Annotated in this window: 98 protein-coding genes, 1 tRNA gene and 1 pseudogene (1 of these 100 only partly in view); 49 read left to right on the forward strand and 51 right to left on the reverse strand. The window is 63.4% G+C overall.

The features are described 5' to 3' along the window. Window positions 1-273 precede the first annotated feature (273 nt). Window positions 274-912, reverse strand: a complete 639-nt coding sequence (locus tag ABEH27_RS05180) for a peroxiredoxin (RefSeq protein WP_346612536.1) — start codon at window positions 910-912, stop codon at window positions 274-276. Window positions 913-1,076: 164 nt separating this feature from the next. After that, window positions 1,077-2,405, reverse strand: a complete 1,329-nt coding sequence (locus ABEH27_RS05185; RefSeq protein WP_346612537.1) for an OprD family porin — start codon at window positions 2,403-2,405, stop codon at window positions 1,077-1,079. 496 nt (window positions 2,406-2,901) lie between these two features. Here ABEH27_RS05185 and tauA point away from each other — a divergent pair, with 496 nt between their 5' ends. From tauA to tauD, 4 genes are read left to right on the forward strand one after another with little or no spacing between them, the layout of a single operon-like run. Then, window positions 2,902-3,873, forward strand: coding sequence for a taurine ABC transporter substrate-binding protein (gene tauA, locus ABEH27_RS05190; protein WP_346612538.1), 972 nt, complete (start codon window positions 2,902-2,904; stop codon window positions 3,871-3,873). A gap of 13 nt (window positions 3,874-3,886) precedes the next feature. Continuing rightward, window positions 3,887-4,675, forward strand: coding sequence for a taurine ABC transporter ATP-binding subunit (gene tauB / locus ABEH27_RS05195; protein WP_346612539.1), 789 nt, complete (start codon window positions 3,887-3,889; stop codon window positions 4,673-4,675). Further along, window positions 4,672-5,511 (forward strand): taurine ABC transporter permease TauC, encoded by an 840-nt coding sequence (tauC, locus tag ABEH27_RS05200; RefSeq protein WP_346612540.1) that lies wholly within the window; start codon window positions 4,672-4,674, stop codon window positions 5,509-5,511. Before tauB ends, tauC begins: the two co-directional genes overlap by 4 nt. A 48-nt stretch (window positions 5,512-5,559) precedes the next feature. Next, window positions 5,560-6,393 carry a taurine dioxygenase gene (tauD, locus tag ABEH27_RS05205; protein ID WP_346612541.1) on the forward strand — a complete coding sequence of 278 codons (834 nt, stop codon included), beginning with the start codon at window positions 5,560-5,562 and terminating at the stop codon, window positions 6,391-6,393. A gap of 123 nt (window positions 6,394-6,516) precedes the next feature. Here tauD and betT read toward each other — a convergent pair whose 3' ends face one another. Both betT and epsC read right to left on the reverse strand, forming a co-directional pair. Continuing rightward, entirely contained in the window at window positions 6,517-8,478 is a 1,962-nt protein-coding gene (gene betT, locus ABEH27_RS05210; protein WP_346612853.1) for a choline transporter BetT, read from the reverse strand. Between the two features lie 244 nt (window positions 8,479-8,722). Next, window positions 8,723-9,655 (reverse strand): serine O-acetyltransferase EpsC, encoded by a 933-nt coding sequence (gene epsC, locus ABEH27_RS05215; protein WP_346612542.1) that lies wholly within the window; start codon window positions 9,653-9,655, stop codon window positions 8,723-8,725. A 270-nt stretch (window positions 9,656-9,925) separates the two neighbouring features. Here epsC and tcyJ point away from each other — a divergent pair, with 270 nt between their 5' ends. The 9 genes from tcyJ to ABEH27_RS05260 all read left to right on the forward strand — a co-directional run bounded on the left by tcyJ (window position 9,926) and on the right by ABEH27_RS05260 (window position 18,858). Next, window positions 9,926-10,720, forward strand: coding sequence for a cystine ABC transporter substrate-binding protein (tcyJ, locus tag ABEH27_RS05220; protein ID WP_346612543.1), 795 nt, complete (start codon window positions 9,926-9,928; stop codon window positions 10,718-10,720). After that, window positions 10,717-11,385 carry a cystine ABC transporter permease gene (tcyL, locus tag ABEH27_RS05225; protein WP_346612544.1) on the forward strand — a complete coding sequence of 223 codons (669 nt, stop codon included), beginning with the start codon at window positions 10,717-10,719 and terminating at the stop codon, window positions 11,383-11,385. The genes tcyJ and tcyL overlap by 4 nt, the downstream gene beginning before the upstream one ends. A 2-nt stretch (window positions 11,386-11,387) precedes the next feature. Then, window positions 11,388-12,146, forward strand: a complete 759-nt coding sequence (tcyN, locus tag ABEH27_RS05230) for an L-cystine ABC transporter ATP-binding protein TcyN (protein ID WP_346612545.1) — start codon at window positions 11,388-11,390, stop codon at window positions 12,144-12,146. Between the two features lie 217 nt (window positions 12,147-12,363). Continuing rightward, the gene (locus tag ABEH27_RS05235) at window positions 12,364-13,605 is read left to right on the forward strand and encodes an SfnB family sulfur acquisition oxidoreductase (RefSeq protein WP_346612546.1); all 1,242 of its coding nucleotides are present in this window, start codon (window positions 12,364-12,366) and stop codon (window positions 13,603-13,605) included. Window positions 13,606-13,744: 139 nt separating this feature from the next. After that, window positions 13,745-14,929, forward strand: a complete 1,185-nt coding sequence (locus tag ABEH27_RS05240; protein WP_346612547.1) for an SfnB family sulfur acquisition oxidoreductase — start codon at window positions 13,745-13,747, stop codon at window positions 14,927-14,929. Next, window positions 14,929-16,320, forward strand: coding sequence for an LLM class flavin-dependent oxidoreductase (locus ABEH27_RS05245; protein WP_346612548.1), 1,392 nt, complete (start codon window positions 14,929-14,931; stop codon window positions 16,318-16,320). Before ABEH27_RS05240 ends, ABEH27_RS05245 begins: the two co-directional genes overlap by 1 nt. Continuing rightward, a complete protein-coding gene (locus tag ABEH27_RS05250; RefSeq protein ID WP_346612549.1) occupies window positions 16,313-17,113 on the forward strand; it encodes a MetQ/NlpA family ABC transporter substrate-binding protein in 801 nt (266 codons plus the stop codon). The genes ABEH27_RS05245 and ABEH27_RS05250 overlap by 8 nt, the downstream gene beginning before the upstream one ends. Before the next feature lies 1 nt (window position 17,114). Then, window positions 17,115-18,224, forward strand: a complete 1,110-nt coding sequence (locus ABEH27_RS05255; protein WP_346612550.1) for an ATP-binding cassette domain-containing protein — start codon at window positions 17,115-17,117, stop codon at window positions 18,222-18,224. Further along, on the forward strand, window positions 18,214-18,858 hold the full coding sequence (locus ABEH27_RS05260; RefSeq protein WP_054903149.1) for a methionine ABC transporter permease: 645 nt from the start codon (window positions 18,214-18,216) through the stop codon (window positions 18,856-18,858). Before ABEH27_RS05255 ends, ABEH27_RS05260 begins: the two co-directional genes overlap by 11 nt. A gap of 282 nt (window positions 18,859-19,140) precedes the next feature. Here the strand turns inward: ABEH27_RS05260 and dibA are convergent, their stop codons facing one another. Next, complete coding sequence (dibA, locus tag ABEH27_RS05265) at window positions 19,141-21,036, reverse strand: phosphodiesterase DibA (RefSeq protein ID WP_346612551.1); 1,896 nt, start codon at window positions 21,034-21,036, stop codon at window positions 19,141-19,143. A gap of 147 nt (window positions 21,037-21,183) precedes the next feature. Here dibA and desA point away from each other — a divergent pair, with 147 nt between their 5' ends. Continuing rightward, entirely contained in the window at window positions 21,184-22,368 is a 1,185-nt protein-coding gene (gene desA / locus ABEH27_RS05270) for a delta-9 fatty acid desaturase DesA (protein ID WP_346612552.1), read from the forward strand. Between the two features lie 141 nt (window positions 22,369-22,509). Continuing rightward, a complete protein-coding gene (locus ABEH27_RS05275; RefSeq protein WP_346612854.1) occupies window positions 22,510-23,496 on the forward strand; it encodes a sensor domain-containing diguanylate cyclase in 987 nt (328 codons plus the stop codon). Between the two features lie 41 nt (window positions 23,497-23,537). On the opposite strand, the gene ABEH27_RS05280 is transcribed toward ABEH27_RS05275, so the two are convergent. From ABEH27_RS05280 to ABEH27_RS05300, 5 genes are all read right to left on the reverse strand, one after another. Beyond that, window positions 23,538-24,833 (reverse strand): response regulator, encoded by a 1,296-nt coding sequence (locus tag ABEH27_RS05280; RefSeq protein WP_346612553.1) that lies wholly within the window; start codon window positions 24,831-24,833, stop codon window positions 23,538-23,540. Window positions 24,834-24,970: 137 nt separating this feature from the next. Next, window positions 24,971-26,248, reverse strand: a complete 1,278-nt coding sequence (gabT, locus tag ABEH27_RS05285) for a 4-aminobutyrate--2-oxoglutarate transaminase (protein ID WP_346612554.1) — start codon at window positions 26,246-26,248, stop codon at window positions 24,971-24,973. A gap of 179 nt (window positions 26,249-26,427) precedes the next feature. Then, on the reverse strand, window positions 26,428-27,870 hold the full coding sequence (gene gabD, locus ABEH27_RS05290; protein WP_346612555.1) for an NADP-dependent succinate-semialdehyde dehydrogenase: 1,443 nt from the start codon (window positions 27,868-27,870) through the stop codon (window positions 26,428-26,430). 335 nt (window positions 27,871-28,205) lie between these two features. Further along, window positions 28,206-29,882 carry an aryl-sulfate sulfotransferase gene (locus ABEH27_RS05295; RefSeq protein ID WP_346612556.1) on the reverse strand — a complete coding sequence of 559 codons (1,677 nt, stop codon included), beginning with the start codon at window positions 29,880-29,882 and terminating at the stop codon, window positions 28,206-28,208. Window positions 29,883-29,899: 17 nt separating this feature from the next. After that, on the reverse strand, window positions 29,900-32,236 hold the full coding sequence (locus ABEH27_RS05300) for a TonB-dependent receptor (RefSeq protein WP_346612557.1): 2,337 nt from the start codon (window positions 32,234-32,236) through the stop codon (window positions 29,900-29,902). 192 nt (window positions 32,237-32,428) lie between these two features. Here ABEH27_RS05300 and ABEH27_RS05305 point away from each other — a divergent pair, with 192 nt between their 5' ends. After that, on the forward strand, window positions 32,429-33,337 hold the full coding sequence (locus ABEH27_RS05305; protein ID WP_346612558.1) for a LysR family transcriptional regulator: 909 nt from the start codon (window positions 32,429-32,431) through the stop codon (window positions 33,335-33,337). 109 nt (window positions 33,338-33,446) lie between these two features. On the opposite strand, the gene ABEH27_RS05310 is transcribed toward ABEH27_RS05305, so the two are convergent. Both ABEH27_RS05310 and ABEH27_RS05315 read right to left on the reverse strand, forming a co-directional pair. Then, entirely contained in the window at window positions 33,447-34,352 is a 906-nt protein-coding gene (locus ABEH27_RS05310; protein WP_346612559.1) for a TauD/TfdA family dioxygenase, read from the reverse strand. Between the two features lie 37 nt (window positions 34,353-34,389). After that, window positions 34,390-35,433 carry an ABC transporter substrate-binding protein gene (locus ABEH27_RS05315; RefSeq protein WP_346612560.1) on the reverse strand — a complete coding sequence of 348 codons (1,044 nt, stop codon included), beginning with the start codon at window positions 35,431-35,433 and terminating at the stop codon, window positions 34,390-34,392. A gap of 297 nt (window positions 35,434-35,730) precedes the next feature. Here ABEH27_RS05315 and ABEH27_RS05320 point away from each other — a divergent pair, with 297 nt between their 5' ends. Both ABEH27_RS05320 and ABEH27_RS05325 read left to right on the forward strand, forming a co-directional pair. Then, entirely contained in the window at window positions 35,731-37,329 is a 1,599-nt protein-coding gene (locus ABEH27_RS05320) for an ABC transporter permease (protein ID WP_346612561.1), read from the forward strand. Beyond that, on the forward strand, window positions 37,326-38,189 hold the full coding sequence (locus ABEH27_RS05325; RefSeq protein WP_346612562.1) for an ABC transporter ATP-binding protein: 864 nt from the start codon (window positions 37,326-37,328) through the stop codon (window positions 38,187-38,189). Before ABEH27_RS05320 ends, ABEH27_RS05325 begins: the two co-directional genes overlap by 4 nt. A 109-nt stretch (window positions 38,190-38,298) precedes the next feature. Here the strand turns inward: ABEH27_RS05325 and ABEH27_RS05330 are convergent, their stop codons facing one another. The 8 genes from ABEH27_RS05330 to ABEH27_RS05365 all read right to left on the reverse strand — a co-directional run bounded on the left by ABEH27_RS05330 (window position 38,299) and on the right by ABEH27_RS05365 (window position 45,507). Continuing rightward, window positions 38,299-38,574 carry a gamma-butyrobetaine hydroxylase-like domain-containing protein gene (locus tag ABEH27_RS05330; protein ID WP_346612563.1) on the reverse strand — a complete coding sequence of 92 codons (276 nt, stop codon included), beginning with the start codon at window positions 38,572-38,574 and terminating at the stop codon, window positions 38,299-38,301. Then, window positions 38,574-39,539, reverse strand: coding sequence for a HEAT repeat domain-containing protein (locus tag ABEH27_RS05335; RefSeq protein ID WP_346612564.1), 966 nt, complete (start codon window positions 39,537-39,539; stop codon window positions 38,574-38,576). Before ABEH27_RS05335 ends, ABEH27_RS05330 begins: the two co-directional genes overlap by 1 nt. Beyond that, complete coding sequence (locus ABEH27_RS05340) at window positions 39,536-40,393, reverse strand: ABC transporter ATP-binding protein (protein WP_346612565.1); 858 nt, start codon at window positions 40,391-40,393, stop codon at window positions 39,536-39,538. The genes ABEH27_RS05335 and ABEH27_RS05340 overlap by 4 nt, the downstream gene beginning before the upstream one ends. After that, window positions 40,393-41,175 carry an ABC transporter permease gene (locus tag ABEH27_RS05345; protein ID WP_346612566.1) on the reverse strand — a complete coding sequence of 261 codons (783 nt, stop codon included), beginning with the start codon at window positions 41,173-41,175 and terminating at the stop codon, window positions 40,393-40,395. The genes ABEH27_RS05340 and ABEH27_RS05345 overlap by 1 nt, the downstream gene beginning before the upstream one ends. Before the next feature lie 15 nt (window positions 41,176-41,190). Further along, complete coding sequence (locus ABEH27_RS05350; RefSeq protein WP_346612567.1) at window positions 41,191-42,597, reverse strand: ABC transporter substrate-binding protein; 1,407 nt, start codon at window positions 42,595-42,597, stop codon at window positions 41,191-41,193. Window positions 42,598-42,714: 117 nt separating this feature from the next. After that, window positions 42,715-42,960 carry a ferredoxin family protein gene (locus ABEH27_RS05355; protein WP_008096634.1) on the reverse strand — a complete coding sequence of 82 codons (246 nt, stop codon included), beginning with the start codon at window positions 42,958-42,960 and terminating at the stop codon, window positions 42,715-42,717. Between the two features lie 76 nt (window positions 42,961-43,036). After that, the gene (locus tag ABEH27_RS05360; protein WP_346612568.1) at window positions 43,037-44,761 is read right to left on the reverse strand and encodes a fumarate reductase/succinate dehydrogenase flavoprotein subunit; all 1,725 of its coding nucleotides are present in this window, start codon (window positions 44,759-44,761) and stop codon (window positions 43,037-43,039) included. Then, complete coding sequence (locus ABEH27_RS05365; protein ID WP_346612569.1) at window positions 44,758-45,507, reverse strand: GntR family transcriptional regulator; 750 nt, start codon at window positions 45,505-45,507, stop codon at window positions 44,758-44,760. Before ABEH27_RS05365 ends, ABEH27_RS05360 begins: the two co-directional genes overlap by 4 nt. A 190-nt stretch (window positions 45,508-45,697) precedes the next feature. Between ABEH27_RS05365 and ABEH27_RS05370 the strand changes: the two genes are divergently transcribed. From ABEH27_RS05370 to ABEH27_RS05385, 4 genes are all read left to right on the forward strand, one after another. After that, a tRNA-Arg gene (locus tag ABEH27_RS05370) sits at window positions 45,698-45,774 on the forward strand. 210 nt (window positions 45,775-45,984) lie between these two features. After that, a complete protein-coding gene (locus tag ABEH27_RS05375) occupies window positions 45,985-46,983 on the forward strand; it encodes an Abi family protein (RefSeq protein WP_346612570.1) in 999 nt (332 codons plus the stop codon). 156 nt (window positions 46,984-47,139) lie between these two features. After that, complete coding sequence (locus tag ABEH27_RS05380; protein WP_346612571.1) at window positions 47,140-48,870, forward strand: dipeptidase; 1,731 nt, start codon at window positions 47,140-47,142, stop codon at window positions 48,868-48,870. Window positions 48,871-49,015: 145 nt separating this feature from the next. Beyond that, window positions 49,016-49,453, forward strand: coding sequence for a CBS domain-containing protein (locus tag ABEH27_RS05385; protein WP_346612572.1), 438 nt, complete (start codon window positions 49,016-49,018; stop codon window positions 49,451-49,453). 6 nt (window positions 49,454-49,459) lie between these two features. Here the strand turns inward: ABEH27_RS05385 and ABEH27_RS05390 are convergent, their stop codons facing one another. The 3 genes from ABEH27_RS05390 to ABEH27_RS05400 all read right to left on the reverse strand — a co-directional run bounded on the left by ABEH27_RS05390 (window position 49,460) and on the right by ABEH27_RS05400 (window position 50,931). After that, on the reverse strand, window positions 49,460-50,098 hold the full coding sequence (locus ABEH27_RS05390; RefSeq protein WP_346612573.1) for an NADH:ubiquinone oxidoreductase subunit N: 639 nt from the start codon (window positions 50,096-50,098) through the stop codon (window positions 49,460-49,462). 70 nt (window positions 50,099-50,168) lie between these two features. Continuing rightward, window positions 50,169-50,411: a DUF2789 domain-containing protein gene (locus tag ABEH27_RS05395; RefSeq protein ID WP_346612574.1), complete on the reverse strand. Its 243-nt coding sequence runs from the start codon at window positions 50,409-50,411 to the stop codon at window positions 50,169-50,171. Window positions 50,412-50,472: 61 nt separating this feature from the next. Further along, entirely contained in the window at window positions 50,473-50,931 is a 459-nt protein-coding gene (locus ABEH27_RS05400; RefSeq protein WP_039601719.1) for a YbaK/EbsC family protein, read from the reverse strand. Between the two features lie 96 nt (window positions 50,932-51,027). Here ABEH27_RS05400 and ABEH27_RS05405 point away from each other — a divergent pair, with 96 nt between their 5' ends. Together ABEH27_RS05405 and ABEH27_RS05410 are read left to right on the forward strand one after the other, a co-directional pair. Next, on the forward strand, window positions 51,028-52,377 hold the full coding sequence (locus tag ABEH27_RS05405; RefSeq protein WP_346612575.1) for a nodulation protein NfeD: 1,350 nt from the start codon (window positions 51,028-51,030) through the stop codon (window positions 52,375-52,377). Window positions 52,378-52,379: 2 nt separating this feature from the next. Further along, entirely contained in the window at window positions 52,380-53,132 is a 753-nt protein-coding gene (locus tag ABEH27_RS05410; RefSeq protein ID WP_346612576.1) for a slipin family protein, read from the forward strand. Between the two features lie 30 nt (window positions 53,133-53,162). On the opposite strand, the gene ABEH27_RS05415 is transcribed toward ABEH27_RS05410, so the two are convergent. Together ABEH27_RS05415 and ABEH27_RS05420 are read right to left on the reverse strand one after the other, a co-directional pair. Next, complete coding sequence (locus ABEH27_RS05415) at window positions 53,163-53,795, reverse strand: LysE family transporter (protein WP_346612577.1); 633 nt, start codon at window positions 53,793-53,795, stop codon at window positions 53,163-53,165. A gap of 187 nt (window positions 53,796-53,982) precedes the next feature. Further along, window positions 53,983-55,893: an ATP-binding cassette domain-containing protein gene (locus ABEH27_RS05420; RefSeq protein WP_346612578.1), complete on the reverse strand. Its 1,911-nt coding sequence runs from the start codon at window positions 55,891-55,893 to the stop codon at window positions 53,983-53,985. Between the two features lie 50 nt (window positions 55,894-55,943). Between ABEH27_RS05420 and ABEH27_RS05425 the strand changes: the two genes are divergently transcribed. Then, the gene (locus ABEH27_RS05425) at window positions 55,944-56,426 is read left to right on the forward strand and encodes a TIGR02444 family protein (RefSeq protein WP_346612855.1); all 483 of its coding nucleotides are present in this window, start codon (window positions 55,944-55,946) and stop codon (window positions 56,424-56,426) included. Here ABEH27_RS05425 and ABEH27_RS05430 read toward each other — a convergent pair. Continuing rightward, entirely contained in the window at window positions 56,402-57,505 is a 1,104-nt protein-coding gene (locus tag ABEH27_RS05430) for an AlgP family protein (protein WP_346612579.1), read from the reverse strand. The two genes, ABEH27_RS05425 and ABEH27_RS05430, sit on opposite strands and share 25 nt — an antisense overlap. Window positions 57,506-57,729: 224 nt before the next feature. Here ABEH27_RS05430 and ABEH27_RS05435 point away from each other — a divergent pair, with 224 nt between their 5' ends. Further along, window positions 57,730-58,395, forward strand: coding sequence for an FKBP-type peptidyl-prolyl cis-trans isomerase (locus ABEH27_RS05435; protein ID WP_346612580.1), 666 nt, complete (start codon window positions 57,730-57,732; stop codon window positions 58,393-58,395). A 9-nt stretch (window positions 58,396-58,404) separates the two neighbouring features. Here the strand turns inward: ABEH27_RS05435 and rsd are convergent, their stop codons facing one another. From rsd to ABEH27_RS05470, 7 genes are all read right to left on the reverse strand, one after another. Beyond that, complete coding sequence (gene rsd, locus ABEH27_RS05440; protein WP_346612581.1) at window positions 58,405-58,875, reverse strand: sigma D regulator; 471 nt, start codon at window positions 58,873-58,875, stop codon at window positions 58,405-58,407. Between the two features lie 231 nt (window positions 58,876-59,106). Continuing rightward, window positions 59,107-59,613: a disulfide bond formation protein B gene (locus ABEH27_RS05445; protein WP_346612582.1), complete on the reverse strand. Its 507-nt coding sequence runs from the start codon at window positions 59,611-59,613 to the stop codon at window positions 59,107-59,109. Between the two features lie 219 nt (window positions 59,614-59,832). Next, window positions 59,833-61,071 (reverse strand): heme biosynthesis HemY N-terminal domain-containing protein, encoded by a 1,239-nt coding sequence (locus ABEH27_RS05450; RefSeq protein ID WP_346612583.1) that lies wholly within the window; start codon window positions 61,069-61,071, stop codon window positions 59,833-59,835. Continuing rightward, window positions 61,068-62,168, reverse strand: a complete 1,101-nt coding sequence (locus ABEH27_RS05455; RefSeq protein ID WP_346612584.1) for a uroporphyrinogen-III C-methyltransferase — start codon at window positions 62,166-62,168, stop codon at window positions 61,068-61,070. Before ABEH27_RS05455 ends, ABEH27_RS05450 begins: the two co-directional genes overlap by 4 nt. Before the next feature lie 45 nt (window positions 62,169-62,213). After that, window positions 62,214-62,981, reverse strand: coding sequence for a uroporphyrinogen-III synthase (locus ABEH27_RS05460; RefSeq protein ID WP_346612585.1), 768 nt, complete (start codon window positions 62,979-62,981; stop codon window positions 62,214-62,216). Next, on the reverse strand, window positions 62,978-63,919 hold the full coding sequence (gene hemC / locus ABEH27_RS05465; protein WP_346612586.1) for a hydroxymethylbilane synthase: 942 nt from the start codon (window positions 63,917-63,919) through the stop codon (window positions 62,978-62,980). Before hemC ends, ABEH27_RS05460 begins: the two co-directional genes overlap by 4 nt. Window positions 63,920-64,050: 131 nt before the next feature. Further along, complete coding sequence (locus ABEH27_RS05470) at window positions 64,051-64,794, reverse strand: LytTR family DNA-binding domain-containing protein (RefSeq protein ID WP_346612587.1); 744 nt, start codon at window positions 64,792-64,794, stop codon at window positions 64,051-64,053. Window positions 64,795-65,103: 309 nt separating this feature from the next. On the opposite strand from ABEH27_RS05470, the gene argH reads away from it, so the two are divergent. After that, on the forward strand, window positions 65,104-66,498 hold the full coding sequence (gene argH, locus ABEH27_RS05475) for an argininosuccinate lyase (protein WP_346612588.1): 1,395 nt from the start codon (window positions 65,104-65,106) through the stop codon (window positions 66,496-66,498). A gap of 135 nt (window positions 66,499-66,633) precedes the next feature. On the opposite strand, the gene ABEH27_RS05480 is transcribed toward argH, so the two are convergent. Then, the gene (locus tag ABEH27_RS05480; RefSeq protein ID WP_346612589.1) at window positions 66,634-67,296 is read right to left on the reverse strand and encodes a glutathione S-transferase; all 663 of its coding nucleotides are present in this window, start codon (window positions 67,294-67,296) and stop codon (window positions 66,634-66,636) included. 147 nt (window positions 67,297-67,443) lie between these two features. Here ABEH27_RS05480 and ABEH27_RS05485 point away from each other — a divergent pair, with 147 nt between their 5' ends. From ABEH27_RS05485 to ABEH27_RS05495, 3 genes are all read left to right on the forward strand, one after another. Next, the gene (locus ABEH27_RS05485) at window positions 67,444-67,743 is read left to right on the forward strand and encodes a hypothetical protein (protein ID WP_346612590.1); all 300 of its coding nucleotides are present in this window, start codon (window positions 67,444-67,446) and stop codon (window positions 67,741-67,743) included. Between the two features lie 69 nt (window positions 67,744-67,812). Beyond that, window positions 67,813-68,058, forward strand: coding sequence for a TIGR02647 family protein (locus ABEH27_RS05490; protein ID WP_346612591.1), 246 nt, complete (start codon window positions 67,813-67,815; stop codon window positions 68,056-68,058). Between the two features lie 197 nt (window positions 68,059-68,255). After that, entirely contained in the window at window positions 68,256-71,114 is a 2,859-nt protein-coding gene (locus tag ABEH27_RS05495; RefSeq protein ID WP_346612592.1) for a class I adenylate cyclase, read from the forward strand. A 15-nt stretch (window positions 71,115-71,129) separates the two neighbouring features. Here the strand turns inward: ABEH27_RS05495 and rnk are convergent, their stop codons facing one another. The 3 genes from rnk to cyaY all read right to left on the reverse strand — a co-directional run bounded on the left by rnk (window position 71,130) and on the right by cyaY (window position 72,220). Continuing rightward, window positions 71,130-71,540, reverse strand: coding sequence for a nucleoside diphosphate kinase regulator (gene rnk / locus ABEH27_RS05500; protein WP_346612593.1), 411 nt, complete (start codon window positions 71,538-71,540; stop codon window positions 71,130-71,132). 133 nt (window positions 71,541-71,673) lie between these two features. Further along, entirely contained in the window at window positions 71,674-71,886 is a 213-nt protein-coding gene (locus ABEH27_RS05505) for a DUF1289 domain-containing protein (protein ID WP_346612594.1), read from the reverse strand. 1 nt (window position 71,887) lies between these two features. Beyond that, on the reverse strand, window positions 71,888-72,220 hold the full coding sequence (gene cyaY / locus ABEH27_RS05510) for an iron donor protein CyaY (RefSeq protein ID WP_346612595.1): 333 nt from the start codon (window positions 72,218-72,220) through the stop codon (window positions 71,888-71,890). Window positions 72,221-72,408: 188 nt separating this feature from the next. Between cyaY and ABEH27_RS05515 the strand changes: the two genes are divergently transcribed. From ABEH27_RS05515 to ABEH27_RS05540, 6 genes are read left to right on the forward strand one after another with little or no spacing between them, the layout of a single operon-like run. Then, window positions 72,409-72,612 carry a lipoprotein gene (locus tag ABEH27_RS05515; protein ID WP_346612596.1) on the forward strand — a complete coding sequence of 68 codons (204 nt, stop codon included), beginning with the start codon at window positions 72,409-72,411 and terminating at the stop codon, window positions 72,610-72,612. A gap of 9 nt (window positions 72,613-72,621) precedes the next feature. Then, window positions 72,622-73,869 (forward strand): diaminopimelate decarboxylase, encoded by a 1,248-nt coding sequence (gene lysA, locus ABEH27_RS05520; protein WP_346612597.1) that lies wholly within the window; start codon window positions 72,622-72,624, stop codon window positions 73,867-73,869. Between the two features lie 4 nt (window positions 73,870-73,873). Further along, window positions 73,874-74,704, forward strand: coding sequence for a diaminopimelate epimerase (gene dapF / locus ABEH27_RS05525; protein WP_346612598.1), 831 nt, complete (start codon window positions 73,874-73,876; stop codon window positions 74,702-74,704). 13 nt (window positions 74,705-74,717) lie between these two features. Continuing rightward, window positions 74,718-75,428: a DUF484 family protein gene (locus tag ABEH27_RS05530; protein WP_346612599.1), complete on the forward strand. Its 711-nt coding sequence runs from the start codon at window positions 74,718-74,720 to the stop codon at window positions 75,426-75,428. Then, complete coding sequence (xerC, locus tag ABEH27_RS05535; RefSeq protein ID WP_346612600.1) at window positions 75,428-76,327, forward strand: tyrosine recombinase XerC; 900 nt, start codon at window positions 75,428-75,430, stop codon at window positions 76,325-76,327. The genes ABEH27_RS05530 and xerC overlap by 1 nt, the downstream gene beginning before the upstream one ends. Further along, entirely contained in the window at window positions 76,324-77,019 is a 696-nt protein-coding gene (locus ABEH27_RS05540) for an HAD family hydrolase (RefSeq protein WP_346612601.1), read from the forward strand. Before xerC ends, ABEH27_RS05540 begins: the two co-directional genes overlap by 4 nt. A gap of 328 nt (window positions 77,020-77,347) precedes the next feature. Here ABEH27_RS05540 and sutA read toward each other — a convergent pair whose 3' ends face one another. From sutA to glnK, 3 genes are all read right to left on the reverse strand, one after another. Beyond that, window positions 77,348-77,671 (reverse strand): transcriptional regulator SutA, encoded by a 324-nt coding sequence (gene sutA / locus ABEH27_RS05545; protein WP_346612602.1) that lies wholly within the window; start codon window positions 77,669-77,671, stop codon window positions 77,348-77,350. A gap of 429 nt (window positions 77,672-78,100) precedes the next feature. After that, entirely contained in the window at window positions 78,101-79,432 is a 1,332-nt protein-coding gene (locus ABEH27_RS05550) for an ammonium transporter (protein ID WP_346612603.1), read from the reverse strand. 47 nt (window positions 79,433-79,479) lie between these two features. Next, the gene (gene glnK, locus ABEH27_RS05555; RefSeq protein ID WP_002555808.1) at window positions 79,480-79,818 is read right to left on the reverse strand and encodes a P-II family nitrogen regulator; all 339 of its coding nucleotides are present in this window, start codon (window positions 79,816-79,818) and stop codon (window positions 79,480-79,482) included. A gap of 364 nt (window positions 79,819-80,182) precedes the next feature. On the opposite strand from glnK, the gene ABEH27_RS05560 reads away from it, so the two are divergent. Continuing rightward, window positions 80,183-80,446, forward strand: a complete 264-nt coding sequence (locus ABEH27_RS05560) for an accessory factor UbiK family protein (RefSeq protein ID WP_346612604.1) — start codon at window positions 80,183-80,185, stop codon at window positions 80,444-80,446. A 22-nt stretch (window positions 80,447-80,468) separates the two neighbouring features. Here the strand turns inward: ABEH27_RS05560 and ABEH27_RS05565 are convergent, their stop codons facing one another. After that, window positions 80,469-82,496, reverse strand: coding sequence for a DUF4034 domain-containing protein (locus tag ABEH27_RS05565; RefSeq protein ID WP_346612605.1), 2,028 nt, complete (start codon window positions 82,494-82,496; stop codon window positions 80,469-80,471). 250 nt (window positions 82,497-82,746) lie between these two features. Between ABEH27_RS05565 and ABEH27_RS05570 the strand changes: the two genes are divergently transcribed. Beyond that, a complete protein-coding gene (locus ABEH27_RS05570; protein WP_346612606.1) occupies window positions 82,747-84,237 on the forward strand; it encodes a YifB family Mg chelatase-like AAA ATPase in 1,491 nt (496 codons plus the stop codon). 211 nt (window positions 84,238-84,448) lie between these two features. After that, complete coding sequence (locus ABEH27_RS05575; RefSeq protein ID WP_346612607.1) at window positions 84,449-85,750, forward strand: Nramp family divalent metal transporter; 1,302 nt, start codon at window positions 84,449-84,451, stop codon at window positions 85,748-85,750. A 353-nt stretch (window positions 85,751-86,103) separates the two neighbouring features. Here ABEH27_RS05575 and ABEH27_RS05580 read toward each other — a convergent pair whose 3' ends face one another. Then, complete coding sequence (locus ABEH27_RS05580; RefSeq protein WP_346612608.1) at window positions 86,104-86,469, reverse strand: response regulator; 366 nt, start codon at window positions 86,467-86,469, stop codon at window positions 86,104-86,106. After that, window positions 86,466-87,458, reverse strand: a complete 993-nt coding sequence (locus tag ABEH27_RS05585; protein WP_346612609.1) for a response regulator — start codon at window positions 87,456-87,458, stop codon at window positions 86,466-86,468. Before ABEH27_RS05585 ends, ABEH27_RS05580 begins: the two co-directional genes overlap by 4 nt. A gap of 285 nt (window positions 87,459-87,743) precedes the next feature. Here ABEH27_RS05585 and ABEH27_RS05590 point away from each other — a divergent pair, with 285 nt between their 5' ends. Beyond that, window positions 87,744-92,804: an AAA family ATPase gene (locus ABEH27_RS05590; RefSeq protein WP_346612610.1), complete on the forward strand. Its 5,061-nt coding sequence runs from the start codon at window positions 87,744-87,746 to the stop codon at window positions 92,802-92,804. Window positions 92,805-92,910: 106 nt separating this feature from the next. Here the strand turns inward: ABEH27_RS05590 and ABEH27_RS05595 are convergent. Next, window positions 92,911-93,270 (reverse strand): annotated as a pseudogene (locus ABEH27_RS05595) (AraC family transcriptional regulator); the annotation flags it as partial. Window positions 93,271-93,449: 179 nt separating this feature from the next. Here ABEH27_RS05595 and ABEH27_RS05600 point away from each other — a divergent pair. The 3 genes from ABEH27_RS05600 to ABEH27_RS05610 all read left to right on the forward strand — a co-directional run bounded on the left by ABEH27_RS05600 (window position 93,450) and on the right by ABEH27_RS05610 (window position 97,196). Further along, window positions 93,450-94,424 (forward strand): GlxA family transcriptional regulator, encoded by a 975-nt coding sequence (locus tag ABEH27_RS05600; protein ID WP_346612611.1) that lies wholly within the window; start codon window positions 93,450-93,452, stop codon window positions 94,422-94,424. 122 nt (window positions 94,425-94,546) lie between these two features. Then, on the forward strand, window positions 94,547-96,334 hold the full coding sequence (locus ABEH27_RS05605) for a monovalent cation:proton antiporter-2 (CPA2) family protein (RefSeq protein WP_346612612.1): 1,788 nt from the start codon (window positions 94,547-94,549) through the stop codon (window positions 96,332-96,334). Window positions 96,335-96,617: 283 nt separating this feature from the next. After that, the gene (locus tag ABEH27_RS05610) at window positions 96,618-97,196 is read left to right on the forward strand and encodes a PBECR2 nuclease fold domain-containing protein (RefSeq protein ID WP_346612613.1); all 579 of its coding nucleotides are present in this window, start codon (window positions 96,618-96,620) and stop codon (window positions 97,194-97,196) included. A 196-nt stretch (window positions 97,197-97,392) separates the two neighbouring features. Here the strand turns inward: ABEH27_RS05610 and ycaC (ABEH27_RS05615) are convergent, their stop codons facing one another. Next, window positions 97,393-98,022, reverse strand: coding sequence for an isochorismate family cysteine hydrolase YcaC (ycaC, locus tag ABEH27_RS05615; protein ID WP_346612614.1), 630 nt, complete (start codon window positions 98,020-98,022; stop codon window positions 97,393-97,395). Between the two features lie 135 nt (window positions 98,023-98,157). Here ycaC (ABEH27_RS05615) and ABEH27_RS05620 point away from each other — a divergent pair, with 135 nt between their 5' ends. Continuing rightward, window positions 98,158-99,069, forward strand: coding sequence for a LysR substrate-binding domain-containing protein (locus tag ABEH27_RS05620; RefSeq protein WP_346612615.1), 912 nt, complete (start codon window positions 98,158-98,160; stop codon window positions 99,067-99,069). Here ABEH27_RS05620 and ABEH27_RS05625 read toward each other — a convergent pair whose 3' ends face one another. Beyond that, window positions 99,070-100,257 carry a YbfB/YjiJ family MFS transporter gene (locus ABEH27_RS05625; RefSeq protein WP_346612616.1) on the reverse strand — a complete coding sequence of 396 codons (1,188 nt, stop codon included), beginning with the start codon at window positions 100,255-100,257 and terminating at the stop codon, window positions 99,070-99,072. Between the two features lie 129 nt (window positions 100,258-100,386). Between ABEH27_RS05625 and ABEH27_RS05630 the strand changes: the two genes are divergently transcribed. Together ABEH27_RS05630 and ABEH27_RS05635 are read left to right on the forward strand one after the other, a co-directional pair. After that, window positions 100,387-101,244: a LysR family transcriptional regulator gene (locus ABEH27_RS05630; protein ID WP_346612617.1), complete on the forward strand. Its 858-nt coding sequence runs from the start codon at window positions 100,387-100,389 to the stop codon at window positions 101,242-101,244. Between the two features lie 71 nt (window positions 101,245-101,315). Then, complete coding sequence (locus tag ABEH27_RS05635; protein WP_346612618.1) at window positions 101,316-102,578, forward strand: OprD family porin; 1,263 nt, start codon at window positions 101,316-101,318, stop codon at window positions 102,576-102,578. A gap of 90 nt (window positions 102,579-102,668) precedes the next feature. On the opposite strand, the gene ABEH27_RS05640 is transcribed toward ABEH27_RS05635, so the two are convergent. From ABEH27_RS05640 to ycaC (ABEH27_RS05650), 3 genes are all read right to left on the reverse strand, one after another. After that, on the reverse strand, window positions 102,669-104,510 hold the full coding sequence (locus tag ABEH27_RS05640) for an amidohydrolase (protein WP_346612856.1): 1,842 nt from the start codon (window positions 104,508-104,510) through the stop codon (window positions 102,669-102,671). 417 nt (window positions 104,511-104,927) lie between these two features. Further along, a complete protein-coding gene (locus ABEH27_RS05645) occupies window positions 104,928-105,494 on the reverse strand; it encodes an antibiotic biosynthesis monooxygenase (RefSeq protein ID WP_346612619.1) in 567 nt (188 codons plus the stop codon). A 117-nt stretch (window positions 105,495-105,611) separates the two neighbouring features. Next, window positions 105,612-106,241, reverse strand: coding sequence for an isochorismate family cysteine hydrolase YcaC (ycaC, locus tag ABEH27_RS05650; protein ID WP_346612620.1), 630 nt, complete (start codon window positions 106,239-106,241; stop codon window positions 105,612-105,614). A 262-nt stretch (window positions 106,242-106,503) separates the two neighbouring features. Here ycaC (ABEH27_RS05650) and ABEH27_RS05655 point away from each other — a divergent pair, with 262 nt between their 5' ends. Beyond that, a complete protein-coding gene (locus ABEH27_RS05655) occupies window positions 106,504-107,931 on the forward strand; it encodes a mechanosensitive ion channel family protein (RefSeq protein WP_346612621.1) in 1,428 nt (475 codons plus the stop codon). A gap of 100 nt (window positions 107,932-108,031) precedes the next feature. Here ABEH27_RS05655 and ABEH27_RS05660 read toward each other — a convergent pair whose 3' ends face one another. Further along, complete coding sequence (locus ABEH27_RS05660; protein ID WP_346612622.1) at window positions 108,032-109,318, reverse strand: FAD-binding oxidoreductase; 1,287 nt, start codon at window positions 109,316-109,318, stop codon at window positions 108,032-108,034. Between the two features lie 141 nt (window positions 109,319-109,459). Then, window positions 109,460-110,950 (reverse strand): aldehyde dehydrogenase family protein, encoded by a 1,491-nt coding sequence (locus ABEH27_RS05665; protein ID WP_346612623.1) that lies wholly within the window; start codon window positions 110,948-110,950, stop codon window positions 109,460-109,462. A 136-nt stretch (window positions 110,951-111,086) separates the two neighbouring features. Here ABEH27_RS05665 and ABEH27_RS05670 point away from each other — a divergent pair, with 136 nt between their 5' ends. Together ABEH27_RS05670 and ABEH27_RS05675 are read left to right on the forward strand one after the other, a co-directional pair. Next, window positions 111,087-111,977, forward strand: a complete 891-nt coding sequence (locus ABEH27_RS05670) for a LysR family transcriptional regulator (protein WP_346612624.1) — start codon at window positions 111,087-111,089, stop codon at window positions 111,975-111,977. Window positions 111,978-112,198: 221 nt separating this feature from the next. Beyond that, on the forward strand, window positions 112,199-113,460 hold the 5' portion of the coding sequence (locus tag ABEH27_RS05675; RefSeq protein WP_346612625.1) for a VOC family protein. Its footprint extends 133 nt past the window's final position; only the first 1,262 of its 1,395 coding nucleotides appear in the window; its start codon is at window positions 112,199-112,201; its stop codon lies beyond the right edge, outside the window.

Raw genomic sequence — 113,460 nt, forward strand, 5'->3', positions numbered from 1 at the left:
AAACAGATCGTTTGCGCGGCGATGCGCAAGCTGCTGCACCTGGTTTACGGGGTGGTGAAGTCGGGGATACCGTTTGATCCCAAAATCGCTCTTGCAGGGTGAGGGTCAAGACGGTATCTACAGGATCCCCGCCAAATCATTGAATTAGCGTTTGTTCTATGAAAGCGGGCTTATGCGGGAAGGAGGCCACAGGTTTTGTTCCGGCATAAAAAAGGGCCGTCGAAACGGCCCGAATATCCCTGCTATGGCTAAGAGCAATGCAACGAGAATTCTTTAACGGTTAGGTTGCGGGGTGAGGCGCAGATAGGGTTTGACCGCCCGGTAACCTTTGGGGAAGCGCTGCTTGATCTCTTCCTCATCTTTGAGCGAAGGCACGATCACCACCTCGTCACCGTCCTGCCAGTTACCAGGGGTGGCGACCTTGTGGTTGTCGGTCAGCTGCAGCGAGTCGATCACCCGCAGGATTTCGTTGAAGTTGCGCCCGGTACTGGCCGGGTAGGTGATGGTCAGGCGGACCTTCTTGTTCGGGTCGATGACGAACAGCGAGCGTACGGTCAGCGTGTCGCTGGCGTTCGGGTGGATCAGGTCGTACAGGTCGGACACCTTGCGGTCGGCGTCGGCGATGATCGGGAAGTTGACCACGGTGTTCTGGGTCTCGTTGATGTCCTCGATCCACTTGTGGTGCGAGTCGACCGGGTCCACCGACAGCGCGATGGCCTTGACCCCACGCTTGGCGAATTCGTCCTTGAGCTTGGCGGTAAGGCCCAGCTCGGTGGTGCACACCGGCGTGAAGTCCGCCGGGTGGGAGAACAGCACACCCCAGCTGTTGCCGAGCCATTCGTGGAAGTGGATCTTGCCTTCGCTGGAATCCTGCGCAAAGTCGGGGGCGATGTCGCCGAGTTTGAGGCTCATGGGGTGCGGCTCCTGTGCTGTGTTCTGGCCTTGTGGGTTCAATGTGCCTGCTTCCGATGCAAAACAAAAAGAATAAATACTGATTTATTTATAACCATTAGGCATACGAAATAACAGGCACAAAAAAGCCTCGCTCTGGGCGAGGCTTCTTGATCAGCTACGGCTTACAGGAAGTTGTAAGTGTAGTTGAAGATCAGACGGGTCTGATCCTGGTCAGCCAGCGAGCTGGTGCCGGTGCCACGGTATACGCCGTGACGCAGGCTGGCGCCCAGGCCTTTGAAGGTGCCTTCCTGGATCACGTAGTCGACGCGAGCGTCACGTTCCCATTCGCTGAAGTGGCCGTTGCCGTTGGCGTTCTTGCCATCTTCACCTTTCAGGTAGGCGACCGAAGCTTTCAGGCCTGGCACGCCCAGACGCGCGAAGTCATACGAGTACTGGCCGAAGGTGGTGTTTTCACCGGCCTTGGCGAACTGGTTGATCATGCTGTCGGTGAACAGGTAGAAGCTGGAACCGCCGGCGCCTTCAGGACGGCCGTTGCCATCCACGACGTTGCCTTGGTTCAGCCAGACGAAGCCACCGTCATCATTGACGCGCTGGTGACCGAGCATCAGCGCATGGCCACCCAGGGTGTAGGTGAACATCGCGGACCAGGTCTTGTTATCGACTTCGCCAGCGTTCTTGGCATAGCCGCCGTTGTTGCTGAAGCGGTAGCCAGCTTCACCGTTCTTGCCGTCGCTGCTGCTGTCGAAGTAGCGCAGGTCGGTCTTGAAGGACTGGTCGTCAGCAATCTTGAACACGTGAGTCGCGCCCAGGAAGTGCTGCTTGTAGAAGTCTTCCAGGTTCGAGTAGTAGTACTGCAGGGTCAGGTCTGGAGTGAGCTTGTAGTCCAGGCCGCCGTAGCGGAACTTGTTGCTGTCCTGGGTAGCGCCCGCCACCGACAGGCCGGTACGGTTGCTCGACGCACGGCCCATGGCATGGGTCAATTGACCGGCGTTGATGGTCAGGTTGTCGATTTCCTTCGACTGGATGGTGCCACCCTCGAAGGTCTGCGGCAGCAGACGGCCATCGTTGGAGACCAGAATCGGCAGGTTCGGCGCCAGCGCGCTACCGTAGTGAACTTCGGTCTTCGAGAAGCGAGCCTTGGCGTTGCCGCCCACGCGCGCCCACTGGCTCACAGCAGAACCGTCGCTGTCGCTCGGGAAGAAGGTGCTGTTGTCAGGGTGCTTGCCGCGGCCGCCATCCAGGTGAATACCCCACAGGGCCTGGACATCGACGCCGAAACCAACGGTGCCTTCGGTGAAACCGGACAGGTAGTCGAGCTTGAAGCCCTGACCCGACTCGCGGTTGTCGGCGCCGCCATCACGGTTGTCGTTGTTGAAGTACATGGTGCGCGAGCTGAGCGACAGTTTGCTGTCCTCAACGAAACCGGCAGCGCCTGCTTGCTGGGCGAGAACCCCCAGTGCCACGGCCAGAGCCAGGCTGGACTTGTACATGTTTTGCTCCTCTACGTTCTAATTTTTGTGTATCTCTGGCGGTGGGATCTTTTGCCCCTCTCACCGTGGATTGGCGATTTAGTCCCAAAGAGTGACCGGTAAGTCAATCGTTACCGAACATTTCACTACTTTGGTCTAAGGCCCCCTGCGCTACAGGATAATGACAATCCTATAAATCCAAAATGACCGTTTTATTAATTCGTAAGATTTTTACGGAATATGGCCTGAACCTTTACTGCCAAAAGCTGTATCGGCATGCATCCTTCATAGCTTTAGGTTATTTGCAAACGTTTGCTCATAACCTTATTCCTCATCGTTCTGTAAAACGGAAAAAGCCTAGCAGCCGCTTCGGGTTTCGCCACTGCCCGCCAAGGTCTAGAGGGCTTAAAGCATTTGGCTCCTAAGCTAATTCTAAAAAGTTATTTATTTTCGATTTCTTAGATCATCTAGTCTTCTCGCCATCCACCACACTCTTTGCCTGACGAGAGGTTCAACCATGATCCCGCATGCTCCGCTGCGCCTGTTCGCTGCCCTGACCCTCGCCGGCACCAGCTGGTTCGCCCAGGCCGCAGACCTGACCGTTGCCTACCAGACCACGGTCGACCCGGCCAAGGTGGCCCAGGTCGATGGCGACTACGAAAAAGCCAGCAACGCCAGCATCGACTGGCGCAAGTTCGATAACGGCGCAGATGTGATCACCGCCGTGGCCAGCGGCGATGTGCAGATCGGTTACCTCGGCTCCAGCCCGCTGGCCGCTGCCGCCACCCGCAAACTGCCGGTCGAAACCTTCCTCATCGCTACTCAGATTGGCGCTGGCGAGGCGCTGGTAGCCCGCGACAGCATCAAGACCCCGCAAGACCTGATCGGCAAGAAGGTCGCCGTGCCATTCGTTTCCACCGGCCACTACAGCCTGCTGGCCGCGCTGAAGAGCTGGAACATCGACCCGTCCAAGGTACAGATCCTCAACCTCGCGCCACCGGCGATCATCGCTGCCTGGAAGCGCGGTGACATCGACGCCACCTACGTCTGGGACCCGGCCCTGGGCGTGGCCAAGGAGAACGGCAAGGTACTGATCACTTCGGGCGACCTGGCCAAGAAAGGCGCACCGACCTTCGACGCCTGGATCGTGCGCAAGGACTTCGCCGAGAAGCACCCGGAAGTGGTCAAGGCCTTTGCCAAGGTCACCCTCGATGCGTACGCCGACTACCGCAAGGACCCGAAAGCCTGGCTGGCCGACAAGGGCAACGTAGACAAGCTGGTCAAGTTGTCTGGCGCCAAGGCCAGCGACATTCCGGTGCTGCTTGAAGGCAACGTGTACCCGCTGGCTGCCGACCAGGCCAACGCCCTGGGTGCGCCCACTACCCAGGCACTGACCGATACCGCCACATTCCTCAAGCAGCAAGGCAAGGTCGAAGCCGTGCTGCCGGACTACTCGCCGTACGTCAGCGACAAGTTCCTTCCAAACTGATCCGGAGCCCGTCATGGCCTTGCTTGAACTGGAGCGCATCAGCGCACAGTACCCTGGCGCCAGCACCCCGGTGCTGGCCGACATCAACCTGAGCCTGGGGCCACGCCAGCTGCTGGTGGCCCTTGGGCCGTCGGGCAGCGGCAAGACCTCGCTGCTCAACCTGATTGCCGGCTTCGTCGCCCCCAGCGGCGGGCGCATCACCCTCGACGGCGCGCCCGTGCAAGGCCCCGGTGCGGAGCGCGGCGTGGTGTTCCAGGACGATGCCCTGCTGCCCTGGCAGAACGTGCTGGGCAATGTCGCCTTCGGCCTGGAACTGGCCGGTGTGCCCCGTGCCCAGCGTGAGGCCAAGGCCCGCGAGATGCTGGCGCTGGTTGACCTGGAAGGCTTTGGCGAGCGGCGTATCTGGCAATTGTCCGGTGGCCAGAAGCAACGTGTAGGCCTGGCCCGCGCCCTGGCGGCCGACCCCCGGGTACTGCTGATGGACGAACCGTTCGGCGCACTCGACGCGTTCACCCGCGAGCAGATGCAGGAACTGCTGCTGCAGGTCTGGCAGCGCACCGCCAAGCCAGTGTTCCTGATTACCCACGACATCGAAGAAGCCGTGTTCCTTGCCACCGAGCTGGTGCTGCTGGCGCCCAACCCGGGCCGCGTGGTCGAGCGCCTGCAACTGGATTTCGGCCAACGTTATGCCGCCGGTGAATCGGCCCGGGCGATCAAGTCCGACCCGCGCTTCATCGAAACCCGCGAGCATGTGCTGGCGCGGGTGTTCTCCCAACGCCAAAACCTGCAGGAGCGCGCATGAGCAGCCTGGATCTGCCGGTCGCCGGCAAACACGACACTGCACCCCGGCCTGTGGTCAAAGCACGCCGGCAGCTGTCCACCCGCTGGATCAGCACCCTGACCCTGGCCAGCCTGCTGCTGGCGTGGTGGCTGGTAACGGCCGTCGGCTGGATCGAGCCGCTGTTCCTGCCCTCGCCCGGTGACATCGTGGCCCGGGCCTGGACCTTGCTGACCCAAGGCTATATGGATGCCAGCCTGTGGCAGCACCTGGGCGCAAGCCTGGGCCGCATCGGCCTGGCCCTGGGCGCCGCGACCTTGACCGCCATCCCGGTCGGGATCGCCATCGGCTACAACCGCATCGCCCGCGGCATCCTCGACCCGCTGATCGAGTTCTACCGGCCAATCCCGCCACTGGCCTACCTGCCGCTGATCGTCATCTGGTGCGGTATCGGCGAGCTGTCCAAGGTGCTGTTGATCTACCTGGCGATCTTCGCCCCAATTGCCATCGCCACCGCCACCGGCGTGCGCACTGTCGACCCGACCAAACTGCGCGCCGCGCAGTCACTGGGCGCAACCAGGGCGCAGTTGATCCGCCACGTGATCCTGCCCAGCGCCCTGCCCGACATCCTTACCGGTATCCGTATCGGCCTGGGGGTCGGCTGGTCGACCCTGGTGGCTGCCGAACTGATCGCCGCCACCAGCGGCCTGGGCTTCATGGTGCAATCGGCGTCGCAGTTCCTGGTCACCGATGTGGTGGTGCTGGGCATCCTGCTCATCGCGCTGATCGCCTTCGCCCTGGAGATGGGCCTGCGCGCCCTGCAACGCAAGCTGGTGCCCTGGCACGGGCAAAGCCACTGATTGCTGACTGACTACGCCGGCAACCCGGCGCCTGGAACGAGAAAAGACATGAGCCTGACCGTTACCCCACTCAGCCCGGCCCTCGGCGCGCAGATCAGCGGCGTGGACATCAGCCGCGAGATCACTGCCGAGCAGCGCGACGCCATCGAGCAGGCGCTGCTCAAGCACCAGGTGCTGTTCTTCCGCGATCAACCGATCACGCCTGAACAACAAGCACGTTTTGCCGCTCGCTTCGGCGACCTGCACATTCACCCGATCTACCCCAATGTGCCGGAAACCCCGCAGGTGCTGATACTCGACACCGCAGTCACCGACGTGCGCGACAACGCCGTGTGGCACACCGATGTGACCTTCCTGCCGACCCCGGCGCTGGGCGCCGTACTCAGCGCCAAGCAGTTGCCGGCCTATGGCGGTGATACCTTGTGGGCCAGCGGGATTGCGGCTTTTGAAGCCCTTTCGGCGCCGCTGCGCGAAATGCTCGATGGCCTCACCGCCACACACGACTTCACCAAGTCGTTCCCGCTGGAGCGTTTCGGCACCACGCCGCAAGACCTGGCGCGCTGGGAAGCGACCCGGCGCAACAACCCGCCGCTGTCGCACCCGGTAATCCGCACCCACCCGGTGAGCGGGCGCAAGGCGCTGTTCGTCAATGAAGGGTTCACCACGCGGATCAACGAGCTGAGCGAACTGGAAAGCGAGGCGCTGCTGAAGCTGCTGTTCGCTCACGCGACGCGGCCGGAGTTCAGCATCCGCTGGCGTTGGCAGGAGAATGACGTGGCGTTCTGGGACAACCGCGTGACCCAGCATTTTGCGGTGGATGATTACCGGCCGAACCGGCGGGTGATGCACCGGGCGACCATCCTGGGGGATGCGCCGTTCTGATGATGGCGGGCGAGGCCGTTGGCCTCGAATCGCCGGCAAGCCAGCTCCCACAGAGACCGCAGCGCTGCAAACCCTGTGGGAGCCGGCTTGCCGGCGAAAGGGCCGCAAAGCGGCCCCGGCGATCTAACGGACCAGATGCAGATACTGCATATGCCGCTCGTACTGGTCGAGGATGTCGTTGATGATCTGCTCCTTGCTGTAGCCCACCAGGTCGTAATTCTGGCTGCCCTCGCTCAGGTACACTTCCGCCCGGTAATAGCGGCGGTTCTTCAGATCCTGCGTGCCCAACCCACCCAGGGCGAACGACGGCGTGAAGTAGCCGCGCATCTGCACCTGGTAGATGAACGGCTGCTCCTCGCCATGGCCCACCTTCAGGCTGACGTTGTCATGGCTCGGATCATCCTGGGTCACCAGCACCAAGCCCTTCTGCTCGAACACTTCACGCACCTCGGCAATCGCCGGGCGCACCACGTCGTCCATAAACCGGTACACCTCATCGCGTGACGGGAAGTGCACGGCCTGGCTCAGGCGCTGGCGCCAGCCACCACGGCCGCGGCGCGATTGCGCGAACGGTGCCAACGAGTGCATCTGCGCGATCTGGCGCTGCGACTCCAGGTAGAACGCCTTATGCAGGCCCCACATCATGCACAGCAAGATCAGCGAGAACGGCAGTGAGGTCAGCACCACCGCCGACTTGAGCGAATCGATGCTGCCGGCGAACAGCAGGCTGCTGGTGATCAGCGCCGTCATCGCGCCCCAGAAGATCCGCAGCCAGTTCGGGCCGTCCTCGTCAGCGCCACCATCCTTGGCCGACAAGGTCGACAGCACCACCGTGCCCGAGTCGGCCGAGGTGACGAAGAACACGAAGCTGATGAACACCGTGACGGCGATCACCGTCTTGCTCCACGGGTAGGTTTCCAGCAGCAGGTACAGGGTCATCGACGGGTCGTCCAGGGCCGACTGGCCAAGGGCGGTCATGCCGTGGTTGATGACCTGGTCCAGCGCGCTGTTGCCGAAGATCGACATCCACGCCAGGGTGAAGCCCAACGGAATCAACAGCACCCCGAAGACGAACTCGCGGATGGTGCGGCCACGCGAAATACGGGCGATGAACAGCCCCACGAACGGCGCCCAGGCAATCCACCACGCCCAATAGAACACCGTCCAGCCACCCAGCCAGTCGCGGTTGTCGCCATAGGCGTAAACATCGAAGCTTTTGCGTGGCAAGGCGCCCAGGTAATCGCCGAGGTTCTGGATCAGGGTGTTGAACAGGTGCTGTGTAGGTCCGGCGAACAGCACGAACAGCAGCAGCGCGCAGGCCAGGAACAGGTTGATGTCACTCATCACCCGCACGCCCTTCTCCACCCCGGCGACCGCCACTGCCACCGCCGCGCCCATCATCAAGGCGATGAGGATGACCTGCACCCACTGGCTATGGCTGATGCCAAACAGGTAGTCGAGGCCTGCGTTCAGGTGCAGCACGCCGAAGCCCATGTCGGCGCCCAGGCCGAACACCGTGGCGATGATGCCGAAGCCGTCCACCGCATAGCCGATCGGCCCGTTGATGCGCTTGCCGATCAGCGGGTACAGCGCCGAACGCAGGGCCAGTGGCAGGTTGTGGCGATAGGCGAAGTACGCCAGTGCCATGCCGACGAAGGCGAATACGCCCCAGCCATGCAGGCCCCAATGCAGGAACAGGATCTGCATCGCCTGGCGCCCGGCCTCGGCCGTGCCCGCTTCGCCCTGCGGGGGCTGCAGCATGTGGGTCAGGGGTTCGGAAACGCAGAAGAAGAACAGCGTGATACTGATACCGGCGGCGAACAGCATGCCGGCCCATGACAGGTAGCTGAACTCGGGCTCGTCGTGGTCGGCACCGAGCTTGATCTTGCCGTAACCAGACAAGGCGGTGACCACCACGAAGACCAGGTACAGGGTCATGGCCAGCATGTAGTACCAGCCGACCGTGTTGGCCGCCCAGTTCTGTGCCGCCAGCAACCATTCGCCCGCCGCTTGCGGTTGGGCGATGACCACCAGGCCGAAGATGAGGATGAAACTTGCCGCGAAGTAGAACACCGGGGGGTTCATGCGGATCGTGCTGTTGGAAGGGGTCGGTGCACTCATGGGGCATGCACCTCGTCGAATGACGTGAGGTTCGGAATGAACGGGTTCAGCAAAGGAATCCTCCTGTTGAACACCGGCAGCGGACCAGCGTTGTTTTCGTTGAACAAGCGTTCAAGTTAAACATGGATCGAATTTCAATGCGAACCTGGGCGCTGATCGGCGCCTGCCTGTGCCGCGATAACGCCGCTACAGGCAGCGCTGTTGCGAGTCAGTGCTTGTCCTGGCAATCCAACTGTAGATTGGCCTGGGTGATGTTGCTTTGCGCCGGCACGCTGCGGGTCAGCCACACGTTGCCACCAATGGTCGACCCCTTGCCGATGGTGATCCTTCCCAGAATGGTCGCGCCCGCGTAAATCACCACGTCGTCCTCGACGATCGGGTGACGCGCCAGGCCTTTGTGCAGGGTCCCCGACTCATCGCTGGGGAAGCGTTTGGCCCCCAGCGTCACGGCCTGGTAGATACGCACACGCTCACCGATGATCGCGGTTTCACCAATCACCACACCCGTCCCGTGGTCGATGAAGAAGCTCTGGCCAATCTGCGCCCCCGGGTGGATGTCGATGCCCGTAGCCGAATGCGCCAGTTCCGAACTGATCCGCGCCAGCAGCGGCAAGCCGGCCTGGTACAGGTGATGGGCCAGGCGGTGATGGATGATGGCCAGAATGCCGGGGTAACACAGCAGCACTTCATCGACGCTGCGCGCTGCCGGGTCACCGTGATATGCCGCCAGCACGTCGGTATCGAGCAGCACGCGCAGCCCTGGCAGTGCTGCGGCAAAGTCCTGGATCAGGCGCAGCGCCTGGGCATCGACGCCAGCCAGGTCGGCGTTGGTCTGGCGTGCGGCGTAACGCAGCTCCAGCCGCGCCTGGGCCAACAGCGCAGTCAGGGCAGCATCGAGGGTGTGGCCAACGTAGAAGTCCTCGCTCTCCTCGCGCAGGTCGACCGGGCCTAGGCGCATCGGGAACAGCGCACCGCACAGTTGCTCGAGCACTTGGCGCATCGCTTCGCGCGAAGGCAGCTCGCGCCCGCCTTGCTCGCCAATGCTTCGGCCATTGCGGCTGCGCCACTGCTCACGGGCGCCGCGCAGGCCGCTGACGATGCTGTGTAATTGCCAATGCGCGGATGAGGGTTGTTCGCTCACGGTGATCTCCTGCCAGGGCCAATCAGACATTTTGCAAACCACTTTACGGCAAATCCGCCCCTTGGAAAAAACAACGCTTTATTCCATCCTGCGCTAAGTCGGGCATAAGCCGCGATGACGGGGATCGCTTTAGTGGCCTACCCTCAATGCAGCGTAAGCATGACATAACGCAAAAAACGCATAAGAAAATAAGTTTTTATTATTTCCTGGCCTATGAAGCCAACCCTATAGTCGCCACCCACCACTTCCACAACAAGCGCGGGGCCTGACATGTCGAAATTCGCCAAACCCTTTATCAATGCCAGCCTGGCCATCGTGCTCGGTGCCGGCCTGCTCGGCCAGGCCTTTGCCGGCGAGCAGCTGAAGACCATCCAGGAAAAAGGCGTGATCAACGTCGGCCTGGAAGGCACCTACCCACCGTTCAGCTTCCAGGACGAAAACGGCAAACTGGCCGGTTTCGAGGTGGAGCTTTCGGAACTGCTGGCCAAAGAGCTGGGGGTCAAGGCCAAGATCCAGCCGACCAAATGGGATGGCATCCTCGCGGCGCTGGAGTCCAAACGCCTGGACGTTGTGGTCAACCAGGTGACCATCTCCGAGGAGCGCAAGAAGAAGTACGACTTTTCCGAGCCCTACACCATCTCCGGCATCCAGGCGCTGGTGCTGAAGAAGAAAGCCGCAGACCTGAACATCAAGACTGCGCAGGACCTGGCCGGCAAGAAAGTCGGCGTAGGCCTGGGCACCAACTACGAACAGTGGGTGAAGCAGGACGTGCCGAAGGCCGAAGTGCGCACCTATGAAGACGACCCCTCCAAGTTCGCCGACCTGCGCAACGGCCGTATCGACGCCATCCTGATCGACCGCCTGGCCGCGCTGGAGTATGCGCAAAAAGCCAAGGACACCGAGCTTGCCGGCGACGCCTTCTCGCGCCTGGAAAGCGGTGTGGCCCTGCGCAAAGGCGAACCTGAGCTGCTGGCGGCCCTTAACAAAGCCATCGACAAGCTCAAGGCCGACGGCACCCTGGCCAAGCTGTCCGAGAAATACTTCGGTGCCGATGTCACCAAATGATCGCTGAAAGCCTGCAACTCGTTGTCGATTCCGCGCCCTTCCTGCTCAAGGGCGCGGGTTACACAGTGCTGCTGAGTGTCGGCGGCATGTTCTTCGGCCTGCTGCTGGGCTTTGCCCTGGCGCTGATGCGGCTGTCGAAGATCCTGCCGCTGAACTGGCTGGCACGTATCTATGTTTCGTTCTTCCGCGGCACGCCGCTGCTGGTGCAGCTGTTCGTCATCTACTTCGGCATGCCGCAGATCGGCATCGAGCTCGATCCGATCCCGGCGTCGCTGATCGGCCTGTCGTTGAACATGGCCGCGTACATCTGCGAAATCCTGCGGGCGGCGATCTCCTCGATCGACCGTGGCCAGTGGGAGGCCGCCGCCAGCATCGGCATGACCCGCACCCAGGCCATGCGCCGGGCGATCCTGCCGCAGGCCTTGCGCACCGCGCTGCCCCCGCTGGGCAACAGCTTCATCTCGCTGGTCAAGGACACCGCCCTGGCGGCGACAATCCAGGTGCCCGAGCTGTTCCGCCAGGCGCAGCTGATTACCGCACGCACCTTTGAAGTGTTCACCATGTACCTTGCGGTTGCGGTGGTGTACTGGGTCCTCTGCAGCATCCTCGCGCACTTCCAGAACCGCATGGAAGCGCGGGTCAACCAGCACGACCAGGAGCACTGAAGATGATCGTAGTAGAAGGCCTGACCAAGCAGTTCAAGGGGCAGACCGTGCTCAACGGCATCGACCTGACCGTGCAACCCGGCGAAGTGGTGGCCATCATCGGCCCCAGCGGCTCGGGCAAGACCACCTTCCTGCGCTGCCTCAACCTGCTGGAAACGCCCGATGCCGGGCGCATTCAGATCGGCGCCATCAGCATCGATGCCAACCGCCCGCTCGGCGGCCAGCAGAGCGCGATTCGCCGTTTGCGCCAGCAGGCGGGCTTCGTGTTCCAGAGTTTCAACCTGTTCCCTCACCGCACCGCCCTGGAGAACGTCATCGAAGGGCCGGTGGTGGTGAAGAAGACGCCACGCGCCCAGGCCATCGAACTGGGCCGCAAGCTGCTGGCAAAGGTCGGCCTGGCGGGCAAGGAAGACGCCTACCCCCGGCGCCTCTCCGGCGGCCAGCAGCAACGCGTGGCTATCGCCCGGGCACTGGCCATGGAGCCCGAGGTGATCCTGTTCGACGAACCCACCTCGGCGCTTGACCCGGAGCTGGTCGGCGAAGTGCTGGCGACCATCCGCGGCCTGGCCGAAGAGAAGCGCACCATGGTCATCGTCACCCACGAGATGAGCTTTGCACGTGATGTGGCGAACCGGGTGATCTTCTTCGACAAAGGCGTGATCGTCGAACAGGGCGAGGCCAAAGCATTGTTCGCCAGCCCGAAGGAAGAGCGGACCCGGCAGTTCTTGCGCAAGTTTCTCGGGACTGCGGCGTCCGAATAATCTTCATTGGATTGACTGGCCTCATCGCTTGTAGGAGCGGGCTTGCCCGCGATGAGGCCAGCACACACCCCACAAATCCGCACTTCTATATATATTCCAAAAGGTTAGTTCATAATATTTTGATAAGCCTTTAGGGTATATAAACCGGACCACCGGACCAGCAAACGTTTGTCGCCATCAGCTGAAGCGACGCATCCCTTTGTGAGGTTCGGTTCTGATGACCACCCAGCTAAATACCCCGCTCCACAGCGACCTCGACAGCTCGCCCCTGCTGCTGCCGGCCGAGGTACTGCGCAACGACGCCGAAGCCCTGCAAGCGGCCCGCGAGTTCGCCCAGACCGCCCGCGAGCAAGCTGCCCGCCGCGATCAGCAACGCAAGTTGCCTTGGGCTGAAATTGAACAGTTCACCCGCAGCGGCCTGGGCAGCATCAGCGTGCCCAAGGCCCATGGCGGCCCCGACGTCTCGTTCGAAACCATCGCCGAAGTGTTCCGCCTCATCAGCGCCGCCGACCCGGCCCTGGGGCAGATTCCGCAGAACCAGTTCGGCATGCTGCAGCTGCTGCGCCTGACCGCCACCGAGGCGCAACAGGCGCTGATCTTCCGCAGCGTGCTCGACGGCTGGCGCATCGGCAACGCCGGGCCCGAACGCGGCACCAAGGACACCCTGACGCTCAAGGCCAGGATCACCCACGAGGGCGACGGCTATCGCATCAGCGGTGAGAAGTTCTACTCCACCGGTGCGCTGTTCGCCCACTGGGTCGCGGTCAAGGCACTGGACGACCAAGGCCGCCAGCGCCTGGCGTTCGTGCGCCGCGGCTCGCCTGGCCTGCGCATCGTTGATGACTGGTCCGGTTTCGGCCAGCGCACCACCGCCAGCGGCACTGTGCTGCTCGACCAGGTGCCGGTCGATGCAGACCTTGTGATCGACAACTGGCGCCAGCGCGATACCCCGAATATCCAGGGCGCCGGCTCGCAGCTGATCCAGGCCGCCATCGATGCCGGTATCGCCGAGGCCGCGATTGAAGATGCCATCCACTTCGTGCGCGAAAAATCGCGGCCGTGGATCGAGGCCAAGGTCGAGCGCGCCAGCGACGACCCCTACGTGATTGCCGACATCGGCCGCCTGAAACTCGAGCTGCATGCCGCCGAGGCTCTGCTGCGCAGGGCTGCGCGGGTGCTCGATGAGGTCAATGCCGCGCCGATCGATGCTGCCGCCGCCGCGCGGGCTTCGATTGCGGTAGCCGAAGCCAAGGTGCTGACCACCGAGATTTCGCTACAGGCCAGCGAAAAGCTGTTCGAGCTGGCTGGCAGCCGCGCCACCCTTGCCGAATTCAACCTCGACCGCCACTGGCGCAATGCCCGGGTGCACACGCTGCACGACCCGGTGCGCTGGAAGTATCACGCAGTCGGCGCGTACCACCTGAACGGCACCCTGCCTGCGCGGCATTCCTGGATCTGATTTTTAGCCTATGGGGCTGCTTTGCAGCCTGATCGCCGGCAAGTCGGCCCCCACATTCAAAGCGACACCGCCAAACCTGTGGGAGCCGGCTTGCCGGCGATTGGGCCGCAAAGCGGACCCTAGGGGCCCGGAGAACACCATGACAACAACATCTGTTATCACCAGCGATTCCCAAGCCCTGGCCGTCGCTGAAGAAATCGCCCAGCAACTGCGCCGCGACAGCGCCTTGCGCGACCGCGAACGCCGCCTCCCGCACGCCGAACTGGAGCTGTTCACCCGCGCCGGCCTGTGGGCCATCAGCGTGCCCAAGGCTTTCGGCGGCGCCGGTGTGTCCAACGTCACCCTGGCCAAGGTCATCGCCCGCATCGCCCAGGCCGACGCCTCCCTCGGGCAAATCCCGCAAAACCACTTCTACGCGTTGGAAGTACTGCGGGTAAACGGCAGCCCCGAGCAGCAGCAACGCCTCTATGCCGACGTACTCGCTGGCCAACGCTTTGGCAACGCCCTGGCCGAACTCGGCACGAAGACCGCCCACGACCGCACCACCCGCCTGACCCGCGAAGGCGACGGCTACCGCATCAATGGCCGCAAGTTCTACGCCACCGGTGCGCTCTACGCCCAGCGCATCCCGACCTCGGTGGTCGATGAAGACGGCGTGCAGCAACTGGTTTTCGTACCGGCCGACAGCCCAGGCCTGCAGGTGATCGACGACTGGAGCGGGTTTGGCCAGCGCACCACCGGCAGCGGCTCGGTAGTCTTCGACAACGTGTTCGTGCGCAGCGAGGATGTGGTGCCGTTCCAGTCGGCCTTCGAGCGCCCCACTCCGGTCGGCCCGCTGGCGCAGATCCTCCACGCGGCCATCGACACCGGCATCGCCCGCGCGGCCTATGAAGATGCCTTGCACTTCGTACGCACGCGCAGCCGCCCGTGGGTCGACTCCGGCCTGGACAAGGCCAGCGAAGACCCGCTGACCCTGAAGAGCTTCGGCCACCTGGCGATCCGCCTGCACGCCGCCGAAGCGCTGCTCGAACGCGCAGGTGAGTACCTCGACCGCGCCCAGGCCGACAGCAACGCCGATAGCGTCGCCGCCGCCTCCATCGCCGTCGCCGAAGCCCGGGCCATCAGCACCGAGATTGCCCTCGCCGCCGGCACCATGCTGTTCGAGCTGGCCGGCAGCCAGGCCACCCTGGCCGAGCACAATCTCGACCGCCACTGGCGCAACGCCCGAGTGCACACCCTGCACGACCCGGTGCGCTGGAAGTACCACGCCATCGGCAACTACTACCTCAACGCCGAAAACCCACCGCGCCGGGGGACCATCTGATGGCAAAGGAAATCCTCCTCAACGCTTTCAACATGAACTGCATCGGGCATATCAACCACGGCCTGTGGACTCACCCACGGGACACCTCGACGCAGTACAAGTCCCTTGCCTACTGGACCGACCTGGCGCGTTTGCTTGAACGCGGTTTGTTCGATGGCCTGTTCATCGCCGACATCGTCGGTACCTATGACGTCTACGGCAAGTCGCTGGACGTCACGTTGAAAGAGTCGATCCAGTTGCCGGTCAACGACCCCCTGCTGCTGGTCTCGGCCATGGCCGCCGTCACCCGCCACCTGGGCTTCGGCCTCACTGCCAACCTCTCCTACGAGGCGCCCTACCTGTTTGCCCGGCGCCTCTCTACCCTCGACCACCTGAGCAACGGCCGGGTCGGCTGGAACATCGTCACCGGCTATCTCGACAGCGCCGCCCGCGCCATGGGCCTGGAGCAGCAGCCGGAACACGACCGCCGCTATGACCAGGCCGATGAGTACCTTCAAGTGCTGTACAAGCTGCTAGAAGGCAGCTGGGCCGACGATGCAGTGGTCGAAGACCGCGAACGACGGGTGTATGCCGAGCCCGAAAAAGTGCGCAAGGTCCACCACCAGGGCGAGTTCTACAAGGTCGAGGGTTATCACCTGTGCGAGCCCTCGCCGCAGCGCACCCCGGTGCTGTTCCAGGCCGGCAGCTCGCCACGGGGCCTGGCTTTCGCCGGCAACCATGCCGAATGCGTATTCATCAGTGGCCATGACAAAACGGCAACCCGCGCCCAGGTCGACAAGGTACGCGCGGCCGCCGAGGCTGCCGGCCGCGATCCGCAGGCGGTCAAGGTGTTCATGGGTATCACGGTGATCGTCGCCCCCACCGAGCAGCAGGCCCAGGCCAAGTACGCAGAGTACCTGCGCCATGCCAGCCCGGAAGCGGGCGTGGCGCACTTCGCCGCCTCCACCGGCATCGACTTTGCCGCCTATGCGCTGGACGAGCCGATCGGCGCCAGCAAGGGCAACGCCATCCAGTCGGCCACCCGCCAGCTGCAGGAGAACGCCTGGACCCGCCGCCGCCTGCTGGAGCAGCACGCACTGGGCGGGCGCTACGTGACCCTGGTTGGCGCGCCCGAACAGGTCGCCGAGCAACTGATCGCCTGGATCGATGAAACCGGCCTGGACGGCTTCAACCTCACCCGCACCGTCACCCCGGAAAGCTTCGAAGACTTCATCGACCTGGTGGTGCCGCAACTGCAACAGCGTGGCCGCTACAAGACCGCCTACGCCAAAGGCACGCTGCGCGAGAAGCTGTTCCAACGTGACCACCCGCACCTGCCGGCCGACCACCCCGGCTCGGCTTACCGCCACACCTCTACCTCTGCCACGACCGGAGTTGCGCACCATGCTTGAGAAATTGTTCCGGCCCGTCGCGGCCATCGCCCTCACCCTCGGCCTGGCCGGCGGCGCCTGCGCTGCCGAGCCGCTGAAAATCGGCACCACCGCCGCCTTCGCGATCCCGCTGGAAGCCGCCGTGGCAGAAGCGCACAAGCAAGGGCTGGAAGTGAAGCTGATCGAGTTCAGTGACTGGATTGCCCCCAACGTCAGCCTCAACAGCGGCGACATCGACGTGAACTACTTCCAGCACATCCCCTTCCTGGAGAACGCCAAGGCTGCCGCCGGGTTCAACCTGGTGCCCTTCGCGCCCGGCATCATCAACAACGTCGGCCTCTACTCGAAGCGGTACAAAAGCTTCGCCGAGCTGCCCGAGGGCGCCAGCGTGGCGATCGCCAACGACCCTATCAACAGTGGCCGTGGCTTGCAGTTGCTGGCCAAGGCCGGGCTGATCACGCTCAAGCCGGGTGTCGGCTACAAGGCTACCGAGGACGACATCGTCGCCAACCCGAAGAAGCTGAAAATCCTCCAGGTAGAAGCCGTGCAGCTGGTGCGCGCCTACGATGACGCCGATCTGGTGCAGGGCTACCCGGCCTATATCCGCCTGGCCAAGACCTTCGACGCCACCTCCGCGCTGCTGTTCGACGGCCTGGAAAACAAGGAATACGTGATCCAGTTCGTCATCCGCCCACAGAGCAAGGACGACCCGCGCCTGGCCAAGTTCGTCGATATCTACCAGCACTCGCCCGCCGTGCGCGAAGCCCTGAACCAGGCCCATGGCAGCCTCTACCAAGCCGGTTGGGAAGGCTGACATGAGCCAGGCCAGCGCCCTCAAGGCGCCCACCGCTCAAACCGCGCCGCCACCGGCTCGGGAGCAGGCCTTGCGCCCGGAGGTGAACGAAGCCCATGTGCGCTTCGTCGGCCTCGGCAAGACCTACCCGGGCCAGGAGCAGCCGGCGCTGCAAGGCATCGACCTGAACATCCGCCGCGGCGAGATCTTCGGCATCATCGGCCGTAGCGGCGCGGGCAAGTCGTCGCTGCTGCGCACCATCAACCGTCTGGAGCAGCCCAGCCAGGGCCGGGTGCTGATCGACCAGGTCGACATCGCACCGTTCGACGAAGATCGCCTGGTGGCGCTGCGCCGGCGCATCGGCATGATCTTCCAGCATTTCAACCTGATGTCGGCCAAAACCGTCTGGCAGAACGTCGAGCTGCCGCTGAAGGTGGCCGGCGTGGCCAAGCCCGAACGCCAGCGCAAGGTGCGCGCGCTGTTGCAACTGGTCGGCCTGCAGGACAAGCACCACGTCTACCCGGCGCAGTTGTCGGGTGGGCAGAAGCAGCGCGTCGGGATCGCCCGGGCTCTGGTCCATGACCCCGAAATCCTGCTGTGCGACGAAGCCACCTCGGCGCTGGACCCTGAAACGACCGCATCGATCCTGGAACTGCTGCGTGACATCAACCAGCGTCTGGGCCTGACGGTCGTGCTGATTACCCACGAGATGGCCGTGATCCGCGATATCTGCCACCGGGTGGTGGTACTGGAGCGTGGCGAAGTCGTCGAGCAGGGCGAGGTGTGGCGGGTGTTCGGCTCACCACGCCATGAAGTCACCCGTACCCTGTTGGCGCCGTTGCAAGCCAAACTGCCCGCAGCCTTGCAGGCAAACCTGCGGGCCAGCCCGGTAGGCCGTGACAGCGCGGTGGTGCTCAAGCTGACGGTGCTCGGCGAACCGGCGTTGTCCGACCTGTTCAGTGAACTGGGCGGGCGCGTGCGCCTGCTGCAGGGCGGCGTGGAAACCATCGGCGAGCATGCCTTGGGGCAGCTGATCCTGTCGGTGCAGGGCTCGCCGCACGACACCTATCAATTGCTGGAGCGCGCCCGTCGCTGGGCCGAAGACGTGGAGGTACTGGGCCATGTGGTTTGATCGCTTGCTCGAAGGTTTGCTCGATACCCTGCTGATGGTGGGTGTGTCGTCGCTGATCGCGCTGCTGGTGGGTGTGCCGATGGCGGTGCTGCTGGTCACCAGCGACAAGGGCGGCATTTTCGAAGCGCCCCTGCTGAACCGGGTGCTCGGTGCCTTCGTCAACCTGTTCAGGTCGATCCCGTTCCTGATCCTGATGGTCGCGTTGATCCCCTTCACCCGCCTGGTAGTCGGCACCACCTATGGCGTGTGGGCCGCGGTAGTACCGCTGACCATCGCCGCCACCCCGTTCTTCGCCCGGATTGCCGAGGTGAGCCTGCGCGAGGTCGACCATGGCCTGGTGGAGGCGGCACAGGCCATGGGCTGCCGGCGCTGGCACATCGTCTGGCATGTGCTGTTGCCCGAAGCGCTGCCGGGGATCGTCGGCGGCTTCACCATTACCCTGGTGACGCTGATCAACTCCTCGGCCATGGCCGGGGCGATAGGTGCGGGTGGGTTGGGAGACATTGCCTACCGGTACGGGTATCAGCGTTTCGACAGCCAGATCATGCTGACCGTGATTGCCATGCTGGTGGCGCTGGTAGCGGTGATTCAGGTGGGAGGGGATCGGCTGGCGAAAGGCTTGAACAAGCGGTGAGCATGGCTTGAGTGCTGTGGTGTTGCACAGATCGAGCGCCGCCCGCGCGGCGCATCGCGGGCAAGCCCGCTCCTACGGTATACCTTCGGCCAATTATGCCTATGGCCTCTTCACTGTCCGCCTTGTGTGCCCGACCTAAATCTCAAGCCATGCACCAAGGCTGCAGTGGAGATGCAACTGACAGCACTGGCCGTAGGTAAACCGTAGGAGCGGGCTTACCCGCGATGCGCCGCGCGGGCGGCGCTCGATCCACGTAACACCACAGAAACCAGGCCAAGCCCCTCACCCCCAGCGCAGATCCTGAGCCGGCACCGGCCGCCCGAACCAGTACCCCTGCCCCAGCTGGCATTGCTGCTCCAGCAAGAACCTCGCCTGCTCGGCCTCCTCGATCCCTTCGGCATGCACTTTCATGCCCATGCTGTGCGCCAGGGCGATGATCACCCGCACGATGGCGACGTCATCGTCATCCATGGGCAACCCCGCGACGAAGCCCTGGTCGATCTTGAGCTTCTGCACCGGCAAACGCTTGAGCCGCAGCAGCGACGAATACCCCGTACCAAAGTCATCGATGGCCAGGCTCAGGCCCAGCTCGCGCAGGCGGTGCAACTGCTCCAATGCGACTTCCGGGTCTTCCATCACTGCGCTCTCGGTCACCTCAAGTTCCAGCAATGCCGGGGCCAGGCCGGTTTCGTGCAACACCTCGGCCACCTGCCGGTACAGCGCTCGCTGGCCGAACAGCCGGCTGGAGATGTTCACCGCAACAAACGCCAGCCCACGCCCTTCAGCCTGCCAGCGGACCATCTGCCGACACGACTCGCGCAGCACCCAGGCATCGATTTCGGCAATCAGGCCGGTCCGCTCGGCGATGGGGATGAATTCGCTCGGTGGCACCAGGCCGCGCAGCGGATGCTGCCAGCGTACCAACGCCTCCACCCCGACCATCTTCGATGTGAACAGGTCATGCACCGGCTGAAAGAACACCCGCAACTCGTCCTGCTCGAGCGCATGGCGCAGCTCACCGGCCGTTTCCACACGTTGCTGGGCGTGCGCCGTCAGCTCTTCGGTGTACAGCGCGTAGCAGGCGCGGCCGTTGTGCTTGGCCTTGAACAGCGCCGAGTCGGCGTTGCGCAGCAGTTGCTCGGCACCCAACGCATCACTGGGGAACAGGCTGATGCCAACACTCACGCCGATGAACAGCCGATGCCCTTCGAACTCGAACGGGTCACGCATGCGTTCCATGAGCGCCTGCGCCAGCTTGCCGGCCTGGCCAACCTGTTGGCAGTTCTCCGCCAGCACGCCGAACTCGTCGCCGCCCAGGCGCGCCAGGGTCACGCCATTGCCCAGCGCTTCGCCCAGGCGTTCGCCCACCAGTTTAAGCAGCTGGTCACCGATGGTGTGGCCCAGCCCGTCGTTGATGCTCTGAAAGTGGTCCAGGTCCAGCAGCAACAAGGCGCAGCCACGTTTGTTGGCCTGCGCCGAGGCCAAAGCCTGCTCGAGGCGGTCGTTGAACAACAGCCGGTTGGGCAAACCGGTCAACGGGTCGTGGTGGGCCAGGAAGGCCAGCTCCTGCTCGGTGTGCTTGATTGCGCTGACGTCGCTGAACACCGCTACATAATGGGTCAGTTCGCCGCTGTCGTCGCGAATGGCGCAGATCGTCTGCCACTGCGGATAGATTTCACCACTCTTGCGCCGGTTCCAGATTTCTCCGCTCCATTCGCCTTTCTCGGCCAGGGTGGAATAGATCTGCTGATAGAACGGTACACCGTGGCGGCCAGACTTGAACTTGCTGGGGCGATGGCCGAGCACTTCATCCTGCTGATAACCGGTGATGCGCATGAAGGCGCGGTTGACGTGCACGATCAGGCCCTGGCGGTCGGTGACCAGCACGCCTTCCAGCGTGCTGTCGAAAACCGCTGCGGCCATGCGCAGGCGCTCGCGGTCTTCGCTGCGCAGCTGCGCGCCGATGCCGATGAAGTTGAGCAGGCGTGCGCGGGACACGAAAATAAGTACGGCACTGACCAGCACCCACAGCACCACATTGATCTGCCGGCCCACGGTCAGCGCCAAGGGGTCTTCGGACAGGGTGCGCAGCACCAGCTCTGACAGCACCAGCCAGAGGATCGAGAGCACCACGTAGAGCGCTGCCATGCGCAAGGCGTCGCGAACGGAAACAGACATGTCGAGGGGGAAAGCCCATGAAAAATGATGGGACATTATAAAGGTAGAAACATGCCGTGACGTCCTATCTGAAAGGGTGACTGGTTTTATTTCCTCACCAAGGGATAATCAGACCTTTCCCCTGTGTCTTCGAGGGTTTTTACACCTATGTGGTACAACGGTCTGCTCGACTTGTCGGCCTGGCAACTGGTTGGCGTCACCCTGCTGATGACTCACGTGACCATCGTCAGCGTCACCATCTACCTGCACCGCTACTCTGCCCACCGTGCGCTGGAGCTCAATGGCGCGCTCAAGCATTTCTTCCGCTTCTGGCTGTGGCTGACCACGGCGCAGAACACCCGCGAGTGGACGGCCGTCCACCGCAAACACCACGCCAAATGCGAAACCCCGGACGACCCCCACAGCCCGGTGCACAAGGGCTTGAGCACCGTGCTGCGCAAAGGTGCCGAGCTGTACCGCGAAGAGGCGCGCAACCCCGAAACCCTGCGCATCTACGGCAAGAACTGCCCGGATGACTGGGTCGAGCGCAACGTCTACTCGCGCTACAAGCTGGGCGGTATCGTGCTCATGGCGGTACTCGACCTGCTGCTGTTCGGCACCATCGGCATCACCATCTGGGCGGTGCAGATGATGTGGATTCCGTTCTGGGCAGCCGGCGTGGTCAACGGCCTGGGCCATGCGGTGGGCTACCGCAACTTCGAATGCCGCGATGCCGCCACCAACCTGGTGCCGTGGGGTATCGTCATCGGTGGCGAAGAACTGCACAACAACCACCACACCTACCCCAACTCGGCCAAGCTGTCGGTCAAGCGCTGGGAATTCGACATGGGCTGGGCCTGGATACGCGTGCTCTCCCTGCTGCGCCTGGCCAAGGTGCAACGTGTGGCGCCCATCGCTCACCGGGTCGAAGGCAAGGCGAGCCTGGACATGGACACCGCCATGGCCATCCTCAACAACCGCTTCCAGATCATGGCCCAGTACCGCAAACTGGTGATCGCCCCGCTGGTGCAACAGGAACTGGCCAAGGTCGACGCTTCGGTTCGCCACCGTTTCCGCCGCGCCAAACGCCTGCTGTCGCGCGAAACCAGCCTGCTCGAAGACCGCCACCATGTGCGCATCGAGTCCATGCTCGCGCACAGCCAGGCGCTGAAGACCATCTACGAAAAACGCCTGGCGCTGCAGCAGATCTGGGCGCGTACCAGCGCCAACGGCCACGACATGCTGGCTGCGATGAAAGACTGGGTGCACGAAGCCGAAGCCAGTGGTATTCATGCCCTGCACGACTTTGCAGCGCAGCTGAAAACCTACTCCCTGCGCCCAACCGGCGCCTGACCGCCGTTGATCGGCACGCCCTGCAATAGGGCGTGCCAGCTGGAACTTCCCCCCTGAAAATCCACTCAAACCCGGCACATCGCCCGCGTGGCGGGCCGGTCTGTGGCCGCACGCTCACCCGTCGAGAAACGCTTCGTGCACATGGCCAAGAACATCCCTTCACTCCTGCCCGGCAACGCCCCCCCCGAAGCCGCCCAGACCTTGCTGGCCTTGCTGCACGCCCAAGGTGAAGTCGCGCGTTTGAGCGAGCGGGAGCAGCTCTACAGCTCACTGCTGGACAGCGTCAACGCGGTGCTGTGGGCATTCGACTGGGAAAACCGCCAGGTGCTTTACGTCAGCCCCGCCTATGAGCGCATCTTCGGCCGGCCCGCCAGCCTGGTACTGGCCGACTTCAACGAATGGCGCGACAGCATCTACCCGGACGACCTGGAATACGCCGAACGCAGCCTGGCTCAGGTGCTGCTCAAAGGCGCAGTGGAAGACCGCGAATACCGCATCATCACAGCCAGCGGCCAGGTGCGCTGGTTGAGTGACAAGTGCTACATCAACCAGCAACGCGAAGGCGACCGCGTGATCGTCGTCGGTATTGCCGAAGACATCACCGAAAAGAAGCAGCTCGAAGGCGAACTGCAGCGCCTGGCCACGACCGACGTGCTGACCCAGAGCAGCAACCGCCGGCATTTCTTCGAATGCGCCCAGCAGGCGTTCGACAGCGCTCGTGAGGACGGCACCCCGTTGGCCTTCCTGCTGTTGGATATCGATGACTTCAAGCAGATCAACGACAGCTACGGCCACCAGGAAGGTGACCAGGTGCTGCAACGCATCGCCGACAGCGGCAAGGCCGTGCTGCGGCGCGGCGACCTGTTCGGGCGCATCGGCGGCGAGGAATTTGCGGCGGTGTTCCCAGGCTGTAACGCGCAGGTTGCCGAGCAGATTGCCGAACGGCTGCAGCGGGAGATCCAGCGGCTGAGTTTCAGCCACGGCGAGCAGGTGTATGGGGTGACGGTCAGCCAGGGGCTGACTGGGCTTACCGATGAGGATGAGTCACTGGATAGCCTGTTCGCACGGGCGGATGCGGCCATGTACCAGGCCAAGCGGCAGGGGAAGAATCAGATAGTGCGGGGATGACCCAGGTCTTGAGCGGGGCTCCCACAGGGACCGCGCACTCTTCAGGACGGCCTTGCTTCATCTGGCGCCGGCGGCTCTTCACCCTTGATCTCGACGACCTGCGCCTTTGCATCCTCCCGCGGTTTGACCTCGGGGTTGTCCACCTTGCGCAAGCGGCTCAACTGCGCCAGCCCAACTTTTAGCAAACGCGCGGTCTTGTTTTCAGCCACCTTCTCCAGCCCCTGATCCGCGGGCAACCGCGCCAGTTGCCCGGCCAGGTTCATGGCCAGAATCTCCCGCGAGTAAACCCCGCCCCCCAACTGGTAGATCGCCGCAATCAGCTCACGCAGGCTCAGCGGCAAGCGCCAGCGGGTACGCAACGCCGAGCCGAACGCCGCGCCGAAGTCCTTCAGCGAGGTGTGCACGTGGCTTTCGTCCAGCTCGCCACCGGCCAGCCGCCACTCTTGCAGGCAACGCAGCACAGCCAGGTCACCCAGGCAATGCAGCAGGCCGGCGCAGTAGCAACGCTCTTCGTCCAGGTCGAGCATGCGTGCCAACGATCGCGCGTATTCGGCGGTGTGCAGCGACAAGTTCCAGAAGTGCGCCGCGTGCTGCGCCAGCAGGGGGTCGGTCAGGCGCGCACTGCGCTTGAGGGTCAGGCCCAGGATGAGGTTCATGCTCTGCGTACTGCCCAGCTTGTTCAACGCCTGCAGCAAGGTTTGCACCGGCGCGTCACGGTGCAGGGCGGCGCTGTTGGCGGCAGCGATCAGCACGGCGGTGACCTGCGGGTCGCTGCGTACTTCCTCTTCCAGCACCTTGAGGTTCAGCCCCTGCGGGTTGAGCGCGCGCTTGATCGCCACTTGTACGTCGGCGAACAGCGGCCCGCCATCGGCCGTCGCCCGGCGCTGCTCCAAGAAGGCTGGCAGGCTGGCGCCTGGCTGCAGTGGCGGCACCGGGCAAGCGATCTGCTCGCCCACCGCCAGCAGCAGCTCTTTCAGGCGCTTGCGCAGGTTGTCCAGATCCAGCGGCTTGCTCAGGTAAGCCGTGGGGTGCAGCGGCAACGCCTCGCGCACGCTGGCGCTGTCGCTGCGGCTGCTCATGAGAATGAACGGCAACCCCGGGCCTTTGGCGCGCACCTTGCGCAACAGGTCCAGGCCATCGAGGCCCGTCAGCTCGCGGGCGGCGATGATCAGGTCGGGCTTGCTGGCCAATGCCGTCAACGCCTCGGAGCCGTCGGCGCACACCTGCAGCCGGGCATCGCAGCGCACGCTGAGCAACATCTCACGCAACATGTCGCGTACCCAGGGGTCGCCTTCGGCAATCAGTACGCAAGGTGGGGCGGGGTCTGCAGCGCTCATGGCCAACTCCTGAATATCCTGACACGCAAATCCGTTGCAGCTTCCAAGGCAAGTCCTCCCACAACCATAGCGCCACGCGCCTTTGTTGGGCACAAAAAAAACCCGCCTAGGCGGGTTTTTTTATGAAGCGCGTCACATCAAGCGAGTTCAGCGAAGCACTCTTCGATGATCGCCAGGCCTTTGTCCAGCAGTGCGTCTTCGGCGGTCAGCGGAACCAGGATACGCAGAACGTTGCCGTAGGTGCCGCAGGACAGCAGGATCAGACCCTTGTCGCGCGCCTTCGCTACCACTTGGGCAACGGCGGCTGCATTCGGGGTGTGGGTGCCTTTTTCGAAGACTTCCACAGCGATCATCGAGCCCATACCACGAACGTCACCGATGATCGGGTGCTTTTCCTGGATCTGGCGCAGGCCAGCGGTCAGGCGCTCACCGACAGCCTTGCTGCGGTCCAGCAGTTTCTCTTCCTCGAACACCTGAATAACGGCCAATGCCGCGGCGCAGGCGATCGGCGAACCGGCGTAGGTACCGCCCAGGCCGCCCGGAGCGATGGCGTCCATGTACTCGGTCTTGCCGCAAACACCGGCCAGCGGGAAGCCGCCAGCGATGGATTTGGCGAAGGTGGTCAGGTCAGGCGCGACGCCCATCTGTTCCATGGCGAAGAAGGTACCGGTACGGCCAGCGCCCGTTTGTACTTCGTCGGCGATCAGCAGGATGCCGTGCTTGTCGCACAGCTCGCGCAGGCGCTTCATCAGCTCTTTCGGCGCTGGCAGGAAGCCGCCTTCGCCTTGTACTGGCTCGAGGATGATGGCAGCGATGTCACGCGGCTCGGCGTCGTTCTTGAAGATGCGCTCGATCGAAGCGATGGCATCGTCAACGCTCACACCGTGCAGTTCGCTCGGGAACAGGGCGCGGAAGATGCCGCCTGGCATCAGGCCCATGCCAGCGGAGTACGGCACGACCTTGCCGGTCAGGCCCAGGGTCATCATGGTACGGCCGTGGTAGCCGCCGGTGAAGGCGATCACGCCGGCACGGCCAGTGGCGGCACGGGCGATCTTGATGGCGTTTTCAACGGCTTCGGAGCCGGAGGTGACCAGCAGGGTCTTCTTGTCGAAGTCGCCTGGGACCAGCTTGTTGATCTTTTCGCACAGCTCTACGTAGGGTTCGTAGGCCAGCACCTGGAAGCAGGTGTGGCTGACTTTGGTCAGCTGCTCTTGAACGGCGGCAACCACTTTCGGGTGCAGGTGGCCGGTGTTCAGTACTGCGATGCCGCCAGCGAAGTCGATCAGTTCGCGGCCTTCAACGTCGATCACGGTCGAGTTCTTCGCGCTTTCAACGAAGATCGGGTGGATCTGGCCAACGCCACGTGGGACGGCGGCGATACGACGTTGCATCAAGGATTCGTTGGTCTTGCTCATAATGCCCTCATTTGCGCCGATCAGCGGCGCTTTTATTCGGGGGTGGCTGGGAGTGCTCGCGAACAGTATTCGTTGATCGACTGCCGTGAACGCCCTGGCCACCAGGTGCTGCAATGTCAAAAAAGGCCAGCGAGACGTCGCTCTCGCGCCCCGCTGGCAGAGGTAAAACCTTTAGCGCATCAAACGCTGATGCACAGGTACTTGATCTCGAGGTAGTCCTCGATACCGTACTTGGAACCTTCACGGCCCAGGCCCGAAGCCTTGATGCCGCCGAACGGCGCGACTTCGTTGGAGATCAGACCGGTGTTGATGCCGACCATGCCGTATTCCAGGGCCTCGGCAACGCGGAACACACGGCTCATGTCACGGGCGTAGAAGTACGAAGCCAGGCCGAACTCGGTGTCGTTGGACATGGCGATGACTTCAGCTTCGTCTTTGAAGCGGAACAGCGGCGCCAGTGGGCCGAAGGTCTCTTCCTTGGCGACGGCAGCGCTCTTCGGCACGTCGACCAGGATGGTCGGCTCGAAGAAGTTGCCTTCGATCAGCTTGCCACCGGACAGCACCTTGGCGCCTTTGGAGACGGCGTCTTCGATGTGTTCCTGAACCTTGGCGACAGCCTTGCCGTCGATCAGCGGGCCAGTGGTGGTGCCGTCTTCCAGGCCGTTACCGATCTTCAGCTTGGCCACAGCGGCTTTGAGCTTCTCGGCGAACGCGTCGTAAACGCCGTCCTGTACGTAGATACGGTTGGCGCAAACGCAGGTCTGGCCGTTGTTGCGGTACTTGGAGATGATCGCGCCTTCAACCGCCTTGTCCAGGTCGGCATCGTCGAACACGATGAACGGGGCGTTGCCACCCAGCTCCAGGGAAACCTTTTTGATGTCCTTGGCGCATTCCTGCATCAGCTGGCGACCGATTTCGGTCGAGCCAGTGAACGACAGCTTGCGTACCAGGGAGTTGCCGGTCAGCTCGCCGCCAACTTCGCCAGCGCTGCCGGTCACCACGCTCAGCACGCCAGCCGGGATGCCGGCACGGGTAGCCAGCTCGACCAGAGCCAGGGCGGAGTACGGGGTTTGCGAAGCAGGCTTGAGCACCATGGTGCAACCAGCGGCCAGGGCCGGGCCGGCTTTACGGGTGATCATCGCGGCCGGGAAGTTCCACGGGGTGATGGCCGCGGTAACGCCGATCGGCTGCTTGATGACGATCAGGCGCTTGTCAGGCTGGTGGCCTGGGATGGTGTCGCCGTAAACGCGCTTGGCTTCTTCAGCGAACCACTCGATGAACGAGGCAGCGTAGGCGATTTCGCCCTTGGCTTCAGCCAGTGGCTTGCCTTGCTCGGTGGTCATCAGGCGAGCCAGGTCGTCCTGGTTTTCGATCATCAGTTCGAACCAGCGACGCAGCTTGGTCGAACGCTCTTTGGCGGTCAGTGCACGCCAGGCCGGCAGGGCCTTGTCGGCAGCTTCGATGGCGCGGCGGGTTTCCGCGGTGCCCATCTTTGGCACGGTACCGATGACTTCACCTGTGGCCGGGTTGGTCACATTGATGGTCTGGCCGCTGTCCGCATCCAGCCATTCACCGTTGATGAAGGCTTGCTGGCGGAACAACTGAGCGTCTTTGAGCTGCATGTCGGCTTCCCGAATTGTTGATTGTTGAAAAGCGCCCAAGGCAGGGCATCGAGCGTTTGAAATCTCAAACGAATGCTAAGCGGCTGCTGGGGTATAGGACAATAGGCTGTTCGAAAAAAAGAACGAATGGTTGAACAGCCTATCCGGAATTGCGGTGCGCAGGCCGGTATAGGGTAGACGAACGGGGTGAGAGAAATGTGAAGGGGGACCGTCGGTGGGGCTTTTAGGGGTTTGACGTGCGAGGTGCAGGGTGGCGTAAATCGAGCGCCGCGCGGGCGGCGCTCGATTTACGCCCCACCTCAAACCTCAAGGCGTACACCCCGATCAACCCAAATTCAGAACGCGGCCCCCAGATCAATGACCAAAGCCCGGTAGCCAACACTGCCCGGCTGACGGCTATGCACCTTCAGCTCCACCAGTACCTCCTGGCTACCTCGGCGCACTTCATTGAGCACGGTGGTGGTGAGCTTCTCGGGGGTCAGGAAATTCACCGAGGCCGAATAGATGAACTGGGTGTCGGTCTCGGGCCGGTAAGCCACCACCGACGTCACCGGGCTGTACCACTCGTCGCCGCGCTCCTTGCCGTACTCCCAGACCTGCTCGACCGTACCTTTGGCCTCGTCGATCTTGTACTCCACTGCACGGCTGTAGTTGCCGGTCAGCTTGGTGGGAGCAAAGTCACGCCCCCAGCCGTTGTCGAACACGGTCAGCGTCCCTTTGCCGGTCAGCCACGCGGTGTGCTGGGTCCAGGACCAGTCGAAGCCTTCACCCGCAACCGGCTTGAGCACCTTGCCCTGCAGGCGCTGCGGCCAGCCCTGTGGCGAGGCCAGAATCCACCTCACGGTTTTGTCCCGACCGATCTTCACGACGCCCTGGTGGCGAGCTGAAACGATAATGCTGTCGTCATCGGCGTCGTAGTCGATGGCATTGACGTGCGCCCAGTTACGCCCGGTGCCAACGCCCGGGGTGTCACCGAACGGCAGGTTGCCTTCGGCCAGCTCATTGGCCAGGCGATCCTCCTGCTTCTGTACGCCGTCCGGCAATTGAACGGCCGCCTTGCCCAGGGTTTCGAGCAGGTCGCCGCGATACGGGTCGAGGATCTGGTTCAGGTCCCAGAAGTCCAGCACGTCACCGGCTTCATTGACCTCGATGATGTGGTCGCGAATCGAGCGCACGCGTTTGCCATCGGGGCGGCGGTAGTCGCTGGTGCCGACGCGCAGCAGGTAGGTGCCGTTGGCCGTCTCGCGGATTTCGTGGGAGAAGTCGGCGAACTTGTCAGGCAGGCTGCGCTGCCAGATGCGCCGGCCCAACAGGTCGTACTTGGAGTAAGTCTGGCCCTGGCCCCAGATCAGCTTGCCGTCGCGGGTCTGCTGGAAACCCATGGTGCCGCCCAGGCCGTCACGGCGGTTGGAGTCGTGGATCTGCTCGATGTCCAGGTACCAGCGCACGTCGCCGTTGGTGTCGGCAATCCAGTTGTTGCCGACCTGGTCCCATTCGGCGGCACCGCCCAGCCCATTCCACTTGAAGGCACGGGCACCCGGAATATCGCCTTGCAGGTGGTTGAACAGATACAGGCGGTTTTCGAAGCCCGACGCCACCTTGACTGGCTGCACTTGCGGCAGCGCGGCGGTTTGTTTGGCCACCACCGGCAGGCGCACGGCTGGGGCGTAGATCTGGTAGCGCTCACGGATACGCTCGCCGTCCAGCTTGTAGGTCACCTCTACTTGGTTGACATGATCCGGATACAGCCCGAACACCGGAATGCCGCCGTAGGTCCACAGCGAACGGTCGGAAACGTCGTAGGCGATATCCACCCCGCGCTCGCCACGCCCCAGCACGCGCACATGGGCGGCGCTCAAGGTGCGCCCACCATCGCGAATGATCGCGGTCAGCGGCGCCAGGCGGTAAGGGTTGACCACTACATCACCGAGCAGCGCTTCATCACGCTCGGGGACCTTGGCCGTCAGGCAAGCGCCTTCAGGCAGTGCGGGGGTTTCGGTCTTGGCATTCATGGCAAAGCTCCTTGTGCTCAGAAGTCATAACGGGCGGTGGCGCCGAAGGTGCGCGGGGTGCCAAGCACTCCGGCATAGCCACCGTTGGCGGAATTCCACAGGCTGGTGAAATAGGTCTTGTCGCCGGCGTTCTTCACCCACAGCGACAGGTCGAGCACGCCGTCGCCCTGGTCCAGGCGCACGCCGGTGGACAGGTTGACCAGCGCGTAGCTGGGGATCTGGCCGAAGTCGGAATCGTCGATGGTGCCGACCGCCTTGGAGCGGAAGGCATAGCTGGCGGTGACGTAAGGCTCGACGTGCTCGGTCAGCTGCCACTGGTACTGGCCGTTGAGGTTGGCGATGTACTTGGAAGCGCCGACCACCTGATGGCCGGACAAGTCGCAGGTGGCGGTGGCATTGGCCAGGCTTACCTCAGGCGGGCACGGCGCGTCGTCGTACTCGGTGTAGCGCACGTCGTTCCACGAACCGTTGAAATTGACCGTCAAGCCGCGGATCGGCAGCGCCGTGGCCTCGAACTCCAGGCCCCGCGAGCGCACACGGCCGGCGTTGGCCAGGTACTGCACGCGGTTGACCTGGTCGTAGACGTTGGCCTGATAGCCATGTACCTCAGCCCAGAACAGGTTGGCGTTGAGCTGCAGGCGGTCGTCGAACAGGGTGCTCTTGAGGCCCACTTCGGCGTTGTTGACCCGCTCGGTGCCAACCAGCAGCGAATCGGTGCCCAGCCGTGGCGCCGCGCCGACAGTGAGGTTGATGCCGCCGGACTTTTCGCCGTGGGTCAGGGTGGCATAGCCCAGCAACTGCTCGTTGAAGCGGTAGCTCAGGCCAAGCAGGCCGGAGGGGCTGAAGCTGTACTGGTTGAGGTCCCCCGAATCGTAGGCGCCCACCCTGCCCTGGCGTGCGGCGGCAGCGGCGCCGGTCACTGCTGCACCGCCCGATGGCGCATCGCGGGTCACCCAGGCGCTCTTTTCTTCATAGGTGCCGCGGACACCGGCTGTGAAGTCGAGGCGATCGGTGAGGTGCCAGGTGCCTTGGGCAAACAGCGCATAGCTGTCGGTATCGATGTGCCCGTCACCGATGGTGTTGACGTTGTTCAGCGCGCCAGCCGGGGTGAGGTTCCAGACGTCTGCCTGGGGGCCGTAATAGGTGAAGGATTTGTTGTCCAGGTCCTGCTTGAAGTAATAGGCACCCAGCACATAGTCGAACGCGCCCCCGGTGGGCGAGGCCAGGCGGATCTCCTGGGAATATTGCTTGTCGCGCACCGACACCCCGGCGCTGTAGAACACCGGCACATCCAGGCCATCGTCGTTGCGCGGGGTGAAGTCCCACCAGCGGTAGGCGGTGATCGAGGTCAGGGTGAAGTCGTTGGGCAGGGTCCAGTTGGCCTCCACCGATGTACCGCCCTGGAACACCGTCACCTGCTGGTCGGCATCGAAGTTGACCTTGCGGTCCTTGCCCGACACCAGCGTGGCACCGGCCTGGGCGGCCAGGCTTTCATAACGGTTGACACCATTGAGGGTCGGCCCGGTGCTGTACAGGCTGAGGATGCCGTTGTTGGAGTCCTCTTCGTTGTACTCGCCGATCCAGCGCAGGTTGAAAGTTTCGCTGGGCTGGAACAACAACTGGGTGCGAAAACCCTGGCGCTTGCCGCCGTTCAGGTCATCGCCGTTGTGGATGTTCTTCACATAACCATCGTCTTCGGTGCGGTAGGCGCTGATGCGCCCGGCCAGGGTCTCGCTGATCGGCCCGGAGAAACTGCCTTGGGTCTGCAGGTAGCCATCCTCACCGATGGACTGCTGGATGCTGCCTTCGCGGTGGAAGGTCGGCTTGCGCGAGGTAATGTTCAGCACCCCCGCCGTGGTGTTCTTGCCGAACAGCGTGCCTTGCGGGCCGCGTAGCACCTCCAGCTGCTCGACATCGAGCAGGTCGAACACCGCCATGCCCGGGCGGCCGAGGTAGACGTTGTCCAGGTAGATGCCGACGCTGCCCTCCAGGCCATCGCTGGCCGGGTTGTTGCCCAAGCCGCGGATCGAGATGCTCGACTGGCGGGCATGCACGTAGGCCACATTGGTACTGGGCACCAGCTGTTGCAGGTCTTGCACGCGGTAGATGCGCTGGGTTTCCAGGGATTCACTGTTCAGCACGCTGATCGGCGTGGGCACGCTCTGCGCGGTTTCTTCACGGCGGCGGGCATTGACGGTAACGGTGCCGAGCTTGGCGTCCTGCTCCACGGCTGGGGTTGTGCTGGCCGGCTCTTCGGCAAAGCTGCCGCTGGAAGCTGCCAGCAGTACGCCAGCGGCTAGAGGTTGCAAGGTAAAACGCGACGCGCGCGCAGGCCAACGGGAAAGTCGGGACATGCAAATGCTCCTTGAGGCATTGGCCCTGGCGAGCATTTCCGTTGACGGAACCGAATCGCGGTGACGTGGGCTTATATTCTTTTAAGAGATATAAATATGTTCAATTCATATTTTGTGGAATAAGTAACACCCTTTATAAGGGGGCTCACCCTCTTCATCAATTGCATTCCACCGAAAGTTTCCATGTAAAAAATGCATATCGACCTCCGCCAGCTCCGCCACTTCATTGCCCTTGTCGAGCACCGCAGTTTTGTCGCTGCTGCGGCGGCGGTGAACCTGTCGCAATCGGCCTTCAGCCGCAGCATCCAGACCCTGGAGCACAACATCGGCTGCCGTCTGGTCGACCGCGCCAGCAAGGAGCTCGCGCCCACCCGCCAGGGGCTGCTGGTGCTGGAGCATTCGCGTCGGCTGGTGCATGGCGCGCATAACCTGGTGAACGAGATCCACCAGTTCAATGGCGCTACCACCGGGGTGGTGCGCTTCGGCTCCGGCCCTGCGCCCGCTGGCGGACTGGTGCCGCGAGCGGTGGCGCGTTTCGTCGCTGAATACCCGGCGGCGCGCACGTGTTTTCAGGTGGATAACTGGCAGGCGCTGAACCGCAAACTGATTGCCGAGGAGATCGAGTTCTTCGTGGCCGATACCCGCCAGTTCGAATCCGACCCGGATTACCGCGTGCACAAGCTGGCGCCACAACGCTGGCATTTCTGCTGCCGCGCGGGGCACCCGCTGGCCGAACTGGCCCAGGTGAATGCACGGGATGTATTTGACTACCCGCTGGCGACCACCTTCCGCCCGCCAAACATCCGCAAGATCCTCAGCGACCTCAGCGGCCGGCAGGACTTCTTGCCGACGGTGGAATGCGAGCACGGCTACGCGCTGCTCAACGTGGTGATGCACTCGGACACCATCGGCATCGCCTGCAGCGCCAATTTGCGGCCGTATCAGTCAGGCCTGGTGGCGCTGCAACTGGCGGACCTGGCGCCCGAGCAGGAAGAATCGTTCTATACCCGCTATGGGGTGGTGAGCCGGGTGGGGTATGGCTTGTCGCCGTTGGCGCAGGGAATGGTCAGGCAGTTGATCGCCTGTGATGCCGAGGCGTGACTGGCGGGGGCATTACCCCCGAATCGCCGGCAAGCTGGCGGCCACAAGTACAGCGCTGAGCCTACAGTTGCGCAATACCTGTGGGAGCCGGCTTGCCGGCGATGCGATTTCAGCCCTTGCGCGTAGTCCGGCTCAGTTGGCCATCCACGCCAACCGGCACCTCACCCGCCAAGGTAACCCGGCGCACGATGCGCGGCTGGGTGCCGTAGTCATCCACCGCATAATGCTGCGTCGCACGGTTATCCCAGATCGCCACATCACCCGCCTCCCAGCGCCAGCGCACGGTGTTCTCCAGGCGCGTCACGTGCCCTTGCAGCACCGCGAACAGGTGCTGTGAATCGGCCAGCGAATAGCCCTTGATGCGTTTGACGAAATGCCCCAGCTGCAACGCCCGCTCACCGCTGACTGGGTGCACCCGCACCACCGGGTGCTCTGTCTCGTACACCGTCGACGTGAACACCTTGCGGTAACGCTCAAGCTTCGCCGGGTCGACATCCGGCTTGATGCTGGCGTAGTCGTATTCGTTGCTGTGCACTGCCCACAGCTTGTCGGCCAGTTCGCGCAGGGGCTCGGGCAACTCCTGATAAGCCGCAGCCGTGTTGGCCCACACGGTATCGCCACCGGAAGCCGGGGCAACCACGCTACGCAGGATCGAGGCCTTGGGGTAGGCGTCGACGAAGGTCACGTCGGTGTGCCAGGAGTTGGCCCGCTGGCCTTCAGCACCGTCGAGCTGCAGCAGGTAACTGCTGCCATCAACCACCGGCACGGTCGGGTGAGCGACCGGCTCGCCGAGCAGCTTGGCGAAGCCTTCCTGGCTTTGATCATCCAGGTGGCCCTGGCCGCGGAAGAAGATCACCTTGTGCTGCACCAGGGCGGCCTGGATCGCGTCGATTGTGGCGGCATCCAGGTCGGCGGACAGTTTCACCCCGCGGATTTCTGCGCCAATGCGGCCGGCGACGGGGTGGATATCGAGTTCGAGAGTTTGCGGCGCGGCGGCCAGTGCGGCATTGCTCATGGTCGTGGTCCTTGCGGTGATTGTCGGGGGTTGAGGTTCAACGGGCGGCTTGTACGGCTTGTTCCTGCTTCAAGGCGGCATCCAGGAAGCGCGGTTCGATCCAGTCGGCGACCTTGAAGTCCCGGCGGATCAGGCGCTCTTTGGCGGCCAGGTCGACGCCTTGCTGCAACTGGGCGACAAAGTCGGCGTCCAGGCGCGGGTCGAAGTAATGGGCGAGGTCTTCCTTGGCCAGGTCGTCGCTGAGAATGCTGCGCGGCCAGTTGGCGTTGCTCGCTACCAGGTCGAGGTAGGCATCGCGGTTGTGCTCGTCGCGCAGCCAGTGGGTGGCCTGCTGCTGCGCATTGACCACGCGCTGGACCAGCTCGGGGTACTTGCGAATGAAATCCCCAGTGCCCAGCAACACTGCCTGGGTGCTGCCTGCGCCTTCCAGGTCGCGTGAGTTGACCGGCAATTCGACCAGGCCGCGCTCGCGCAGCGAGAGCAGGCTGGACAGCCCCCAGGTGGCGTCGATCTGCTTGGCGGCCAGTGCCGCGTTGGCCGCGTTGAAATCCAGGTTGATCACCTTCAGGTCGCGCTCGGACAACCCTTGGCTCGCCAACGCGCTGGCAAACGACAGCTGGTTGGCGGTACCGCGGAACACCGCCACGCGCTTGCCCTTGAGGTCGTGCAGGGTCTTGATGCCAGAGCCCGGCACCACACCCAGGTAGCTTTTCACCCCTCGCACGCCGGCCGAAAGCACGCGGGTGTCGAGGCCGTTGGCCTTGCCGACGATGGCCGCCAGGTCGCCCAGGTAGGCGAAATCTGCCTGGCCGTTGGCCAACGCTTCGTTGACCACCGGGCCTGCACCCTTGAAGAACTGCCAGTCGATGCGGATGCCATCTTTGGCGAATTCCTTTTCAAGCAATTGCTGGTCGCGCAGCACGTCGACCACGCCACCGGCGCTGTGCTTGCTGCCAGCACTCAGGTCAGGCACGGCAATGCGAATGCTCTCGGGCTTTGCCGATTCGGCCGCCTGGGCGCTGAGGGCGAAAAAAGTGAATAGCCCAAGGGCGGTAATCAGATGGCGCAACTGGGTTTTCATGGCAAGGCTCCTTGGCAGGCTGCCACCGGCGATGGCCGGCGCTATGGCCAGAAGCTAGGCTGGTCTGGTTAGAACCTACAAAGATCAAAACTTCATTTTTTAGTAACCAGAAGGCATAAACCACGCATCACGCGGCCCCCCGGCAAGCTTGCGCAATACGCATCGAAAATATGAGGAAAACGCAACGGCTGGAGGCTTCCGCATGCAAGGCGTGCATGCTCTTATCTCTTGAAAGCCACATATGAGAATTTTTAATTCCATAAGTGCATAACCTTGAAACGCTTCGAGAGATGGCCGATGAATGGAATTCTGAGCAAAGGTCGGGGTGGGCTTCTGGGGCCCCTACGCGGCCCTTTCGCGACCCAAGGCCGCCCCCACATCGGCGAGCGCGCTCTGCCCTGGGTGTTGCCAGTGCTGATCGCGCTGCTGTGGGCCGTGGCGAGCCGGCAGCACTGGATGAGCGAGCAGATCCTGCCGGCACCCTCGCGGGTGTGGGACAGCGCAGTGGAGTTCGGCTCCGGCGAGCTTTGGGGGCACTTGTGGATAAGTTTGCAGCGGCTGTGGTGGGGGTTGCTGGCAGGGATTGCCAGCGGTTTGCTGCTGGGGGCCTGGCTGGGAACTTCGCGCAATGCGCAAACGCTGGTGCTGCCAACCTTCGTCGCGCTGGCCCAGATCCCGACCCTGGCGTGGATCCCGCTGTTCATGCTGTTTTTCGGCATTGGTGAACTGCTCAAGCTGGTGGTGCTGGTGAAAGCCGTGGTGGTACCCGTCACCCTGCATACCCTGGTCGGCGTACGCGATGCCCAGCCCAAGCTGCGCGAAGCCGCCGCGGCCTTGCGCCTGCCACGTCACTTGCTGTTCCTGCGCCTGCTGCTGCCGGCCGCCCTGCCCGCCTTCCTCACCGGCGTGCGCCTGGCATTGGCCACCGGCTGGACGTCATTACTGGCGGTCGAACTGCTGGCCTCCAGCGAAGGGATCGGCTACCTGATGGTGTGGGGCCGGCAGCTGTTCATGCTTGACCTGGTGGTGCTGTGCATCCTGATCATCGGCCTGGTCGGCGCGCTGATGGAGCGCGGCTTTTCAGCTCTGGAAAAACGCCTGCTGTACTGGCCACAACCGGCCACCGGCGAGCAGCAACGCGGGCCCGTACCCAAGGGCTGGCAAAGCCTGTTGCTGCCGGCAGCACTGCTTGCGCTGTGGCAAGCCAGCAGCAGCCTGGGCTGGGTCGACCAGAACATCCTGACCTCGCCGCTGGGCGTGGTGCACACCCTGTTCGCAGGCCTTACCGATGGCTCACTGCCAGAAGCCATGCTGCTCAGCCTGCAACGCACCCTGACCGGCCTCGTGCTGGGCGGTGGTGCAGGCTTGCTGACGGGCCTGTTGCTGGGCCTGTCACGCAACGCCGAGCGGGTTTTCGGGCCCAGCTTGTCGGCGTTGCGCCAGGTGGCACTGTTCGCCTGGGTGCCGTTGCTGACCGCCTGGTTCGGCCTGGGCGAAGGCGCCAAGAATGTGTTCGTCGGCCTGGCCGCCTTCTTCCCGCTGCTGATCGCCACCCAGCGCGGCATCGCCAGCCTGCCGCCGCAACTGGGAGAGGCCGCCCGCACGCTGCGCCTGAACCTGTGGCAGCGCCTGCGCCTGCTGGTACTGCCCGGCGCGGCCCCGGCCATTTTCGCAGGCCTGCGCCTGTCGCTGATCTACGCCTGGCTAGGCACCATCGGTGCCGAGTACTTCATGCCTTCGGATGGCGGCATCGCCAGCCTGATGATCGGCGCGCAACAGCTTTTCCGCATGGACCAGGTCATGGCCGCCATGCTGCTGATCGGCCTGGTCGGCGCCCTGCTCGGCACCCTTGGACAACGCCTCGAATCGCGCGCCACGCGCTGGAGAACCGCATGAACGCTTTCAACACGTCACACCTGCTGGCGGCCAACCAACCCGACACCACGCCAGCGCTGGTCAGCTTCGAAGCGGTAGGCAAGGTGTTCAGCGTCGATGGCCAGCCCTTCGAAGCGATCCGCAACTTCAACCTGGCCATCAACGAAGGCGAATTCATCGCCATCGTCGGCGCCTCCGGCTGCGGCAAGTCCACCCTGCTGCGCCTGCTGGTGGGGCTGGACACCGATTACAGCGGCAGCATCCGCGTGGATGGCAAACCAGTCAGCGGCATCGGTGGCGAGCGTGGCATCGTGTTCCAGGAGCACCGCTTGTTTCCATGGCTGACCGTGGAACAGAACATTGCCCTGGGCCTGGTCAACGAGCACCTGACCCAAGGCGAACGTGCCCGCCGGGTGCATGAGTTCGTGCTGCTGGTGGGCCTGGTGGGCTTCGAATCGGCGTACCCGCACCAGCTGTCCGGGGGCATGGCGCAACGTGTGGCGATTGCCCGGGGGCTGGTGGCAAGCCCGCGGATCCTGCTGCTGGACGAGCCATTCGGTGCGCTCGATGCATTGACCCGCCAGCAACTGCAGGATGAGTTGCTGGCCATCCGCGAACGTGCCGGCATCACCACATTGCTGGTGACGCACGATGCCGAGGAAGCGACGTACCTGGCTGATCGAGTGGTGGTGCTGGAGCCGCGCCCAGGGCGGATCAAGTCGGTGGTTGAAATCGACCTGCCGCATCCGCGGTTGCGCACCGGCGTGGCGCTGCATGGGTTACGCGAGAAGGTGCTGCACCAGATCACAGGTGATGGTGGGTATCTGCCGCCGCCCGCGCGGCGGGTGGAAGGGTTGCGGCCCGAGCTGATTGCTCTGTGAAACCCACTGGCCCCATCGCCGGCAAGCCGGCTCCCACAGGTATTGCACCGTTCCAGGGCTCAGTGAATTACCTGTGGGAGCCGGCTTGCCGGCGATGGGGCCGGTGGATTCACCCAAGCTCGCGCAGGTACGGCCATGGATAAATACCCCGCTCATGCCCATCGCTGAACACCAGTTGCACGCCATAACCTTGCGGCTCGACCCGCTCGATGCGCACATCATCGCGCACCACACTGATGCCGCCCGACAAGCGCGCCGCGCGGCATTGCGAACAGGGGCAGGCACCACGCAGGCGGGCATGGCAGATGCTGTGCTCGCCATCCTCCCACTGCAGCACCAGCTGCCCGGGCCCACGCAGGTTGCGGATTGCCGCCGGCGCGTTCATCACGCTGCCCCGCGCAGTTGTGCCAGGGCAATACGCACGGCCTTGCGCACCTCGGGGTCGCTATCGGCTTCGGCGGCCTGCAGCACCGGCAAGGCACGCGCCTGGCCCAGCTCACCCAAGGCGAGGGCGGCTTCCTTGCGCAAGTTGGCGATGCCATGGCCGAGCAGCTCGCCAAGTGCATCCAGAGCTGCGGCATAACGCAGTCGGCCCAGCGAACGAGCCGCCCGCAAACGTACCTGCCAGAAGCCATCGCCAAGCGCATCCACCAGCGCCGGGCCCGCCTGCTCCTGGCCCACTTTGCCCAAGGTGGTGGCGGCTTCTTCGCGTACTTGCCAGGCCGCATCGTTCAACGCTGCCACCAGCGCCGGCAGCACCGCGCTGTCACGGGCAAGGCCCAGCGCGCCAATGGCCGCGCGACGCACTTCGGTGTCCGGCTCAGCCTCGGCGAGCCTTGCCAGCGCCGGCAACGCGGGCTGGTGCTTGAGCCAGCCAAGAATGCCCACTGCCTCACGTCGCACAGCCGCATCATCATCCGCCAGCGCAAGCAACGCCGGTGCGGCCGCATCTTCCAGGCGCAACTCGCGCAAGGCCCGCAGGGCACTGGCGCGCACGAAGGCATCGGCGTGCTTCACCCACGGCAGAATCAACTGGCCGGCTTCCAGGCTCTTGAGCTCGCTGAGGCTCTGCGCGGCGGCCAGGCGTACCGGCTCGGCGGCATCGGCCAGGGCGGCGCAAAGGGCCTGCACCACCTCGGGTTGTTCCCAGGCTTCCAGCAGCCGCGCGGCTTCTGTACGAACTTCGTCGGCCGCGTCGACCAGCAGCGCATCGGTCAACCAAGGCAAGCCCTGCGGGTCTTCCAGGTCGGCCAGTTCGATCAGGGCGATGCGCCGCACGCCGGCATCGTCGGCTTCAAGGCGAGGCAGCAGGGCAAGGATGTCGGGGTTGTCAGTGTGTCGTTCGGTCATAGCGCGATCCGTAGCGGTGGGTGGTCAGTGTCCGGCAGGCCTAGCGGCGTCAGGCGCGGCAGTTCGCGGCCGTCTTCGTGGCGTAGCAATGCCAGGCAGTGACGCTTGAGGTGGGTGAATGCCGGGCTGGTCAGCAAACTGGCGCGGCGCGGCCGTGGGAAGTCCAGGCGCAAGTCTTCGATGAAGCGACCCGGGCGCGTGCTCATCACCAGGATGCGGTCGGCCAGAAACAAGGCTTCGTCGATGTCGTGGGTGACAAACACCACGGTGGTGCGGATGCGCGCCCAGATATCCAGCAGCAGCTCCTGCATCCGCGCGCGGGTTTGCGCATCGAGGGCGCCGAAAGGTTCGTCCATGAGCAACAGGCGGGGGCGATTGATCAACACCCGGGCGATCTCTGCACGCTGCTGCATGCCGCCGGACAGCTGGCTCGGCCAGCGCGAGGCGAAGTCGGCCAAGCCGACCAACTGCAGCATTTCATGGGCTTGGCGCTGCCGATCGGCCTTGCCCAGGCCTTGCATCTTCAGGCCGAAGGCGACGTTATCGAGCACGCTGCGCCAGGGCAGCAGCGTGTGATGCTGGAACACCATGCCGCGCTGCGGCGAAGGCCCGTCTATCACCTGGTCGTCTACGGTCAGGTGGCCAGTGCTGGGTACCAAGTGCCCGGCCAATGCGCCGAGCAAGGTCGACTTGCCGCAGCCGGACGGCCCCAGGATGCACACGAACTCGCCAGGGGCGACGGTAAAGTCCAGGCGCTGTACTGCTTCGAAGGCATCGACGCCCTGCCCCAGGCGGATCGACAAGCCCCGGCCTTCGATACGCCCGGGCTCTGGCGCCTGTTGATAACTGCTCATCAGGCAGCCCTCCGCGTGCGATACCAGGGCGTTGCCAATGCGCCGAGGTGCTTGACCAGGGCACTGCTGCCCATGCCCAGCACGCCGATCAGCAACATGCCGACGATGATGTCGGGGTAGTTCTGCAAGGTGTACGACTCCCAGGTGTAATAGCCGATGCCGAACTGCCCGGAGATCATCTCGGCGGTGACCAGGCAGAACCATGAGGTGCCCATGCCGATGGCAAGGCCGGTGACGATGCTCGGCAGTGCACCCGGCAACACCACCTCACGCAGGATCGCCCAACGCCCTGCCCCCAGGCTGCGCGCCGAGGCGACCAGGCGCGGGTCGACGGCCTCGACGCCATGCACGGTGTTTAGCAGGATCGGGAACAGCGCACCGGTGAAGGTGATGAACACCATCGACAGCTCGGACGACGGGAACATCAGGATCGCCAGCGGGATCCAGGCCACTGCCGGGATCGGCCGCAGCACTTCCAGCGGCGGCAGCAGCGTGTCCTCGGCCCATCTGGAGCGGCCGATCAGCAGCCCAAGGACCACGCCCAGGAGTGCCGCGACGCCATAGCCGAGAAACACCCGCGCCAGGCTGCTGCCCAGGTGCGCCAGCAGGGCATTGCCGGTAAGCAGTTGCCAGGCTGCATCCAACACCGCGCTGGGCGTGGGTACATAGGTGAAGGTGAACAGCCCGAAATCGAGCCTGGCATTGGCTGCCACCTGCCAGAACAGCAGGCAGGCCAGCAAGGATGCAAGGCGCACGGGCCAACGCTTGAGGTCGCGGGTCATGACGATGCCTCCGGGTCAGCGCTGGGCGACCAGCTTCTGGTTGGCGCTGACGAAGTCCAGCGCCTCACCGCCGTGGGCCTTGGCGTACTGTTCGGCCTGGTCCTTGAGCAGGAAGGCGGCCAGCTCGCCATTGCCTTTGCGCACGAACCAGGCCTGGTTGGCCAGCAACTTGATGCCGCTGTCGGCAGCCTGGGCGTAGATGGCGCGTATGTCCTTGCCCTCTTGTTCCAGCTGGGCCAGGGCACCGAGGGCGGCCTCCGGGGATGCGTAGTGGCGCACCTTGTCTTCACCGCGTACCCATATCTGCGCCAGCCGGCTGAAATCGGTGATCGGTTTGCCGGTCAGCGCATCAACCGCCTTGAGCGGCAGCGGCGCGTAGTTGCCAAGGGCCTTGTCGTAGTCCACACCCGCCTGCTTGAAGGCGGCGCGGATGTACTGGTCGTCGATGAACTGCTGGGTGTCGAGCCCGCGGTCGGTCTTTTTCAGCAGCTTGAGGGTGTCGATGGAGGTCGCGACCGCCTTGCGGTATTCAGGCTTCCAGGTCAGGTCGCGGGTCTGCAGGCCGAGTGGGCCGTGGAACAGATAATTGACCTCGGCTTCGATGCCGGTGACCTTCTCGATCAGCTCGCTGTACTTCTCGGGTTCGGCGGCAATCAGGCGGTCTGCCTCCAGGCTGGCGCGCAGGTAGGCGGTGACCACTTCGGGGTACTGCTTGGCGTAGCCGGCATCGACCAGGGCGCCATGGAAGGTCGGCGCGTTGGCCTGGGCGCCATCGTAGATCTTGCGGGCGAAGCCTCGGTTGGGGAACAGCTCGGCGAACGGCACGAAGTCGGCGTGCGCTTCGATGCGGTTGCTGCGCAGGGCCGACCCTGCAATTTCCGGGGCCTGGGCGATGATCCGCACGTCTTTCTGCGGGTCCCAGCCCTGCGCGGCGACGGCGCGCAGCAGCATGCCGTGAGCGGTGGAGGCGAACGGCACGGAAATGGTCTTGCCCTTGAGCTCGCTCAGCGATTGCACGGCAGAGGCCGCCGGCACGACGATGCCGTTGCCGCTGCCCTGCACGCTGCCCGACAGCACACTGATGAACAGGCTGCGCTTGCCGGCGTCCAGGTGGGCAACGCCATTGAACGAGCCGGGGAAGTCGGCCATGGCGCCGAAGTCCAGCTTGCCGGCAACCATCTCGTTGGTCAGCGGCGCGCCACTGGTGAAGTTCTTCCACTCAATCTGGTACTGCGCATCTTTGTACTTGCCGTCATGCGGCAGGTATTTCTCCAGCAGGCCCAGTTCACGAATCAGCAGGCCGCCGGTGGCGCAGTTGATGGTGGTGTCCTGGGTGCCGATGGCGACCCGAATGGTCTCGGCGCTGGCGTTCAAGCCAGCGAGCGCCAGCGCGAGGCCGGCCACGGTTGCTACAAGGCGCATGGGTGTTCCCCTCGAATCGTTTCAGGTATTGGAATCGTCTCCGCCACCAGGTTTGGGTGGTGGGAAACGAGGGGCAGTGCAGGAGGGCGTCCGGTGGTTCGCCGGATGGCCTGGGGGTCAGCGCAGCAGGTACGGGATGTCGACTTTCACCGCACCGGTGGGGCAATCCTTCTCGCAGGGCATGCAGTACCAGCACTCGTCGAAGGCCATGTAAGCCTTCTGCGTGGCCGGGTTGATGGCCAGCAGGTCCATGGGGCACACCTCGACGCACACGGTGCAGCCTTTTTCGGCGATGCACTTGTCTTCGTCGATGGTCACTGGGGCGCTGCTGCGGAAGAAGATCTCTTGCGGCTGGTAGGCCATGTCACGGTTTCCTTGGGGCCTGTATAGGCACCCTTTATCTAGAGGTTTCCACATTCCCCTGTGGGAGCTGCGTTGTTCATGCGGCATCGGCCTTGACCCGTAGCCGGTCATAGGCGGTCTGCTCATCGGCATCCAAAGCGATCAAGTAGGGCTCGACGGCTTTCTTGAAGCTGGTCATCTCGCCGTCGTCGCCCTTCTTCAGGTGGCAATGGCAGAACCACTCACCGTCATTACGCTCGGGGAAATCAACCCGGTGGTGGTACAGGCCCCAGCGGCTTTCTTCGCGGAACAGCGAAGCGCGGGCGGCCATTTCGGCACAGTCGCGGATCACCGACACTTCCATCGCGCGCATCAGTTCGTGGGGGTTGTTGGCCTTCATCTGCTCGAGGTCGCGCTCGATCTCGGCAAAGCGCACCAGGCCAATCTCCATCTTCTTGGTCACCTTTGGCGGCTGCAGGTAGTCGTTGACCATGCGCCGCAGCTTGTACTCGACCTGCGCCGGCGGCAGGCCGTGCTCGCGGTGCAACGGCGCGAACACGCGTTCACGCTCGCGCTCGACCTGGGCAACATCCACCTCGGCCAGTTCGCGCCCAGCCACGTAGTGCGCGGCGTTCACCCCGGCAAACCAGCCATAGGTGAACGCGCCGAGCATGTAGTTGTGCGGCACCGCTGCCATGTCGCCTGCGGCGTACAGGCCTTTGACGCTGGTCTCGGCCTTCTCGTTGACCCACACCCCCGAAGCCGAATGCCCGGAGCAGAAGCCGATTTCGGAGATGTGCATCTCGACCATGTGCTGGCGGTAATCGGTGCCGCGCCCGGCATGAAACTGGCCGCGGCTGGGGCGTTCGTTGCTGTGCAGGATCTCCTCGATGTTCTGGATGGTTTCCTCGGCCAGGTGATCGAGCTTGAGAAACACCGGGCCATTGCCACCTTCGAGCTCCTGATGGAACTCCCACATCATCTGCCCGCTCCAGTAGTCGCACTCGATGAAGCGCTCGCCCTTGCTGTTGGCGGTATACCCGCCCAGCGGGCCGGTCACATAGGCACAGGCCGGGCCGTTGTAGTCCTTGATCAGCGGGTTGATCTGGAAGCACTCGAGGTTGGCCAGTTCTGCCCCCGCGTGGTAGGCCATGGCATAGCCGTCGCCGGCGTTGGTAGGGTTTTCGTAGGTGCCCATCAGGTAACCCGACGACGGCAGGCCCAGGCGCCCTGCTGCGCCACAGGCGAGGATCACCGCCTTGGCGCGCACCACTCGGAACTCGCCGCTGCGGCAATCGAAACCGAGTACACCTGCGGCGGCGCCTTCGCCATCGAGCAGCACACGGGTGCACACCATGCGGTTGCTGATCTCTACCCGGGCGCGCTTGAGCTGGCGGTAGAGCACCTTCTTGATGTCATGGCCTTCGGGCATGGGCAGCACGTAGGCACCCATGTGGTGGACCTTCTTCACCGCGTAGTCACCGGTTTCGTCCTTCTCGAACTTCACACCCCAGCGGTCGAGCTGCTCGATGGTTTCGAAACTGTGGGTGGCATAGGCGTGCACGGCGGCCTGGTTGACGATGCCGTCATTGGCCACGGTAATTTCCTTGGTGTACTGCTCGGGCGTGGCGTGGCCAGGGATGATCGCGTTGTTCAGGCCGTCCATGCCCATGCTGATGGCACCGCTGCGCTTGACGTTGGCCTTGTCCAGCAGCAGGACGCGCAAGCTTTTGTCCTGCTCCTTGGCCTTGATCGCCGCCATTGGGCCGGCGGTGCCGCCACCAATGATGATGATGTCGTAGTCCTGGGTCTCGATGATCATGCCTTGCCCCCCTTCTGGCGGTCGATGCGCAGGCGGTACTGGAACGCATCGCCGCGGTAATAGAGGTGTTCGAAGTCCAGCGGCGTGCCGTCGGCAGCATGGGTAAGGCGCTCGATGCGCATGATCGGCGAGCCCTCTTCCACCTCCAGCGCCTGCGTCAGGTCGCTGTCGGCCAGCACCGCATCGATGGCCAGGTCGGCGTGGCCGAGCGCGATGCCGCAGTCGTTTTCCAGCAGCAGGAAGATGTCGCGGGTAACCAGGTCGGCCTTTTCCAGCTTCTCGCCGACGGCCTTGGGCAGCCAGGTGATCTCCAGCGACACCGGCTCGCGGTTGATCAGGCGGACCCGGCGGATCTCGGTGACCAGGCTACCCTCCTGAACCTGCAGCCGCGTGGCCACCAGCGCGTTGGCCGGCACATGGCGCAAGCTGCGCAGGCGGTTCAACACTTCATAGCCCATCTGCGTCATCGACTCGGCCAGGCCCTGCAGGGTGCTGACGTTCTGGAACGCCTTGGGTTTGGCAACGAAGGTACCTTTGCCATGGATCTTGAAGATCAGCCCCTCTTTCTGCAGGTCGCCCAGCGCCTGGCGCACGGTGATGCGGCTGACATCGAACGCCTTGCCCAGCTCGCTCTCCGAGGGCATGCGGCTGTGCGGCGCGTAGGTGCCGTCGAGAATGCGCTCGCGCAGCAGCTCCTTGAGCTGGGTATAGAGCGGTACCGGGGACAGGGGGAGCAGTTCGGCCATGGTTCTCTTCACTGATGAGTGACTTGTTATAACAAGTTGTAACCAGAGGATAGCCGGCATAAGAATGGGCGGGGAAATACTGTTATTGCATATGGATAGATGTTTTGGCGGTGCTTGCACCGGGGGAAAAACAGCCACAGATCAAGGCGATGGACGTCGCCGATCGAGATGGGTATCATGCGTGCGCGTTGCACTCGTAGCTCAGCTGGATAGAGTACTGCCCTCCGAAGGCAGGGGTCGTGGGTTCGAATCCCGCCGAGTGCGCCATCTTCAAAAAGCCCTGGGCCTATGCCCGGGGCTTTTTCGTCTCTGCGCGCATTTGACTTGTTACATATTCAAGGGTGGAGCTGACGGTAAAAACCTTGCCAAGCTGGCTCGTGCTACCTATTCTCTCGCGCAACACACCCGCCATGCCTATGGCTGCCTCGGCAGCTATGCACAAATTGAGCGGGTTTTTTTTGCCCGAACGGGTCAAGCATGAAGCCATTCTGCAAACCTGCGATCGATGTTCCCGCACAATTGGACCTGCTGCTGCATCGCGGTCTGACTATCCAGGATGAAAGCAAAGCGCGCTGTTTTCTCGAAGCAGTGAGTTTCTTTCGCCTCACGCCCTACATGCGTCCCTTTCAATTACCTGATGACGCTGAGCATCGTTTCAAGCCAGGTACACGGCTGCGGGCACTCACTCATCTGTATGAGTTTGACCGGCGCTTGCGCTTGCTCACCATCGATGCAATCGAACGCATAGAGGTCGCCACACGGGCGGCAGTCAGCAATCACATGGGGCCCGCGCACGGGTCACATTGGCACTTGCAGGAGGCGCTTTTCCAGCATGACTACCGTCATCACAACCTGCTCGACACCATTCGCGGCAAACAAACCAAAGCACGTCAGGATCACGCTCGTGAGTGCCAACGCATCGAGCGCTCTCATGCCTCAGACTCGCGCAAGGCTCAGTTGAAAAAACTGCGTGCCAAGGAAAGCTATGCGCGTCACTACGCACTGAGCTACGACAACCCTGAGTTGATGCCGGCCTGGGCAGCCATGGAGGAAATTACGCTCGGGGACCTCTCGCATCTGTTCAAGGGGTTGGCTAAAGACACCGATCGCAAGGCAATTGCGCGTCGGCTGGGCCTTCCCGGCCCCTTGTTGCAGTCTTGGCTGCATACCCTGACCACAATCCGTAATATCTGTGCACATCATGCCCGTTTGTGGAACCGCGAGCTTGGCATACGACCAGAACTGCCACGCAAGGCAAGTTTTCCCTGGCCTGAACATTTGCAGAAGCCTGGTCAGCATTCCCGAGTGTTCACCGTGCTTTGCATTCTCAACCTCTTGATGGCCAAAGTCAGCCCTGATACCTGTTGGGGCATACGACTTCAGGCGTTGTTGTCCGAATTCCCCGGCATCAACCATGAAGCGATGGGCTTCCCTGAAGATTGGAAGCTGGACCCATTCTGGGAGAGCCTGTCGTAAAGCAGGCCCATCGGAGTGCACTTACCGCACTGTTGAGTTGTGCATGTCGTCACGATCGCCCCTCTCCCGGAAAGCATACCGTTGGTGTTAGCGTGAAGGCCTTCCCGTTTGCGTAAACGGGCACCCTTCAACAACCTGCATGGAATGCGATCAGAAATGCACCTGAAAAAGTTATGCGCCGCCTCCCTAATGCTGGCCAGCCTGGGGATCTACACCGCACCGGCCCAGGCCAACCTCACCCAACAGCAGTCCGCCGCCATCGTCAAAGCCTTCGACGGCAGCGAGCCCAGCGACTTCAAGCAGTTCCTCGGCAAGCTCAAAGGTAGCGAACAGGCCAAGGCCGACAACCTTGGCGCGACCCTCGACGCTTACCTGGCTGGCACAGCGCTCGACGCCGAGCAGCAGAACGAAATCAACCGCCTGCTCGGCCTGTACACCCGAATCAAATATGGCAAGGCTGCCACGCAAACCCTACGCGAACTGGTGGCGATTCCCACCTTCAGCGTCGACGGCGTACCCCAGCACGAGAACCCCGAGTTCCTGAAGATCGCCGACAAGATCAAAGCGCTGGCCGAGGGCTTTGGCCTGGCTTTCCGCAACGTCGACAACCGCGTCTACGAGGTCTCGCTAGGTGCCGGCCAGGAAGTGGTCGGCATCCATGCTCACGCCGACGTCGTGCCGGTCAACCCGGACAACTGGAAGCTGGATGACGGCACCCAACTCGACCCGTTCAAGGTCACGCTGGTAGGTGACCGCATGTACGGCCGCGGCACTGAGGACGACAAGAACGGCATCGTCGTAGCGCTGTACGCGCTGAAAGTGGCAAAAGACGAAAACCTGCCGCTGGCCCGGCAGTTCAAGCTGCTGATCGACACCACTGAAGAAACCAGCGGCGACGCCATTCCCTACTACTTCGAACGCAACCCCACGCCCGCCTACAACCTGGCGCTCGATGGCGGTTACCCGGTGGTGATCGCCGAAAAAGGCTACGGCACAGTCATGGCGAGCTTCGCCAAACGCCCGGGCAGCGGCAAGGGCGCAGAGATCGTCAACCTCACCGGCGGCCTGGCGACCAACCAGATCCCGACCACCTCGGTGGCGACCCTGGTCAGCGACAATCCAGCACAATTGGCCAAGCAGCTTGAAAAAGCCGGTACCGAATACGTGAAGGCAAACGGCGGCGACTTCAGCATCGCGGCCAAGGTCGATGGCAAGAACGTGCTGCTCACCGTAACTGGCGTCTCGGCCCATTCGTCCGAGCCCGAGTCCGGGGTCAACCCGGTGGCACGCATGCTCGGCTTCATCAACGGCCTGGGCAAGCAGGTGCCGCTCAAGCACAACCACTTCACCGATGCCGCCCGCTACGCCGCCGACAACTGGGGCCTGGATTACCTGGGCAAGAAACTCGGGGTGGATTTCAAGGATGAGTTCATGGGCCCGCTGACCGCATCGCTGACCTTTGTCGGCGTGAACGAAAAAGGCCTGAAGCTGGCAGTCAACCTGCGCATTCCCAAAGGCAAGCCGCTGGCCACGATCAAGGACGAACTGGCCGACAAGCTGGGTAAATGGACACGCCAGAGCCACACCTCGGTCGCTTTCGACTACAGCCTCGACGAGCCGATGTACCGTAACCCCGAAGGCGAATGGGTCAAGGCCCTGCTCGATGTGGCCAGCGAGAACCTGGGCATGAAACATGAGTTCGGCACCTCCGCCGGCGCCACCTCGGTACATGACTTGCCCAACGGCGTGCAGTTCGGCCTGGCCATGCCAGACGTGAAGTACACCGGGCACAACGACAACGAGTTCAAGACCGTGGAGCAGTTCATGCTGGACTTGCAGGTGGTGAGCGAGATGGTCGCCCGGATCGGGCAAATGCCTAAGCTTTAAGCTAGCCGCGAAGAGGCCGGCAGAGACAATCGTCCATGACGTTTTTCAATCGACTCGATGCCGTTTCCTGCATTGCCGTGCAGGCTGGCGTGCAGGATGCTTTATTTACACAAAGAGCCCGTTTTCTCCACCCGCAGAGGCCTGTATGAAGAACGTCGAACAAATCCTCAAGACCAAGTCCCAGCACCAGACCGTGTACACCATCGGCCCTGATGACTCGGTGCTCGACGCCCTGAAAATGCTGGCGGAGAAAAACGTCGGTGCGCTGCCTGTTGTGGAGAACAACCAGGTGGTGGGGATCGTCAGCGAACGAGACTACGCCCGTAAACTGGTACTCAAGGGCCGCTCTTCGGCGGCTACCCCGGTGCGGGAAATCATGAGCGCACCCGTGGTCACGGTCGAACCGAAGCAAAACCTCGAGTACTGCATGAACCTCATGACCAACCGCCACCTGCGCCACCTGCCGGTGGTCAGCAATGGCGAGCTGCTCGGCCTGCTGTCGATTGGCGACCTGGTCAAAGAGACCATCGCCGAACAGGCCAACCTGATTGCGCAGCTGGAGCAATACATCCGCGGCGAATGATCAGCTTCAGTGGTAGGCGCGCTCCAGCTCATCCAGCTGATGGTCGAAGCTGCGCAGGCGCGCCGACCAGGTGTACACCAGCACTTCCAGGTCTCGATTGAGCACCGCCGTGTTGCCATGGCCATTGCTTGAGGGTTCGCACAGGTCGAGCTGGTAGCGCTCGCGCGCCATGGCCGTGGCCACGCTGGACAAGTCGCGGGCGTTGGCCAGCCAGTGGTGATGATGGTCGTGAATCTCGCGGTCGAGCACCCGGCACTGGCGTTTCAACGCATCCAGGCTCTGCTCCAGCGGCGTGCCCTTGAGCTCGCCCATCACCTCCTCGAAGGTGCGCCCGGAGTGCCAGTAGCTGCCCCAGAAATAGCGGTCGAACACCGTCTCGACCCGGCGCAGCGCAACCTTGGTGTTCCAGATGGTGAGCAACGTTCGCCCCTGGATCACTTCGCGCTTGTTCAGGTGCAGTTGCTGCCAGGCAATCCAGGTCAGCGCCAGCAATGCCGCTGCCGCGGTGACCGCGGCAGCGGCATACAGGAACTGCACCGCCTGGTTCATCTGGTGCGTATGGCGGATACCGTAGAAGTAACCAGCCGTCAGCGTGCCCAGGATCGTCACGGAGCACCAGAAACCTGGTGCGTAGGGATCTTTCATGGCGCCTATCCCCTTATTGTTTTCCTGAGCATAGCAACGGCCAATCAGTCGTCAGGTGCCGCTCGGCGCTTTATTTTCGGGGGCGGCGCAATGCTTCGTTGAGTTGATCGAAGGGCACCGCCCAATCGGAGTCCTCAATGATGCTTTCCTTGAGAAAAGCCCGCTGGGAGTCGGTCCAGAACGGCGCATCCACCAGCTTGATTTCGTTTTTCAACGGGGAATGACTGGTGATGAACTGGTCGATGCTCTGGGGATCATCGGGTAGGCCCAATTGCTTGAACAGGTCGGAAAAGTGATGGGTAGGTGCTTCCATGAATCCTCCTCTGTACCGGGCGAGCCGTCCACGACGCCGGCCCGGCATTGGTTTGAGAACATCAGCACAGCTCGCGTACTTCGGCTTGCGGTACCAGTTTCAGGTACTGCTCCATGCTCATGTGGATAAGGTGATCGTGATCACCTGCCTCCAGGTAGACATCGCCCTGGCGGGTAAGACTCGAATCGAGCAGCATCTTTATCTGGTAAGCATCACCCATTGCAGGGATGGCGCCACGTTCGCAATCGCCGAACAGGCTCGGCAGGCCGCTTTCGCGGGTGAGTTGCCAGGCGCCGGACATGCGCACCTTGCTCATGTCCAGGTGCCGATTGGCCGGCAGTACCGCCATGATGTAGTTGCCATGGCGGTCGTCGAGCATGACCGACTTGGCGACCCGCTCGGCGGGTACCCCGGCGGTGCGCGCCGACTCGAGGCTGGTTGCCGAGTGCGGGTGGGGAATGATGTCGTAATCGCAGTTGGCCTGGTCCAGGCGCTGCTGCAGGGTCTTGGCCATACGCATGATGCACCTCCGGTTTAGCCCCCCTCTCCAATTTTAGGCCGTGCCCGGGCAGGCATGACTAAACTTGGGGTATAGAGGCTAACCAGGTGACGACAGGTGATCGCTCGCTGCTGGCGCTGGTGGTTGCTGGTGCTGATGCTCGGCCTCGCCCCGGGCGGCCAGGCCGCGCCTGGGGCCGTCTGGGTACTGAGCGTCGACGGTGCCATCGGCCCTGCCAGTGCCGACTACGTGCTCCGTGGCCTGGACCAGGCCCGGGGTCAGGGCGCGCAACTGGTGGTGATCCGTATGGACACCCCCGGCGGCCTGGACAGCGCCATGCGCCAGATCATCAAGGCGATCCTCGCCAGCCCCGTGCCGGTTGCCAGTTACGTTGCCCCTGGCGGCGCACGTGCCGCCAGCGCCGGCACCTACATCCTCTACGCCAGCCACGTCGCAGCCATGGCGCCCGGCACCAACCTGGGCGCAGCCACACCGGTACAGATTGGCGGCACACCGGGCGCGCCCAAGGATGACAAGGCCGAAGCGAACAGCGATGAGGCAACCCTCGCTCGCAAACAGGTCAACGATGCCGCCGCGTATATCCGTGGCCTGGCGCAGTTGCGCGGGCGTAATGCCGACTGGGCGGAAAAAGCCGTGCGCGAGGCCGTAAGCCTGTCGGCCAGCGAGGCGCTCAAGCAGAAGGTGATCGACCTGGTGGCCAACGACGTGCCAGACCTGCTGCGCCAGCTCCACGGCAAGACCCTGATCGCCGCTGACCAGCCGCGCCTGCTGCAAACCCGCGACGCCAATGTGGTCGAGCACCTGCCCGACTGGCGCACGCGCGTGCTGGCGGTGATCACCAACCCCAGCGTGGCGCTGATCCTGATCATGATCGGCGTCTATGGGCTGCTGTTCGAGTTCATGAACCCTGGCTCAAGCGTGGGCGGCGTGGTCGGCGGCATCTGCCTGCTGCTGGCGCTGTATGCCCTGCAGCTGCTGCCGGTGAGCATCGCTGGCTTGGCGCTGATCCTGCTCGGTATCGTCTTCATGATCGCCGAGGCGTTTCTGCCCAGTTTTGGCGTGGTCGGCTTTGGCGGCATCGTGGCGTTCGTGGTGGGCGCAGTGATCCTGATGGACACCGACGCCCCCGGCTTCGGCATCCCACTGGCACTGATTGGCAGCCTGGCGCTGCTCTCGGCACTGCTGATCGGCGGCGTGCTGGGCATGGCGCTGAAGACCCGCAGGCGCGCACTGGTGAGCCCCGACGCTGGCCTGGTCGGCAGCCTGGTCAGCGTTACCCAGGTGGTGGCAGACAACCCGTTCTGCGGTTCGGTACAGGCCCAGGGCGAACAATGGCAGGTCCAGTGCACCACGCCGCTGCAGCTCGGCCAGCACGTGCGGGTGACCGCACGCCACGGCGTGACGCTGGAAGTCAGCGCTGCCGCCCCTTCCGCGCAAGGAGAATGACGATGTTCATGCAATTGGGTTTCGGCGCCCTGCTCATGCTGCTGGGCGTGTTGCTGCTGTCGGCATTTCGCATCCTGCGAGAGTACGAGCGCGGCGTGGTGTTCCAGCTGGGGCGTTTCTGGCAGGTGAAGGGGCCTGGGTTGATCCTGCTGATCCCGGTGATTCAACAGATGGTCAGGGTCGATTTGCGTACCGTGGTGCTGGATGTGCCGCCACAGGATGTGATCACCCGCGACAACGTGTCAGTGAAGGTCAATGCGGTGCTGTACTTTCGCGTGCTCGACCCGCAGAAGGCGATCATCCAGGTCGAGGACTTTCTGGTCGCTACCAGCCAGCTCGCCCAGACCACCCTGCGTGCGGTGTTGGGCAAGCATGAGCTGGACGAACTGCTGGCCGAGCGTGAACAGCTGAACCTGGATATCCGCCAGGTACTGGACGCGCAGACCGATGCCTGGGGCATCAAGGTGGCCAATGTCGAGATCAAGCACGTCGACCTCAACGAATCGATGGTCCGCGCCATTGCCCGCCAGGCCGAGGCCGAACGTGAACGCCGGGCAAAGGTGATTCACGCCGAGGGCGAATTGCAGGCATCGGAAAAGTTGATGCAGGCCGCGCAGATGCTCAGCAAGGAGCCAGGGGCCATGCAGTTGCGTTACATGCAGACGCTGGGGTCTATTGCTGGCGACAAGAGCTCGACCATCGTGTTTCCAATGCCGCTGGATTTGCTCAAGGGGATGATGGAAAGGCCGAAATGACAGGGGCCTCATCGAGGCCCCTGCAATCCATCAGATCGGCGCGCGGCGAAGCGTTGCCAGGAACGTCGCCGCACCAATGAACAGACCGGCAAAGGTACGGTTCAGGCGCTTCTGCTGCTTGGGCGTACGCAGCAGGCGCAGCACCCGAGAAGCCAGGCCGGTGTAACCCGCCATCACCAGCAGGTCGACGCTGATCATGGTCACGGTGATCGCGACATACTGCGGCAACAGCGGCGCATGCGGGTTGATGAACTGCGGCAGCACCGCCAGCATGAACACCAGCGCCTTGGGGTTGCTGACGTTGACCAAGAAACCTCGGAACACCAGGCTAAGCGGTTTGCCGATGGGGCGCACGCCGGATTCTTCGGTCATGTCCATCGGCAACGCACGCCATTGCTTGTAGGCGAGGTACACCAGGTAGGCGACACCAAACCACTTGATGAGGGTGAAGGCAGTGGCGGAAGCCGCGAGGATGGCGCCGACACCGGCGGCGATGATGGCGATCTGCACGATCAGGCCGATCTGCAGGCCTAGTGCGTTCCAGTAACCGCGCCAGAAACCATATTGCAGGCCGCTGGACATCGAGGCGATTGCCCCGGCCCCTGGTGAAAGGCTGATCACCCAACACGCGGCAAAGAAGCCTAACCACACTTCCATCGACATCACACACCTCGCTCGAACATATGTTGCAAAACGTTAAGCTAAAGTGTTGGCGAAAAAATGACCAGCAAATTCTGTGGGATTTTTGTTGCCACGCCAGCGCCCTCGCGGGGCAACCCCGCGCCCACAAAAGCATAGTGATGTGGGAGCGGGCTTGCCCCGCTAAGGCGCCGGCACTGGCGACATCAAATCAGGACAGTGCTTCCAGCTCGGCCTGCATGCTTTCCAACGTCTCCAGCGCCTCCATCCAGCCCTCTTCAAGCTCGCTTTCGCGCTGCTTGAGCTTGGTCTGGCGTGCCAGCAGATCGCGCAGTTCGTCCTTGCGCGCCGCGTCGTACAGGCCGCTGTCGCCCAATGCGGTTTCGATCTCGGCCAGTTGCGCATGCACCTGGTTGAGCTCGGCCTCAAGCTTGTCGGCAGCCTTCTTGTGCGGAGCCAGTTGCTGGCGCAGGGCTGCTGCGGCCTGGCGCTGGGCCTTCTTGTCGGTCTTGTCCGGGTTGACCGGCGCGTTGCTCACCGGCGCGCTGCGCTGGCGGTACTCGACCAGCCAGCGACTGTAGTCGTCCAGGTCGCCATCGAAGGTGTCGACCTTGCCATCGGCCACCAGCAGGAAATCGTCGGTAGTGCTCTTGAGCAAGTGACGGTCGTGGGAAACCACCACAACTGCCCCGGCAAACTCCTGCAATGCCATGGTCAGCGCCAGGCGCATTTCCAGGTCAAGGTGGTTGGTCGGCTCGTCGAGCAGCAACAGGTTCGGTCGTTCCCAGGCGATCAGGGCCAGGGCCAGGCGGGCCTTTTCACCCCCGGAGAAGTTCACCACCGGCTCGTCGACGCGGTCGCCATGGAAGTCGAACCCGCCCAGGAAGTCGCGCAAGGTTTGCTCGCGCTCGGTCGGCGCGATGCGCTGCAGGTGCAACAGCGGGCTGGCCTTGTCATCCAGCGAGTCGAGCTGGTGCTGGGCGAAGTAGCCAACGGCCAGGTTCTCACCCAGCACCAGGCGCCCCGACAATGGCTCGAGCTCACCCGCGAGGTTCTTGATCAGGGTCGACTTGCCGGCGCCGTTGGGGCCGAGCAGGCCGATCCGCGCACCGGGCACCAGCTGCAGCTTGACCTTGTCGAGGATGGCTTTGTCGCCATAGCCGAGACGGCCTTCGGACAAGCTCAGCAGCGGGCTGGAAATTTTATGCGACTCGCGGAAGACGAAGTCGAACGGCGAATCGACATGCGCCGCCGACAGCTCTTCCATGCGCTCCAGGGCCTTGATCCGGCTCTGCGCCTGGCGGGCCTTGGTGGCCTGGGCCTTGAAGCGGGCAATGTACTTTTCCATGTGCGCGCGCTGGGCCTGCTGCTTCTCATAGGCTTGCTGCTGCTGCGCCAGGCGCTCTGCGCGAGTGCGTTCGAAGGCGGTGTAGCCGCCTTTGTACAGGTTGAGCTTGCGCTGCTCGACATGCAGCACATGGTCGACCACGGCATCGAGGAAATCGCGGTCGTGGGAAATCAGCAACAACGTGCCCTGGTAGCTCTTGAGCCAGTCTTCGAGCCACAGGATCGCATCGAGGTCCAGGTGGTTGGTCGGCTCGTCGAGCAGCAACAGGTCGGACGGGCACATCAGCGCCTGGGCCAGGTTCAGGCGCATCCGCCAGCCACCGGAGAAGTCGCCGACGCGGCGGTCCATCTGCTCGTTGGTGAAACCAAGGCCGGCCAGCAATTTGCGCGCGCGGGCATCGGCGGTATAGCCGTCGGCGCTTTCAAGCTCACTGTGCAGGCGTGCCAAGGCAGTGCCGTCGTGCGCAGTCTCGGCCACGGCCAGCTCGGCCTGGACCTTGCGCAGGCGCGCGTCGCCATCCAGCACATAGTCCACCGCCAGGCGGTCGAGCGTGTCGACCTCCTGCCGCATATGGGCAATGCGCCAGTCACCGGGCAGTTGGCAGTCGCCGGAGTCGGGCGACAGCTCACCGCGCAGCAACGCGAAGAGGCTGGATTTTCCGGCGCCATTGGCGCCGATCAGGCCGGCCTTGTGACCGGCGTGCAGGGTCATCTCGGCGCCTTCTAGCAAGCGCTGCGGACCACGCTGTAAAGTGAGGTTGGATAGTCTGATCATGATGGTCGCGGAGTCTACCAGCTTCCTCGACCCGGAGCGTGAGTGGAATGATGCACACCGACCTGTGGAATCACGCCCTGGCCCTGTATGCCAGGCCGGGCGTTGAAGAGGCCTGCCTGAGCGTGCAAGCGCTGGGCGGCGATGTTTGCCTGCTGCTGTGTGCAACGTGGCTGCAAGGGCGTGGGGTTGCGCTGGATGCCGAGCGCGCGCAGGCCTTGCGCGCACTCGCGCAACCTTGGCAAACCCAAGTGGTAACGCCGCTACGCGAGCTGCGCCGGCAATGGCGCACGGCGGCGCAGCAAGACCCACACCTGGCAGCATTGCGTGAACAGGTGAAAGGCCTGGAACTGCAAGCGGAGAAAGAGTTGCTGCAACGGCTTGAAGCCTGTGCGCAGCAATGGCCTGCAGGCGCGCGCGGGCCCGCAGATGATTGGCTGGCCTGGCTGGCGCCCGACCAGGCCTGTGGCCACGACGCGCTAGAACGGATGCGCGTCGCGGCCGCAGCGCTTCAGGAAGCCGAAGACGGCGACTGAGCTGGAGCGCTGGCCGGTGCTGCGGGTGCCGAGGTAGCAGGACCTGCAGAGTTGGTCACGGCTGCACTGGTGGCTGGCGCGGCCGGCTTGGTTTCAGCTGGCTTGCTGGCGACCGGCTTGGCGGCGGCTGGCTTGGCAGCAGGTTTGGCTGGTGCCTTGGCCGGAGCCTTGGCGGCAGGTTTAGCGGCAGGCTTTGCAGCGGCAGGCTTTGCAGCAGCTGGCTTGGCGGCGGTTGCTTTAGCCGGTGCTTTGGCAGCGGCCGGTTTGGCAGCAGGCTTGGCGGCGGCGGCTTTGGCCGGAGCTTTGGCAGCAGCAGCTTTGGCAGGGGCTTTGGCAGCGGCTGGCTTGGCAGCAGCAGCTTTGGCAGGGGCCTTGGCAGCTGCAGGTTTAGCCGCAGCAGTTTTTGCCGGGGCCTTGGCAGCAGCAGGTTTAGCCGCAGCAGTTCTTGCCGGGGCCTTGCCAGCGGCTGGTTTGGCAGCGGCGGCTTTGGCGGGCGCCTTGGCCGCAGCTGGCTTGGCGGCAGCGCCGCGGGCTGGGGCTTTGGCAGCAGCGGCCTTCGCCGGCGCCTTGACGGCAGGTTTTGCGGCTGGCTTCGCAGCAGTTTTGGCCGCGGTCCTGGCAGGCGCTTTTGCGTTTGCGGCAGCAGGCTTGGCCGCTTTGGCCGATTTGGCCGTCACCGCGCGCTGGTCCAATGCCTTGCCAGCTGCCTCGCGTACTTTGCCAACGCCCTGGGCCAGTTTCAGGCTTTCCTGAGCATCGCGTTTGAGTTGCTGGATATAAGTGCGGGTTTGGGTCTGGCGGTCTTTGAGCGAGTCCAGCAGCGACTCAAGTTCACCAATCGCTTTCTGTGCTTTACCTTGTGCCTTGGCTTTGCCTGCCTTGGCCGAGTCCTGCAACTTCAGGCGACCGTTGTGCAGTTTTTCCTGGGCCTTGCCACGCTGCTTTTCCAACTTGGCCAGCAGTTTTTCCGCATCAGCCAGCGCTTGCGAGCAGGCATCTTCCAAGTGTTCGAGCAGGCTGCCCGAAAGTTGCTGGAGCAGGTGTAACGGCGTACTTACTGGCTTCTTCTTGGCCGACATGGTTTACCTCCTGGCTGACGAGATTGCGGCTCATACTATGCTTCTGCTGCTACCGCCGCTAGGGCATGTTGACAGTCTCATTAGCGCCGCGTTGCATGCCTGGGCAAAGTTGTTATCTTGCAGCTCCGTGCAAGTGTAGTTGCTTAACAAATCGTTGCCGATATTTAGGTAAATCACGCCAGCAAGGCTGGCATACTTCGCAGCTATTGAGTTCGGAGTTGAGCATGCCTCGTTATCTTGTTTTCGGCTTATGCCTGGTGGTTCCCTTCGCCCAGGCCGCCGCCGAACCGTCCCCCGCCAACGATCATGATCTGGCCTACAGCCTTGGCGCCAGCCTGGGTGAGCGCCTGCGCCAGGAGGTGCCGGGCTTGCAGCTGGACGCGCTGGTCGACGGCCTACGCCAGGCTTATCAGAACGAGCCTTTGAAGCTCGGTAAAGCGCGCATGCAGGCCATTCTCCAGCAGCACGACGAGCAGGCGAACAGTGCCGCCGAGCAAGCCGAAGTGGCAAAACTGCAGGCCGTCGAAACGCGCTTCATGGCCAACGAACGGGCACGCGCCGGCGTGCACGAGCTGCCTGAAGGCGTGCTTTACAGTGAACTGAAAAGTGGTAGCGGTGCGCAGCCCAAAGCCAATGGCAAGGTGCAGGTGCGCTATGTGGGCAAGTTGCCGGACGGTTCGGTGTTCGACCAGAACCAGCAACCCCAGTGGTTCAACCTGGAGTCAGTGATCGAAGGCTGGCAAGTGGCGCTGCCGCACATGAAGGCAGGGTCGAAATGGCGCCTGGTGATTCCGTCTGCACAAGCCTACGGAGCCGAGGGCGCAGGTGACCTGATAGCGCCCTACACGCCACTGGTGTTCGAGATAGAACTGCTGGCGGTCGGCGACTGACGCCGACCCTCAGGCCTCGACCGCGCCCTCTTCCTTGTGCGCGGTATGCAGCACCTCGATCAGGCAGTCCTCGAGCTCGAAGCGCTCGTGCAGCAGGCTACCCAGTTTGCCCAGCTTTTCGGCGAAGCGTTCGGTGTCGGTGCATTCGCCTTTTTCGCAGTGGTCATTGAAGGCCAGTGCAATCTGGGTAATGTCGTTGATCCGTGGGTTGATTTCTTCGGCCAGCTTCAGCGCCTTTTCGTCACCGAATGCCTTGGCCTCGGTAACCAGTTGCTCGCTGACTTCAAAGTGCCAGGCCGACACGTAGTCGACCAGCACCGCGCAGAAATCGCGGTTCTTGTCCTTGTCCGCAAATGCCGGTTTGGCATCGCGCAAGGCACGAAAAGCCTGGACCAGCTCCTCTCGCTCCTTGAGCCAGCGGTCGATCAGCTTGTGAACCCCACCCCAGCGTTCCTGGGCGTTCTGACAACTATCGAGCATGGCGATCTCTTCCCTTCTGGGTAGATGCCGCTGCACCTCGCACCACGACCGTGCGGCACAAAGGTGACATCAGCAGGACGGCATCGAGCAGTTGTGTTTTCGGTATGCGTGCTGGGAGATTATTCCCGCACGTGCTGCCCATCAAGGTACGCAGCAGACAAAGTTCATACAAGTGTTTAATACCCTTACCCGCCACCGCCGGTCGTGCTATCGCTCGGCGCTTGCGCTGGGTCAAGCATTGGCCAGTGTGCGGAAACGATACGCCAGCAGGCAGGTCAAGGGCAGCGCTGCCAGCAGCAGGAACGCCAGGAGGCTCCATTCGGGCAACGTCAGGTCGAGGAAGCTCCACGTCAGCGAGGCGCAATCCGGGCTCCCCAGTAACAGCTGGTGGGCAGCTTCACTCCAGGAACGCTCCATTAGCTGCCGAATCGTTGCAGGGCACGCATGGCCTATGCCACCCGCGCCCTGCAACCAGACATGCCGCGCAGCCAGCAGAGCCCCGGCTGCAGAACACCCTAGCGCCGCCCGGGCGTACTGACGAATGCCGTAAATGCCCGGCTTATGCACTACCGCGCACAGGCAGATCACGGCATGCACGCCCAACAGGAAGCGCTGGCTGAAGCACAGCGGGCACGGTATCAGCCCCAAAGTGGTTTCCAGGTAGAAGGACACGATCAGCACAGCCAAGGAGGCTATGCAGGCAGGTAGGAAAAATGTGCGCAGTCGGGCCGGCAACATGAGAGGTGGTGGTCCGGGCAATTGAAGTGGTTTGAAACGGTAGAGGAAAGATGGCCTTTGTTTCAAGGCGCGACAGGGACGAGAAGTCACTGAGAGACAGGAGAAATTTCTACCTGAGCAGTAGGAAATTTCTTAAGGACGGCAACGCAGATGAAACATTTGCGGCTGGATAAATCGACAACACCATGAGCCCGCCGCCTGTGCGGGCTCATGGGTAGATCAGGCGCGTACGCCCTCAGGCAACGGCAGCGCCAACAGTCGTTCATCCAGCAGGCCAAGGCCCTCCTGGAACAGCTGGTTGCTGCGCTCGGTCTCGCCCAGGCCAGCCAGCAGTCGGGCCAGCTCGGCACAGGTCTCCGGGTTGCGTTCCATACGCAGGCTGCTTTCAAGATAGTCTCGCGCCTTGCCCCACAGGCGGTTCTGCAGGCTCAGGCGGCCAAGGGTAAGCAGCAGGCTCGGGTCCTGGGGATGAGCCTTGAGCCAGCCTTCGGCCGTTTGCAACTGGCGCGCCGGGTCGTCACCACGCACCAGGCCATACAACCGTGCCAGGTGGCTTTCGTACTCACGCTTGAGGGCAGTGCGCAGCACCTGCTCGGCTTCACCCTGGGCCCCCACCTGGCGCAACTGCTCGGCATAGGCCAGCACCAGCCGCGGTTCCTGGCGCTGGGCGGCAGTCAGCTGTTGCCAGGCCCGCTCAAGTGCCTGGCGGGCGCTCTGCTGATCATCCCCACGGGTGGCGGCGAGCCCCAGGTTCTGGCCCCACGCCCGCTGCTCCAGCGCGGCGAGCTCTTCGGCCGGTAGCACCTTGCCCTTGCGCAGGTCTGGCAACAGGCGAATCAACGCCGACCAGTCGCCCCGCTCCAGGTACAGGCGCTGCAGCAGGCGCAACACCTGGTTGTTGTGCGGGTGCCGCTCCTGCATCGCCAGCAAGGTTTCCAGTGCAGCATCGCTTTCGCCACGGTCCATCTGCAGCTGCGCATGGGTCAGGGCGATGGCCAGCTCGGCCTGAGGCTGGCGCTCCAGAGCGCGCTCCAGCAGGTGGTCGCTGTCTTCCTTGCGGCCCTGCTCATTGGCAGCACGGGCGGCACCGAGGTAATACAACAGCGGCTGGCGCTCCGCCTCGGCAGCGCGGTGCAGGTGGCGCTGGGCGCTGGCCCAACGGCCTTCTGCGAGGTCCAGCTGGCCTTGTTCGATGGCAATGCGAATACGGCGGCTGCGGTTACGTCGCGACCACGGGTTGACCACACCACTGGAGGTCAGCACCAGCCCGACCAGGTAGCGCAGCAGCAACAGCAGTACAACCACGGCGACCAGCGCCGCAAGCGCCGCCCATAGCCCTGACTGATAGCGGAAGCTGCCATACGAGATCAACACGTAGCCACTGTGCTTGGCCACGGCGATGCCCAGTGCCGCAGCAATCACGATTGCCAGCACGGCCAGCAGGTAGACACGCTTCATGGCTTGCCCCCTTCACCCTCGGCGGGCAGATGGCGCCGCTGTATATACGTCTGCACCGCGGCCAGGCTTTCGCTCAAGTCCGGCGTAACCACCGAGACCGGCTGCTCGGCCAGCGCGTTGAGGCTGTCGAGCATGGCCTTGCTCTGTGGGTTGTCAGCGTTGAAGTTGGCCAGCAGCACGCTGCGCGCATCATCCAGGGCCTGGGTATAGACCTTGGCCTCACCGTTGAGCGCTGCCCACTGGGCTTGCTCGATGGTCAGGCTCAGGGCCAGGCGCAGTTGGTTGAGTGACTGGCCCGCCAGCAATGGCCGCACGTTGTCGTCGGCATTGAAATCGATCTGGAAGTACTTCGATATCTCTGCCCACCACTGCGACAGCCGGCTGGCGCCATCGCCATCGGCGGTCAGGGCGCCGAGCGCATCGGCATTGCTGTCGAATTCCGGCGACAGGGCGCTCAGTTGCTGCACCAGTTCACGCTGGGCCGCCAGCTTGAGGAACAAGCCGGTACGGTCCGGTTGCTGGGTGCTGTTGAGCGTTGCCAGGCTGCGCGACAATTGCTCGCGGGCGGCAAACGAGCCTGGGTCGCTCTGCTCGCGCAGAATCTCGTCGGCGCCTTCGACCAGGGCCTTGGCGCTGGTGATGTCCTGCAACGCTGACAGCCGCAGGGTGGCCAGGCGCAGCAAGTGCTCGGCCTCTGCCAGGCGCCACTCCTTGCGGCTTTCACCGAGCACGGTTTCCACCCGCTGGCTGAGGCGCTGCTGATCACCTTGCAGCTGCGCCACCAGGCGGCGGCGGTCTTCCAGCTCGCTGGCGGCCGGCAGGCTGGCCAGCTGGGCGCTGATCTGTTGCTCGCGCTGCTGCAAGGCTGCCGCACGCTGGTTCAGCGCTTCAAGGTGCTCGCCTTGGCTCAATTCACTGCCTTGCAGATGACGCACCTGCCAGACTCCCCACCCGCCCACGGCGACCCCGGCCGCGCCCACCAACAGCGCCAGCAAGGCAAGGCCAGTGCCGGAACGTTTGGCGGGTGGTGGGGTGACGGGTTGCGCCGGCTCCTGGGCCGACGGCTGATCATTGTGGGACAAGACAGTTTCGCTCACGTATCCATCCTTTGCATGGGGGCGCATCGCTCTGAGCTTAGCGCCTTAAGAGGCAGGTGCAGCGCTGCGCTGCACGGCTGCCAGCAAGGCCGCGGCACTCGCGCCACGGCAATCCACAACCTGTTGGGCCCCTGCGGCCCTGGCCTGTTCGGCGACCCGTGGGCTTGGCACGAACAACGGCAGGCGCGCCACGCGCGGCCAGTCGGCAGCCGCCAGCTGCTGCAAGTGTTCAAGACCCTGCCCACTGCTGACCACCAGGCCGTTGAGGCGTTCCGCTTGAATGCGGTGCATCAACGTACCTGCCGGGTACGCCGGCAGGCAGCGACGATACAGTTCCAGATAATCGACACTAGCACCTTGCTCTGCAAGACGCTCGGCCAGCAGTTCGCGACCTCCCACACCACGAACGATCATCACGCGTGCCCCTGCAGGTGCGATCGCCTGACGCAGGGCGGGGAGCGCGAGCAATGCCTCGCTATCGTCGCCTTGCGCAGGGCAACTCACCTTCAGGGCGGCCGAGCGGAGCACCGCCGCCGTCGCCTCACCTACGGTGAACCAGCCTGTTGAGGGGGGCTGCACGCCTGCTTGCTGAAGGTGTTCGAGCAGCAACCTGGCCGCCGGTTTGCTGACCACGATCATGGCCTGGCACTGCGCCAATGCCGCAAGCCGCTGGTGGTGCTCGGCGCCCAGCTGTACCGGTTCGATCGCCAGCAAGGGCAGGCAGCTGCTGGCCACGCCGGCAACTGCCAGGCTCTGCGCCAGCGCCGCGCAGTCTTCTTCAGGCCGGGTCAGCAGCAGGCGCCAGGGGCTCACGGGTGCCCGGCCTCGCCGTAGACTTCCTTGAGGATGGCTTCAGCACCTTGCCCCAGCAGGTCTTCTGCGACCTGCACACCCAAGGCTTCGGCGGACGAACGAGGCGCACGGGCATCAGCCACCAGCAGCGTACCGCCGCTGGGCTGGCCAACCAGGCCACGCAGCCACAATTGCTCGCCTTCAAGCACGGCGTAACACGCGATCGGCACCTGGCAACCGCCATTCAGACGCTTGTTCAGGGCACGTTCGGCCACCACGCGGTCAGCAGTGTCGAGATGGTGCAAGGGCGCCAGCAGTGCGTGGATCTCGGTGTCTGCGCTGCGGCACTCGATGCCCACCGCGCCCTGGCCACCGGCCGGCAGGCTGTCGTCGACGCTGATGCTGGAGGTGATGCGGCCCTCGAAGCCCAGCCGGATCAACCCAGCCGCGGCGAGGATGATGGCGTCGTACTCACCGGCATCAAGCTTGGCCAGGCGCGTGTTGACGTTACCACGCAGGAAGCGGATGTGAAGGTCAGGGCGGCGTGCCAACAGCTGGGCCTGGCGGCGCAGGCTGGAAGTACCGACGATGCTGCCGGCGGGCAGTGCTTCGAGGCTGGCGAAATGGTTTGAAACGAACGCATCACGCGGGTCTTCGCGCTCGCAGATGCAGTACAGGCCCAGGCCTTCAGGGAAGTCCATGGGCACATCCTTCATCGAATGCACGGCGATGTCGGCTTCATTTTCCAGCAGGGCGGTTTCCAGCTCCTTGACGAACAAGCCCTTGCCACCAATCTTGGCCAGTGGCGCGTCGAGCAGCTTGTCACCGCGGCTGACCATGGGCACCAGGGTCACCAACAAACCAGGGTGCGCCTGTTCAAGGCGGGCTTTGACGTATTCGGCCTGCCACAGGGCCAAGGCACTTTTACGGGTGGCAATGCGGATTTCGCGAGTGGACATGGAACGCCCCGATGCTTAGGAATACCGCCGATGATAACAGCTCCGTCGGTACCGCTAGCAGATGAGGGCATCATCCAGTTCTGCCTGTTGTGCCCCCATCACCGACAAGCCGGCGATGAGGGCCGCAGCGCTCAGAGCGTCTGCATCATCTTGCGCACGCCAGCCACATGCCGCCGGCTGACCGTCAAGGCATCACCGTCCAAACCTTTGAGAAACAGCTGGAAATGCCCCAGTGGCGTGCGCTGCAGGCGTTCGATGCGCTCGCGGGCTACCAAGGCGTTGCGGTGGATTCGCACGAAGCGTTCGCCGAACTCGTCTTCCAAGGCCTTGAGCGGCTCATCCAGCAGCACTTCACCGGCCTCGTGGCGCAACGTCACATACTTGTGGTCAGCTATGAAATAAATGACCTGGGGCAAGGGAATCAGCTCGATGCCCTTGCGCGTACGCGCACTGATATGGCTGCGCGGGCCGCCGCCTTCACTGCCCGGCCGAGTCAGCGCGGCCAGCTGCCCGCGGTTGGGTTTTTCGGCCTTGCGCAGGGCATCGCGCAGGGTTTGCGGCTGGATCGGCTTGGTCACATGGCTGAGGGTGCTGTCCTTGAAAGCCTCGGGGCCATATTCATCGTCGCCCGTACAAAACACCACCGACGGTGGCGCCTCGCGCTCGCACAGGCGAGCCGCGACCTGAAGGCCATCGAGGCCCGGCATGCCGATGTCCAGCAGGACCACATCGGGCTTGAGGCTTTCGATCAGAGCCAGGGCCTCCTCGCCGTTGGTGGCGCTGGGCTCCAGCACGGTGTACCCCTCCAGTTCCCCGAATAGCCGCGTGAGGCGATCACGGGCTTGGGGTTCGTCATCAACGATCAGGACATTCATAATTGCTCTGGATTCCTGAGTGAGTCTCGCACAGGTCTAGCGTAGACAGATGCAGGTCGAGCGACACTGCGGTCACGCTCTAGACCGATACGAAGGCCAAAGATTCACTGAGCCAGCAGATTCACTGCCAGTCCTTTGTCCAACTGTAGACGGTCCGTGGAACACTGCCGTTCAATCGTTGAATATCGTTTGCACCTGCCCCGCGCTGGGTTTTCTGGCTGTTTCTATCGACCGGCGTCCTTCGGCGACACGCTCAACCCTGCTATTATCGGCGCCACTTTTTCGTTCACGCCTTCAACGAGTGAATCCATGAGCACCGACAAGACCAATCAGTCCTGGGGCGGCCGCTTCAGTGAACCCGTCGACGCCTTCGTCGCCCGCTTCACCGCCTCGGTCGATTTCGACAAGCGCCTGTACCGCCACGACATCATGGGTTCGATCGCCCACGCCACCATGCTGGCGCAGGTCGGCGTACTCAGCGACGCCGAACGCGACACCATCATCGATGGCCTGACCACCATCCAGGGTGAAATCGAAGCGGGCAATTTCGAATGGCGCGTCGACCTCGAAGACGTACACATGAACATCGAGGCGCGCCTGACCGACCGCATCGGCATCACCGGCAAAAAATTGCACACCGGCCGTAGCCGCAACGACCAGGTCGCCACCGACATCCGCCTGTGGCTGCGCGACGAGATCGACCTGATCCTGGCCGAGATCACCCGCCTGCAGCAGGGCCTGCTGGAGCAGGCCGAGCGTGAGGCCGAGACCATCATGCCGGGCTTCACCCACCTGCAGACCGCCCAGCCGGTCACCTTCGGCCACCACCTGCTGGCCTGGTTCGAAATGCTCAGCCGCGACTACGAGCGCCTGGTCGACTGCCGCAAGCGCGCCAACCGCATGCCTCTGGGCAGCGCCGCACTGGCCGGTACCACGTACCCGATCGACCGCGAGCTGACCTGCAAGCTGCTGGGCTTCGAAGCCGTGGCCGGTAACTCGTTGGACGGCGTTTCGGACCGTGACTTCGCCATCGAATTCTGCGCGGCCGCCAGCGTGGCGATGATGCACCTGTCGCGCTTCTCCGAAGAACTGGTGCTGTGGACCAGCGCCCAGTTCCAGTTCATCGACCTGCCCGACCGGTTCTGCACCGGCAGCTCGATCATGCCGCAGAAGAAGAACCCGGACGTGCCAGAACTGGTACGCGGCAAGACCGGCCGCGTGTTCGGCGCCCTGACCGGCCTGTTGACCCTGATGAAAGGCCAGCCGCTGGCCTACAACAAGGACAACCAGGAAGACAAGGAGCCGCTGTTCGACGCCGCCGACACCCTGCGCGACTCGCTGCGTGCCTTCGCCGACATGATCCCGGCCATCAAGCCCAAGCACGCGATCATGCGCGAGGCGGCCCTGCGCGGCTTCTCCACTGCCACCGACCTTGCCGACTACCTGGTGCGCCGCGGCCTGCCGTTCCGTGACTGCCACGAGATCGTCGGCCACGCCGTGAAGTACGGCGTCGACAGCGGCAAGGACCTGGCCGAGATGAGCCTGGACGAACTGCGCCAGTTCAGCGACCAGATCGAGCAGGACGTGTTCGCCGTGTTGACGCTGGAAGGCTCGGTGAATGCCCGTAACCACATTGGTGGTACTGCGCCTGCCCAGGTGCGCGCTGCCGTTGTGCGCGGCAAGGCATTGCTGGCTTCGCGCTAAGCGCCATTGCGAGGGCTTCGCCCTCGATCGCCGGCAAGCCGGCTCCCACAATGACCGCGCCGCGCTCAAGCGGTGCCCAATCCCTGTAGGAGCCGGCTTGCCGGCGAATGGGCTGCAAAGCAGCCCCTCTTCAGATCAGCGCTTGCCGCTGCGGATCATCTCCATGAAGGCCGGCATTGCCGCCTCCTTGTCCGCCAGAATCTTCGCCATGTGCGGGTTCTCGCGCATTTTCTCCAGCAACGCCTTCGCCTGCGGGAAGTCCGCGAGGAAGTCGATGTTCAGCACCTTCTTGCCCACGGCGTAAGCCAGGTCGACCGAGAAGCAAAACATCAGATCAGCCACAGTCAACGCCTCACCCGCGACATAAGGTGCAAAACGCCCGTTGCGCTTGAGCGTGGCAAAACCCGCCAGCAGGTCGGCACGCGCCCGCTCCTTGATCAGCGGTTCGACCGCCGCCCCAAAGAACGACTCGGCATAGCAGGTACGCGCCGGCAGTTCGATATACAACTCGATCTCCTTGAGCAGCTCACGCACTTTCGCCTGTTCGAATGGATCGGCCGGCAACAGCGCCTTGCCGCCCTGCGTCTGCTCGATATAGTCGAGAATCACGCTGGTCTCGCTGATGAAGCCGTGTTCGGTTTCCAGCACTGGCACCTTGCCGCGCGGGCTGACTTCCAGCGCTTGCGGTGCCTGGCCGCCGTAAAAAGTGACCTCTTCGAACGGCAAGCCTTTTTCCAGCAGGGCCAGCTTGACCATGTTGTAGTAGTTGCTGACCGAGAATCCGTGAAGCTTGAGCATGGGGTAACAGCCTCCAGGCCGTAAGGGGTTGGCTGGGCTGTTATAGCCCCTGGGGCTGCGCCTTACCAGCATCATGCTCCCGGTCGATGACCGGGCATTGCCGGCGCGGGCGTGGCAAACTGTGCGCCCCACCACAGGAGTACCGCCATGAGCGAGCACGACGAAATCGACAATGACGACGAAGCCTTCGCCGAGGCGACGCTGACCCAAGCCATCGAAAACCAGATCGAAAGCGGCGAGCCACCGGCAGCAAAGGCCACCTTCAACAAGCTGAGCCTGGTGGGCTACGAGCGCGAGGACATCCTGAATCTCATGGCCCACGTCCTGGCCATCGAAATCGACAACATGCTCGACGAGGACCGCCCGTTCAACACTGAATGGTACGAAACCGCCCTGCGCGCGCTGCCCGAGCTGCCACCTGAGGCAGATCAAGGCGAGGACGAATAACCCGACTACACTCCAGGGTCAGGCACCGCTGGCGGTGCCGCCATCCTTGTCTGGAAGTCAGGAGTCGCCATGTCCTTCACCCCCGAACTGATCGCTGAACTGGAAGTGCTTGCCCTGTTCAACCTGGACAGTCACCAGGAAGGCATCAAAGTTGGCAGTAACGCTTCCCCTGCCCTGATCGCCGCAGCCAAGCGCCTTCATGAAAAAGAGCTCACCGACCAACCCGATGGCGGCTACCTCACCAGCCTCGGGACTGATGCGGCTGAAAGCGTCCAACTGTTGCTGACCATCCTCAAAGCACCGCAACCGGCATAACCCTGTACCGGCCTCTGCGCGGGGCAAGCCCGCCCTCACAGGTATCGCACAACCCTCGAATAGTGGGAGCGGGCTTGCCCGCGAAGAGGCCGACACATCCGCTAAAGAATTGACGTCAAAAATTCATTTGGCGCTTATCCGACCGCCACACTCAGGCTAAACTCGCCACAGCTTCCCCTGCCTGCCCTGAGTGTGCAATGAACCACGAAATCCGCCCGGACCTCGACGAAGGCATCGACCGCAAGGTGCTGGCGACATTGCGTGCGCGCTTCCTGCTGCTCAACAAAGGCCGGCTGCAGCGTGCCATGGACGGGCTTTCGACCCGTCAACAGCAGGTACTGACCCTGCTACCGCTGCTGTTTCACGTGAATCACCCGCTGCTGCCCGGCTATGTTTCCGGCAGCACTCCGGCAGGTATTTCCGGCTTCGAGCCTGATGCCGAGCTGGTCGCCGAGGGCCAACGGCTGGCCCGTTCGTTCACCTACAAAACGCGCCTGGGCAACCCCAATCGCCCCATTCATGGCCTGTTCCTGATGGGTAGCCTGGGCTCGCTGGCCCAGGCCGAACAGAGCGACATGGACCTATGGGTCTGCCATGCCCCTGGCCTGGACGAAAACCAGCTGGATGAACTACGGCGCAAGTGCCAGCTGCTGGAAGCCTGGGCCGCCAGCCTGGGCGCCGAAGCACACTGCTTCCTGATCGACCCGCAAAGCTTCGCCCAGGGCCTGCGCGAAAGCCAACTGAGCTCTGACGATTGCGGCACCACCCAGCATTATCTGCTGCTCGACGAGTTTTATCGCACCGCCATCTGGCTGGCCGGGCGTACGCCGCTGTGGTGGCTGGTGCCGGTGTATGAAGAGCGCAACTACCGCAGCTACACCGAAACCCTGCTCTCCAAGCGCTTCATCCGCAGCACTGACGCCCTGGACCTCGGCAACATGGCCCACATCCCCCCTTGTGAGTTCGTGGGTGCAGGCTTATGGCAGCTGTTCAAAGGCATCGATTCGCCGTACAAGTCGCTGCTCAAGCTGCTGCTGACCGAGGTCTATGCCAGCGAACATCCGGCCGTACGCTGCCTCAGCCTGGACTACAAGCAGGCGGTGTTCGCCAACCACCTGGACCTCGACGCGCTTGACCCTTATGTGATGGTCTACCGGCGTATCGAACGCTACCTGCAACAGCGCGGCGAAACCACGCGACTGGAGCTGGTCAGGCGCAGCCTGTACCTGAAGGTGAACAAGAAGCTCAGCGGCCTGGACCGCGCGCGCAACAACGGCTGGCAACGCCAGCTGCTTCAGCGCCTGGCCGATGAGTGGGGCTGGGACGAGCGCCAGCTGGCCTTGCTCGACAGCCGTAGCCAGTGGAAGGTACGCCAGGTGGCGGTCGAGCGCCGCGAGCTGGTCGCCGAGCTCAACCACAGCTACCGCTTTCTCAGCCAGTTCGCGCAAAACCAGAACGCCAACAGCCGCGCCGACCAACGCGACCTCAACGTACTGGGCCGGCGCCTGTACGCAGCCTTCGAGCGGCGCGCCGGCAAGATAGAGGTGATCAACCCAGGCATCGCACCGGACCTCGCCGAGGACACCCTGACACTGGTTCAGTCACCCAACCGCAAGGAACCCGGCAGCCACCACTGGGGCCTGTACAACGGCAACCTGGGCGTCCACGAGTGGGAGCATTTCAGCCCGATCAAGCGTTGCCGGGAGCTGCTCGAACTGCTGACCTGGGCCCACCGCAACGGCGTCATCGACAGCACTACGCGCTTTGCGCTGCACCCAGGCGTCAGCGACTTGAGCGAATTCGAGCTGTTCAACCTGCTTGGCAGCCTGCAGCAAAGTATTCCCTTGCCGCTTGAGGCCGTCAGCGAAGTGCGCCTGCTGCAGCCCAGCGTGGCCGAAGAGATCCTGCTGCTGGTCAACGTTGGCGTCGACCCGCTGCGCCACCACCGCGACCTGAACATCCTGATGACCACCGAACGCACCGACTCGCTGAGCTATGCAGGCGTGCGCGAAAACCTGGTGCTGACCCTCGATCAGGTCACCCTCAACAGTTGGAACGAGGTGCTGGTGCAGCGCTACGACGGTGAACACGCCCTGCTGCGCTGCCTGCGAGACTTCCTCAACAGCCTCGGCCAGCGCAGCCACCGGCCGCGCGTGCGGGTGCGTTGCTTCTGCCACAACCGCGCGCAAGCCATCAGCCAGCGGGTCGAGGAAATTTTCGACACGGTGCAATTACTGCTCGACCAGGGCCGCAACCACCGCTACCTGCTGCAGGTGGCGCAGTACACCCACGCACTGGAACTATTGCCCGGCCAGGTCAGCCTCGCCACCCTGACCGAGCATGATGCCGTGCTCGATTACCTGAGCGAGGAGCGCAGCGCCTACAGCCCACTTTATCTGGATGCCAACGCACTGCAGGACCACGACCTTCCGCTGCTGCTGGAACAAGGCCGCCCCGGCTGCATTCAGGTGTTCTACCGCCTGCTCGAGGGCTGGGCCGACCTGTATGTGCTGGATGAATACAATGCGTTATGGCAACAACGCCTGCCACTGCACGACGAGAATCACCTGCTGTTGCCCTTGCAGCGCTTCTTGCGCTCGGTGGTAATGCGCCACGACGCCCGGGTACCGCTGGACAACCTGCAGCAGGCTTCGTTGGAAATCAGCTACGCACAACTGCTGCCTTCGGGGCCGGGCAAGGCACGCAGCATCGAGCAACGGCCAACGCCAGACGAAGTCAACGACCAGTCCTACTACGAGGTGCAAGCTATTCTCCAGGCCGGCACAGGCGATGACGTGCACGTGACGCTGTATTGCGACCAGCAGGAGTTCTCGGAACTGGACCACGGCGACGAGCTGTACACCGTGGTTGCTCGGCAGATCCTCGGCCAGCGCCGCAATGCCGGGCACTATCGTTGCTACATCACCGACCTGGACCTGTCCGAGTTGCTGGATGACGAGCAAGGTTCGACCATCCTTTACCTGCGCTACAAGCGGGAGCTGGAGCAGGCGCTCAATGATGGCCTCGCGCAGTTGCAGGCCACCTTGGAGCCTTGAAACGGCGCCAATGGATCAGAGGTCGAAATCCCCTGCCGCTTCCGGCTGATATTCGACCACCAGCAGCTTCAGTTTCAGGGTTTTGCCGCCGGGCGCCGGCCAATCGATCTGTTCGCCTACCGACAAGCCAAGCAGCGCGCAACCGATCGGCGCCAGGACCGAGACCTTGCCTTCGCCGCCGGCATCCTTCGGGTACACCAGGGTCAGGTGGTAGTCCTTGCCACTGGCCTCTTCACGGCAGTGCACGCGCGAGTTCATGGTCACCACGCCGGCCGGCACGTCCTCGTGACCGACCACCTGTTCGGCGCGGTCCAGCTCGTCCTGCAGGGCGAGCACACCCGGGGTACTTTCGTCGAGGCTGTCGATCAGGCGCTCGAGACGCTGTACGTCCAATCGGGTGAGGATGAGGGAAGGTTTGGTGCTCATGATCCAGTCAGACTCCATTTGAACAGGCGCTTTGCTATGGGCAGATAAAGCAAAACCCCGCCCAAGGGCGGGGTTTGTGAATGCTTTGGCGTCACCGACGCACAACCCGACACTACCACAGCCGGGCAAATACTCAAGCCCGTGCGCGCAAGGCCTCGGCTTCGCGGCAGATCTGCCGGCGACGCTCATCGTCAGCCGAACGCCACTCGCGGATGTGCTCGACGTGGCGGTGGCAACCGGTGCATACCCGCTGCTCGTCGAGCCGGCAGACACTGATGCACGGCGATGCCACTGCCGGGCTGACGTTGCTGTAAAGCGGCTTGGGTGGCCGCGCCTGGGTGCTCATGTCAGATCTCGTCGAAGTCCAGCTTCTCGCCGGCCCGCTCCCAGACAATGCGCTCGAGCATCTCCCCCAGCAGCTCTTCGCTCTTCTCGCAGACCCACTTGCCGCTCTCGGGGTCGTAGTCGAAGTGGAAGCCCCCGGAACGGTCGGCCAGCCACAGCTGACGCAGCGGCTCCTGGCGGCTGAAGATCAATTGGCTGCCGTTGTCGAACTTGATGGTGAGGACCCCGGCGGAATTCTCCATGTCCAGGTCCAGGCCGCTCTCGTCGAACAGGTCTTCCAGGGCCTGTTGGGTCGCGTCGACCAGATCATGGAAACGCGCTTCGCTCAAACTCATTGCAGGAACCTCGAAATTGGCTGCGTGACAGGCAAGCCGGGCAAGATACGGGCGCTTGGCGCCGAATGCAAAGGTTAGCCGCCAGCACTCAATAATAGCCCGCCCGGCGGACCGGCTCTTGCATAGGCAATCCGCCGGTCGCTCGGTATACTCGGGCGCAATACTGCATATTTCAAAGGATTTCACCCATGAAGCGCCTGATTTCCTCGCTCGCGGCGCTGGTCGCGGTTGCCTGCCTCGTTTCGGCCTGCGGTCAGAAGGGCCCCCTGTACCTGCCGGAAGACGGCAAGGACGGCAAGAGCAGCCATAAGTCGCATCAGCACCAGCACGCTCAGCCTGTTCAACCGCAAGAAGAACAGCCCCTCGAGCCCGAGCAGTCGCCAGAGCAGTAAGGAAATCAGATGAACGCTTTCAATTACCGCGACGGTGAACTGTTCGCGGAAGGTGTGGCCCTGACGGCCATCGCCGAACGTTTCGGCACCCCGACCTACGTCTACTCACGTGCCCACATCGAAGCCCAGTACCGCAGCTATACCGATGCCCTGCAGGGCGTCGAACACCTGGTGTGCTTCGCGGTCAAGGCCAACTCCAACCTCGGCGTACTGAACGTGCTGGCGCGCATGGGTGCAGGCTTCGACATCGTTTCCGGCGGTGAGCTGGAGCGTGTACTGGCCGCAGGCGGCCGCGCTGATCGCGTGGTGTTCTCCGGCGTCGGCAAGACCCGCGAAGACATGCGCCGCGCCCTGGAAGTCGGCGTGCACTGCTTCAACGTCGAATCCACCGACGAGCTCGAACGCCTGCAAGTGGTGGCCGCCGAGATGGGCAAGGTTGCCCCGGTCTCGCTGCGGGTGAACCCAGACGTCGACGCCGGCACCCACCCGTACATCTCCACCGGCCTCAAGGAAAACAAGTTCGGCATCGCCATCGCCGACGCCGAAGCCATCTACGTGCGCGCCGCGCAGCTGCCGAACCTGGAAGTGGTCGGTGTCGACTGCCACATCGGCTCGCAGCTGACCACCGTCGAGCCGTTCCTCGATGCCCTCGACCGCCTGCTGGACCTGGTCGACCGCTTGGCCGACTGCGGCATCCACCTGCGCCACCTGGACCTGGGCGGCGGTGTTGGCGTGCGCTACCGCGACGAAGAGCCGCCACTGGTGGCCGATTACATCAAGGCCATCCGCGAGCGCGTCGGCGACCGCGACCTCGCCCTGGTATTCGAGCCGGGCCGCTACATCGTGGCCAACGCCGGTGCCCTGCTGACCCGCGTCGAGTACCTCAAGCACACCGAACACAAAGACTTCGCCATCATCGATGCGGCCATGAACGACCTGATCCGCCCAGCCCTGTACCAGGCCTGGATGGGTGTCAGCGCAGTCACCCCACGCGAAGGCGAAGGCCGAGCCTACGACCTGGTCGGACCAATCTGCGAGACCGGCGACTTCCTTGCCAAGGACCGCCAGCTGAACCTGGCCGAAGGTGACCTGCTGGCCGTGCAGTCGGCGGGCGCCTATGGTTTCGTCATGAGCTCGAACTACAACACCCGTGGCCGTTGCGCGGAAATCCTGGTTGATGGCGACCAGGCTTTCGAAGTTCGCCGTCGCGAGACCATCGCCGAACTGTATGCTGGCGAAAGCCTGCTGCCGGAGTGACCCCATGCTTCTGCGCTTTACCAAGATGCATGGGTTGGGCAACGACTTCATGGTCCTCGACCTGGTCAGCCAGCACGCACACATCCAGCCCAAGCACGCCAAGCAATGGGGTGACCGCCACACCGGCATCGGCTTCGACCAGCTGCTGATCGTCGAGGCGCCGAACAACCCGGAAGTGGACTTCCGCTACCGGATCTTCAATGCCGACGGCTCCGAAGTCGAACAGTGCGGCAACGGTGCGCGCTGTTTCGCCCGTTTCGTGCTGGACAAACGCCTGACCGCGAAGAAGCGCATCCGCGTGGAAACCAAAAGCGGCATCATCGAGCTGGACGTACAGAACGACGGCCAGGTGTGTGTCGACATGGGGCCGCCGCGCTTCACTCCGGCCGAAATTCCCTTTATCGCCGACGAGCAGGCGCGCAACTACCCCCTGGACGTCGACGGCGAGCTACATTCGATTGCCGCCGTGTCCATGGGTAACCCGCACGCGGTGCTGCGCGTCGATGACGTGCGTACTGCGCCCGTTCATGAACTGGGGCCGAAGATCGAAAACCACCCACGCTTCCCGCAGCGGGTGAATGCCGGCTTCCTTCAGGTCATCGACCGCCATCGTGCCAACCTGCGGGTATGGGAACGTGGCGCCGGCGAGACCCAGGCGTGCGGCACCGGCGCTTGCGCTGCTGCCGTGGCAGCCATCAGCCAAGGCTGGATGGACTCTCCGGTGTCCCTCGACCTGCCCGGTGGCCGCCTGCACATCGAATGGGCGGGCCCCGGCCAGTCCGTATTGATGACCGGCCCGGCCGTACGCGTCTACGAAGGCCAGGTTCGCCTCTAACCGAGTAACCGCCATGACCGATCAGCCCAAGGTTGTACCGCAGCAGACCCCTGAGCTCGATGACCAAGCGGTGGTCGCCTACCTGCGCGCCCACCCGGCCTTCTTCGCCGAGCACGACGAGCTGCTGCTCGAGCAACACATCCCCCACCAGCGTGGTGACAGCGTGTCGCTGGTGGAGCGCCAGCTCAAGCTGCTGCGCGACCGCAACATCGAGATGCGCCATCGCCTGTCGCAACTGATGGACGTGGCCCGGGACAACGACCGCCTGTTCGACAAGACCCGCCGGTTGATCCTCGACCTGCTCGATGCCGGCAGCCTGGAAGAAGTGGTAATGGCGGTCGAAGACAGCCTGCGCCAGGAGTTCCAGGTACCGTTCGTCAGCCTGATCCTGTTCGGCGACAACGCCGCGCCGGTCGGCCGTTGGGTAAGCAACACCGAGGCCCAGCAAGCCATCGGCGGGCTGCTTGGCGGCGGCAAGACGGTCAGTGGCAACCTGCGCGAGAAAGAACTGGCCTTCCTGTTCGGTGAAGAGCAGCGCCTCGAGGTGGGCTCCAGCGCCGTCGCGGCACTCGAATACCAAGGGCTGCACGGCGTGCTGGCGATCGGCAGCCGCGACCCGCAGCACTACAAGAGCAGCGTCGGCACCCTGTTCCTCGGCTACATCGCCGAAGTGCTTGGCCGCGTGGTGCCGCGCGTTACCCAGACCTTGCGTCCGGTGCGCTGATGGAACGCCAGCTGGAGGCTTATTGCGCACACCTGCGCAACGAGCGCCAGGTGTCCGAACATACCCTGCTGGCCTACCGCCGCGACCTCGACAAAGTCATCGAATACTGCAATACCCAGGGGATCTCAGGCTGGGGTGCGCTGCAGATCCAGCAGCTGCGCCAGCTGATCGCCCGCCAGCATCATCAAGGCCAGTCGTCACGCAGCCTGGCACGGCTGTTGTCGGCAGTTCGCGGCCTTTATCGCTACCTCAACCGCGAAGGCCTGTGCCAGCACGACCCGGCCAGCGGGCTGAGCGCGCCCAAGGGCGAGCGCCGGCTGCCCAAAGTGCTGGATACCGACCGCGCTCTGCAGTTACTGGATGGCGGCGTGGACGACGATTTCATCGCCCGTCGCGACCAGGCCATTCTCGAACTGTTCTATTCCTCGGGCCTGCGCCTGTCCGAACTGACCAACCTTGACCTGGAACACCTCGACCTGGCCGCCGGGCTGGTTCAGGTGCTCGGCAAAGGTGGCAAGGCCCGCGTGCTGCCCGTTGGCCGCAAAGCCCGCGAGGCCCTGCAGCAATGGTTGCGGCTGCGCGGTATCGGCAGCCCGCCCGACGGCGCCGTGTTCATCAGCCGGCAAGGCAATCGCCTGGGGCCGCGGGCCATCCAGCTGCGGGTCAAGGCGGCCGGCGAGCGTGAGCTTGGCCAGCACCTGCACCCTCACATGCTCCGCCACTCATTCGCCAGCCATGTGCTGGAATCGTCCCAGGACCTGCGTGCAGTGCAGGAAATGCTCGGCCACGCCGACATCAGCACCACGCAGATCTACACCCACCTGGACTTCCAGCACCTGGCCACGGTGTACGACAGCGCCCACCCTCGGGCCAAACGCAGCAAAGGCACAGACTCATGAGCATCAAGCTGATCACCTTCGACCTTGACGACACCCTGTGGGATACCGCGCCAGTGATTGCCAGTGCGGAGGTCGTGCTGCGCGACTGGCTGCAGGCCAACGCACCGATTCTCGGCGGCGTGCCGGTGGACCACCTGTTCGCCATTCGTGAACGCCTGGTGCAGGCCGAGCCGGGCCTCAAGCACCGCATCAGCGCCTTGCGCCGCCGCGTGCTGTTCCACGCGCTGGAAGAGGTTGGCTACAGCGAGAAACACGCTCAGGAGCTGGCCAACGAAGGTTTTGAAGTGTTCCTGCATGCCCGCCACCAGGTAGATGTGTTTCCCGAAGTGCAGCCGGTGCTGGAAATTCTGCGCCACCAGTACACCTTGGGCGTTGTAACCAATGGCAATGCCGACGTGCGCCGCCTGGGCTTGGCGGACTACTTCAAATTTGCCCTGTGTGCGGAGGATTTGGGGATCGGCAAGCCGGACCCCGCGCCGTTCGTGGAGGCGTTGAAACGTGGCGAGGTAGAAGCTAGCGCCGCGGTGCATGTCGGCGACCATCCCGGCGATGACATTGGTGGGGCCCAGCGTGCGGGGCTGCGCGCCGTGTGGTTCAACCCCCAGGGCAAGGCCTGGGCCGGTGAACAGGCGCCGGATGCAGAGATTCAGCGGCTGTCACAGCTGCCCGAAGTGATTGCGCGCTGGCGCTGACAGGGGCCGCTTTGCGGCCCATTCGCCGGCAAGCCGGCTCCCACAGAACAAACGCTGACTCACTGATTTGGCGGGGATCCTGTAGGAGCGGCTTCAGCCGCGAACACCGGCGAAGCCGGTGCCATCCACCGCGGCGCACGGGCTTTGTTCTCTGCGCGACAGCGCAGCCCGAAGGGCTGGGTAATCTCCCACAGAATTATCACTGCCCTCAGGCTCGGCGCTCTAGCTGTGGAGTCGGCCTGCCGGCGATGCGGCCAGCACCGGCAGCACAAAACCTATAGCCACAAAAAAGCCCGCAGCGACGGCGGGCCTTTTTGGGTTCAGCCACTCAGATAGGGCGGCTGCCGTATTTGTTGTCCGGCTTCTTGGGCGGGTCGGCGACCACGTTGGCCTCGACTTCCTGCACCTTGCCACCGCGAGAAAGGAATTCTTCCATCGCCTTGGCCAGGGCATCACGCTCCTTCTGCTTGGCTTCCATGCTCGGCATCTCGTCTACCGAGACAGCCGCCTTGGATTTGCCCTTTGCAGCGGGTGCCGGGCTGTCGTCGCCAGCATCTTCGGCGACATCGTCAGCCGCAGCTTCGAGGCCATCATCAGCCTCGTCTTCGTCGCCTACTTCGAGGTCATCATTTTCCAGATCGTCGTCGCTCATGTTCTACCTCATGACTTGCGAAAAGCAGGTTAGTTATAGACCAGTGCAGCCGTAGACCGGCAGTCACCAGTGAAAATTCAACTGGCCGTGGGTTAGGCCACTGCCCTTGGGTCGGCGCTCCTGATGGGAGGCGGCACCCAGCAGGCCCTGCTCCTGGCAGGACCTTACAAATCCTTGAGCCCCTGCTGGCCACACGCTATTGGCAAGCCTAGCAAAGGCTGACGAAGCATGCGGACAACTCGTCCAACACCCCTCGGCGCGCATTCTAGCGCGCCCGTAGAAAAAGCAAAGCTCCATAAACGCCCTGCGACTTGTAAGTTTTTGGCCTACGTCGCGAACGTGAGTGATAAACCGTTTGCTCTGCAGGAAATCGCAAAAAACAGACAAAAAAATGCCCGGCAAGCCGGGCAAATTTTTCCAGCGTCGCAGTTACAGGTTGTAGCCGCGTTCGTTGTGTTGAGCCAGGTCGAGGCCGACCGACTCTTCTTCTTCGTTGACCCGCAGGCCCATCACCACATCCAGCACCTTGAGAATCACGTAGGTGACGATGGCGGTGTAGACCACGGTGAAGATCACGCCCTTGGCCTGGATCCAGACCTGTGCACCGATATCGGTGACCGCGCCGAAGCCGCCCAGGGCCGGTGCGGCGAACACGCCGGTGAGGATGGCGCCGATGATGCCGCCGATGCCGTGTACGCCGAAGGCATCCAGGGAGTCGTCATAACCCAGCTTGCGCTTGAGGGTGGTGGCGCAGAAGTAGCAGATCACGCCAGACGCCAGGCCGATCACCAGGGCGCCCATCGGGCCTACGGTGCCGGCAGCCGGGGTAATCGCAACCAGGCCGGCGACCACACCCGAAGCGATGCCCAGGGCGCTGGGTTTACCGTGGCCGATCCATTCGGCGAACATCCAGCCCAGTGCGGCAGCGGCGGTGGCGATCTGGGTGACCAGCATGGCCATGCCGGCAGTGCCGTTGGCGGCTGCTGCAGAACCTGCGTTGAAACCGAACCAGCCGATCCACAGCATGGCCGCGCCCATCAGGGTGTAGCCCAGGTTGTGCGGGGCCATCGGCGTGGTCGGGTAGCCTTTGCGCTTGCCCAGCACCAGGCAGCAGACCAGGCCAGCGATACCCGCGTTGATGTGCACCACGGTGCCGCCGGCGAAGTCGAGCACGCCCCAGTCCCACATCAGCGCGCCGTCACCGCTCCAGACCATGTGCGCGATTGGTGCGTAGACCAGGGTGAACCAGATGCCCATGAACACCAGCATCGCAGAGAACTTCATGCGCTCGGCGAAGGCACCCACGATCAGCGCCGGGGTGATGATGGCGAAGGTCATCTGGAAGGTGATGAAGACCGCTTCAGGGAACAGCGCGGTGGCCGAGGTCAGCCCCTCAGGCGTGACACCGCTGAGGAAAGCCTTGGAGAAGCCGCCGACGAAGGAATTGAAATTGAGCACGCCCTTTTCCATACCGGTGGTATCGAAGGCCATGCTGTAGCCGTAAACGACCCAGAGAATACTCATCAGGCCGGTGATGGCGAAACACTGCATCATCACCGAAAGCACGTTCTTGGAACGCACCATGCCGCCATAGAACAGGGCCAGGCCCGGGATGGTCATGAACAGCACCAGCGCCGTTGCGGTCAGCATCCAGGCGGTGTCGCCGGAGTTCAGCACTGGGGCAGCCTCCTCTGCCAGGGCGAGGCCGGGCATTACGAGGGACAATAGGGCTCCTAGCCCTGCGATCTTACGCAGAGTCATGTTGTTTTCTCCTGGGGCGTTGGGTTTGGTGAGGCTTTTTTTGGCGCTTAGATCGCGTCGGTATCGGTTTCGCCGGTACGGATGCGGATTGCCTGCTCCAGATTCACCACGAAGATCTTGCCGTCACCGATCTTGCCGGTGTTGGCAGCCTTGGTGATGGCTTCGATCACTCGATCGAGGTCCTTGTCGTCGATGGCGACGTCGATCTTCACCTTGGGCAGGAAGTCGACCACGTATTCCGCACCGCGATACAGCTCGGTGTGACCCTTCTGCCGACCGAAGCCTTTGACTTCGGTGACGGTGATGCCCTGCACGCCGATTTCCGACAGTGACTCGCGCACGTCGTCCAGCTTGAACGGCTTGATGATGGCTGTGACTAGCTTCATGAAACTCTCTCCCGATTTGGTGGACTTGCCCCAGGAAAACAAACCCGTCTCAAGTCTAAGCGCAGCGGTTGGCTTTGTAACGCGTCGTCGGCATCCGGCTCCGCGTGCGCACTGCCTGGTCACAAGGAACTGCATCAGTGCATGGCTCATATGGGTCTTTGCAGAAACCTTGCCAGTTTCGTTAAAGCCGTGAAAAACAGCGGGTTGAGTCAAACAACCGGCATTGGCCAGTCGCCAGCATCGTAAAGATGCACAGCTTTGGTGCGCGCAAATGCACGCGGCTGCTCGAAAAATGTGCAGTCAGGCGCCAAAGTGCGCCGTGCTACACTGCGGGCCATTTCCCAGTACCCGTGGACAGCCGAACATGCTCGCGCCCAAAGCCTTTCTCGACGCCCTGAGCGACCAAGCCTCGCGCCTCTTCAACAGCGACACCGCCCAGCCCCGCGCCGAACTGGAAAGCCAGTTCAAGGTGTTGATGCAGGGTGCCTTCAGCAAACTGGACCTGGTCAGCCGCGAAGAATTCGACAGCCAGATGGTCGTCCTGGCCCGCACCCGCGCGCGCCTGGAGGCCCTTGAAAAACAAGTGGCCGAGCTGGAAGCCCGGATGGCGCCAGCGGCCAAGGAATAAAGATCCGGCTGCGGCTCTGCGCTCAGGCAGAGGCCCGCAGCCGGTCAGGCGCCGGGTTGCTTACCTTCGGTGGCAGTTCACTGGCTTGCAGGTCGCCTCGGAACAGCGCCGCACCGCACACCGTGAACAGTGTCTTGAACAGGTTGTGCGAATTACGGATCTCGGCCTGGATGCCTTCGATCGCTGAATCCCCAGGTTGCAATGCGACGCCACGGTTAACCCATTCGATGGCCGCAAAGCGGCTCTGCTTGCGTGTGCCCTGCCCATGCATCCAGGCCAGGCCCAGCTCCGCACAGGCGCGCCCGGCTATTCCACAGTCGGGGAACTCGACCAGATCCAGCAGGTAAGCCACAGCTTCTGCCCGCTCCCGTGGGTCACCGAACTTGCGCTGCAGGATGGCCACTTGCAGGCGGGCGTGAGCATCAAGCTCTTCGTTACCCAGGCAATCGAGCAACAGGCGCCGAACGGTCATCATTGCACTGCGCTCGCTGAGGTCTTCGCGCCCCCGCATGCGTTGGCAGGCCAAGTCATATTTGGCTATCTGGCTGCCCGACTGTGCGGCACACAGCAGCCAATGCTTTGCAGCTGCGGCGTCCACGAATTGCTCAGGGGTTTCACCCAGCCGACCGCAGTGCAACGCGTAAAGCGAAGCGGCGGCATCCGGCAGCTTCCCGTCGGCACAGGCCTTGTATAGGTAATAGGCAGCATCGTACTGCTTGGCAGCCCAAAGCAGGCGCGGCACCTCAAGCACGTCAAAGCCCAGCCCCTCGCGCCCGCATTGGCGTTTAACCGCGGCGTGCAACCAGCTGGCCGCGAGCTTCGCCGATTGGCTGAACCCCCACAGCCCAAACTGATGCCCTGCGGCACGCAATGCGCAGGCCGCCGCTTGCCTGCGGTCCTCGCACAACCGTTCGATGGCTATACGGAACGCCTGCTTGTCGTCCTGCACGCCATGGAACAGCACCAGGCAAACAAAGCTTCGGAACGGCTCACCGATGGTCGGTACGAAACCTTGATCAGGGTAGAGTTCTACGCAGGCGTCGAAATCACGCATCGCGCCCGGGAAATCCTGCAGCGAAATGCAGCGAAAAGCCGCTCGCCTGGCCAGCAACGTGGCGCGCTCTTTGGGCCTCAGCCCGCGGTGCTGCCATTGCTCGAACGTTCGCTGCCACACCGCAACCTGCCGCGGCTGATTGGGCTGTGGCAACCAGAACTGGTCTTCGAGCGCCAACCAGCGGATCGCATTGCGCTGCATTTCATTCCAACGCAAACACAACGGGCCATTGGCCAGGGCATCTATTGCTTCATAGCTGCCGCCCCAGCGTGGCGTGAGGTAGGAGGCATACGCCTCGATCGCCTCGAAGCAATCGGGAAACCAGGCAAGCGCATGACGCAGCCAGTAACGCTCGGCACACCCTTGCTCAGCGGCCAGGCGTGCGCTCAAGCAGTGTGGCAGCACCTGCGGCAGGTCTACCAGTGGCGCCAGGCCCTGTTTGACCAGCAGGGGGGCCGCAGCCTCCTGCACTTCGACATCGGCATGCGCACTTGGCCGAAACCGCGCCGCCTGGCCATCAAACAACTCGACCAGCCACCCCGGCTCCCGGAAATGCGCGCTGATCTGCAGCATGCCGATTGCCGCCGCTACGGGTTGCGCACAGCGCTCCATGGCCCGCAAGAAGTGGGCTACAGCCATTTCACAGGCCAGCTCCGCAGCCAGCCAGCGTTCGTCAGCAACCTCGTTGGCGGCGTGCGTACCGCGGATATGGCAGGCGCGGTTGAAGCAGTGAAACCCCATGGCCACTTGCGGGTGATAGGCTTTCGGGCAGGCATCGACCCAGGCTTTGAGCCGCTGTGTCAGGGCCTTGCTGCCGTCGACATCCCAATCGACCAGCATGTGCCCCTGAACGGCTTCAAGATAAGCCGGGCATTCCCCCGGCAGTGCTTGCTGCCAATGTGCCTGGAGGGCGTCGAAGAAACGGTTGAGCTCAGCGAACTCATTTGCCTGCACCCTTTTACGGATCTGCTGGCGGGTGCGAGTGAGCGTTTGCACGGGCAGTACCTTAAGTCCATTTTTTGGGAGCCGCGTTGCCATCCAATGGAGCGGCGCGTGAACACTAAGCCATAGCTTAGATGGGCGCAAAGATATTGGATCCATTAATTGTCATATTGTATGAAAGTACGGGGGATAACCCTGACCTGAAAAACAAGGACGCACTCTTCTCGCCCCCACGGCCAGCACACTCACTATCCTTGTCGAAGCCGCAGGAAGCGGCGCCCTCCTCATCGACAACGGAGCGTCCATGTCCCTCGCCCTCGTCCATAGCCGCGCACAGGTTGGCGTCCAGGCCCCTGCGGTCAGCGTCGAAACTCACCTGGCCAACGGCCTGCCACAACTCACCTTGGTAGGCCTGCCCGAGACGACGGTGAAGGAAAGCAAGGACCGAGTGCGCAGCGCCATCGTCAACTCCGGCCTGATCTACCCGCAAAGGCGCATCACCCAGAACCTGGCGCCGGCTGACCTGCCAAAGGACGGTGGCCGCTACGACCTGGCCATTGCCCTGGGCATACTGGCCGCCGACGGCCAAGTGCCGGTGGCAGCCTTGGTCGATATGGAGTGCCTTGGCGAGCTGGCGCTTTCCGGCAAACTGCGCCCAGTGCGCGGCGTGCTGCCTGCCGCCTTGGCGGCGCGGGCGGCAGGCAGGGCGCTGGTGGTGCCACGGGAAAACGCCGAGGAGGCGAGCCTTGCGGGTGGTCTGGTGGTGTATGCAGCAGGGCATCTGCTGGAACTGGTGGCTCATCTGAATGGGCAGGTACCACTACCGCCATTTGCCGCCAATGGTTTGATGCTGAAAAGTCAACCCTACCCCGACTTGAGCGAAGTCCAGGGGCAGATTGCCGCCAAACGCGCGTTGCTGTTGGCCGCAGCCGGGGCGCACAACCTGCTTTTTACCGGGCCGCCAGGCACGGGCAAGACGCTGCTCGCCAGCCGCCTGCCCGGCCTGTTGCCGCCGCTGGATGAACACGAAGCGCTGGAAGTGGCCGCTATCCAATCGGTGAGTGGGAATGCGCCTTTGAACAGCTGGCCGCAGCGGCCCTTCCGCCATCCGCACCACTCGGCCTCGGGCCCGGCACTGGTCGGCGGCAGCAGCCGGCCGCAGCCTGGTGAAATCACCCTGGCGCACCACGGCGTACTTTTTCTGGATGAGTTGCCGGAGTTTGAACGCCGTGTGCTGGAGGTGCTGCGCGAGCCGCTGGAGTCTGGCGAGATCGTGATTGCGCGGGCGCGGGACAAAGTGCGCTTTCCTGCGCGTTTCCAGTTGGTGGCGGCCATGAACCCCTGCCCTTGCGGTTACCTCGGCGACCCCACCGGCCGCTGCCGCTGCAGCACCGAGCAGATCCAACGCTACCGCAACAAGCTGTCCGGCCCGTTGCTGGACCGCATCGACCTGCACCTGACCGTCGCGCGCGAAACCACCACCCTCAATAACCAGCCCAGTGGTGAAACCAGCGCCACTGTGGCGGTGCGGGTGGCTGAAGCACGCGATGTGCAACAACGCAGGCAAGGCTGCGCCAATGCGTTTCTCGCCCTTGAGGGTTTACGCCAGCATTGCCGGTTGGACGCGGCCGACCAGGCTTGGCTGGAAAACGCGTGCGAGCGCCTGACGCTCTCGTTGCGCGCCGCCCACAGGCTGTTGAAGGTAGCGCGCACGCTGGCAGACCTGGAGGGGGCCAGTTCGATCGCGCGTGCGCATCTGGCTGAGGCTTTGCAGTATCGGCCTGGCAGCCTTTAGGACCTTGCCCTGGCATATCTATCAATCGGCCTATTCAGGCCATTGATACTGGCAATTTCAAAGCACTTTGGCGCGGCCCCCATGACCACGAGGGTTCCAGTTGCATCTGTAATACTTAGAAATACTTTCATACAAATTGCAGTTGTACGACATCCTATCTACTGTGTTCGACTGCGCTCGTTTCAACAAGAACAATAATCGGAGACATCCCATGTCGAGCACTCATTCGGCTGAGGGCAGCGCTGCCGCGCCCTCTCAAAGCCGCGTTACGCGGCTGATCAAATTGCTGGGCCCAGGCATCATTGCCGTGCTCTCCTGGCTTGGCGCAGGTGATCTGATAACCTCATCCGTAGCGGGCGCCAACTACGGTTACGCCATGATGTGGGTGCTGGCCGTATCGCTGCTGCTCAGGTACCTGATCGTTAACATCATCGCCCGCTTCCAGCTGTGCAATAACCAAGGCATGACCATCCTCCAGGGCTACGCGCAGCTGCACCCGGTGTTCGCCTGGTTCATGCTGGCGTATGCGCTGCTGATGGGGCATCTGATGAATGCCTACATGATCAAAGGCGCGGGCGAAGCGCTGGCGATGCTGTTGCGCATCGACTACCCGCTGCTGTGCTCGATGGCTGTGGTGCTGGCGGTGTGGATGCTGGTCGGGCGCAATATCTACGCAATGATCGAAGGCGTGATGAAAGTCCTGCTGGCCGTCATGACCTTGGCCTTCCTGGCCCTGGCGTTGATGTCAGGCCCGGATGTGGCCGGCATCGTCAAAGGCACCATCGGCTTCAGCATCCCGGCGGACGAAGGCGTGCACGGTGCGCTGCTGGTGGCCGTTTCGGTGATTGGCGCAGTGGCAGGCTCGGTAGCCAACTTCGTCCACCCCTATGTGATGCGCCAGAAAGGCTGGGTTGGCCCGCAGCACAAGCGCATCCAACGCAACGACCTGCTGTTCGCGGTGTTCGTCGGTATCGTCATCAACCTGGCGATCTGGATCGTCGGCGCGGAAATCCTGCGGCCCAACGGCATCGAAGTGAAGACCCTTGGCGACCTGGGCAAGGCCCTGGAAATGTTCTTCGGCCCAATCGGCTGGTACATCTTCTTCATTGGTGTGTTCGCCACGCTGTTCGCCAGCATTTCCGGCAAGACCACAGCTTTCCCGATGCTCATCACCGACGCCTTCCAGCATGTACGTCCAGAGCGGCGTGAGCGTTACGGCAAAGCGTTTCACAAGGACCCGATGCACAAGTGGTTCATGCTGTTCATTCTGGTCACACCGCTGATCTGGTCCATCCCCGGCATGCCCGACTTCGTGACCCTGACCATCGGCGTCAGCGCGTTGAACATCATCGGTTTGCCAGTGATTTCGCTGGGCCTGTTGATCATGTCCAACCAGAAGTCACTGCTGAGCAAGGAATACCGTAACAACCTGTTCGAGAACATTGCGCTGGCGTTTGCGACGGGGCTGGCGTTGTGGGTGGCGTTCCAGTTGGGGGTGGATCTGTTTAGCTGAGGCGCTTGCCACAGTAGTTGCAGCGCCTATGAGATCGAGCGCCGCCCGCGCGGCGCATCGCGGCTGAAGCCGCTCCTACATTTGTTGCAACGTGCCATGGCCTGACAGGCCATAGTTGTCAGCCTTGTTGGCACGACGCGGTTTCTCGGCTGGCGCTGCTGTCGCCTCACCTGTCATCGGTCATGCACCAAGGCGAACAACCATGGCCTGACTGGAACGGCGCGTTGCAACAAATGTGGGAGCGGCGGTGCGGCGATCCGACTTGCCCCGCGAAGCGCCGCGCGGGCGGCGCTCGATTTACGCATCGCCACAACGCTCAAGGCATGCACTTGACGCCCACCGCGAATAGCGCCCTATCTATTCGCCAAGGCCTCCTCGACCACCTTCAGCAACGCCTCTTCGCTGAACGGCTTCCCCAGGCAAGCCCGCGCCCCGAGCCTCAGCGACATCTGCACCGCCAGGTCATCCCAATGCGCCGACATGCAGATCACCGGCAACCGCCAGCCCCGCTGCGCCAGCTCACGCTGAACCTCCAAACCTGACAGCCCAGGCATTTTCAGGTCCAGCAGCACGCACCCGGCCATCGGTGCCTGCTCCGATGCCAACAGCTCTTCCCCCGAAGCGAACAGCACCGTGCCAAAACCGGCCGAACGCAGCAGGTTGGCCAGGCTTTTGCGCACTGAAGCATCGTCGTCGACAATGCACACCCCTCTGCTCATGCGGCGCCCTGGCCCTCGGCACGGGCCTCGATGAGGTTGTGCATGGCGACCAGTTCGACCAGCGAGCGGGACTGCATCTTGTTCATGATGTTCTTCTTGTGAACCTTGGTCGTCACCTCGCTGGTGCCGATGTGCCTGGCGATCTGTTTGTGCGACAGGCCATCGACCACCAGCGAAAACACCTGGCGCTCACGCTGGGTAAGCCGCTGGTACTTCTCCTTGACCTGCCGAGCCTGCAGCCACTTGCGGCCTTGCACCAAGGCACGCGCGCGCGCAGCATCGAGCACCGCCAGCAGCTGCGCTTCGTCGAAAGGCTTGGTCAGGAACTCCACGGCCCCGGCCCGCATGGCCTGCACGGTCAGGGGGATAGTGCCGTGGCCGGTCATGAAGATGACCGGCCACGGCAGCTCGAGCCGGCGCAGGGCATCTTGCACCTCCAGGCCAGAGGCCTCGGGCAGGTTCATGTCCAGCAGCAGGCAGGCATAGGGCGTGTCGACCTGGCCTTCGAGCAGTTCCTCGGCGCAGGCATACAGCCGATGGGCGATATCTTGCGAGCGGAATAGCCGCCCCAGGGCGTTGCGCACCGACGGGTCGTCATCGACCACCAGCACCGGCACGTTTGCGATATCGCCGACCGGCTCGATGATCTCGGCCAAACCGCACAATGGCGATTTTCCCGACGCCATGCAGGGCACGTCGAGGGTGATATCTGCGGCCAATCGATAGCCACGGCGCGGCACTGTCTGGATCAGCCCGGGGTTGCCGAAGGCCTTGCGCAACAGCGATACCTGCACCTGCAGGTTGTTGTCTTCGACCACCGTGCCAGCCCAGACCTGGCTGAACAGCTCGTCTTTGGCGACCACCCGGCCCTGGGCCCTGATCAATGTCGCCAGCACCTCGAACGCGCGGCCACCCAACGGGATCGGCTTGCCGTCGAGAAAAGCTTCCCGCCGCTGCAGCGACACTTGGGCATTGCCTAATCGGATCATCAACGTCTCTCGCAGGCACGGGCGGTTGCGCGGCCATGTGCAATCTAGGCCAGCGTCCACGTTCAAACAATTATCCCGAGGGATAGGTTGGCCTTAGGCTCTGTACGAAAAGCCCTGCGTCTCAAGGCTTTTCGTACAGAGCCTAGGATACAAGTGCCCGCCGCCCCTCTGGGCACCATAACAGTCAAGATGGTGCCCGTTCCTGCCATGCTGCCTGCAAGCGCCGAGTCTAGCGGCCTTGCTGCGTATACTCGGGCGTCAGGATGTCGTTAGCAGGGGTGTTGAATGCTCGATGAACGCCTTGCGCAAAGGCCTGTCGATTACGACCAGTCGCTCGATGAAAGCTGGCTTAACCGGTGCGATATCACCCCCCTGGGCCAGGAAGGTGACCTCACCTACTTCCGCCTGCGTGACCCCGTCACTCGGCAAGCCTGGCTCGCCGTGCGTGCGCCGGTAGAGGCCCCGGCGGCGTGCCAACGCCTCGAACGCGACTACCGCCTGCAGCTTGACCCGCAATGGGCGGTGATTCCCTCGGCCCTCTTGCGCTCGGCCGAAGGCCCGCTGCTGGTTTACCCCCTCGGCCGCTCCATCGCCGACCTCATTGCCCATGGCCCTGCGGCTATCATGCCGTTCCTCGAGGTGGCGGTGAATGCTGCCAACGCCCTGGCGCAGGCTCACGAACGCAATGTGCTGCATGGTGCCCTGCAACCCGAGCACGTGTGCATCGAGCACCCAAGGCGTGTGCGGCTGGGTTGCTTTCGCGCCGGCAGTGCCGAACTGGTCAGCGGCCAGAATGCGCCGATCGGCAACTGGTCGTACCTGGCACCGGAGCAAATCTGCCCCCACGGCAGCAGCAGCGACCAACGCAGTGATATCTACGCCCTCGGCGCCATCCTCTACCACCTGCTGGTGGGCGAACTGCCGCTGAGCGGGCGCGACAAGCTGCACTGGCGCCAGCTGCATGCGGGTGTACAACCACGGCCTGCCAGTGAACTCGACGCAACGGTGCCGCTGCCACTCAGCCGTATTCTCGCCAAGGCGTTGGCCAAAGAACCCGACGCCCGTTACCAGAGCGCCCAGGCTTTGGCCATCGACCTCGCCCATTGCCAGCGGCAATGGGCGACAAGGAAGGCCATCGAAAACTTCGAGCCGGGCTGCGCCGACAGTGCAGCCCCCAGCCGAGAGCGCCTGTACGGCCGCACCGCCGAGCACAAGGTCATCGCCCTGCTGCTGAAAGCCTCGCGGCGTGACAGCACGCCTCAAGCACTGTTCATCAACGGTGCCACCGGCATGGGCAAGTCCAGCCTGGTCGAAGCCACGCTCAAGGCAGAAGCCCACGGTTACTGGGCGGCCGGCAAGTGCAATAGCCCGGAACAGGCTGTGCCCTACGGGCCCTGGATCGAAATACTGCAATCGCTGACAACCCAGTTGCTGGCGAAGAACAGCCAGGACCTGGATGCATTGCGCCGCGAGATCCTGCGCCGAATCAAAGGCCGTGGCCGGCTGCTGGGCAAGCTTGCCCCAGACCTCAAACTGGTCATCGGCCCACTGCCCGAGCTGCCGGAGAAGCCCACGCGCCTGGCATTGCAGAAAGAACTGCGGGCCATCGTCGAGTTCCTCCATGTGTTCAGCCGGCCGGGGCACCCACTGGCGGTGTTTCTCGACGACATGCAGTGGGCCGACGACGCCACGCGGAACCTGTTGCTGGAGCTGTTCGCCAACCCTCCAGGCAACCTGTTGCTGATCGTCGCCCAGCGCAACGATACGCGGGGTTGCAGTGCACCCGACAACGCCCCGACAGCTATACACAGCACTACCCTGAATTTGCGCCCGCTGCCCGTTGGCGCGGTGACGGAGCTGATCTGCGAGCGCTACCATGTGCCCCCCGAAGCGGCATTGCAGGTTGCTGAGCTGGTGCACGCCAAGACCGCCGGCAACCCGTTCTTCATCAATCAGATACTCACTGCGATGGTCGAGGATCGGCTGTTCACCTTCGACACCCAGGCCATGCGCTGGACATGGTCGCTGGAGGCGGTGGCACGGCACCGTTATGCCGACAACGTCGCCGACCTGATGGTCCAGCGCCTGGCGCGCCTGCCTGCTGCGCAACGCGATGTGCTGCGCATCGCCAGCGCCGTGGGCAACCGCTGTGACGAGCGTTTGCTGCAGTGCCTTCTGGCCCTGCCTGCCGGGCTTGCTACCGAGCCACTCAGGGCGTTGATTGCAGCAGGCTTTCTGCAACCGGGAAAACAGGGCCTGGCTTTCCCCCATGACCGCGTACAGGAGGCCGCTTACGAACTCACGCCAGAACGTGAGCGAGCGCCACTGCATGCGCGCATTGCGCAGGCTATGCACCACACCTGGAAAAACGAGCCACGCGACGGTGTATTCGCCATCGCCAACCAGCTGCAACGCGCCACCCCATGGGCCTTTGCAGCGGATGACTGTGCAGCGTTCCTGCCGTTGCTGCGTGAAGCCGCACTGCGTGCGCGCGACAATGGCGCGGTTGACCAGACCGCCGGCTATCTGAACACGGCCGACCACCTGCTGCGCCTGAGTGCAGCGCCCGACACACATGCCGAGCATGCCTTCGCCATCGCCTGCATGGCGGCCGAGTGCGACATGCAGCTGTCGCACATGCCTCAGGCTGAAGCGCGCATCACTGAATGCCGGCAACGGGCACGCGCGGCCCCGGACAAGGCCCGGGTATGCCGGCTGCAGGCACGCTTGCACACATTGCGTGGTGACTATCAGGCGGGCATCGATGTGGCGCTTTCGGGCCTCGAACTGCTGGGCATCACCCTGCCCCGGCGCGCCAACCAGGCTCAAGTCGAGGCCAGCTATGACCGCGTGCAAGGGCTGATCGAGCAGCAAGGTCGTCACTGCCTGGAGTCACTGCCACGCACCGATTCTGAAGAAATCACGGTTGCGATCAGCCTGCTCGCGACCTTGTCGTCGTCTTTTTTCGTGCAGGAGGACGTCTGCTTTCTGCACCTGGCCAAGCTCATGGAGCTGTCCCTGGTCCAGGGCGTCGCGCCTGGCAGCACCTACGGCATGGCCTGGTTCGGTGTAATGATCGCCGAGCGCTTCGGTGCTTACCACGACGGGCATGCCTACTGCCTTGCGGCTTTGAAGCTGATCGAGCGGCATGGCTTCGAGACCGACCTGACCAGCGCTCTGCTCGCCCTCGACCAGGTCAGCGCCTGGACTGCACCCATGGAATTCGCCCGGCGCACCGCGTTGGAGGCGGTCGATTCAGGCCGCGTCAGCGGCGATTTGGCGATGAGCTGCTACGCCTGCAATCACCTGGTTTCAGACTCGCTGTTCATGGGCCGCTTCTTGCAGGACGTCGCCGCCGAGGTGGCGCAAGGCCTGGCCACGGTGCGCCGCGTTCACTATAGCGATGTGGAACAGATTCTGTTGGCCCAGCAGGCATTTGTCGCCAACCTGAGCGGCACCCCCTTCGTAGGCTCGACTGTAGAGGTGAAGTCGCACACGACCCTGTTCTTCAAGCACCTGTTCAGCGGCATGTCGGCCTTTTATATGGGTAACATCAAACAGGCGATGCACAGCCTGGCCTGCGCCGCCGAACACACTTGGGCGGCGCCTGCGCACATCAACCTGGCCGACTATCACCTGTTCCATGGGCTGACCCTGGGCAGCCCGGAAGCACCCGGCAGCCTCGCCAGCAAACTGGCCAAACTGCAAACAGTGCGCGAGCGCTTCGCCGGCTGGGCAAGCTTCAACCCGGTGACCTTTCGCAACAAGCTGCTGTTGATCGAAGGCGTGATCGCCAAGCTAAACGGCGATGGCCTGGCTGCTATCCGCTGCTTCGACCAGGCGCAGATCGCGGCCACCGCAGCCGGCTTCATTCACGAGCAGGCCCTGGCCCATGAGCAGCTGGCAGAGGTGTGCATCCCCAGCGGGCTGATCTCTGGCGCCAACTTGCACCTGCGCATTGCCCGCGACTGTTTTCATATCTGGGGCGCGACCGGCAAGGTGCGCCAGCTGGAGACCCTGCACCCATTTCTGCGCACGCAACCCGTGCAGGAAACCTACCGCACCGCCAGCCAGGCACGGCTGGACCTGGAAGCCGGTGTCGAGGCAGCACGGGCATTGTCCGAAGAGGTGTTGCTCGAAGGGTTGATCGAAACGCTGATGGGCCACCTGACCCAGCACTCCGGTGCCGACCACGGCGCCTTGCTGATCGTCAGCGGTGCCGAGTTTCAAATGGCGGCCCTGGCCTACATCGACGACGCTGGCCTGCACGTGCGCATGGACAACTGCCAGAAGTTCCTCACCCAGGCGCCACTGTCGATCATCAACGCCACCATGCGCACCAAGAAGCCGCTGGTGCTCAACGACGCGCTCAGCGATTGCCCGGAAGCGTTCCGCTCGGAACTGCATGCACGCCATGCGCGCTCGGTGCTTTGCCTGCCGCTGGTGATCCAGGGTGTGCTGATCGGGCTGGTTTATCTGGAAAACCGCCTGGTGCCGAACCTGTTCGGCAGCCAGCGCCTGGCCATGCTCGAGATACTTGCGTCACAGGCGGCAGTGTCGCTGCAGACCGCCAAGTTCTATACCCGCCTGGCCGAAGACAACCAGGCCCGCGCGCAGATGGAGGCCGAACTGCGCCGGTCGCGTGCAGCGCTGGCCAGCAGTGCGCACCTGCAGGTGATGAATGAGCTGTCGGCGTCCATCGCCCACGAAATCAGCCAGCCGTTGCTGGGCATCGCCTCCAACGCAGCCGCCAGCCTGCGCTGGCTAAAGCGTGAACAGCCCGACCTGGACGAAGCCATTGCAGGCTTGGAAGACATCCGCAACGACAGCGAACGCGCGGCAAACATCGTGCGGGCGTTGCGTTCGTTGGCCAAGCAATCGCCGATGCAGCTCAAGGCAGTAAAGCTGGATGAGTTGATTCTCGAGGTAGTGCGGCTGACTTCGGCAGACGCCCACAGAGGCACAGTGAACGTGCAGACCCAGCTACAGGCGGGCGTGAGCGTGATGGCCGACCCGGTGCAGTTGCAGCAGCTGGTGTTCAACCTGATCACCAATGCGCTGGAGGCATTGGCGGGGTATCGCAGTGATGGGTTGCTGCGAATTTCGTCCCAGGTGCTGGCGGACAGGGTGGAGGTTTGCGTGGACGATAACGGGCCGGGGATCGCGCCAGAAGACCGGGAGCGGGTGTTCGGAGCGTTCTATACCACCAAGAGCAGCGGCCTGGGGATGGGGCTGGCGATCTGCGGTTCAGTGGTGCAAGCCCATGGTGGGCAGCTGCAGGCGCAGGTTTCGGAGCTGGGCGGGTGCAGGATTCGTTTTACTATGCCGATGCCCGCTGGCAACTGAATCGTTAGCCTGTCGCGGCGTTGGCTCATGGGATGACTCCTTGGGTTGAATAGCGGACCTCGGCACTGGCCCGAGGGCTTATACCGGGGGATAAAGCCGTCTTAAGGTTCACCCGCGTCGACTGGCGCCAAGCCTTGGGTGGCTGGCCGACCAGGCGGCTGAAGGCGCGGGTGAAATGCGCCTGGTCGCAGAAGCCGCATTCAAGGCTCACGTGGGTGATCGGCGCCTCTGTGGCCAGCAGGCGCTTGGCCTTCTCCATGCGCGCCAGCAAGCGCCAGGCTTGGGGCGACAGGCCGGTGTTGACCTTGAAGGCGCGCGAGAAATGGCTGCGCGTGAGGTTGCACACACCCGCGATCTCGATGATCGACAGTGAGCTGCGCAGCATCAGTTCCTTGGCCTGGCGCAGGCGCGCGGGGGTCAGGGCACCGGGGGTATTCGGGCAGTTTTGGGGCGTCCCAGGGTTCATGGCGACTCTCCTGATCAATGCAGAAAGTCTCGCCCTCAGCAGGTGACAAAGTCCTGAGCCAAACCTGAATAGTTCTTAATTGAGCGCTGCTGGCCCCGCCGCGTTACCGATACCTTAAGATGCACTTCGTTCTCAGCTTCACGCCGCCGCAAGCGGCCAGTATTCAAGGCGAAAGAGGTATGCAGGAAAATCGCGCTCATCGCACCGTGGCCATGGTGCTGTTCAACGATGTGCTGTTGCTGGACGTCACCGGCCCCATGGATGTCTTTGCCATCGCCAACCGATTCTTGCCTGAAGACCGGCGCTACCGGCTGGTTACCGTGGCGCAAAGCCAAGGTGCCATCCGCAGTTCATGCGGCTTGAAGGTATTGGCAGATCTACGCCTGGAAGACCTCCCCGCCAACATCGAACTGCTGCTGGTACCGGGCGGGCCTGGGGCCTATGACGTCGCCCTGCCCGAGCTGGAGCACTGGCTACCTGGGGCTGTACGGGGTGCCAAACGCTTCGGCGCCATCTGCACTGGGGTTTTTCTGCTCGCGCGGGCCGGCCTGCTCGGCGGTTATCGCTGCACTACGCACTGGAATTACGTGGAGCGCCTGGCACGCGCGTTCCCGCAAGCGAAGGTCGAGACAGAGCAGATCTACGTGGTCGACCGCGACTTGATCACCTCTGGCGGGATCACCGCAGGCATCGACCTGGCGTTGGCCATCGTCGCGGAAGATCACGGCAAGGCGCTGGCCCTGGAAGTGGCCAAGGTGCTGCTGGTGGCCCGCCATCGCCAGGGCGGGCAGACACCTTATGGGCCGCTGCTGGCAGCGGTACCGCGCGATGGCTCGGCGATCGCGCGGGTGCAGGCGTATATCGTCGACCATATAGACCAGGCCTTTACCGTGCAGAAGATGGCCGACCTGGTGGCGATGAGTGGGCGCAATTTCGCCCGAACCTTCCAGCGCGAGGTGGGCATAACGCCGTTGCAGTACCTGCAGAATGCGCGAATCGACCAGGCGCGCAAACTGCTCGAAGGCAGCGACCGTCCGTTGAAGGTGGTGGCGGCGCAGTGTGGATTTGGCAGTGACCGGCATATGCGCAAGGTGTTCTGCGAGCGGATCGGCATGACGCCGGCGCAGTATCGAGCGCAGTTTGGTGGCGGCTGACTGTCAACCAATACGGGACAATGTTTCTCCTGCAGCCCCGATTGTTTGAAACAGCCACAATCCCCAGAATTGTCCGCCACACTGTTCTAACGCTGCCCCGGCAGCTCATGGAGTTCGAGCCAATGCCACACGAAGGCAGCCTTCTACAAACCGCGGTGATTTTTCTACTCGCCGCGGTCCTCGCCGTCCCCCTGGCCAAACGCTTGCAACTGGGTGCCGTGATTGGTTACCTGCTGGCCGGCGTGGCCATCGGCCCGCAAGCCCTCGGCCTGATCCGCGACACTGAAAGCGTGGCGCATATCTCCGAGCTGGGCGTGGTCCTGCTGCTGTTCATCATCGGCCTGGAATTATCCCCCAAACGCCTGTGGCTGATGCGCAAGTCGGTGTTCGGCGTGGGTACTGCGCAGGTGCTGCTGACTGGCGCACTGATCGGCGCCATCGCGCTGTTCGGCTTCGGCCAGTCGCTGCCGGCGGCCATCGTGGTCGGCCTTGGCCTGGCGTTGTCGTCCACCGCCCTGGGCTTGCAGAGCCTGGCCGAGAACAAGCAGCTCAACGCTCCACATGGCCGCCTGGCATTTGCCATTCTGCTGTTCCAGGACATCGCCGCGATCCCGCTGATTGCCCTGGTCCCGTTGCTGGCCGCCAGCGGCCCGGACACCAGCCACGGTGACAGCCTGGAGCATGGCCTGAAGGTGTTCGCCAGCATCGCTGTGGTGATCGTCGGCGGTCGCTACCTGTTGCGCCCGGTGTTCCGCATCGTCGCCCGCACCGGCCTGCCGGAAGTGTCCACCGCCACCGCGCTGCTGGTAGTGATCGGCACCGCCTGGCTGATGGAGGAAGCCGGAATTTCCATGGCTTTGGGCGCCTTCCTTGCCGGCCTGCTGCTGGCCGACTCTGAATACCGCCACGAGCTGGAGTCGCAGATCGAACCCTTCAAAGGCCTGCTGCTTGGGCTGTTCTTCATGAGCGTCGGCATGGGCGCCAACCTGAGCCTGCTGCTGGAAATGCCGCTGGTGCTGCTGGGGCTGACCTTGCTGTTGGTGGCGGTCAAACTGGTGCTGCTGGTTGGCGTCGGGCGCCTGGCCGGTGGCCTGAACAGCGCCAGCGCGCTGCGCCTGGGTATGGTGCTTGCGGCTGGCGGTGAATTCGCTTTCGTGGTGTTCAAACTGGGCAAGGACCAAGGGCTGTTCGATACCCAGACCTACGACCTGCTGTTGATGACCATCACCCTGTCGATGGCCATCACTCCGCTGTTGATGCTCGGCTGCGCCCGCGCCCTCAAACGCCCGCAACCTGCGCGGGAGGTGCCCGAGCAGTACAAGACCATCGACGCCGGCACGCCGCGTGTGGTGATCGTCGGCATGGGCCGCATGGGGCAGATCGTGTCGCGCATCCTGCGTGCACAGAAGATCCCCTTCGTCGCCTTGGAAACTTCGGTGGACGCCATCGAGATGACTCGCATGTTCGAACAGGCCCCGGTGTTCTACGGCGACCCGCTGCGCCCCGAAGTGCTGCATGCAGCCAAGGTCGGCGAGGCCGAATACTTCGTCATCACCACCGACGACCCGGAAGTCACCACCCGCACGGCGGAACGGGTCAAGCGCCTGTACCCGCACTTGAAGGTGCTGGCCCGCGCCCGTAACCGCCAGCATGTGCACAAGCTGGTGGACGTAGGTGCCGAGCCGATTCGCGAAACGTTCTATTCGAGCCTGGAAATGACCCGCCGCGCGCTGGTCGGGCTCGGGCTGAGCAGTGAACAGGCAGCGGACCGCATCGAGCGGTTTGCCCAGCATGACGAGGAAGTGCTGGAGGCGCAGGGGCAGGTACGTGATGACCGGGCCAAGGTGATGCAGACGGCGAAGGAAGCGCGGGTGGAGCTGGAGCGGTTGTTTGATTCGGATGCGGATTGAGGCTGGTAGGTCGAAACACAAAGAGGGCTTCTGCCTAATGCTGTTCACTTAAGTTATGCATCGCCGGTGTTGTGGCCGCAGAGCGGCACCGGCATTCTTAAGTGAACAGCATTAGGCTTCTGCCCTCTTTTTTGGACTCGAAATCTCGAGAGCTGCCCCACCTTAATTGAGGAAACACCCTACACAATGAGTCCCCCCTCGTCTGATAGCCCGAGGAAACCCTTCTCAATAGGCTCACCTGGTCGCCACCGCTCCAGCGACTCTGATCGCAGCCAGGTATCCATTGAGCTCCACCAATCCAACCGCGAGCGTCGCAGAGAAGAAAGGCCAGAATACCTGGCGGGACGAGCGACAGCCCGATCTCAGAACGCTTGTTCGTGATATGCGTACCCAACCCGTTGAAGAGTTAGCCGCTGCCCCATCGCACGATGCCGCAATGGAGCTTGCTGCAATCCATCTGGGTTTGAGCAATGCAAGGGCTGACTCAGTAACCGTCACCACCCCAATGGGCGTTATCCGAATTCAGCGCAGCTGTGTACACCACATCGTCAAGAAACGACAAGACGCCAGGGAACGTTATGTGAAAGTAGCGCTGGATACATTAACCGGGCCGTTCGAGGTGTGGGAGGTCGCTTACACCAATGACACCAACAGGCTGGCTTTCATAGGCGTTTACGAGACCAAGCGGCAGATGCTGGTGGTGGTAACACTCCACAACGGCAAAATGTTGTGGAACTTCATGCAGTGCGATGCAAAGGCACTGAACAAGCATCGTCATGGGAAACTGCTCTACAAGCGATACTGTTTGCTGTCGAGCAAAGAAAAGGGCCACTGTCACCAGTGGCCCTGTAACCATGCTTGATATTCATATACACACCCTCAAGCCAGGGTGTGGAGGTCTCACCCGACGTTGATGATCCAGCCATCGACGGGGTTCCTACGCCAGCTATTGCCGCTGAATGGCAGCTGGTTTCGCGCTCACGTAAAACGCTAACAACACTTCAGGATCTAGTCAACGATGGCCCCATTGCGGAGGCCATGCATAAAGTTACTTCGTATTACTTACCAGCAGTCAACGCGTTATAGCTGGTCATCAAATTCCGATAATCCGGAATGTGGTTGGAGCACAGCGCCGCCAACCCTTCAACATCGTTGCGCCAGTCGCGATGCAGTTCGCACGCCACACCGAACCAGGTCATCAGCTGCGCCCCTGCCTGGCTCATGCGGTCGTGGGCTGCTTCGCGGGTCATCTCGTTGAAGGTGCCGGAGGCATCGGTTACCACGAACACGTCGAACTCTTCTTCCAGCGCGGCCAGGGCCGGGAACGCGACGCATACCTCCGTCACTACACCGGCAATGATCAGTTGCTTCTTGCCGGTGGCCTTCACTGCCTTGACGAAGTCTTCGTTGTCCCAAGCATTGATCTGGCCTGGGCGGGCGATGTACGGGGCGTCGGGGAACAGGGCTTTGAGCTCCGGTACCAGCGGGCCGTTGGGGCCTTGTTCGAAGCTGGTGGTGAGGATGGTCGGCAGGTTGAAGAACTTGGCAAGGTCGGCCAGGGCCAGCACGTTGTTCTTGAACTTGTCCGGCTCGATGTCACGCACCAGCGACAGCAGGCCAGCCTGGTGGTCGACCAGCAGCACGGCAGCGTCGTCTTTGTTCAGGCGGTTGTAGGTGAATTTGCTCATGGTCTGTGCTCCTAAGGTTTATGAATTTTTCAGCAATCTGGGGTGTTTCGCGTTGATGGGCACAGATTAAAATCATCACCTTTAGAGCGGTAGACTGCGAAAATCGCCCTTAGCGTTCCACCTGGAGAACGATCATTGGAAGACCTGAACTCCCTCTACTTTTTCACCCAGGTGGTCGAGCACGGCGGCTTCGCCCCGGCCGGGCGGGCGCTGGACATGCCCAAGTCGAAACTCAGCCGACGCATCGCCGACCTTGAGGACCGCCTGGGTGTGCGCCTGCTGCACCGCACCAGCCGGCACTGCTCGCTGACCGAGATTGGCCAGGCCTATTACAACCGTTGCCTGGCCATGCGCGTTGAAGCCGAAGGCGCGGCGGAGATCATCGAGCGCAACCGCAGCGAGCCACGCGGGCTGGTGCGCATCAGTTGCCCGACCACACTGCTCAACTCCTGGGTCGGGCCGATGCTCACCCGCTACATGCTCAAATACCCGCAGGTGGAACTGTTCATCGAAAGCACCAACCGCCGCGTCGACCTGCTGCATGAAGGCTTCGACGTGGCGCTGCGCGTGCGCTTCCCGCCGCTGGAAAACACCGACATGGTCATGAAGGTGCTGAGCAACAGTACCCAGTGCCTGGTGGGCCACCCGCAGTACCTACAGCAATTGCCCAAAGGCTTCGATCCACAGCTGCTCGGCACGCTGCCCAGCGTGCACTGGGGCAGCGCCCAGCGGGAGTACCAGTGGGAGCTGTTCCAGGGTGAAGACATGAGCCGCAGCATCGTGATCCCGCACACCCCGCGCATGGTCACCGACGACTTGTTCGCCCTGCGCCATTTCGTGGTCGCCGGGGTGGGGATTGCACACTTGCCTAGGGTCGCGGTGCGCGAAGACCTGGCGGAAGGCCGGCTGGTCGAGCTGCTGCCGGAATGGCACCCGCGTTGCGGCATCGTGCACGCGATCTTCCCGTCGCGGCGCGGGTTGCTGCCCTCGGTTCGGTCGCTGATCGATCACCTGGCGGAGGAATTCGCCACTAGCGATATGGCCTGATCAGACCCGCGCAGCCATCGCTCGGGCTTCACCTTTGAGCAGCAGATCGACCAGCAGCGCCAGCAACACAGCACCGGCCGCCACGGCGAACAGCGTAGCGTAGTGGCCACCACTGGCGGCGAACAACGCCGAGTATGCGTACCCGGCGATCGCCTGAAAACTGGCGAACGACACGGTGGCGCGGCTCCATATCGCATTCTGCTGGGCGTGGCCCTCAACCAGTTGATGCACCCGCGCCAACGCCAGCGGCACGATCCCTGGCGGGAACGAGCCGATCAACAGCGCGGCAGCGGCGAGCAGGCGCAAGTCCTGGCTGCCCAGCAAAACGCCCAAGGCGATCAGTTGCGCAAGCAATACCAGGCGGATGCCCGCACGGGCACCCAGATGATCGGCCAGCAACCCGTAGATCACAGGCCCGGCAATTGCGCCAAGGCCGTACAACCCCCAGATCACCCCGCCGGCGTGGGTGCCAGCGCCCAGCCCGCGGCTGACATAATCCACCAGGAACATCATCGGGGCCACCAAGGCCGTGGCCATCAACGCGTATTGGCCGAATAACACCTTGATTGCCGGCGAAACACTGCCTGGCTGGGGCACAGGCCCCGCCTGCTGATGCGCGTGCTCGGCTGGCCAGCCGGCCCAGCTGCTGAGCGTGAGCAGCAACGAGAACGCCGCGAGCCCCAGCCAGGTCTGCTGCAGGCCCTTGCCCAGCAGCCATGGCACCAGGCTGGCGGCAGCGGCGATGCCCAGGCCAATGCCAAGGAAGATCGCGCCACTGGCCAGCCCGCGGCGCGCTGCAGCCACATGCGGCAGGATCGCGCTGGCCGCCAGCACCATGATTACGCCGCCCGCCACCCCCGACAGCAGCCGCCAGCCGAAGAACCACCCCACCGACAGCGGCCAGGCACACGCCAGGAACGCCAGGCTGACCAGGACCATCATGCCGCGCAGCACCGCCCGGCTGGACCAGCGCGCCGCCAGCGGCCTGCCCAGTAGCGCGCCTATCAGATAACCCGCCAGGTTGGCCGCCCCCAGGTAGACCACCGCCGAGCTGGCGAACCAGTGCGCCTCGATCAGAGCCGGGATCAGCGGTGTATAGGCGAAGCGTGCCAGCCCGATACCGACCAGGCTGGCACACAGCCCGCTCCAGATAGGCAACCAGGGTGCACGTTGAGTCGAGACATTCATGATCTGCCCTCGCGCCGGCTGCGGCGCTTGTTTGTAAGGATGGGAAGAGCATAAAGTCGATTCGCGACGAAATAACGCAGCGATTTCTCAGCACCGCCCTGCATTTTTGCATCACCGAGGACACCCGCGATGAATTGGGACGACACCCGCGTATTTTTGGCCCTGTGCCGCGAGCAGACCTTGCGCGCCGCTGCCCGCAGCTTGGGCGTGGACCAGGCAACGGTGGGCAGAAGGCTCGGGTCGCTAGAGAACGCGCTTAACGCCACTTTGTTCCTGCGCACCTCCAGCGGTTACGCACTGACCAGTGCCGGGGAGGTCGCGATGCACGCCGCGCTGGAGATGGAGGCTGCCGCCGCAGGCCTGCAGCGGCAGATCCTTGGCCTGGATGAGCGCTTGAGCGGTGTGGTGCGGGTCACCACCACCGACTCGTTCGCCATGGATTTCATCATCCCGGCCGTCGCCAGCCTGCGCTTGACGCATCCGGGTGTCGAAGTCCAGCTACAGGCCTCGACGCAGATGCTCAACCTCACTAAACGCGAGGCTGATATCGCCGTACGCACGCACAAACCCGACAACCCCGAACTGGTGGTGCGCCGCCTGGCGCGCTGGCAAAGCGGGCTGTTTGCCTCAGCCGCCTACCTCGAGCGCTGTGGTGCGCCGGTACCGGGCAGCGGCTTCGCTGGGCATGAACTGGTGCTATACCAACCCTACCTGGACAGCGGCAAGGAGGTGACCCTGGCCGGCGAGCCCATCGCTCAGGGCCGGGTCGCCCTGACCTGCACCTCGGGGTTGATGGTGCGCCGGGCCCTGGCCAGCGGTATCGGGCTCGGTGAGTTGCCGCTGCCGCTGGGCGAGCGGGACGGCTTGCGCAAGGTATGGCCGCAGGGCAAGCCATACGATATCTGGCTGGTCACCCACCAGGATGTCAGGCACACAGCCCGGGTGCGGGTGGTGATCGAAGCGATTGCGCAGGCGTTCTCGAACTGACCCAGCACACCCTTACAAGACCCTGGCCTGTCCTTGCTCCACAGTCCCGCATCATCCACCCCGGAGCCCCCATGATCCGCGCCACTCACGGGCCAGGCCGCACCCTGCTCGCCACCCTCGCCCTCTGCCCGGCCCTCGGCCAGGCGCAGGAACCCGGCTGGTCGCTGCTCAGCCGCAACTACTTCCTGCACAGCGACTTCCGCTCCCCTTCCGGCAGCGGTCAGAACTACCGCCAGGAATGGGCTCAGGGCTTCATCGGCGAAATTCGCTCCGGTTTTACCGAAGGCATCCTCGGTGTCGGCATCGACGCCCACGGTTTTCTCGGCCTCAAGCTCGACGGCGGCCGCGGCCATGCCGGTACCGGCCTGCTGCCCCGCGACAGCGAGGGTCGCGCCGCGTCGGACTATTCCAGCGCTGGCGCCGCCTTGAAGCTGCGTATGGGCAACACCCAGTTGCATTACGGCGAGATGACCGTCGAAACCCCGGTGTTCGACACCGCTGACAAACGCCTGCACCCGGAGTACGCCACCGGCTGGCTGCTGGAAAACACCGACCTGCCTGACTGGCGCCTGCAAGCGGGGCGCTTCACCGCGTTCAACAACCAGGACAACAGCTCGACCCACGACGACTTCTCAGGCTATGGCGCCACTACCCATGGCCGCGCCATCAGCCTGGCCGGCGCGACCTTTGCCCCCGCTGGCCCGTTCGGCGGTGCACTGTACGCAGGGCAGCTGCAGGACACCTGGCGCCAGGCCTATCTCAACGTGAACCTGGCCGAGGGTAACTGGCGCTTCGACGGCAACCTGTACCAGACCCGCGACACCGGCAGCGCCAGTGCGGGCGCCATCGACACCCTCGCCTACAGCCTATCGGGCAAGTACCGCCTTGGTGTCCAGGCCGTGACCCTGGCCTATCAGAAGATCGAAGGCGACACGCCATTCGACTTCGTCGGCGGCGACTCGATCTACCTTGCCAACTCGATCAAATACGCCGACTTCAACGGCCCCGGCGAACGCTCGTGGCAACTGCGCTACGACCTCGACCTCGCCACCCTTGGCGTGCCTGGCCTGAGCCTGATGGGCCGCTACGTCAGCGGCAGCGCCATCGATGGCACGCATGCCCCGGCGGGCGGCGCCTACGCTGGCCAGCAAGGCAAAGGCGGGCGTCACTGGGAGCGCGACATCGACCTCAAGTACGTGGTGCAGTCGGGGGCCGCCAAGGACCTCAGCCTGTCGTTCTCCCACGTCAGCCATCGCGCCAATCAGGCGCAGGCGGGCGACGACATCGACCGCATCTACCTGATCATCGAGTACCCGCTCAAGGGCAGCTTCTGACACGGCCCGCCCCCACAGGTGCGAAGAGGCCAGTGATGAGCGCACAAAAAAGGGGGCCCGATAACGGGCCCCCTTTCACATCAGGTCAGCTTAGAACGCGAAGCACGAACACCCCAGCGCGCCCCAGAAGCCCTGGTAGTCATTAACCGGCACACTCGAATGCCGCGCCTTCTCATGGCTGTGTGCGTGCACGCCACACGGCCCGCTGCACTGGTGCACCGCCGCGGCCAACGATGGCGTACCGACGCGCCAGTGCCCCGGTACCTTGGCCACCGGCGACCATTCCGGCAGGACCGGCACCTGAGGTGGGCCAAGCCTGTCAAACTCGCCAGCGCCGTACACGACCTTGCCATCAACGATGGTCAGCACCGACTCGATACCCTTGATCGCCTCTTCATCCACGCTGAAGAAGTCCAGCGACAGCGCCGCCAGGTCGGCCAGCTGGCCTACCTTGATCTGGCCTTTCTTGCCCTGCTCGCTGGAGAACCAGGCACTGCCCTGGGTGAACAGCTGCAGTGCGGTGTCGCGGTCCAAACCTTCGGGGTACAGCTCCATGCCGCCCACGGTCTTGCCGCTGACCAACCAGTACAGCGAGGTCCATGGGTTGTAGCTGGACACGCGGGTAGCGTCGGTGCCGGCACCGACCGGCACGCCCATCTCGAGCATGCGCTTGACCGGCGGGGTCTGCTCTGCAGCCTTGGCGCCATAGCGGTCAACAAAGTATTCACCCTGGAAGGCCATGCGGTCCTGAATGGCGATACCGCCGCCCAGCGCTCGTACACGCTCGATGTTCTGCGGGGTGATGGTTTCGGCGTGATCGAAGAACCACGGCAGGCCATTGAACGGGATGTCGCGGTTGACCTTCTCGAACACGTCGAGCATGCGCGTGATCGATTCGTTGTAGGTGGCGTGCAGGCGGAACGGCCAGCGTTGCTCGACCAGGTGGCGCACCACCGGCTCCAGCTCTTCTTCCATGGTTTGCGGCAGGTCCGGGCGCGGCTCGAGGAAGTCTTCGAAGTCGGCAGCGGAGAATACCAGCATCTCACCAGCCCCGTTATGACGCAGGAAGTCGGTGCCGCTGTGCAGCTTGACGCTGGAGGTCCACTTCTTGAAATCGTCCAGTTCTTCCTTGGGCTTCTGGGTGAACAGGTTGTAGGCAATGCGCACGGTCAGCTGGTTGTTGTCGGCCAGCTCCTGGATCACCGAGTAGTCGTCGGGGAAGTTCTGGTAGCCGCCGCCGGCATCGATGGCACTGGTCAGGCCCAGGCGGTTCAGTTCACGCATGAACTGGCGGGTGGAGTTGACCTGGTATTCCAGCGGCAGCTTCGGCCCCTTGGCCAGGGTTGCGTAGAGGATCATCGCATTGGGGCGGGCGATGAGCATGCCGGTGGGGTTGCCGAACTTGTCGCGCTGGATTTCGCCGCCCGGCGGGTTTGGCGTTTCCTTGTTGTAGCCCACAGCCTTGAGCGCGGCGCGGTTGAGCAGCGCGCGGTCGTACAGGTGCAGCAGGAACACCGGGGTGTCGGGCGCGGCCTGGTTGATTTCTTCCAGGGTCGGCATGCGTTTTTCGGCGAACTGGAACTCGTTCCAGCCACCGACCACACGCACCCACTGCGGGGTTGGCGTGCGCGCAGCCTGGTCCTTGAGCATGCGCAGGGCATCGGCCACCGACGGCACGCCTTCCCAGCGCAGCTCCAGGTTGTAGTTCAGGCCGCCGCGGATCAGGTGCAGGTGCGAGTCGTTCAGGCCTGGGATTACCGTGCGCTGCTTGAGGTCGATGATCTGCGTGGCAGCACCCTTGTGGGCCATGGCCTCGGCGTCGTTGCCCACGGCAATGAAGCGGCCGTCTTTGATGGCGACGGCGGTCGCGGTGGGCTTTTCGCGGTCAACGGTGTGAAGCTTGCCGTTGAACAGAATCAGATCGGCGGTCATGGAACCTCCTTGAGTGGATGCGTGGGCGGAACCGGCGGAGCCGGTGAAGGGCAATGCGGACCAGAGCGCGCCAGCGGCACCGAGCACAGTGCTGGCGGCGAGGAACTGGCGACGGCTCTTGTCGTTGGCGTCCTGGGACATGGTCTTCTCCGTCTGGGTGCGGCGGCGGCGGCAACTGTGGAGCATGCCGCTTCAAGCCTGGTCAGGGATTGCATGGATGTGCGGTGGGTTGAAGAAGGTTAGCCCTGTTCACATTTTGTGCTGGCAGGGCCGGCCTCTTCGCCGGCAAGCCGGCTCCCACAGGCACCACACAGGGCTTGGAGCCGATGCGGTCGAGGTAGGAGCCGGCTTGCCGGCGATGGGCCGCAACGCGGCCCCAGCCTGCTCAGCGTTTCAAAACCGCCAGCAGGCCTTCTCTCAGCCGCGCAGCCAGTTGGCACAGCGCCGCGTTACCCAAGGCATGATGAAGAACACCACAGGCAGGATGACGAACAGGTTGACGATCAGGTTGCCGATCACCACCCCGCCCAACTGCGGGAAGCGTGCGAACAGCGGCGCCAGCAGCTGCGGAATGATCATGGTCATCGGGCAGATCACCAGGTAGGTCAGCAATGCCTGCTTCCAGCGCGGCGGTTGCGTAGCGTTGCTGCTCGGCGGGGTGAACCAGAACTCCGGGTCGTCGTGCACCTGGGTGTGGTCGCCGCCTTCGAGCAGCGGCAGCACTTCGTTTACCAGCGCCTGGCGCTCGGTTGAGTTGACCCAGGCCTGCAGCAGGCCGGCATCGGCGAAGCGCACCACGGTGGTGAAATGCAGCCCACCGTCGTCCGGGCGGATCACGTTGACATCGAGGTGCCCCGGCTGGCGCCGAGCGGTGCTGACCGTGCGCTTTAGCCAGGCTTCGTAGCCGGCCAGCGACGCGGCGCGAACCTTGTGCTGAATGACCAGGGTCACCACGTTGCGGTTGTCTTGGAATGCGGTGTTCATCGGCGTTCCTTGGGATGAGCTTGCCCGCATCCACTGTGCAACGGCGGACGGGCGGAGGATTGGATGGTTGTGCTGCCCTGCTCGGGCACCGACTGACGGTGCCCTGGGCGGGCCGGCTTACTTGCCGGCGTTGAAGGCGTTGTAGCTGGTCATCAGGTTGCGGTAGTCCGGGATGTGGTTGGAGCACAGCGCGGCCAGGCCTTCGATATCGTTGCGCCAGTCGCGGTGCAGCTCACAGGCCACGCCGAACCAGGTCATCAGCTGCGCACCGGCACGGCTCATGCGGTCGTGGGCGGCGTCGCGGGTCATGGCGTTGAAGGTGCCGGAGGCATCGGTCACCACGAACACCTCGAACTCTTCTTCCAGGGCAGCCAGGGCCGGGAAGGCGACACACACTTCGGTGACCACGCCGGCGATGATCAGCTGCTTCTTGCCGGTGGCCTTCACGGCCTTGACGAAGTCTTCGTTGTCCCAGGCGTTGATCTGGCCTGGGCGGGCGATGTACGGGGCGTCGGGGAACAGCGCTTTGAGCTCTGGCACCAGCGGGCCATTCGGGCCTTGCTCGAAGCTGGTGGTGAGAATGGTGGGCAGGTTGAAGAACTTGGCAAGGTCGGCCAGCGCCAGCACGTTGTTCTTGAACGCGTCCGGCTCGATGTCGCGCACCAGGGACAGCAGGCCAGCCTGGTGGTCGACCAGCAGAACGGCGGCGTCGTCTTTGTTCAGGCGGTTGTATTTGAAGTTGGTCATGGTCGTAGCTCCTAAGGGTTTTGATTTTCAGTAAGTTGGGTGTTTCGCGTTGATGGGAGAAGATTAAAACCATCCCCTTTTGAGCGGTAGATAGTGGTTTTTGGCTTTAGCGTTCTATTTAGTGAACGATGAGTTGGCAAAGCCGGCGCAGTACCTGTGAGAGCGGTAATGCCCGCGAAGAAGCCAGCACAGACAGCCATTGCCTGCCCGCCCAACCTGCTCTATTACTACCCACAGCCCTCCCCTCACCCCCGAGACCATCATGCTGGCTTTCATCCAGTCGTCCCCGCTGTTGCTCGGTTGCGCCCTGATCCTGCTCGACCTCGTGCTTTGGCAACTCATCCCTGTTCAGCGCAGGGCATGGCGTATCGGCGCAAGGCTGGCGATCTTCCTGCTGTTCAGCTGGGTGCTGGTGGCTGCCGGGATGAGCCCGCTGCAACCGCCGCCCTGGGTCGACGACGTGTCGCGCAACCTGATGGCCACGGTGCTGGCGATCGGCTGGTGGTTATTTGGTGCGCGCACGGTGACGGTGGTGTTCGGCCTGCTGCTGGTGGCGCGCGGCAGCCATGGCGGGCGGTTGCTGCAGGATGTGTTGGGGGCGTTGATTTTCCTGGCGGCGGTGGTGGCCGCTGCCGGCTATGTGATGCAACTGCCGGTGAAGGGCCTGCTGGCCACCTCGGGGGTAATGGCCATCGTCATTGGCTTGGCGCTGCAAAGCACTTTGGCCGACGTGTTCAGCGGCATCGTGCTGAACACCACGCGGCCGTACCAGATCGGCGATGCGATCTCCATCGACGGCACCGAAGGCAAAGTGCTGGATATCGACTGGCGCGCCACCCGCCTGCTCACCGGCTCAGGCAGCCTGGCGGTGATCCCCAACTCGGTGGCGGCCAAGGCCAAGTTGCTCAACCACAGCCGCCCGGCCGATGTGCATGGGGTGTCGATTAGCGTGGTGGTGCCAGCCAAGGTCCGGCCAAAGCGGGTTTTCGATGCGCTGGAAAAAGCCTTGCAAGGCACCCGCGCGATTCTCGCATCACCCAAGCCAAAGGTGACGGTCAAGGCATCGAGCCTGGAATCGGTGGAGTACGAAGCCAGCGGCTTTGTCGCCGACATGGGCGGCAAGACCGAGGCACGCAACCAGCTGTTCGACCTCGCCCACCGGCACCTGGAGGCCAGCGGCGTGATGTGGAACGTCGACCTGGCCGTTCCACCGCGCAGCCGCCAGCGTGAAGTACTGGACGAAGTGCGGGTGTTCCGCTCCCTGAGCGACGAGGAGCGCGACGCCCTGAGCCAGCGCATGACCGCGGTGGAGTACCTGGCGGACCAGGTGATTCTCGGCGTGGGCGAGCTGTCCGATTACTTGCTGGTGATTGGCAGCGGCGTGGTGTCGGCGTCTGTACGTGATGGCGACAAGCTGCTGGAGGCCGGGCGCATGGGGCCGGGTGAAGTGCTGGGGATCGAGGGCATCATCGACGAGGATGACTCGTTTGCCGAGTTCCGCACCTTGACCAGTTGCGTGCTGTACCGCATCGACAAGGAGCAGGTGCGCAGCTGCCTGGTGCAGCGCGGTGAGGTGCAGGCGGCGTTGACCAAGTTGCAGCGGTTCAGGCGCCAGAGCCGGGAATCGCTATTGCTGCAGAAGCCGACCCTGATCAAGAAGGGCGGCTTCCTTAGTTGGTTGCACAAGTAATCGGTTTGTCTTTACTGGCCTCTTCGCGGGGCAAGCCCGCTCCCACAGGCACGCCACAGGACCCTGTGGGAGCGGGCTTGCCCCGCGAAGAGGCCAGTGGTTACAACACCACTCTCAAGCACTGCCCCGCGTGATACAGCGAGAACCCTGACTCGTAGAACGCCGTGCGCAACGACGGCGCACTCACCCCGGTCATCGGCGAGAACGGGATCGGCAGGCTGTCCGCCTCACCCTTGAGCAAAAACTCGGCAAACGCACGGCCGATCACTGTGCCGGTGGTATTACCCCGGCCGTTGTAGCCGGTGACCGCGACCAACCCAGGCGCCGGTTCGAACAGGCGCATCAGGTGGTCGGGGGTGAAGTCGATGCAACCGGTCCAGTGCATTTCCCACTCGACCTTGCCAAGCTCCGGGTAGTAATGGCTCTGTATGCGGTCAGCCCAGCTGCGCACGAACCACGCCGGCTTGTTGTCGACCCGGCCGAGGCTGCCGAGCAGCAGGCGACCCTGGTCGTCGCGGCGGATGCTGCTGAGTACGGTGCGGGTGTCCCACGAGCCTTGGCCATGTGGCAGGACCTTGTCGGCAGCAGCACCGTGCAGCGGCTTGGAAGCGACCTGGTAGTAGTAGCCACGGAAGAACTGCTTCTGCAGGTTGCTCCAATCGCCTTCGGTGTAGGCGCCGGTGGAGATCACCACCTTCTCGGCGCACACCGAGCCGCGGGCAGTCTTGACCCGCCAGGCGTCGCCATCGCGCTCCAGGCCTTCGACGGCCGATTGCTGGAACAGCTTGCCGCCCAGGCGCGCAACCGCCGCGGCCAGACCCTGGGTATAGCCCATGGGGTTGATGGTGCCGGCGCGGCGGTCAAGCAGCGCGGCGGAAATCTTGTCGGTACCGCAGTATTCCTGGCACTGGGCGCCGGTCAGCAACTGCACATCGGCGCCGCGTCGGCTCCATTGTTCATGCCGCGCTTGGAGGTCGGCGATGCCGGTGGCGTTGTGCGCCATGTGCAGGGTGCCTTTGTGCTGCGCCTGGCAATCGATGCCAAGGCGTTCGATCATGGCGAACACTTCGCCGGGCGCCTCGCCGAGCACCTTGTTCAAGCGGCTGCCCTGCTTCTGGCCCAACGTTGCCTCGACATCATCGGGGCGTATCCAGGTGCCGGCGTTGACCAGGCCGACGTTGCGTCCGGAGCCACCGTGGCCGATCTTCCAGGCCTCCAGCAGGATCACCGACTTGCCCTGTTCGAGCAGGTGGATGGCCGCCGATAGGCCGGTAATGCCGCCGCCGATGACGCAGACATCGGCCTTGTGCTCACCGGCCAGGGCCTGGGCGGCGACGGTCGGTTGGCTGACGTGTTCCCACAAGCATTGTTGACGCAGTTCGGACATGGCCGGCTCCAGCAGTTTTGTTCTTATTGGGGCTGCCTTGCAGCCCTATCGCCGGCAAGCCGGCTCCCACAAGAATCGCACCGAACCCTGTGGGAGCCGGCTTGCCGGCGAACCGGGGGCAACGCCCCCGGCCCTGCAGCATCAGTCGAACACGATACCCTGCGCCAGCGGCAACTCACGCGAGTAGTTCACGGTGTTGGTCTGGCGACGCATGTAGCCTTTCCAGGCATCCGAACCCGACTCACGGCCACCGCCGGTTTCCTTCTCGCCACCGAACGCACCGCCAATTTCGGCGCCGCTGGTGCCAATGTTGACGTTGGCGATGCCGCAGTCGCTGCCCGAGGCGCTCTGGAAGCGTTCGGCTTCACGGATATCAGTGGTGAAGATGCACGACGACAGCCCCTGCGGCACTTCGTTGTTCAGGCGCAGCGCCTCTTCGAAGTCGTCGTAGGCCAGCACGTAGAGGATCGGCGCGAAGGTTTCGTGGCGCACCACCTCGCTCTGCGCGGGCATTTCGGCGATGGCAGGCGAAACGTAGTAGGCGTTGGGGTACTGGTCGGCCAGCTGACGCTCGCCACCGAATACCTCGCCGCCTTCGTCGCGGGCCTTGGCCAGCGCGCCCTGCATGGCGTCGAACGACAATTTGTCGATCAGCGGGCCCACCAGGTTGTCCTTGCGCGGGTCACCGATACGCACCTTGGCGTAGGCGGCTTTCACACGGGCAACCACTTCGTCCTTGATGGAGCGGTGCACGATCAGGCGGCGCAGCGTGGTGCAGCGTTGGCCGGCGGTACCGACGGCGGAGAACAGGATGCCGCGCACGGCCAGGTCCAGGTCTGCGCTCGGGGCCAGGATCATGGCGTTGTTGCCGCCCAGTTCCAGGATGCTGCGGCCAAAGCGGGCGGCCACGCGTGGGCCGACTTCACGGCCCATGCGGGTGCTGCCGGTGGCGCTGACCAGCGGCACGCGCGGGTCGTCTACCAGCGCTTCGCCTGCTTCGCGGCCGCCGATGATCAGTTGCGCCAGGCCAGCCGGGGCATCGCCGAAGGCTTGCAGGGCTTTTTCGAACAGCGCCTGGCAGGCCAGCGCGGTCAGCGGGGTTTTCTCGGACGGCTTCCACACCACCGCGTTACCGGCCACCAAGGCCAGGGCGGTGTTCCAGGCCCACACGGCCACCGGGAAGTTGAAGGCACTGATCACGCCGACGACGCCCAGCGGGTGCCAGGATTCACGCATGTGGTGGCCAGGGCGTTCGGAGGCAATGGTCAGGCCGTACAGCTGGCGCGACAGGCCTACGGCGAAGTCGCAGATGTCGATCATCTCCTGCACTTCGCCCAGGCCTTCCTGGGTGATCTTGCCGGCTTCGATCGACACCAGTTCGCCCAGGTCGGCCTTGTGTTCACGCAGCACTTCACCGAACAGGCGCACCAGCTCACCACGGCGCGGGGCCGGCACGCTACGCCAGGCTTCGAAGGCACTTTGCGCCGCGTCGATGCGGGCGGTGGTCTCGGCCTTGCCAAGCAGTTTCACCGTGGCGATCTGGCTGCCGTCGATCGGCGTGTGAACAGGGTAATCGCCCTGGGTGTAAGCCGTGGCGGCAACGCCAAGGCGCTCGAGCAATCCAGCAACCATTTGTGTTTCTCCTACATCGGGTGATGGGGTGGAAAAATGATGGGGATCAGTATTAATCCGATCACACGGGTGCAACAAACGACCTTTATTCCGCTTATCATTCCGTCAGGTAATGATTCGAGCCGCAGAGAACGCTATGTCCAAACGCCTGGTGCCTTCCATGACCGCCCTGCAGTGCTTCGAGGCTGCAGCTCGCCACTTGAGCTTTACCCGTGCCGCCGAAGAGCTGCACCTGACCCAAAGCGCGGTCAGCAAGCAGGTGGCGCAGCTCGAAGAGATGCTCCGCCACCATCTGTTCCTGCGCATCCGCAGGCGCCTGCAGCTGACGCCTGCCGGTAGCCTGTACCTGGCCGAGGTCAACAAGATCCTCACCCAGGTCGACATGTCCAGCCGCTACGTGCTCACCTACGGCGAGCAGACCGAGATATTGAAAGTAGCCACTCAACCGAGTTTTGGCGTGCGCTGGCTGATCCCGCACCTCAAGGGCTTCGGCAAGCGCCACAGCAACATCCACCTGGATATCCGCAACGAAATGGAGCCCTTCGCCTTGCTGCAGGGCTCGGCCGATGTGGTTTTCTTCTATGGGCAAGGCACCTGGCCGGGGGCGACCTGCATCGAGCTGTTCAGCGAAGAGGTAGTGCCCGTGTGCGCCCCGGAGCTTCTGGCAGGGCGCAAATTGAAGGAAGCCAGCGAGCTGGCCGAACTGGTGCTGCTGCAAAGCACCTCACGGCCCGAGGCCTGGCATGAGTGGTTCCTGGAGCTGGGGTTGCAGAGCGTCAGCGCCTACCACGGGCCGCGCTTCGATACGTTCTATATGGCCTTGAGCGCGGCGCAGGCCGGTTGCGGGGTGGCGCTGGTGCCGCGTTACCTGGCGGCGAAGGAGTTGGCCGAGGGTAGCCTGGTGGTGCCGTGGAACCATGCCATGTGCAGTGCCGGGGCGCATTACCTGGCGTATGCCGAGCATGCGGCAGAGGTGCCCAAAGTGCGGGCGTTGGTGGAGTGGATTCAGGAGCAGCTTCAGCCTTGAGATTGCCGGGGCCGCTTTGCGGCCCTATCGCCGGCAAGCCAGCTCCCACAGGCACAGCACAGTTGCTGAAACTTGTGCTGTGCCTGTGGGAGCTGGCTTGCCGGCGATAGGGCCCTGAAGGTCGATCAAAAAAGGAATGACACACTCACTTTTTTTCGCTTGTGGCCGTAGTGCATTCCCAGCTTTCATGTAAGCGTCCGAACCCAACCAGGAAGCTAGCGATGCCCGCCCACGATTTCGTCAGCCCCGACAGCATTCGCGCGCAGTTCTCTGCCGCCATGTCGCTCATGTACAAACAGGAAGTGCCGCTTTACGGCACGCTGCTGGAGCTGGTGAGCGAAATCAACCAGCAGGTCATGGCCGAGCAGCCCAAGGTGGCCGAGGCCCTGCGCTGGACCGGCGAGGTCGAGCGCCTGGACCAGGAGCGCCACGGTGCCATCCGCCTCGGCAGCGCCGAAGAGCTGGCCACCATCGCCCGGCTGTTCGCGGTCATGGGCATGCAGCCGGTCGGCTATTACGACCTCAGCTCCGCCGGCGTGCCGGTGCACTCCACCGCGTTCCGCGCGGTGCACGAACAGGCGCTGCACATCAGCCCGTTCCGCGTGTTCACGTCGCTGCTGCGCCTGGAATTGATCGACAACCCCGCATTGCGTGAGCTGGCGCAGACCATTCTGGCCAAGCGCAAGATCTTCACTGCCCGCGCTCTTGAGCTGATCGCTCAATGCGAGCGCGATGGCGGCCTGAACGCAGCCGACGCCGAGGCCTTTGTACAGGAGGCGTTGCACACCTTCCGCTGGCACAAGGACGCCACGGTCACTGCCGAGCAGTACCAGCAGCTGCACGATCAGCATCGGCTGATCGCCGATGTGGTGGCGTTCAAGGGCCCGCACATCAACCACCTGACCCCGCGCACCCTGGACATCGACGCCATTCAGCTGGGCATGCCGGCCAAGGGCATCCCGCCGAAGGCCGTGGTCGAAGGCCCGCCCACCCGCCGCCACCCGATCCTGCTGCGCCAGACCAGTTTCAAGGCGCTGCAGGAGAAGGTCGCTTTCAGCGACCAGCACGGCAGCGAAGGCAGCCACACCGCGCGCTTCGGCGAGATCGAACAGCGAGGCGCTGCGCTGACGCCGAAGGGCCGCCAGCTGTATGACCGGCTGCTCGACGCTACCCGTGCGGCCCTGGGCGGTGCGCCAGCGGAGGCCAATGCCGAGCGTTACGTGGCGCTGTTGCACGCACACTTTGCCGAGTTCCCCGATGACCTGGCGCAGATGCGTGAGCAAGGCCTGGCGTACTTCCGTTATTTCGCCACCGAAAAGGGCCTGGCCGCGCGAGAGCAGGCTGATCGCCCGACTACCCTGCAAGGTTTGATCGACGCTGGCCATGTGCATTTCGAGGCCTTGGTGTACGAGGACTTCTTGCCGGTGAGTGCGGCGGGGATTTTCCAGTCGAACCTGGGTGACGATGCCCAGGCTGAATATGG

Source organism: Pseudomonas sp. P39-UII1 (assembly GCF_039672635.1).
GTDB lineage: Bacteria > Pseudomonadota > Gammaproteobacteria > Pseudomonadales > Pseudomonadaceae > Aquipseudomonas.

What these genes read in the sequence shown, in the direction of transcription:
- ABEH27_RS05180 (WP_346612536.1), bottom strand. Translation starts at nt 912, where the DNA reads ATGAGCCTCAAACTCGGCGACATCGCCCCCGACTTTGCGCAGGATTCC.
- ABEH27_RS05185 (WP_346612537.1), bottom strand. Translation starts at nt 2,405, where the DNA reads ATGTACAAGTCCAGCCTGGCTCTGGCCGTGGCACTGGGGGTTCTCGCC.
- tauA (WP_346612538.1), top strand. Translation starts at nt 2,902, where the DNA reads ATGATCCCGCATGCTCCGCTGCGCCTGTTCGCTGCCCTGACCCTCGCC.
- tauB (WP_346612539.1), top strand. Translation starts at nt 3,887, where the DNA reads ATGGCCTTGCTTGAACTGGAGCGCATCAGCGCACAGTACCCTGGCGCC.
- tauC (WP_346612540.1), top strand. Translation starts at nt 4,672, where the DNA reads ATGAGCAGCCTGGATCTGCCGGTCGCCGGCAAACACGACACTGCACCC.
- tauD (WP_346612541.1), top strand. Translation starts at nt 5,560, where the DNA reads ATGAGCCTGACCGTTACCCCACTCAGCCCGGCCCTCGGCGCGCAGATC.
- betT (WP_346612853.1), bottom strand. Translation starts at nt 8,478, where the DNA reads ATGAACCCCCCGGTGTTCTACTTCGCGGCAAGTTTCATCCTCATCTTC.
- tcyJ (WP_346612543.1), top strand. Translation starts at nt 9,926, where the DNA reads ATGTCGAAATTCGCCAAACCCTTTATCAATGCCAGCCTGGCCATCGTG.
- tcyL (WP_346612544.1), top strand. Translation starts at nt 10,717, where the DNA reads ATGATCGCTGAAAGCCTGCAACTCGTTGTCGATTCCGCGCCCTTCCTG.
- tcyN (WP_346612545.1), top strand. Translation starts at nt 11,388, where the DNA reads ATGATCGTAGTAGAAGGCCTGACCAAGCAGTTCAAGGGGCAGACCGTG.
- ABEH27_RS05235 (WP_346612546.1), top strand. Translation starts at nt 12,364, where the DNA reads ATGACCACCCAGCTAAATACCCCGCTCCACAGCGACCTCGACAGCTCG.
- ABEH27_RS05240 (WP_346612547.1), top strand. Translation starts at nt 13,745, where the DNA reads ATGACAACAACATCTGTTATCACCAGCGATTCCCAAGCCCTGGCCGTC.
- ABEH27_RS05245 (WP_346612548.1), top strand. Translation starts at nt 14,929, where the DNA reads ATGGCAAAGGAAATCCTCCTCAACGCTTTCAACATGAACTGCATCGGG.
- ABEH27_RS05250 (WP_346612549.1), top strand. Translation starts at nt 16,313, where the DNA reads ATGCTTGAGAAATTGTTCCGGCCCGTCGCGGCCATCGCCCTCACCCTC.
- ABEH27_RS05255 (WP_346612550.1), top strand. Translation starts at nt 17,115, where the DNA reads ATGAGCCAGGCCAGCGCCCTCAAGGCGCCCACCGCTCAAACCGCGCCG.
- ABEH27_RS05260 (WP_054903149.1), top strand. Translation starts at nt 18,214, where the DNA reads ATGTGGTTTGATCGCTTGCTCGAAGGTTTGCTCGATACCCTGCTGATG.
- dibA (WP_346612551.1), bottom strand. Translation starts at nt 21,036, where the DNA reads ATGTCTGTTTCCGTTCGCGACGCCTTGCGCATGGCAGCGCTCTACGTG.
- desA (WP_346612552.1), top strand. Translation starts at nt 21,184, where the DNA reads ATGTGGTACAACGGTCTGCTCGACTTGTCGGCCTGGCAACTGGTTGGC.
- ABEH27_RS05275 (WP_346612854.1), top strand. Translation starts at nt 22,510, where the DNA reads ATGGCCAAGAACATCCCTTCACTCCTGCCCGGCAACGCCCCCCCCGAA.
- ABEH27_RS05280 (WP_346612553.1), bottom strand. Translation starts at nt 24,833, where the DNA reads ATGAGCGCTGCAGACCCCGCCCCACCTTGCGTACTGATTGCCGAAGGC.
- gabT (WP_346612554.1), bottom strand. Translation starts at nt 26,248, where the DNA reads ATGAGCAAGACCAACGAATCCTTGATGCAACGTCGTATCGCCGCCGTC.
- gabD (WP_346612555.1), bottom strand. Translation starts at nt 27,870, where the DNA reads ATGCAGCTCAAAGACGCTCAGTTGTTCCGCCAGCAAGCCTTCATCAAC.
- ABEH27_RS05295 (WP_346612556.1), bottom strand. Translation starts at nt 29,882, where the DNA reads ATGAATGCCAAGACCGAAACCCCCGCACTGCCTGAAGGCGCTTGCCTG.
- ABEH27_RS05300 (WP_346612557.1), bottom strand. Translation starts at nt 32,236, where the DNA reads ATGTCCCGACTTTCCCGTTGGCCTGCGCGCGCGTCGCGTTTTACCTTG.
- ABEH27_RS05305 (WP_346612558.1), top strand. Translation starts at nt 32,429, where the DNA reads ATGCATATCGACCTCCGCCAGCTCCGCCACTTCATTGCCCTTGTCGAG.
- ABEH27_RS05310 (WP_346612559.1), bottom strand. Translation starts at nt 34,352, where the DNA reads ATGAGCAATGCCGCACTGGCCGCCGCGCCGCAAACTCTCGAACTCGAT.
- ABEH27_RS05315 (WP_346612560.1), bottom strand. Translation starts at nt 35,433, where the DNA reads ATGAAAACCCAGTTGCGCCATCTGATTACCGCCCTTGGGCTATTCACT.
- ABEH27_RS05320 (WP_346612561.1), top strand. Translation starts at nt 35,731, where the DNA reads ATGAATGGAATTCTGAGCAAAGGTCGGGGTGGGCTTCTGGGGCCCCTA.
- ABEH27_RS05325 (WP_346612562.1), top strand. Translation starts at nt 37,326, where the DNA reads ATGAACGCTTTCAACACGTCACACCTGCTGGCGGCCAACCAACCCGAC.
- ABEH27_RS05330 (WP_346612563.1), bottom strand. Translation starts at nt 38,574, where the DNA reads ATGAACGCGCCGGCGGCAATCCGCAACCTGCGTGGGCCCGGGCAGCTG.
- ABEH27_RS05335 (WP_346612564.1), bottom strand. Translation starts at nt 39,539, where the DNA reads ATGACCGAACGACACACTGACAACCCCGACATCCTTGCCCTGCTGCCT.
- ABEH27_RS05340 (WP_346612565.1), bottom strand. Translation starts at nt 40,393, where the DNA reads ATGAGCAGTTATCAACAGGCGCCAGAGCCCGGGCGTATCGAAGGCCGG.
- ABEH27_RS05345 (WP_346612566.1), bottom strand. Translation starts at nt 41,175, where the DNA reads ATGACCCGCGACCTCAAGCGTTGGCCCGTGCGCCTTGCATCCTTGCTG.
- ABEH27_RS05350 (WP_346612567.1), bottom strand. Translation starts at nt 42,597, where the DNA reads ATGCGCCTTGTAGCAACCGTGGCCGGCCTCGCGCTGGCGCTCGCTGGC.
- ABEH27_RS05355 (WP_008096634.1), bottom strand. Translation starts at nt 42,960, where the DNA reads ATGGCCTACCAGCCGCAAGAGATCTTCTTCCGCAGCAGCGCCCCAGTG.
- ABEH27_RS05360 (WP_346612568.1), bottom strand. Translation starts at nt 44,761, where the DNA reads ATGATCATCGAGACCCAGGACTACGACATCATCATCATTGGTGGCGGC.
- ABEH27_RS05365 (WP_346612569.1), bottom strand. Translation starts at nt 45,507, where the DNA reads ATGGCCGAACTGCTCCCCCTGTCCCCGGTACCGCTCTATACCCAGCTC.
- ABEH27_RS05375 (WP_346612570.1), top strand. Translation starts at nt 45,985, where the DNA reads ATGAAGCCATTCTGCAAACCTGCGATCGATGTTCCCGCACAATTGGAC.
- ABEH27_RS05380 (WP_346612571.1), top strand. Translation starts at nt 47,140, where the DNA reads ATGCACCTGAAAAAGTTATGCGCCGCCTCCCTAATGCTGGCCAGCCTG.
- ABEH27_RS05385 (WP_346612572.1), top strand. Translation starts at nt 49,016, where the DNA reads ATGAAGAACGTCGAACAAATCCTCAAGACCAAGTCCCAGCACCAGACC.
- ABEH27_RS05390 (WP_346612573.1), bottom strand. Translation starts at nt 50,098, where the DNA reads ATGAAAGATCCCTACGCACCAGGTTTCTGGTGCTCCGTGACGATCCTG.
- ABEH27_RS05395 (WP_346612574.1), bottom strand. Translation starts at nt 50,411, where the DNA reads ATGGAAGCACCTACCCATCACTTTTCCGACCTGTTCAAGCAATTGGGC.
- ABEH27_RS05400 (WP_039601719.1), bottom strand. Translation starts at nt 50,931, where the DNA reads ATGCGTATGGCCAAGACCCTGCAGCAGCGCCTGGACCAGGCCAACTGC.
- ABEH27_RS05410 (WP_346612576.1), top strand. Translation starts at nt 52,380, where the DNA reads ATGTTCATGCAATTGGGTTTCGGCGCCCTGCTCATGCTGCTGGGCGTG.
- ABEH27_RS05415 (WP_346612577.1), bottom strand. Translation starts at nt 53,795, where the DNA reads ATGTCGATGGAAGTGTGGTTAGGCTTCTTTGCCGCGTGTTGGGTGATC.
- ABEH27_RS05420 (WP_346612578.1), bottom strand. Translation starts at nt 55,893, where the DNA reads ATGATCAGACTATCCAACCTCACTTTACAGCGTGGTCCGCAGCGCTTG.
- ABEH27_RS05425 (WP_346612855.1), top strand. Translation starts at nt 55,944, where the DNA reads ATGCACACCGACCTGTGGAATCACGCCCTGGCCCTGTATGCCAGGCCG.
- ABEH27_RS05430 (WP_346612579.1), bottom strand. Translation starts at nt 57,505, where the DNA reads ATGTCGGCCAAGAAGAAGCCAGTAAGTACGCCGTTACACCTGCTCCAG.
- ABEH27_RS05435 (WP_346612580.1), top strand. Translation starts at nt 57,730, where the DNA reads ATGCCTCGTTATCTTGTTTTCGGCTTATGCCTGGTGGTTCCCTTCGCC.
- rsd (WP_346612581.1), bottom strand. Translation starts at nt 58,875, where the DNA reads ATGCTCGATAGTTGTCAGAACGCCCAGGAACGCTGGGGTGGGGTTCAC.
- ABEH27_RS05445 (WP_346612582.1), bottom strand. Translation starts at nt 59,613, where the DNA reads ATGTTGCCGGCCCGACTGCGCACATTTTTCCTACCTGCCTGCATAGCC.
- ABEH27_RS05450 (WP_346612583.1), bottom strand. Translation starts at nt 61,071, where the DNA reads ATGAAGCGTGTCTACCTGCTGGCCGTGCTGGCAATCGTGATTGCTGCG.
- hemC (WP_346612586.1), bottom strand. Translation starts at nt 63,919, where the DNA reads ATGTCCACTCGCGAAATCCGCATTGCCACCCGTAAAAGTGCCTTGGCC.
- ABEH27_RS05470 (WP_346612587.1), bottom strand. Translation starts at nt 64,794, where the DNA reads ATGAATGTCCTGATCGTTGATGACGAACCCCAAGCCCGTGATCGCCTC.
- argH (WP_346612588.1), top strand. Translation starts at nt 65,104, where the DNA reads ATGAGCACCGACAAGACCAATCAGTCCTGGGGCGGCCGCTTCAGTGAA.
- ABEH27_RS05480 (WP_346612589.1), bottom strand. Translation starts at nt 67,296, where the DNA reads ATGCTCAAGCTTCACGGATTCTCGGTCAGCAACTACTACAACATGGTC.
- ABEH27_RS05485 (WP_346612590.1), top strand. Translation starts at nt 67,444, where the DNA reads ATGAGCGAGCACGACGAAATCGACAATGACGACGAAGCCTTCGCCGAG.
- ABEH27_RS05490 (WP_346612591.1), top strand. Translation starts at nt 67,813, where the DNA reads ATGTCCTTCACCCCCGAACTGATCGCTGAACTGGAAGTGCTTGCCCTG.
- ABEH27_RS05495 (WP_346612592.1), top strand. Translation starts at nt 68,256, where the DNA reads ATGAACCACGAAATCCGCCCGGACCTCGACGAAGGCATCGACCGCAAG.
- rnk (WP_346612593.1), bottom strand. Translation starts at nt 71,540, where the DNA reads ATGAGCACCAAACCTTCCCTCATCCTCACCCGATTGGACGTACAGCGT.
- ABEH27_RS05505 (WP_346612594.1), bottom strand. Translation starts at nt 71,886, where the DNA reads ATGAGCACCCAGGCGCGGCCACCCAAGCCGCTTTACAGCAACGTCAGC.
- cyaY (WP_346612595.1), bottom strand. Translation starts at nt 72,220, where the DNA reads ATGAGTTTGAGCGAAGCGCGTTTCCATGATCTGGTCGACGCGACCCAA.
- ABEH27_RS05515 (WP_346612596.1), top strand. Translation starts at nt 72,409, where the DNA reads ATGAAGCGCCTGATTTCCTCGCTCGCGGCGCTGGTCGCGGTTGCCTGC.
- lysA (WP_346612597.1), top strand. Translation starts at nt 72,622, where the DNA reads ATGAACGCTTTCAATTACCGCGACGGTGAACTGTTCGCGGAAGGTGTG.
- dapF (WP_346612598.1), top strand. Translation starts at nt 73,874, where the DNA reads ATGCTTCTGCGCTTTACCAAGATGCATGGGTTGGGCAACGACTTCATG.
- ABEH27_RS05530 (WP_346612599.1), top strand. Translation starts at nt 74,718, where the DNA reads ATGACCGATCAGCCCAAGGTTGTACCGCAGCAGACCCCTGAGCTCGAT.
- xerC (WP_346612600.1), top strand. Translation starts at nt 75,428, where the DNA reads ATGGAACGCCAGCTGGAGGCTTATTGCGCACACCTGCGCAACGAGCGC.
- ABEH27_RS05540 (WP_346612601.1), top strand. Translation starts at nt 76,324, where the DNA reads ATGAGCATCAAGCTGATCACCTTCGACCTTGACGACACCCTGTGGGAT.
- sutA (WP_346612602.1), bottom strand. Translation starts at nt 77,671, where the DNA reads ATGAGCGACGACGATCTGGAAAATGATGACCTCGAAGTAGGCGACGAA.
- ABEH27_RS05550 (WP_346612603.1), bottom strand. Translation starts at nt 79,432, where the DNA reads ATGACTCTGCGTAAGATCGCAGGGCTAGGAGCCCTATTGTCCCTCGTA.
- glnK (WP_002555808.1), bottom strand. Translation starts at nt 79,818, where the DNA reads ATGAAGCTAGTCACAGCCATCATCAAGCCGTTCAAGCTGGACGACGTG.
- ABEH27_RS05560 (WP_346612604.1), top strand. Translation starts at nt 80,183, where the DNA reads ATGCTCGCGCCCAAAGCCTTTCTCGACGCCCTGAGCGACCAAGCCTCG.
- ABEH27_RS05570 (WP_346612606.1), top strand. Translation starts at nt 82,747, where the DNA reads ATGTCCCTCGCCCTCGTCCATAGCCGCGCACAGGTTGGCGTCCAGGCC.
- ABEH27_RS05575 (WP_346612607.1), top strand. Translation starts at nt 84,449, where the DNA reads ATGTCGAGCACTCATTCGGCTGAGGGCAGCGCTGCCGCGCCCTCTCAA.
- ABEH27_RS05580 (WP_346612608.1), bottom strand. Translation starts at nt 86,469, where the DNA reads ATGAGCAGAGGGGTGTGCATTGTCGACGACGATGCTTCAGTGCGCAAA.
- ABEH27_RS05585 (WP_346612609.1), bottom strand. Translation starts at nt 87,458, where the DNA reads ATGATCCGATTAGGCAATGCCCAAGTGTCGCTGCAGCGGCGGGAAGCT.
- ABEH27_RS05590 (WP_346612610.1), top strand. Translation starts at nt 87,744, where the DNA reads ATGCTCGATGAACGCCTTGCGCAAAGGCCTGTCGATTACGACCAGTCG.
- ABEH27_RS05600 (WP_346612611.1), top strand. Translation starts at nt 93,450, where the DNA reads ATGCAGGAAAATCGCGCTCATCGCACCGTGGCCATGGTGCTGTTCAAC.
- ABEH27_RS05605 (WP_346612612.1), top strand. Translation starts at nt 94,547, where the DNA reads ATGCCACACGAAGGCAGCCTTCTACAAACCGCGGTGATTTTTCTACTC.
- ycaC (WP_346612614.1), bottom strand. Translation starts at nt 98,022, where the DNA reads ATGAGCAAATTCACCTACAACCGCCTGAACAAAGACGACGCTGCCGTG.
- ABEH27_RS05625 (WP_346612616.1), bottom strand. Translation starts at nt 100,257, where the DNA reads ATGAATGTCTCGACTCAACGTGCACCCTGGTTGCCTATCTGGAGCGGG.
- ABEH27_RS05630 (WP_346612617.1), top strand. Translation starts at nt 100,387, where the DNA reads ATGAATTGGGACGACACCCGCGTATTTTTGGCCCTGTGCCGCGAGCAG.
- ABEH27_RS05635 (WP_346612618.1), top strand. Translation starts at nt 101,316, where the DNA reads ATGATCCGCGCCACTCACGGGCCAGGCCGCACCCTGCTCGCCACCCTC.
- ABEH27_RS05640 (WP_346612856.1), bottom strand. Translation starts at nt 104,510, where the DNA reads ATGACCGCCGATCTGATTCTGTTCAACGGCAAGCTTCACACCGTTGAC.
- ABEH27_RS05645 (WP_346612619.1), bottom strand. Translation starts at nt 105,494, where the DNA reads ATGAACACCGCATTCCAAGACAACCGCAACGTGGTGACCCTGGTCATT.
- ycaC (WP_346612620.1), bottom strand. Translation starts at nt 106,241, where the DNA reads ATGACCAACTTCAAATACAACCGCCTGAACAAAGACGACGCCGCCGTT.
- ABEH27_RS05655 (WP_346612621.1), top strand. Translation starts at nt 106,504, where the DNA reads ATGCTGGCTTTCATCCAGTCGTCCCCGCTGTTGCTCGGTTGCGCCCTG.
- ABEH27_RS05660 (WP_346612622.1), bottom strand. Translation starts at nt 109,318, where the DNA reads ATGTCCGAACTGCGTCAACAATGCTTGTGGGAACACGTCAGCCAACCG.
- ABEH27_RS05665 (WP_346612623.1), bottom strand. Translation starts at nt 110,950, where the DNA reads ATGGTTGCTGGATTGCTCGAGCGCCTTGGCGTTGCCGCCACGGCTTAC.
- ABEH27_RS05670 (WP_346612624.1), top strand. Translation starts at nt 111,087, where the DNA reads ATGTCCAAACGCCTGGTGCCTTCCATGACCGCCCTGCAGTGCTTCGAG.